General features: G+C 67.7%; 104 protein-coding genes and 14 pseudogenes (2 of these 118 cut by a window edge). 57 read left to right on the forward strand and 61 right to left on the reverse strand.

The window, feature by feature from the left end:
- Together AS97_RS10975 and AS97_RS10980 are read right to left on the reverse strand one after the other, a co-directional pair.
- A protein-coding gene (locus AS97_RS10975) for a CHAT domain-containing protein (protein ID WP_210564815.1) crosses the window boundary here: on the reverse strand, positions 1–680 show its beginning. Its footprint begins 3,436 nt before the window's first position; 680 of the gene's 4,116 nt are visible here — the first part of the coding sequence; its start codon is at positions 678–680; its stop codon lies beyond the left edge, outside the window.
- A gap of 111 nt (positions 681–791) precedes the next feature.
- Complete coding sequence (locus tag AS97_RS10980) at positions 792–1,145, reverse strand: transposase (RefSeq protein ID WP_247204327.1); 354 nt, start codon at positions 1,143–1,145, stop codon at positions 792–794.
- Positions 1,146–1,340: 195 nt separating this feature from the next.
- On the opposite strand from AS97_RS10980, the gene AS97_RS10985 reads away from it, so the two are divergent.
- The 9 genes and pseudogenes from AS97_RS10985 to AS97_RS11025 all read left to right on the forward strand — a co-directional run bounded on the left by AS97_RS10985 (position 1,341) and on the right by AS97_RS11025 (position 9,288).
- A complete protein-coding gene (locus AS97_RS10985; RefSeq protein ID WP_210564816.1) occupies positions 1,341–2,072 on the forward strand; it encodes a transposase in 732 nt (243 codons plus the stop codon).
- A 7-nt stretch (positions 2,073–2,079) separates the two neighbouring features.
- Positions 2,080–2,295, forward strand: a complete 216-nt coding sequence (locus AS97_RS10990; RefSeq protein WP_125756089.1) for a hypothetical protein — start codon at positions 2,080–2,082, stop codon at positions 2,293–2,295.
- Between the two features lie 891 nt (positions 2,296–3,186).
- Positions 3,187–3,456 (forward strand): hypothetical protein, encoded by a 270-nt coding sequence (locus AS97_RS10995; RefSeq protein ID WP_059149557.1) that lies wholly within the window; start codon positions 3,187–3,189, stop codon positions 3,454–3,456.
- Positions 3,453–3,806, forward strand: a complete 354-nt coding sequence (locus AS97_RS11000; protein WP_210564817.1) for a hypothetical protein — start codon at positions 3,453–3,455, stop codon at positions 3,804–3,806. The genes AS97_RS10995 and AS97_RS11000 overlap by 4 nt, the downstream gene beginning before the upstream one ends.
- A gap of 167 nt (positions 3,807–3,973) precedes the next feature.
- Positions 3,974–4,480: pseudogene (locus AS97_RS11005) on the forward strand (tyrosine-type recombinase/integrase); the annotation flags it as partial.
- Positions 4,481–4,486: 6 nt separating this feature from the next.
- Complete coding sequence (locus tag AS97_RS11010) at positions 4,487–5,491, forward strand: helix-turn-helix domain-containing protein (RefSeq protein ID WP_247204328.1); 1,005 nt, start codon at positions 4,487–4,489, stop codon at positions 5,489–5,491.
- A complete protein-coding gene (locus tag AS97_RS11015) occupies positions 5,392–6,378 on the forward strand; it encodes a Gfo/Idh/MocA family oxidoreductase (RefSeq protein WP_247204795.1) in 987 nt (328 codons plus the stop codon). The genes AS97_RS11010 and AS97_RS11015 overlap by 100 nt, the downstream gene beginning before the upstream one ends.
- 406 nt (positions 6,379–6,784) lie before the next feature.
- Positions 6,785–6,995: pseudogene (locus AS97_RS11020) on the forward strand (ATP-binding cassette domain-containing protein); the annotation flags it as partial.
- A gap of 421 nt (positions 6,996–7,416) precedes the next feature.
- Positions 7,417–9,288, forward strand: a complete 1,872-nt coding sequence (locus tag AS97_RS11025; protein WP_210564819.1) for an AfsR/SARP family transcriptional regulator — start codon at positions 7,417–7,419, stop codon at positions 9,286–9,288.
- A 749-nt stretch (positions 9,289–10,037) separates the two neighbouring features.
- Here AS97_RS11025 and AS97_RS11030 read toward each other — a convergent pair.
- The 7 genes from AS97_RS11030 to AS97_RS11060 form a co-directional block, all read right to left on the reverse strand.
- Positions 10,038–11,867 (reverse strand): ABC transporter ATP-binding protein, encoded by a 1,830-nt coding sequence (locus tag AS97_RS11030; RefSeq protein ID WP_210564820.1) that lies wholly within the window; start codon positions 11,865–11,867, stop codon positions 10,038–10,040.
- Positions 11,864–13,768, reverse strand: a complete 1,905-nt coding sequence (locus tag AS97_RS11035; RefSeq protein ID WP_210564821.1) for an ATP-binding cassette domain-containing protein — start codon at positions 13,766–13,768, stop codon at positions 11,864–11,866. The genes AS97_RS11030 and AS97_RS11035 overlap by 4 nt, the downstream gene beginning before the upstream one ends.
- Before the next feature lie 151 nt (positions 13,769–13,919).
- A complete protein-coding gene (locus tag AS97_RS11040; protein ID WP_210564822.1) occupies positions 13,920–15,860 on the reverse strand; it encodes a condensation domain-containing protein in 1,941 nt (646 codons plus the stop codon).
- Positions 15,861–16,182: 322 nt separating this feature from the next.
- Positions 16,183–17,385: an acyl-CoA dehydrogenase family protein gene (locus AS97_RS11045; protein ID WP_247204329.1), complete on the reverse strand. Its 1,203-nt coding sequence runs from the start codon at positions 17,383–17,385 to the stop codon at positions 16,183–16,185.
- Positions 17,378–18,640, reverse strand: coding sequence for a hypothetical protein (locus AS97_RS11050; RefSeq protein ID WP_086708486.1), 1,263 nt, complete (start codon positions 18,638–18,640; stop codon positions 17,378–17,380). The genes AS97_RS11045 and AS97_RS11050 overlap by 8 nt, the downstream gene beginning before the upstream one ends.
- The gene (locus AS97_RS11055; RefSeq protein WP_210564823.1) at positions 18,637–20,145 is read right to left on the reverse strand and encodes an AMP-binding protein; all 1,509 of its coding nucleotides are present in this window, start codon (positions 20,143–20,145) and stop codon (positions 18,637–18,639) included. The genes AS97_RS11050 and AS97_RS11055 overlap by 4 nt, the downstream gene beginning before the upstream one ends.
- Positions 20,145–20,549 (reverse strand): hypothetical protein, encoded by a 405-nt coding sequence (locus AS97_RS11060; protein WP_210564824.1) that lies wholly within the window; start codon positions 20,547–20,549, stop codon positions 20,145–20,147. The genes AS97_RS11055 and AS97_RS11060 overlap by 1 nt, the downstream gene beginning before the upstream one ends.
- 929 nt (positions 20,550–21,478) lie before the next feature.
- Between AS97_RS11060 and AS97_RS11065 the strand changes: the two genes are divergently transcribed.
- Entirely contained in the window at positions 21,479–21,730 is a 252-nt protein-coding gene (locus tag AS97_RS11065) for a phosphopantetheine-binding protein (protein WP_059148728.1), read from the forward strand.
- A complete protein-coding gene (locus tag AS97_RS11070; protein ID WP_078640440.1) occupies positions 21,723–22,094 on the forward strand; it encodes an inorganic pyrophosphatase in 372 nt (123 codons plus the stop codon). The genes AS97_RS11065 and AS97_RS11070 overlap by 8 nt, the downstream gene beginning before the upstream one ends.
- Positions 22,095–22,109: 15 nt before the next feature.
- Here AS97_RS11070 and AS97_RS11075 read toward each other — a convergent pair whose 3' ends face one another.
- The 4 genes from AS97_RS11075 to AS97_RS11090 are packed head-to-tail and all read right to left on the reverse strand — an operon-like array spanning position 22,110 to position 26,003.
- A complete protein-coding gene (locus AS97_RS11075; RefSeq protein WP_210564825.1) occupies positions 22,110–23,120 on the reverse strand; it encodes a pyridoxal phosphate-dependent aminotransferase in 1,011 nt (336 codons plus the stop codon).
- The gene (locus AS97_RS11080) at positions 23,117–23,623 is read right to left on the reverse strand and encodes a hypothetical protein (protein ID WP_059148731.1); all 507 of its coding nucleotides are present in this window, start codon (positions 23,621–23,623) and stop codon (positions 23,117–23,119) included. Before AS97_RS11080 ends, AS97_RS11075 begins: the two co-directional genes overlap by 4 nt.
- On the reverse strand, positions 23,620–24,609 hold the full coding sequence (locus tag AS97_RS11085; RefSeq protein WP_210564826.1) for a hypothetical protein: 990 nt from the start codon (positions 24,607–24,609) through the stop codon (positions 23,620–23,622). The genes AS97_RS11080 and AS97_RS11085 overlap by 4 nt, the downstream gene beginning before the upstream one ends.
- Positions 24,606–26,003 carry a nucleotidyltransferase family protein gene (locus tag AS97_RS11090; protein WP_210564827.1) on the reverse strand — a complete coding sequence of 466 codons (1,398 nt, stop codon included), beginning with the start codon at positions 26,001–26,003 and terminating at the stop codon, positions 24,606–24,608. Before AS97_RS11090 ends, AS97_RS11085 begins: the two co-directional genes overlap by 4 nt.
- An 81-nt stretch (positions 26,004–26,084) precedes the next feature.
- Here AS97_RS11090 and AS97_RS11095 point away from each other — a divergent pair, with 81 nt between their 5' ends.
- Positions 26,085–27,419, forward strand: a complete 1,335-nt coding sequence (locus AS97_RS11095) for an amidohydrolase family protein (RefSeq protein WP_063805024.1) — start codon at positions 26,085–26,087, stop codon at positions 27,417–27,419.
- On the opposite strand, the gene AS97_RS11100 is transcribed toward AS97_RS11095, so the two are convergent.
- The 10 genes from AS97_RS11100 to AS97_RS11145 form a co-directional block, all read right to left on the reverse strand.
- Positions 27,410–28,135: a hypothetical protein gene (locus tag AS97_RS11100; protein WP_059148735.1), complete on the reverse strand. Its 726-nt coding sequence runs from the start codon at positions 28,133–28,135 to the stop codon at positions 27,410–27,412. The two genes, AS97_RS11095 and AS97_RS11100, sit on opposite strands and share 10 nt — an antisense overlap.
- Positions 28,132–29,253, reverse strand: a complete 1,122-nt coding sequence (locus AS97_RS11105; protein ID WP_059148736.1) for an FAD-binding oxidoreductase — start codon at positions 29,251–29,253, stop codon at positions 28,132–28,134. The genes AS97_RS11100 and AS97_RS11105 overlap by 4 nt, the downstream gene beginning before the upstream one ends.
- Positions 29,247–30,056: a bifunctional hydroxymethylpyrimidine kinase/phosphomethylpyrimidine kinase gene (gene thiD / locus AS97_RS11110; protein ID WP_063805025.1), complete on the reverse strand. Its 810-nt coding sequence runs from the start codon at positions 30,054–30,056 to the stop codon at positions 29,247–29,249. Before thiD ends, AS97_RS11105 begins: the two co-directional genes overlap by 7 nt.
- Positions 30,053–30,535: a nucleoside 2-deoxyribosyltransferase gene (locus AS97_RS11115; RefSeq protein ID WP_059148738.1), complete on the reverse strand. Its 483-nt coding sequence runs from the start codon at positions 30,533–30,535 to the stop codon at positions 30,053–30,055. Before AS97_RS11115 ends, thiD begins: the two co-directional genes overlap by 4 nt.
- On the reverse strand, positions 30,522–31,538 hold the full coding sequence (locus tag AS97_RS11120) for a thymidylate synthase (protein WP_086706264.1): 1,017 nt from the start codon (positions 31,536–31,538) through the stop codon (positions 30,522–30,524). The genes AS97_RS11115 and AS97_RS11120 overlap by 14 nt, the downstream gene beginning before the upstream one ends.
- Positions 31,535–32,365 (reverse strand): hypothetical protein, encoded by an 831-nt coding sequence (locus AS97_RS11125; protein ID WP_086706266.1) that lies wholly within the window; start codon positions 32,363–32,365, stop codon positions 31,535–31,537. Before AS97_RS11125 ends, AS97_RS11120 begins: the two co-directional genes overlap by 4 nt.
- Entirely contained in the window at positions 32,362–33,414 is a 1,053-nt protein-coding gene (locus AS97_RS11130; RefSeq protein WP_059148741.1) for a hypothetical protein, read from the reverse strand. The genes AS97_RS11125 and AS97_RS11130 overlap by 4 nt, the downstream gene beginning before the upstream one ends.
- Positions 33,411–34,328: a phosphotransferase gene (locus AS97_RS11135; RefSeq protein ID WP_059148742.1), complete on the reverse strand. Its 918-nt coding sequence runs from the start codon at positions 34,326–34,328 to the stop codon at positions 33,411–33,413. The genes AS97_RS11130 and AS97_RS11135 overlap by 4 nt, the downstream gene beginning before the upstream one ends.
- Positions 34,325–35,590 (reverse strand): radical SAM protein, encoded by a 1,266-nt coding sequence (locus tag AS97_RS11140; protein ID WP_236669565.1) that lies wholly within the window; start codon positions 35,588–35,590, stop codon positions 34,325–34,327. Before AS97_RS11140 ends, AS97_RS11135 begins: the two co-directional genes overlap by 4 nt.
- A gap of 61 nt (positions 35,591–35,651) precedes the next feature.
- Complete coding sequence (locus AS97_RS11145) at positions 35,652–37,244, reverse strand: radical SAM protein (protein WP_236669566.1); 1,593 nt, start codon at positions 37,242–37,244, stop codon at positions 35,652–35,654.
- Positions 37,245–37,420: 176 nt separating this feature from the next.
- Between AS97_RS11145 and AS97_RS11150 the strand changes: the two genes are divergently transcribed.
- From AS97_RS11150 to AS97_RS11195, 10 genes and pseudogenes are all read left to right on the forward strand, one after another.
- Complete coding sequence (locus AS97_RS11150; protein ID WP_086710425.1) at positions 37,421–38,545, forward strand: IS630 family transposase; 1,125 nt, start codon at positions 37,421–37,423, stop codon at positions 38,543–38,545.
- A 155-nt stretch (positions 38,546–38,700) separates the two neighbouring features.
- Positions 38,701–39,090, forward strand: a pseudogene (locus AS97_RS47250) (hypothetical protein); the annotation flags it as partial.
- A gap of 209 nt (positions 39,091–39,299) precedes the next feature.
- Positions 39,300–39,779, forward strand: coding sequence for a transposase (locus tag AS97_RS47255; protein ID WP_247204330.1), 480 nt, complete (start codon positions 39,300–39,302; stop codon positions 39,777–39,779).
- A gap of 57 nt (positions 39,780–39,836) precedes the next feature.
- Entirely contained in the window at positions 39,837–40,796 is a 960-nt protein-coding gene (locus AS97_RS11160; RefSeq protein WP_210567189.1) for an integrase core domain-containing protein, read from the forward strand.
- Between the two features lie 253 nt (positions 40,797–41,049).
- On the forward strand, positions 41,050–41,505 hold the full coding sequence (locus AS97_RS11165) for a hypothetical protein (protein ID WP_210564829.1): 456 nt from the start codon (positions 41,050–41,052) through the stop codon (positions 41,503–41,505).
- 3 nt (positions 41,506–41,508) lie between these two features.
- A complete protein-coding gene (locus AS97_RS11170; RefSeq protein WP_210564830.1) occupies positions 41,509–43,422 on the forward strand; it encodes an NB-ARC domain-containing protein in 1,914 nt (637 codons plus the stop codon).
- A 163-nt stretch (positions 43,423–43,585) separates the two neighbouring features.
- Entirely contained in the window at positions 43,586–44,365 is a 780-nt protein-coding gene (locus AS97_RS11175; RefSeq protein WP_247204331.1) for a recombinase family protein, read from the forward strand.
- Between the two features lie 17 nt (positions 44,366–44,382).
- A complete protein-coding gene (locus tag AS97_RS11180) occupies positions 44,383–44,694 on the forward strand; it encodes a hypothetical protein (RefSeq protein ID WP_210567460.1) in 312 nt (103 codons plus the stop codon).
- Positions 44,695–44,768: 74 nt separating this feature from the next.
- Positions 44,769–45,881: pseudogene (locus tag AS97_RS48945) on the forward strand (integrase core domain-containing protein).
- Between the two features lie 102 nt (positions 45,882–45,983).
- The gene (locus AS97_RS11195; RefSeq protein ID WP_247204332.1) at positions 45,984–46,250 is read left to right on the forward strand and encodes a transposase; all 267 of its coding nucleotides are present in this window, start codon (positions 45,984–45,986) and stop codon (positions 46,248–46,250) included.
- Positions 46,251–46,440: 190 nt separating this feature from the next.
- Here the strand turns inward: AS97_RS11195 and AS97_RS11200 are convergent, their stop codons facing one another.
- Entirely contained in the window at positions 46,441–48,516 is a 2,076-nt protein-coding gene (locus AS97_RS11200; protein WP_210564833.1) for a glycoside hydrolase family 36 protein, read from the reverse strand.
- 430 nt (positions 48,517–48,946) lie between these two features.
- On the opposite strand from AS97_RS11200, the gene AS97_RS11205 reads away from it, so the two are divergent.
- From AS97_RS11205 to AS97_RS11230, 6 genes are all read left to right on the forward strand, one after another.
- Positions 48,947–49,735 (forward strand): GntR family transcriptional regulator, encoded by a 789-nt coding sequence (locus AS97_RS11205; protein WP_247204333.1) that lies wholly within the window; start codon positions 48,947–48,949, stop codon positions 49,733–49,735.
- 199 nt (positions 49,736–49,934) lie between these two features.
- Positions 49,935–51,230: a D-tagatose-bisphosphate aldolase, class II, non-catalytic subunit gene (locus AS97_RS11210; protein ID WP_210564834.1), complete on the forward strand. Its 1,296-nt coding sequence runs from the start codon at positions 49,935–49,937 to the stop codon at positions 51,228–51,230.
- Entirely contained in the window at positions 51,227–52,390 is a 1,164-nt protein-coding gene (locus AS97_RS11215) for an SIS domain-containing protein (RefSeq protein WP_210564835.1), read from the forward strand. Before AS97_RS11210 ends, AS97_RS11215 begins: the two co-directional genes overlap by 4 nt.
- A gap of 49 nt (positions 52,391–52,439) precedes the next feature.
- The gene (locus AS97_RS11220; protein ID WP_059149132.1) at positions 52,440–53,432 is read left to right on the forward strand and encodes a BadF/BadG/BcrA/BcrD ATPase family protein; all 993 of its coding nucleotides are present in this window, start codon (positions 52,440–52,442) and stop codon (positions 53,430–53,432) included.
- Positions 53,429–54,379, forward strand: coding sequence for a DMT family transporter (locus tag AS97_RS11225; protein WP_059149133.1), 951 nt, complete (start codon positions 53,429–53,431; stop codon positions 54,377–54,379). Before AS97_RS11220 ends, AS97_RS11225 begins: the two co-directional genes overlap by 4 nt.
- Before the next feature lie 95 nt (positions 54,380–54,474).
- Complete coding sequence (locus tag AS97_RS11230) at positions 54,475–55,326, forward strand: ketose-bisphosphate aldolase (RefSeq protein WP_059149134.1); 852 nt, start codon at positions 54,475–54,477, stop codon at positions 55,324–55,326.
- 89 nt (positions 55,327–55,415) lie between these two features.
- Here the strand turns inward: AS97_RS11230 and AS97_RS11235 are convergent, their stop codons facing one another.
- Positions 55,416–55,937 carry an integrase core domain-containing protein gene (locus tag AS97_RS11235; protein ID WP_247204334.1) on the reverse strand — a complete coding sequence of 174 codons (522 nt, stop codon included), beginning with the start codon at positions 55,935–55,937 and terminating at the stop codon, positions 55,416–55,418.
- 8 nt (positions 55,938–55,945) lie between these two features.
- A pseudogene (locus AS97_RS11240) lies at positions 55,946–56,768 on the reverse strand (IS3 family transposase).
- Positions 56,769–56,851: 83 nt separating this feature from the next.
- On the opposite strand from AS97_RS11240, the gene AS97_RS11245 reads away from it, so the two are divergent.
- Both AS97_RS11245 and AS97_RS11250 read left to right on the forward strand, forming a co-directional pair.
- Positions 56,852–57,301 (forward strand): IS3 family transposase, encoded by a 450-nt coding sequence (locus AS97_RS11245; RefSeq protein WP_210564836.1) that lies wholly within the window; start codon positions 56,852–56,854, stop codon positions 57,299–57,301.
- Between the two features lie 29 nt (positions 57,302–57,330).
- Positions 57,331–58,218: pseudogene (locus AS97_RS11250) on the forward strand (IS630 family transposase); the annotation flags it as partial.
- Positions 58,219–58,439: 221 nt separating this feature from the next.
- Here the strand turns inward: AS97_RS11250 and AS97_RS11255 are convergent.
- Positions 58,440–58,895: pseudogene (locus AS97_RS11255) on the reverse strand (GNAT family N-acetyltransferase); the annotation flags it as partial.
- A 34-nt stretch (positions 58,896–58,929) separates the two neighbouring features.
- On the opposite strand from AS97_RS11255, the gene AS97_RS11260 reads away from it, so the two are divergent.
- The 6 genes from AS97_RS11260 (at position 58,930) to AS97_RS11285 (ending at position 64,005) form a co-directional block, all read left to right on the forward strand.
- A complete protein-coding gene (locus AS97_RS11260) occupies positions 58,930–60,054 on the forward strand; it encodes an IS630 family transposase (protein ID WP_086710425.1) in 1,125 nt (374 codons plus the stop codon).
- Positions 60,055–60,127: 73 nt separating this feature from the next.
- Positions 60,128–61,249 carry an IS630 family transposase gene (locus tag AS97_RS11265; RefSeq protein ID WP_349017590.1) on the forward strand — a complete coding sequence of 374 codons (1,122 nt, stop codon included), beginning with the start codon at positions 60,128–60,130 and terminating at the stop codon, positions 61,247–61,249.
- Positions 61,250–61,366: 117 nt separating this feature from the next.
- A complete protein-coding gene (locus tag AS97_RS11270) occupies positions 61,367–61,543 on the forward strand; it encodes a hypothetical protein (protein WP_156107730.1) in 177 nt (58 codons plus the stop codon).
- A gap of 122 nt (positions 61,544–61,665) precedes the next feature.
- Entirely contained in the window at positions 61,666–62,088 is a 423-nt protein-coding gene (locus AS97_RS11275; RefSeq protein ID WP_236670251.1) for a GntR family transcriptional regulator, read from the forward strand.
- Between the two features lie 4 nt (positions 62,089–62,092).
- Positions 62,093–63,022 (forward strand): ABC transporter ATP-binding protein, encoded by a 930-nt coding sequence (locus tag AS97_RS11280; RefSeq protein ID WP_210567192.1) that lies wholly within the window; start codon positions 62,093–62,095, stop codon positions 63,020–63,022.
- Positions 63,019–64,005 (forward strand): ABC transporter permease subunit, encoded by a 987-nt coding sequence (locus tag AS97_RS11285; RefSeq protein ID WP_086710853.1) that lies wholly within the window; start codon positions 63,019–63,021, stop codon positions 64,003–64,005. The genes AS97_RS11280 and AS97_RS11285 overlap by 4 nt, the downstream gene beginning before the upstream one ends.
- Before the next feature lie 436 nt (positions 64,006–64,441).
- Here the strand turns inward: AS97_RS11285 and AS97_RS11290 are convergent.
- Positions 64,442–64,671: pseudogene (locus tag AS97_RS11290) on the reverse strand (helix-turn-helix domain-containing protein); the annotation flags it as partial.
- A gap of 324 nt (positions 64,672–64,995) precedes the next feature.
- On the opposite strand from AS97_RS11290, the gene AS97_RS11295 reads away from it, so the two are divergent.
- Together AS97_RS11295 and AS97_RS11300 are read left to right on the forward strand one after the other, a co-directional pair.
- Positions 64,996–65,847 carry a hypothetical protein gene (locus AS97_RS11295; RefSeq protein ID WP_210564838.1) on the forward strand — a complete coding sequence of 284 codons (852 nt, stop codon included), beginning with the start codon at positions 64,996–64,998 and terminating at the stop codon, positions 65,845–65,847.
- A 788-nt stretch (positions 65,848–66,635) separates the two neighbouring features.
- Positions 66,636–67,211: a CehA/McbA family metallohydrolase gene (locus tag AS97_RS11300; RefSeq protein ID WP_247204797.1), complete on the forward strand. Its 576-nt coding sequence runs from the start codon at positions 66,636–66,638 to the stop codon at positions 67,209–67,211.
- A gap of 302 nt (positions 67,212–67,513) precedes the next feature.
- On the opposite strand, the gene AS97_RS11305 is transcribed toward AS97_RS11300, so the two are convergent.
- Positions 67,514–67,807, reverse strand: a complete 294-nt coding sequence (locus AS97_RS11305; protein ID WP_210564839.1) for a hypothetical protein — start codon at positions 67,805–67,807, stop codon at positions 67,514–67,516.
- Between the two features lie 188 nt (positions 67,808–67,995).
- Between AS97_RS11305 and AS97_RS11310 the strand changes: the two are divergent.
- Positions 67,996–68,148, forward strand: a pseudogene (locus AS97_RS11310) (AAA family ATPase); the annotation flags it as partial.
- Between the two features lie 466 nt (positions 68,149–68,614).
- Here the strand turns inward: AS97_RS11310 and AS97_RS11315 are convergent.
- From AS97_RS11315 to AS97_RS11330, 4 genes are all read right to left on the reverse strand, one after another.
- The gene (locus AS97_RS11315; protein WP_079059964.1) at positions 68,615–69,637 is read right to left on the reverse strand and encodes an LD-carboxypeptidase; all 1,023 of its coding nucleotides are present in this window, start codon (positions 69,635–69,637) and stop codon (positions 68,615–68,617) included.
- A 165-nt stretch (positions 69,638–69,802) separates the two neighbouring features.
- A complete protein-coding gene (locus tag AS97_RS11320) occupies positions 69,803–70,330 on the reverse strand; it encodes a hypothetical protein (protein WP_059149504.1) in 528 nt (175 codons plus the stop codon).
- Positions 70,327–71,904, reverse strand: a complete 1,578-nt coding sequence (locus tag AS97_RS11325; protein WP_086706273.1) for a hypothetical protein — start codon at positions 71,902–71,904, stop codon at positions 70,327–70,329. Before AS97_RS11325 ends, AS97_RS11320 begins: the two co-directional genes overlap by 4 nt.
- On the reverse strand, positions 71,798–73,102 hold the full coding sequence (locus AS97_RS11330) for a 3'-5' exonuclease (RefSeq protein WP_161500332.1): 1,305 nt from the start codon (positions 73,100–73,102) through the stop codon (positions 71,798–71,800). Before AS97_RS11330 ends, AS97_RS11325 begins: the two co-directional genes overlap by 107 nt.
- 196 nt (positions 73,103–73,298) lie before the next feature.
- Here AS97_RS11330 and AS97_RS11335 point away from each other — a divergent pair, with 196 nt between their 5' ends.
- Positions 73,299–73,838 carry a hypothetical protein gene (locus tag AS97_RS11335; protein WP_063805059.1) on the forward strand — a complete coding sequence of 180 codons (540 nt, stop codon included), beginning with the start codon at positions 73,299–73,301 and terminating at the stop codon, positions 73,836–73,838.
- Between the two features lie 8 nt (positions 73,839–73,846).
- On the opposite strand, the gene AS97_RS11340 is transcribed toward AS97_RS11335, so the two are convergent.
- From AS97_RS11340 to AS97_RS11350, 3 genes are all read right to left on the reverse strand, one after another.
- A complete protein-coding gene (locus AS97_RS11340; RefSeq protein ID WP_086706276.1) occupies positions 73,847–75,664 on the reverse strand; it encodes a hypothetical protein in 1,818 nt (605 codons plus the stop codon).
- Between the two features lie 183 nt (positions 75,665–75,847).
- On the reverse strand, positions 75,848–76,186 hold the full coding sequence (locus AS97_RS11345) for a helix-turn-helix transcriptional regulator (RefSeq protein ID WP_201724401.1): 339 nt from the start codon (positions 76,184–76,186) through the stop codon (positions 75,848–75,850).
- 16 nt (positions 76,187–76,202) lie between these two features.
- Positions 76,203–76,712, reverse strand: a complete 510-nt coding sequence (locus tag AS97_RS11350; protein WP_143670160.1) for a hypothetical protein — start codon at positions 76,710–76,712, stop codon at positions 76,203–76,205.
- Between the two features lie 516 nt (positions 76,713–77,228).
- Between AS97_RS11350 and AS97_RS11355 the strand changes: the two genes are divergently transcribed.
- On the forward strand, positions 77,229–77,555 hold the full coding sequence (locus tag AS97_RS11355) for a hypothetical protein (RefSeq protein ID WP_143670161.1): 327 nt from the start codon (positions 77,229–77,231) through the stop codon (positions 77,553–77,555).
- On the opposite strand, the gene AS97_RS48950 is transcribed toward AS97_RS11355, so the two are convergent.
- A complete protein-coding gene (locus tag AS97_RS48950) occupies positions 77,525–78,145 on the reverse strand; it encodes an HNH endonuclease family protein (protein ID WP_210564840.1) in 621 nt (206 codons plus the stop codon). The two genes, AS97_RS11355 and AS97_RS48950, sit on opposite strands and share 31 nt — an antisense overlap.
- A gap of 121 nt (positions 78,146–78,266) precedes the next feature.
- A complete protein-coding gene (locus AS97_RS11365) occupies positions 78,267–78,626 on the reverse strand; it encodes a hypothetical protein (protein ID WP_086706309.1) in 360 nt (119 codons plus the stop codon).
- An 18-nt stretch (positions 78,627–78,644) separates the two neighbouring features.
- Between AS97_RS11365 and AS97_RS11370 the strand changes: the two genes are divergently transcribed.
- A complete protein-coding gene (locus AS97_RS11370; RefSeq protein ID WP_156107870.1) occupies positions 78,645–78,794 on the forward strand; it encodes a hypothetical protein in 150 nt (49 codons plus the stop codon).
- A 73-nt stretch (positions 78,795–78,867) separates the two neighbouring features.
- Complete coding sequence (locus AS97_RS11375) at positions 78,868–79,101, forward strand: bacteriocin immunity protein (RefSeq protein ID WP_059149512.1); 234 nt, start codon at positions 78,868–78,870, stop codon at positions 79,099–79,101.
- Between the two features lie 309 nt (positions 79,102–79,410).
- Here AS97_RS11375 and AS97_RS11380 read toward each other — a convergent pair whose 3' ends face one another.
- Positions 79,411–80,313, reverse strand: a complete 903-nt coding sequence (locus AS97_RS11380) for a helix-turn-helix transcriptional regulator (protein ID WP_086706281.1) — start codon at positions 80,311–80,313, stop codon at positions 79,411–79,413.
- Positions 80,314–80,468: 155 nt separating this feature from the next.
- Between AS97_RS11380 and AS97_RS11385 the strand changes: the two genes are divergently transcribed.
- The 5 genes from AS97_RS11385 to AS97_RS11405 all read left to right on the forward strand — a co-directional run bounded on the left by AS97_RS11385 (position 80,469) and on the right by AS97_RS11405 (position 84,634).
- Positions 80,469–81,863 (forward strand): MFS transporter, encoded by a 1,395-nt coding sequence (locus AS97_RS11385; protein WP_210564841.1) that lies wholly within the window; start codon positions 80,469–80,471, stop codon positions 81,861–81,863.
- A 94-nt stretch (positions 81,864–81,957) separates the two neighbouring features.
- A complete protein-coding gene (locus AS97_RS11390; RefSeq protein ID WP_059149514.1) occupies positions 81,958–82,284 on the forward strand; it encodes a carboxymuconolactone decarboxylase family protein in 327 nt (108 codons plus the stop codon).
- Positions 82,285–82,314: 30 nt separating this feature from the next.
- Positions 82,315–82,713 carry a cupin domain-containing protein gene (locus tag AS97_RS11395; protein ID WP_086706283.1) on the forward strand — a complete coding sequence of 133 codons (399 nt, stop codon included), beginning with the start codon at positions 82,315–82,317 and terminating at the stop codon, positions 82,711–82,713.
- A gap of 34 nt (positions 82,714–82,747) precedes the next feature.
- On the forward strand, positions 82,748–83,764 hold the full coding sequence (locus tag AS97_RS11400; protein ID WP_086706284.1) for a zinc-dependent alcohol dehydrogenase family protein: 1,017 nt from the start codon (positions 82,748–82,750) through the stop codon (positions 83,762–83,764).
- A 204-nt stretch (positions 83,765–83,968) separates the two neighbouring features.
- Complete coding sequence (locus tag AS97_RS11405; protein ID WP_086706286.1) at positions 83,969–84,634, forward strand: recombinase family protein; 666 nt, start codon at positions 83,969–83,971, stop codon at positions 84,632–84,634.
- A gap of 213 nt (positions 84,635–84,847) precedes the next feature.
- Here AS97_RS11405 and AS97_RS11410 read toward each other — a convergent pair whose 3' ends face one another.
- From AS97_RS11410 to AS97_RS11425, 4 genes and pseudogenes are all read right to left on the reverse strand, one after another.
- Positions 84,848–85,321, reverse strand: coding sequence for a nuclear transport factor 2 family protein (locus AS97_RS11410; RefSeq protein WP_059149518.1), 474 nt, complete (start codon positions 85,319–85,321; stop codon positions 84,848–84,850).
- 101 nt (positions 85,322–85,422) lie between these two features.
- A complete protein-coding gene (locus AS97_RS11415) occupies positions 85,423–85,566 on the reverse strand; it encodes a hypothetical protein (protein ID WP_156107872.1) in 144 nt (47 codons plus the stop codon).
- Positions 85,563–86,638 (reverse strand): annotated as a pseudogene (locus tag AS97_RS11420) (integrase core domain-containing protein). Before AS97_RS11420 ends, AS97_RS11415 begins: the two are co-directional and overlap by 4 nt.
- 1,291 nt (positions 86,639–87,929) lie before the next feature.
- On the reverse strand, positions 87,930–88,817 hold the full coding sequence (locus tag AS97_RS11425) for an alpha/beta hydrolase (protein ID WP_210564842.1): 888 nt from the start codon (positions 88,815–88,817) through the stop codon (positions 87,930–87,932).
- 306 nt (positions 88,818–89,123) lie between these two features.
- Between AS97_RS11425 and AS97_RS11430 the strand changes: the two genes are divergently transcribed.
- From AS97_RS11430 to AS97_RS47265, 4 genes and pseudogenes are all read left to right on the forward strand, one after another.
- Positions 89,124–89,366 carry a hypothetical protein gene (locus AS97_RS11430; RefSeq protein WP_210564843.1) on the forward strand — a complete coding sequence of 81 codons (243 nt, stop codon included), beginning with the start codon at positions 89,124–89,126 and terminating at the stop codon, positions 89,364–89,366.
- Positions 89,367–90,024: 658 nt separating this feature from the next.
- Entirely contained in the window at positions 90,025–90,531 is a 507-nt protein-coding gene (locus tag AS97_RS11435; protein WP_125757809.1) for a hypothetical protein, read from the forward strand.
- Positions 90,528–92,507 carry a SpoIIE family protein phosphatase gene (locus tag AS97_RS11440; protein WP_210564844.1) on the forward strand — a complete coding sequence of 660 codons (1,980 nt, stop codon included), beginning with the start codon at positions 90,528–90,530 and terminating at the stop codon, positions 92,505–92,507. The genes AS97_RS11435 and AS97_RS11440 overlap by 4 nt, the downstream gene beginning before the upstream one ends.
- A gap of 528 nt (positions 92,508–93,035) precedes the next feature.
- Positions 93,036–93,179: pseudogene (locus AS97_RS47265) on the forward strand (transposase); the annotation flags it as partial.
- 39 nt (positions 93,180–93,218) lie between these two features.
- Here AS97_RS47265 and AS97_RS11445 read toward each other — a convergent pair.
- From AS97_RS11445 to AS97_RS11510, 15 genes and pseudogenes are all read right to left on the reverse strand, one after another.
- A complete protein-coding gene (locus AS97_RS11445; protein ID WP_125757805.1) occupies positions 93,219–94,685 on the reverse strand; it encodes an NAD-dependent succinate-semialdehyde dehydrogenase in 1,467 nt (488 codons plus the stop codon).
- A gap of 130 nt (positions 94,686–94,815) precedes the next feature.
- Positions 94,816–94,997 (reverse strand): annotated as a pseudogene (locus AS97_RS47270) (aminotransferase class III-fold pyridoxal phosphate-dependent enzyme); the annotation flags it as partial.
- 42 nt (positions 94,998–95,039) lie between these two features.
- Positions 95,040–95,843 carry a maleylpyruvate isomerase family mycothiol-dependent enzyme gene (locus AS97_RS11450; protein WP_086706297.1) on the reverse strand — a complete coding sequence of 268 codons (804 nt, stop codon included), beginning with the start codon at positions 95,841–95,843 and terminating at the stop codon, positions 95,040–95,042.
- 39 nt (positions 95,844–95,882) lie between these two features.
- A complete protein-coding gene (locus AS97_RS11455) occupies positions 95,883–97,559 on the reverse strand; it encodes an amidohydrolase (RefSeq protein ID WP_086706299.1) in 1,677 nt (558 codons plus the stop codon).
- Positions 97,560–97,640: 81 nt separating this feature from the next.
- Positions 97,641–98,972 carry an MFS transporter gene (locus tag AS97_RS11460; RefSeq protein WP_125757801.1) on the reverse strand — a complete coding sequence of 444 codons (1,332 nt, stop codon included), beginning with the start codon at positions 98,970–98,972 and terminating at the stop codon, positions 97,641–97,643.
- 665 nt (positions 98,973–99,637) lie between these two features.
- Positions 99,638–100,018: a nuclear transport factor 2 family protein gene (locus AS97_RS11465; RefSeq protein ID WP_086706302.1), complete on the reverse strand. Its 381-nt coding sequence runs from the start codon at positions 100,016–100,018 to the stop codon at positions 99,638–99,640.
- A 129-nt stretch (positions 100,019–100,147) separates the two neighbouring features.
- Complete coding sequence (locus tag AS97_RS11470; protein ID WP_125757799.1) at positions 100,148–102,412, reverse strand: N,N-dimethylformamidase beta subunit family domain-containing protein; 2,265 nt, start codon at positions 102,410–102,412, stop codon at positions 100,148–100,150.
- Between the two features lie 11 nt (positions 102,413–102,423).
- On the reverse strand, positions 102,424–102,729 hold the full coding sequence (locus tag AS97_RS11475; RefSeq protein ID WP_086710154.1) for a hypothetical protein: 306 nt from the start codon (positions 102,727–102,729) through the stop codon (positions 102,424–102,426).
- Between the two features lie 99 nt (positions 102,730–102,828).
- The gene (locus AS97_RS11480) at positions 102,829–103,560 is read right to left on the reverse strand and encodes an NAD(P)H-binding protein (RefSeq protein ID WP_210564845.1); all 732 of its coding nucleotides are present in this window, start codon (positions 103,558–103,560) and stop codon (positions 102,829–102,831) included.
- A gap of 5 nt (positions 103,561–103,565) precedes the next feature.
- Entirely contained in the window at positions 103,566–105,548 is a 1,983-nt protein-coding gene (gene acs / locus AS97_RS11485; RefSeq protein WP_210564846.1) for an acetate--CoA ligase, read from the reverse strand.
- Between the two features lie 96 nt (positions 105,549–105,644).
- Positions 105,645–107,192 (reverse strand): sodium:solute symporter family protein, encoded by a 1,548-nt coding sequence (locus AS97_RS11490; protein WP_125757795.1) that lies wholly within the window; start codon positions 107,190–107,192, stop codon positions 105,645–105,647.
- A complete protein-coding gene (locus AS97_RS11495) occupies positions 107,192–107,440 on the reverse strand; it encodes a hypothetical protein (protein ID WP_086710158.1) in 249 nt (82 codons plus the stop codon). Before AS97_RS11495 ends, AS97_RS11490 begins: the two co-directional genes overlap by 1 nt.
- A gap of 193 nt (positions 107,441–107,633) precedes the next feature.
- Positions 107,634–108,312, reverse strand: a pseudogene (locus AS97_RS11500) (transposase family protein); the annotation flags it as partial.
- A gap of 270 nt (positions 108,313–108,582) precedes the next feature.
- Entirely contained in the window at positions 108,583–109,155 is a 573-nt protein-coding gene (locus AS97_RS11505; protein WP_020873659.1) for a GNAT family N-acetyltransferase, read from the reverse strand.
- Between the two features lie 40 nt (positions 109,156–109,195).
- Complete coding sequence (locus AS97_RS11510; RefSeq protein WP_086710580.1) at positions 109,196–109,654, reverse strand: Lrp/AsnC family transcriptional regulator; 459 nt, start codon at positions 109,652–109,654, stop codon at positions 109,196–109,198.
- 104 nt (positions 109,655–109,758) lie between these two features.
- On the opposite strand from AS97_RS11510, the gene AS97_RS11515 reads away from it, so the two are divergent.
- The 5 genes and pseudogenes from AS97_RS11515 (at position 109,759) to AS97_RS11535 (ending at position 112,412) form a co-directional block, all read left to right on the forward strand.
- A complete protein-coding gene (locus AS97_RS11515; protein WP_210564847.1) occupies positions 109,759–110,163 on the forward strand; it encodes a DUF2000 domain-containing protein in 405 nt (134 codons plus the stop codon).
- On the forward strand, positions 110,160–110,591 hold the full coding sequence (locus AS97_RS11520; protein WP_086710581.1) for a hypothetical protein: 432 nt from the start codon (positions 110,160–110,162) through the stop codon (positions 110,589–110,591). Before AS97_RS11515 ends, AS97_RS11520 begins: the two co-directional genes overlap by 4 nt.
- Positions 110,591–110,941, forward strand: coding sequence for a hypothetical protein (locus AS97_RS11525; protein ID WP_086710582.1), 351 nt, complete (start codon positions 110,591–110,593; stop codon positions 110,939–110,941). The genes AS97_RS11520 and AS97_RS11525 overlap by 1 nt, the downstream gene beginning before the upstream one ends.
- Before the next feature lie 55 nt (positions 110,942–110,996).
- Positions 110,997–111,762: pseudogene (locus tag AS97_RS11530) on the forward strand (IS5 family transposase).
- A 512-nt stretch (positions 111,763–112,274) separates the two neighbouring features.
- Positions 112,275–112,412, forward strand: a complete 138-nt coding sequence (locus AS97_RS11535) for a hypothetical protein (protein ID WP_161500516.1) — start codon at positions 112,275–112,277, stop codon at positions 112,410–112,412.
- Between the two features lie 93 nt (positions 112,413–112,505).
- Here the strand turns inward: AS97_RS11535 and AS97_RS11540 are convergent, their stop codons facing one another.
- The 3 genes from AS97_RS11540 to AS97_RS11550 all read right to left on the reverse strand — a co-directional run.
- The gene (locus tag AS97_RS11540; RefSeq protein ID WP_086710551.1) at positions 112,506–113,525 is read right to left on the reverse strand and encodes a helix-turn-helix transcriptional regulator; all 1,020 of its coding nucleotides are present in this window, start codon (positions 113,523–113,525) and stop codon (positions 112,506–112,508) included.
- A gap of 774 nt (positions 113,526–114,299) precedes the next feature.
- Entirely contained in the window at positions 114,300–115,091 is a 792-nt protein-coding gene (locus AS97_RS11545) for an alpha/beta hydrolase (RefSeq protein WP_086710552.1), read from the reverse strand.
- A gap of 11 nt (positions 115,092–115,102) precedes the next feature.
- Positions 115,103–115,343: the 3' end of an amidase gene (locus AS97_RS11550; protein WP_125760573.1), read on the reverse strand. It continues 1,112 nt past the right edge of the window; 241 of the gene's 1,353 nt are visible here — the last part of the coding sequence; its start codon lies beyond the right edge, outside the window; its stop codon occupies positions 115,103–115,105.

Genomic DNA, 115,343 nt, shown 5'->3' on the forward strand with positions numbered 1-115,343 from the left:
TGGGTGAGATCCCCGATGTTCCCTGTTACCTCGAAGCGCCGTACGAGGGCATCGGCGAAGGACGCTCCGCGGCTCGCGCGCCGTAGGGCGGACGGCTCCGGGAGAGCGGCCACACTGCCCAGCAGTTCCACGGCGGCATCGGCGTCAGCGCTCCGTTCCACCGCAGGACGGTCGGGAAGAGCTGCGCGGTGTTGGAGCGCGAGGCCGTGGACGGTGTCCCGGTACGAGTTGTCATCGCTGTCGGCGACGGTCTTGATCAGGCTGATCGCCTGGTCGAGGGCAGCGATGTCACCTGTCTCCTCAGCATCGCCGACCAGATCTGCCGCATGTTCCAGCGGGTCGCTCCACGGGTCGTATCCCGTCTCCTCGGCGAGCCGGGGCCACAGCTCACGCGGCACCCGCCGGTGATCGGCCAGGTAAAGCAGACCGAATACACCGATCGCCGTCTCAAGGTCCCGGGCGGCGACGGTGCCGCCCTTCTGCGCCTGGGACCGGGCCCAATAGAACGCGGCAATGGTGTGAAGGACATCGGGATCGGCTTCTTCGGGTCGCCCACCCACCGACGCGAAGAGTTCCGCCGCGACAGCCAAGGCATCGTCTTCGAGTACGCGCCGCGGATCTCCGCCGTCGCCGAACTCCCGTACACGAGCGGCCAGCTCGCTAAGACGCGCATCCTCCACGAATCCCCCCGTCCGTTGGAGTGCCCATCGTAGTGAAGGCGACACGAGCGACCCGGACGAACCGTCGCTCTACACGAGGGCAGCTCACAGGCCCTGCTCTTGCCAGAAGTCTCATCCGTGCAGGTCACGCTGCATGTCGCTACTTGTGGAGGATGTCGCCGAGGTGATCGTGTCGGCGTATGTCGAGGCGGTTAACGTGTTGGGATCGTCGATCGGCGAAAGCAAGGGGTGTAGTGGTCTGGCGTTGGCGATGCCTTGGTGTGGTCGGTATCGGTTGTAGAACTGCTTGAACTCGCGCAGGGTGTAGAGGAGGTGCCGCTGGTTCCAGGTCAACGTCCGGTCCAGGAGTTCGCGGCGACAGGTCTGTATCCACCTTTCCGTGATCGAGTTCATCCTTGGCATCCAGATGCCGGTTGAGCACTGCCGGTAGTTTCTCAGAGGGCGTTTATGCAGGCCAAGAGCCATACGCGCCTTATATGGGCACCCCATTTAATAGCTGATAGCCCGATATGCGAAGAACATTGCCCGGCGGGGCGATAGCCTCGTCGCCCGTCTCATCCGCTTCTGGGTTCGGAAACCCGTCTGACGTAGAGATGCAACAGAACCTCCCAGCTGCCAGCGGAACGAGTGATTCCGGCATGCCCATGCTCAGGCTGTGCCGTGAGTGACCGAAAGCCGTACCCCAGCGACCTGTCGGACGCCCGATGGGCCCTGATCGAACCGACGTTGACGGCTTGGCGGAATGCCCGCCTCGAACATCGTCCCACCGGTCAGCCGGCGAAAGTCGACCTGCGTGACGTGTTCAACGCGATCCTCTATCTCAACCGCACCGGAATTCCCTGGAAATACCTACCACATGACTTCCCCGGCCACGGCACCGTCTACTTCTACTACGCCGCCTGGCGCGACGAGGGAATCTTCGCCCAGCTCAATTACGACCTCACCGCCCTGGCCCGCGTGAAGGAAGGACGGAAGCGAGGCATCATCGCCGACACGATCGGACTGATCCTCGCCGTGACCGTCACCGCCGCCGGCCTCTCTGAAAACACCCTGGGGATACGCCTCCTCGACCAGGCGAAAACCACGTACCCAACCATCACCAAGAGCTGGGTCGACACCGACTTCAAGAAGGCCGTCGTCGAACACGGCGCGAAACTCGGGGTCGATGTCGAAGTTGTCGACAAAAACCCAGGAACTCGCGGCTTTCACGTCCTGAAAAGGCGGTGGGTCGTGGAACGGAGTATCGGTTGGATCATGATGCACAGACGTCTTGCCCGTGACTACGAGACGCTCGCCGCCAGCTCCGAAGCCATGATCCACCTCGCTTCGATCGACAACCTCGCCAAGCGCATAACGGACGAGGCTACGCCAACCTGGCGAGGAACCTACTAGAACATAAGTGACAACTCGGTCACATCAAACGCCCTCTGAGGTCGCCGTCGTTCTCAACCAGCGCATCATCGCGCGCGAGAGTCTCGACTCGTCGGTTCCCGCGGCGCCGAAGCTCAAGAAGCGGGTCAAGCGGTTCGCGCTCGACAACGAACTCGATCACCTGGCCGTCGGCGACATCGTCTCGGTCGCGCTGGACGAATGGCTCACCGCCCGCGGCTTCTGAACCCGGCCGAAACGCACGGGGGCGGCCGTCCCCTATCGGATTCGGCCGGCCACCCAGCATCGGGCGTCAACACTGGGACGCCTGCTCCGGCGACACCACCCCCGGCACACCCCTGCCTCGCTTGGCACACTTTTTCTTCGCCGTGGGACCCATCGGACTGTCTCGCTACGGCGCCACAGAACCGCATACGGCGGTCGCGTCCCGCGAGTGCCCTATCTGCCGGCGGACGACAAGGGGCTTTGCCCTGCCTTGACGCGGCACCCCGGCAGCCAGGAACCCCATGCACGAGCTGCCCGCGAAATCCGGCCCTGAGGGATCAGCAGCGGTTCGCCCTACCCCTGTCGCATGGGGAGCACGACACCGTGCTCCCACCGCGAAAGGTGCTCGAGAGCCGACAAGGTCCTTATGCCTCTCGATGCAGAAGACATCCGGATCGATCGGGTGAAATCGGGGGTCCGTGGTTGACGACGGCGCGTGGGGGCGCGGTATGGCGCTGTAGGTCTACCGGATCGGGTGACGGACGAATCGGGCACCGTTGACACGTCTGCGAGTTGGGAGCACGAGGGCTCCCAGAGGGCTCCCACTTGCTCCCAGCCGGGAAACGGTTAAGGCCACCTCCGCTACCCGCGGAAACGGCCTCCGACCTGCGATGACGCTGGTCGGGACGACAGGATTTGAACCTGCGCCCCCTTGACCCCCAACCGCGCGACAACTCTCCGCGACGATCCGTATCAGGATGTAGCCGAACGTCGGGGCTCCGTAAACCGCCGTACGAAGACAGGAGAGCGACCTCATCAGTCGCCGCCCCAGAGAGCACCCATATGGCCATCACACTCCTATATCCTGACCCCTGTCGACCCGGGTGCCAGAGATCACGAAGGAGGATGAACCGTGAGGCCGGCCACCGCTGCGAAGCTCCGCGCCAATGCCGCGACGATCCACCAGCTCGGACGTCAGCACGGCTTGCACTCCTTCGCACTCAGCTCCGAACCCGGTGAACTCGTCGCAACCCTGGACGCCGACCGCTCCTACTTCGACATCACGAGCTTCGAAACAGATCTGTCCACCATCCTCGGCGCCCTCGTGGAAGTCGTCCCCCGAGGCCCCGGCGTGGAGGTCGACGAAACCGAACCCCTGAACGATCTGCGCGGGGCAGCGTGACCACACGCACCGACCGAGAGCGCCAGGAACTGCTACGCCTGACCGACGCAACGGCAGCGCTTGAACAGGCCCGCTCAATCATCTGCGACGGAATACCGAAGCCAGGCGACCAGAGCCTCCTCGCCCTGGCCTATTGCATGCTCACCTTCGGCGAAATGCTGAAACAGGCATCTCATGGCCTTGTCACACAGGCATACAGCGGCCCCATCGCACTGCGCGACAAACTCGCCCACCTACCGCACCGCAAGCTCAACGCCGAAGTACTCGCCACCTCCGTTGAACGAGCCACCGCCGAGATCCTCCCCCTGATACAAGCCCGCATCCAGGACCTCAGCAACACCAGCAACTGACAGGACCCCAAGCTCACCGTCAACGATTAAGCCGTCGGCCTCCCATGGGCGACGTAATGCCACGCCTGCCGAAGCTACATCACCTTGCGGGTGCCGCTACATCATCCACGCAGGTCGGCCGCCTGATCACAGAACTTCGGCTCTCCTCGACGTTCACCCCAGGTGGGCGCATCGCCCTGCCGACGCCATGACTGCGTTCCCTCGAACATCACCGGGCGCAGCAGCGCCTGGAGCGAAATGCGACGGGCGAAGGTTGGCAGGACAGGCTACGTCTTCACTCGGCCCAACGGTACCCCGATCGAAGGGACCCTCACCCGGCACTTCACTGCTTTGCTTCACCGGGCCAGGCTCCGCCGCACCCGGTTCCACCTACGCCACTCGGCGGCGACCCTCCTCCTGGAGCAGGGAGTGGAACTCGTCGTCATCAAGGAACTCCTCGGACACGCCCACATCGGCGTCTACGCCCACGCCCGACTCCGCCTCCAACGCCGAGCTATCGACACCCTTGGCTACGCCCTCGGCCGGCCGACGATGCCCCCGAGGACCCACCCTGCGCTTGCCGAAAATATCATCCGCCCTGGTGGGAGGTGGTGTGCGCGGTGTACGGGAGGTCGACCGGCGGAGTCGCCCGAGCGGGTGCTCTCGCGAGGCTGGCGCTTGCGGCGGCAAGGTGATCGACTGTGCTGCTGCGACTGGCTTATTGGGGCGTGACGCATGCGTTCGCCATGCTGCGCCTGCTACCGATGGGCGATCGGGACAAGGCTGTCGAGATACTCGCCTTGCGCCATCAGATCGTGGTGCTGGAGCGCCAACTCGGCAAGGATCGGGTGCGGTTCACGCCGAGCGACCGGGCATTTCTGGCGGCGCTGCTGCACCGGCTTCCCGTGGACGTGCTCCGCGGGGTGCGGCTGCTGGTGCGTCCGGATACGGTGCTGCGCTGGCATCGCGACCTTCTCGCCCGCCGCCATGCTGCCGCCTCGCGGCCCAGGCGCTCGGGACGGCCTCGGACCGTGCACTCGGTGCGGGCCCTGGTGCTGCGCCTGGCGCGGGAGAATCCTGGCTGGGGGTATCGGCGCCTGCACGGTGAACTGCTCGTCCTGGGCGTTAAGGTGGCCGCTTCCACCGTCTGGGAGATCTTGCAGGAGGCCGGCGTCGATCCGGCACCCGAGCGGTCCTCCAGCACGTGGGCGGACTTTCTGCGCTCCCAGGCCGATGCCCTGCTGGCCTGTGACTTCTTCGAAACGGTCACCCTGCCCGGGGCTCGGATGTACGTGCTGGCCGTCATCGAGCATGCCAGCCGACGGATCCGGGTGCTGGGTGCCACCGCGCACCCGACCTCAGCGTGGGTGGCACAGGCCGCGAAGAACCTCGCCATGGACCTTGAGGACGTAGGATGCCGAGCGCGTTACATGATCAGGGACCGGGACGGGAAGTTCCCCGCCCTGTTCGATGCCGTCCTGGCGGATGCGGGGATCGAGGTCGTGCTCAGCGGCGTTCGGATGCCGAGAATGAACTCGATCATGGAACGGTGGGTGCAGACCTGCCGACGGGAACGCACGTCCCGGCGATTCAGGCACTCGACGGCATCACCCTGGAAGCGGTCGCCACCCGGCGGGAGGAGAGCGCACGCGAGGCAGCAGCGGCTTTCGGGGCCCGGACCTGGCACACCGACCCGTTCGCCATGATCCAGGACCGCTCGATCGACATCGTCACCGTGGCGGTCAAGGTCCCCGACCACCGCGAGTACGTGCTCGCAGCACTTGAGGCCGGCAAAGCCGTCTACTGCGAAGCACCGCTGGGAAGCTCCCCCGCCGAGACACGGATGCTCGCGGCATCAACCCAAACAGGACACAGCGTCATCGGTCCGCAAGGCCGCCTCAACCCGTCGGTGCGGCGTGCGGCCCAGATCATCGCCGAGGGCCGCATCGGACGACCGCTCAACGCGCGGGTCGTGTCGACCTCGTCCGCCTTCGGAGCGGCGAGCACCTCAGTGTACGAGTACTTCGAGAAGGAGGAGTCCGGCGCTTCCCTGCTGACGATCACCGCCGGCCACACCCTCGACCTCGTCGAGGCACTGCTCGGCGAGATCACCGCGGTGGACGCCCGCACCGAAACTCTGTGGCCGCACCCCCAGCTCCTCGACACAGGTGGACAGGCACGCCGGGAAGTACCCGACCATGTCGATGTCCTGGCCCGGACCACGACAGGAGCGATCGTGACCGCCGACGTCGTCGGCGGTGTGCCGCCCGAGGACGCGGACTTCCGGTTCGAACTGCGCGGCACCGACGGATGGCTCACGCTCACCGGCGGCACCCTCTACGGAGTGCAAGGCGGGGACCTCAGCCTGGCCTCCAGCATCTCCTTCGCCGCCCCCGACAAGCCCGCGGCTCCTGCCACCACCGCAAGCCCCGCGCTGAACGTAGCCGAACTCTACGCATGTCTGGTTCGCGACCTGCAGACGGGCAGCCGGTCCGCACCCGATTTCGCCCACGCGCGGCACAATACCGACCTGATGGCGGCCGTGTCCCAGGCCGCGAGGTCTGGGCGGCGCTGGACGTCCGCGAACAGCTGACGATCCGCTGACCCCCTGGACAACGAAGAGCGCCACCGGGCTGCCGGACCCCGAACCGGCTGCGCGGCAGCTCCTGCCCCGCCGCCTCCCACCAGGCAGCGGTCGTGCGGGCGCCGAGCCGTATCTGTTTCCACCGACACTCGGCGATGAAACGTTCGGTCCTGTCCCGTGGCAGCTCATTGAGGTTTGGCCAGTTCATCGACTCAGGGCGGGGGTCTCTCCTTCTTGAGGACTACCCAGCAACGCCCGTCTTCGACTCAAGGCCGGAGCAGTAACGGGCATGCGGTCGGATGTCTGAGATTTCGCCGGCACAGACGATGGAAGCCACAGCGAAATCCCGTTGATCCACCTCGGCGGGCCCTCGGCATCTTCCGAGTCCAACGACCCCATACAACAGGAGCACTTCATCGTGACCGCCTTCCCCTCCAGCGCTCCCACCACGGCCCGCCCTGCCGTGGCCGCGGCCCGCGCAACGGACCTGACCAAGGTCTACGGACAGGGCGAGACCCAGGTGGTCGCCCTGGACAGCGTCTCTCGGGTTCCGGCAGACCGAATTCACAGCAATCATGGGACCTTCGGGATCCGGCAAGTCCACGCTCATGCACTGCATGGCCGGACCAGGCAGTGGCATTGCCCTGACCGCGACGCCTGAGCGGCGCCATGCACCGGTACCTGACTTTCCTCTCACCGCGGCGACTGCCAGGGCGCCGCCCGGATCCTGTCCCCGTCCGACGCCGTCGCGCGCCGTTCGCACGGTGCTGGTCACGGCCACGGACGCGCGGAACCTCGTCGACACACCGAGCGGACGACCAGATGGCCATCCGCCCTCCCCGGCATCGATAAAAGTCCGGGAAGGCGGCCTGCGACGGTGCCCCAACCCGGGGCGACCGCGCCGCCGATGGGGGGCGTGGGTTTGGTGTTGTTTGGTGTTGCGGCTGTTCGCATGGGCAGTGAAGTCGTCTGGGTTCTCTGGCAGTGGTGTGGGGGACGGACCACCGCCTTCGAGGCGGCCGTACCGTTTCTCCTCAGGAGGTTGGATTGATCCCCGGGCTTGGATTCGACGTACTCGGCGAGATGCGCGCCTATCGGGACGGCACGGAGCTGCCCCGGCTGGGGGCACCGCAGCAGCAGGGCACTTTGCTGGTTCTCCTACTGCTGGCGGGCCATGCCGTGTCGATGACCCAACTCGTCAAGGCACTGTGGGGCGAGGAGCCCCCCGCCGCGGCCGTACGCAGCATCCGGACCCACATCTGGCGGCTGCGCGGCCTCCTGGGCAGCGAGGGCTCGCCCGCGCACGAGCTGCTCTCCGTGGGGGATGGCTACCGCCTGGACATCGACGCATCCGCCGTGGACGCCAACCGTGCGGAGGCGATGCTGAAGAAAGCCCTGCGGCTGCGGCTCGCCGGGCAGTCCGACACGGCAAGCGACATACTCGACGAAGCCATGGACCTGTGGCGCGGCGATCCGCTGGCCGGCGTGCCGGGCCCCTTCGCCGAACGGCAGCGTGACAGGCTCTCCGAACTGCGCCTGACCGTCACCGAAGAGCAACTGGAACTCGACCTCGCCCGTGGCCGCCACCAGATGACCATATTGCGCTTACGGGAACTGGCCGACGCGTATCCCCTTCGCGAACGGCTGCACGGCCTGCTGATGCGGGCCCTGTACGCGGCGGGACGCCAGGCCGACGCGCTGGCCGTGTTCAACGCGACCCGCACCCTTCTGGTGGAGGAGTACGGTCTCGAACCCGGTCCCCAGCTGACGGAGCTTCACCAGCGGATTCTGCAAGGGGACCTGCTTCCGGCGACCGTCACCGAGACGGTGACGGTGACGCCGCCCGGCTCGGCCCGTCTCGTCCCCGCGCAACTGCCGCCCGACCTGCCGGACTTCACCGGCCGGACTGCCGAGATCGACGAGTTGTGCGAGCTGCTGACCGGGAGCCGGGGCAGCGCGCCGGCCGTCGTCTCGCTCACCGGTATGAGTGGGGTGGGCAAGAGCGTGCTGGCTGTGCACGTGGCGCACCGAGTGCGCGACGCCTATCCCGACGGCCAGTTGTTCTGGGGCCTGAGGGGCACCGGCGACCGTCCGGCGCACAGCGGTGAGGTGCTGGCGGGGTTCCTGTCCGCACTGGGCGTGGAAGCGGTGCCTGCTGGCACGGCAGCCCGCTGTCGGATGTTCCGCTCCCTGCTGGACGGCAGGAAGATGCTCCTGGTGCTGGACGATGCACGCGATGCGGACCAGGTGCAGGACCTGCTGCCGGGGTCGTCCAGCTGCGCCGTGGTCGTCACCCACCGCGCGCGGCTGGCCGGGCTGCCGCTCACCCGCCAGCTGGGACTGCGTTCCTTCAGTCACCACGAGGCACTGGAACTGCTCGGCCGGACCCTCGGGCGGCACCGGCTGGAGCGGGAACCCGACGAGGCGTTGCTCCTCACCGAGGCCTGCGGCGGGCTGCCGCTGGCGCTGCGCATCCTGGCGACCCGTTTGGCGGCCCGTCCGGACTGGTCCCTCGCCGTCATGGGCGAGCGGCTCGGCAACGAGCGGCGTACCGTCGCGGAACTGCAGGTGGGCGGACTCTCCGTGAGCAACGCCCTGGAACCGGGCTACCGTAGGTTACCGCCGGAGCAGGCACGCGCCCTGCGGCTGCTCGCGAGGGGCACGGGTGAGCAGATCACGGTCTCCGCCGCCGCGACGGTGCTCCACGCGGACCGGTTCGCGACGGAGGACCTCCTCGAGGCGCTCGTGGACGCGGTGCTGCTGGAACCCGCGACGCCCGGCAGCTACACCATGCACCCCCTGGTCCGCCGCTTCGCCCGCCATCACACACGGGCGGAGGAGACCGCGAAACTTCGCACGGTGCCCGCCTTGTCCGCCGCCTCGCGGCGGACCACGTACGTCGTGTCCCGGCCGGAATGACGGTGGCCCCCGAAGGTGCCGGGGCCCGCGGGCGTGGGCGCCATCGCAGGTTCCCGGACCGGTCCGTACGGACGAAACAGTCTCCGTCGCACGCAGCGTGGCCCGCAGCCCCCACCTGTGGTGGCGAACACCGCGAGGAAGTCCTCCAACTGCTCGTGCGGATGAACGCTGTTGCGTGCGACCGCGACCGCGTCAGTCCCCCGGACTGCGACGTCGGCCGGGCAGGAGGCCGGCGGGCACGCCTCGTTGCGGCCGGGTACCGAAGGCCCACGTACGGAGCGCCCCGTGCATACCGCGGCCGGCGGCTGTCCGGGGTCCGGGGTCCGGTCCGAAGAGGGCCGCCGGGAGCAGGCCCCGCCAGCCGCCGCAACGCGTCCGGGCCGAGGCGGATGCCACGGCGCGAAAGCCCGTGCAGGGCCACGAAGAAGAGGCGAGGGAACCCTACGACACCAGCCCCGCTCCCGACCCGTTCGCCCCTACGGCCGGACCGCCGATTGGACAGGTGGCCGAGCGGGGGCGTTCGTGTGGCTCAAGGCCCCGGTGCGATGCCCGGTCATCGGACTGGTGGGAGGCCGGGAGACACGCCACCGCATTCCAACCGGCTCACGCCGCGAGGTGGGATCGCCGCAGCCGCGCCGCGAGATCCGCAGTGTGCGTGCGACGTCGCAGGGGGCGGGCGGTGCCCAGGAACGGCTGGGTGTCCCTGCGGAACGTGAGGGCTGGTTCACAGGGCTGCTGCTGAGCCCTTCTCATCGGCTGCCCTCCTCCTGATAGGCCTCGGCCTGAGTCCTGTACAGCTCCGCGTAGTGGCCGCCTGCGACCAGTAGCTCGGCATGGGTGCCCTGTTCGCTGACGCGGCCGCCGTGCAGGACCACGATGTGGTCGGCTCCCCGAACGGTGGAGAAGCGATGGGAGACCAGGAGGGTGATCCGGCCGGGGTCCGCACCCGCCTGCCGCATGAACAGTTCGTACAGTTCGTGCTCGGCCAGCGGGTCGAGGGCGGCGGTGGGTTCGTCCAGTACGAGCAGCAGCGGGTGTCGGCGCATCAGGGCGCGTGCCAGAGCCAGGCGTTGCCACTGCCCCTGGGAGAGTTCCGCTCCTCCGTAGACCGTGCCCAGTTGGGTGTCCAGGCCGTCGGGCAACCGGTTGATGATCGGGTCGGCCCCTGCCTCGTGCACTGCACGGGCCACCTCCTCCCGGTCGTCCATCGCGTCCGGATCGCCGATCCCCACGGTGTGACGGACGGGCAGCTGAAAACGGACGAAGTCCTGGAAGGCGCCGGTGAGACGGCGGCGCCAGGCCATGGTGTCCAGTTCGTCCAGCGGAACGCCGCCGACCTCGATCCTCCCTGCGGTGGGCGCGTACATCCCGCTCAGCAGTTTGATCAGGGTGGTCTTGCCCGCACCGTTCACCCCTACTACGGCGATGGTGGATCCGGGCCGCAGCGTGAGGTTCACCCCGGACAGGACCGGCTCCTGCGAACCGGGGTAGGTGAAGGCGACGTCCTGCACCTGGATGCCGTCCTCCGGCATGTGAGGGACGAGGTGGGTACCGGTGGGCCGCTGCCGGCGAGCGTAGGCCAGCAGCCACAGGTAGTGGCCGGTGGTGTCGCCGGCCTCGGCGACGCGGGAGTAGCCGGAGACGGTGCCGCGGATCTGGAGACGCAGCTGGGTGCCCAGAGTGATGACCAGCATCAGATCCCCGAGCGAGGCCGCGTCCCGGGCGACCAGCCAGGTGGTGAGGACCAGGGCTGCGATGAACCCGGCCGCATAGCAGACCCAGCCGGTGAGCTGCCAGCCGATCGCCCCGAGCCGGGCCTTGAGGACGACGGTGGCCACGCGAGTGCGGGCGGCGTGGGCGGTCTCGTCCAGCACGGCACCGGCTCCGGCCAGGTAGATCTCCTTACCCGTTTCGGGTGTCAGGAACATGCGGTGGATCCGGTCCTCGAGACGCTGGTCCTCGGCCGTGGCGGCACGGGCCGCGGCAAGGCTGCGTTTGGCCCGCTCGGCCGCCCACAGCGGGGGAAACGCAAGCAGCGCCAGGACGGCGAGGGCCGGGTGGACACCGGCCAGGAGCCACACCGACAGCCCGGCGCTGATCACGTCGATCGCGGTGTCGCTCAGGGACCAGCAGGATCCGGCCAGTGCGCCGGTCTGGCGACGCAGCAGCTCAAGGCGGTTGAGGTAGTCGGGACGTTCGAGGTGCTCAAGGGTGGGGATGGAGGCGGTGGCGGTGAGGATCTCCCGGTTCACCTCAAGGTCCACGCGGTCGGTGAGGTCGTGCTGGTAGTTGTACCGGACGCGGTTGCCCGCCGCGGCGGTGACATGACCGGCCACCCCGATCAGGACAGCTAGGACCAGGGCACCGAGCGGATGCCCGCCGGCGCTCTGCGCCGCGTCGACGACCCGGCGCTGGCTCAGGCCCGTGGCCGCGACCGCGCCCGTCTGGGCGAGGGAGAGGGCGACGACCACGCCCACCACAGGAGGGTCGATACGCCATGCCAGGGCGAAGGTGTGGCGCGCGGTCCGCAGGGTGCCGGACCCGGACCTCGCCGCGCCTGCGGAGCTCTTCGCACTCATCGTGCGGCTTCCTTCTCTCCGGTGCGGGGCCCGGTGTCGGTGAAACGGGCGGCCTGGATCCTGAAGAGGCGGGCGTACTCGCCGCCGTCGTCCAGCAGTTCGCGGTGGGTGCCCTGCTCGGTGACCTGCCCGGCCTCCAGGAGGACGATCCGGTCCGCCTGACGCACCGTCGACAGGCGGTGCGAGATGAGCACCACCGTCGCCCCGGTGACCTCGGCGACGACCTGACGGTAGAAGCGGGCCTCCGCATGGACGTCCAGGTGGGCCGTCGGCTCGTCCAGGACCAGCAGGTCCCGGCCGTGTTCGACGGCAAAGACGGCGCGCGCGATCGCGACGCGCTGCCACTGGCCGCCGGAAAGGTCCGTGCCGCCGGTGCGGTCGGCGCTGAGCAAAGTGTCATAGCCGTCGGGACTCCGGTCGGCGAGGACGTCGACGCCGGCGCGGCGCGCGGCGGCTCGGATCCCCTCCTTGTCGTGGCGGTGTTCGGGCGCCGAGAGGGCGATGTTGTCGGCGAGCGAGAGCGGATAGCGGTTGAAGTCCTGGAAGACGACCGCGACGCGCTTGCGCCACGCCGACGCCCCCGCCGCGTCCAGGGGCCGTCCGTCGACCAGCAGACGGCCGGCGGTCGGGAGGTAGAGGCCGGACAGCAGTTTGATCAGGGTGGTCTTGCCGACGCCGTTGTGCCCGACCAGTGCCAGCACTTCGCCGGAACGGACGGTCAGGTCAAGACCGTCGATGACCCGGTGCTGACTGCCGGGGTAGGCGAAGACGAGCCCTTCGGTGCGCAGAGTCGCCGGGGCACCCTCTTCCGGGGTGGCCGACGGCTCGCCGGCCTGCTGGACATCGGTGCCGGCGGACGTGGCGATCCCGTGTTGCGTGGCGTTCAGACGCTCCAGCGCGCGGACCGCGCCGAGGCCGTACTCGATGTCGAATGCCTCGCGCCCCATGGAGGCGATCTGGAAGACGCCCCATGCGGCAACGATCACAGTCATCAAGGCGCTGGCGGAAAGGTCGCCGCGCGCGGCGGCCAGCCCCGGCAGGAGCAGCGCGGAGCCGGCGGCGATCGCTGCCAGCAGAGCGATCCAGCCTTGCTGACGCAGGATCTCACGGCGAGCCGACCAGATCGTTTCCGCCCAGGCCAGCAGTTCGTGAGTACGCCGCCGGACCACCCACTCGTGCAGGCCGAAAAGACGGACCTCCTTGGCGGCCGGCCCGGTCGAGGCGACATCACTCCAGTACTCCGCCCGGCGCCGCATGCTCTCGCGCTCGTCGCGCACCTCGGCGAGGTGCACCCACCAGCGCCGGATCAGCGCCCGGTTGACGGCGCAGACCACCAGCAGGACGACGGCGAGCCAAGGAGAGAAGGACACGGCGATCACGGCGGCGGAGCCCAGCGCCCCTAGAAAGCGGAAGCACAGACGGAGTTGGCCCACCGCCGCGGTTCCCGGTGATCGGACCCGGCCCTCGCCGACGTCCGAGGCACGTGCGGCTTCATCGGCGAAGACCGGGTCCTCCAGGTGCGCCATGCTCGACGGTGCCATGGCCAGGCGACGGACCCGACGCCGTATACGCGCGTCGATGCGTCCGGCGTTGTACTGCTCCAGGGTTCTGCCCAGCGAGGTGAGGATCTCGTCGGCCACCAGCAGCGCGGAGACGGCGATCAGCGGCCACGCCACTGCCGAGACGGTTTCCCGCCCGGTGGCGGCGCCGGTGAGTCCGGCCACCAGCCAACCGGTGGCCACCGCGGTGAGCGCGGGCACCGCCGCCGCCCACAGGTGGACCAGGACGAGGAGACCGCTGACACGGCGGTCGGCTGCGGAGAGCCGCAGAAGGTCGAGACGGTCCGTGAGCAGGGACTTGGTGAGGGGTGTCGTCCCGCCCGCACCTCGATCGGTGGACATCCTGTTCAACCGTCCCCCAGAGGATCCGTACCCGTCGGAGACGGGCGTTCTCGCTGCGAAGCCGTCCACCGACGGGTTCGCCAGTCCGTGACGTCGTCCGACGGTCCGGGAAGGTGGGCCGGAGAGGGCTCTGTGCCGGCAGTCGTGGTACTCATCGGCCGAGCGATTCCCGGTGCGGGGCGCAGAGCTCCGCCACAGCACGCAGGGGCCACGGTCCCAGCAGATCGTCCGGGGTGGGTCCCGCGAATCCCAGCGACGCGAGATGCTTCACCACTGCTGGTGCCATGACGGCGGTTCCTCCCTGTTGCGCGTAAGAAAGATCCAGATCGACCTCGGCGTCGTCCACGGCCGCCAACAGGGCTGTCGTCAGCGCCCGGTCGCCCGTCCCGGCGGTCCGACGGTCCGAGTCGCGGTGGACGGCGGACGCGGTGGCTGTGCCGGGCGCGATGTCGGTGGGCAGCGAGGCGCCGGGTTCCAGCAGCCTGTCGCGCCATTCGAACTCATGCGGGCAGATGAGGTCCGTTTCCTCACGCAGCGCGGCCAGGATGCGAGCTCGCACTTCCGCCTGCCTGCCCGGCTCGCCGACGAGCCGGGCAACGAGGGCATGTTCACGTGGGGGGCGTTCCGCGACGCGGACCGAAGCAGCTTCGACCCCCTCGACCGTGCGGATCAATCGCTCCAGTTCGGACGTGTTCACCCAGCTGTGATCAATGTGGACCCAGCCCTCGCCGTAGTGTGAGACCGGTAGTCTGAAACGCTCCACCACCTCCGTCACCGTTGTGTTCGCCAGGTCCGGTTCGTCCGCCCAGGCCATCAGGAACCGTTCCATCCCGGTCAGCATCCTGTCGATCTGGTCCTGCCCGATCACGGTCCGGTGTCCGATGAGGTCCAGGATCGCTTCTCCGTCCTTCGGGTAGCTCCTCAGGCAGAGATCGGTGTATTCATCGCGCCACAGGCACTCAAGCCTCTTGATGGAACTCGGCCGGACCTCTGCGGGGTGGGTCGGGATGCCGGGGCCCTGCAGCGCCTCCTTGAATCGGCTGCTGCAGTTGATGATCGTGCCCAGCCGGATCGGGTGACCGCGCTGTGCCTCCACTCGCGCTTTCAGGTCCCGGAACCGCAGATATGAGTACTGTGCATGCCTGGCTCCTACGAGAGTGCGATGCTCGGTTTCGGTCATCAGCTCGCCGATGGTGACGTCCGGTAATGGGTTCACAGAGACCAGCGCCTCCTGGAAAAAGCAACCGACCGAGTTCTCAAGCTCCTGGAACCGGTTTGAAAAGTTGGTTCTGAAGACGACCCTGGGGTTTCCAGAGAGCGCGGCGACAGCTACGGAGAATATGGTGGACAGCATGGAGGACACACTGGATCCGGATTTCCTGTCCGTTTTTCGCAGGGCCAGGAGGAGTCGAGAGGACCGAAGGGACGACCGCTGGTAGCGATTCCCGGCCTCCGCATGCGGGTACGCGCCCGCGGTGGAACGAAAGCGGGGAAACTGCGCCGCCGGCGCGGAGGACAGAACATCCTCGCAGTGTCGCAGGGCCCTGTCATTCCGTGCATCGCGCATGCCTGATTCCTGCTGCCGTGCGAGCGACGACGGCTGCACCTTCACCTGTCGCCGTTCAGCGGCTGCCCGAGGGCCCGCATTCCGCGAGGAGAGGCCAAGATCCCTTTCCAGTTCCGCTCGTATGACAGAGAGGCTCGCCCCATCAGCCGAGATGTGGTTCAGCAGCAGTACGAGCGTTTTTACGCGTTGGTTCTCCATCGTGAATCCCAAGCGGAGCGGGAGATCCGCGGACTGATCCATAGGCGGGTCGAAGAGGGCATGAAAGACTGCCTCGACCTCTTCCGGTCCGTCGCCGTCCCGACGGACCGGAAGAGGATCCTCGAATCGATCGAGTACCAGTTGAAAAGGGAAACCGGAGCAGTCGGTCGGATAAAGGGTCCGCAGGGCCTCGTGCCGGAGCATCAGGTTTCGGACGGCATCGACCACCGACTTTTCCGAGGCGCCCGGTCCCGGTATTCGGATGGTAAGCGGAATCTTCGCGCTGTCGATGACGGGGAGGGGGAGATGATACTGGTACCAGTACATCTCCTGAGACCACATCAGAGGGACTCGAACCCCCTCGACAGGAGACGACATATGCGGTTCCCTACTCATGGAGTCCTGCCGGCGAGTCATTTTTCTCCTTTCGACAAGAGCAGCGCACACGAAAATCCACGACGTTCACGAGATGTCCGGTCCTGCCGGTCTGCCGGCCTTCGTACGGGCAAAGACGTGCTCGACGTGGGCGTGGACCTGTGCGGGGAACTGTCGCGTTCCTCTTTCCGGGCCGGGCATCGCCCGGTCCGGGTCGAGAGCGGCACAGCGCAGTCGGCGCTGCGGAACGCCGGCGTATCCGCCTCTGGCGGGTTCACAGCAACGTGACGCCGCGGTCGAGCAGGCACAGCGCTCCGTTGGCCGTCCACAAGCGGTCGTTGGAGTAGTTCAGCGCGGCGGAACGCAGATCCCGCAGCGTCCGCTCCAGTGGGACGGGCGAGTCCGCGCCGTAGCCGACCGCCAGTCCAGCGAGCTGCACCATGCGGTCGACCGCCTGATAGGTCAGCTCCGAAGCGGCTGTCTTCAGGGAGTTGAGGTGGATCTGCACCTCGGCGGAGTCCGGCCGGGACCGGTCGGCGCGTACTCGCTCCACTTCTTGGCGCACCCCGCCGAGGTATCCGCTGACCAGTTCCAGGTCGAGCCTTATCCGGCCGAGGCGCTCGTGCACCAGGGGCGAGGAGAGGCGGTCGCGCTGCTCCCTGCTGAGCCAGCGCAGCAGGGCGGAGAAGGAGGAGCGGGCGGCGCCGAGCCAGCAGGCGCTCCAGGCCAGGTGTCCCACCGGGATCATGCTGTCCAGGGCGACCTCCCGGAAGCCGCCGGGCGGCCCGACGACCTGGTCCGGGGGCACCGCGCCGGAGAGTTTCAGTGCCCCGCTGGCCGTGCCCCGCATCCCCAGGGTGTTCCAACCGCCGGTTGCCTCGACCGTGAGCGCGTCGCGGTCGGCGTAGACCAGGCTGAGCCCGTGCCCGTCCGCGTGGGCCGTCTCGCGCATGGTGATCAGGAAGCCGTCGGCGTGCTCTCCTCCGGTGACCACCGGGGCCTCGCGCCGCAGCAGGATCTCCTCCTCGATGCCGCGCTCCAGAGCGTCGGCCGCGGAGAGCAGGTGGCCTCCGGTCACCGTCCCGGTGGTGACGGAGGCCAAATACACCTCGCCGGCGGCCACCCGCGGCAGCAACTCCGCGGCCAGACGCGGGCCGGCGTGTCGGACCAGCACGTCGGCCTGCTGGCAGTGCATCGCCCAGATCATCGCCGTGGAGAGGCAGGCTCCGGCGAGGCGCTGCGCCACCGTGACCAGGTCGGCCAGGTCGCGGCCCATGCCTCCGTACCGGTGGGGTATCAGGAAGCCGAGGTAGCCCGCACTGCGCAGGGCCGCGAGGTTCTCCTCAGGGAAGCATGCGGTGCGGTCGACGCCCGCGGCGTTGACCGCGAGCAGGGCGACCAGCGCGTCCAGGTTGTCCTGCGTCCTGCCGTCGCAGGCCGGTCGGGCGGGGATGGGGCGGGTGCGGGACTCAGACAAGGGGAGCCACTTTCTCCGAGCTGATGACCAGGCGGCGGGCGCTGTGGATCCGGGCGCCCTCGACGACGACCTCGACCGGGCCAGTGTGGCTCAGGAAGCCGAGCAGGCTGGCGGTCGGGCCGTAGGCGCCGGTGTTGGGCACGGCGAGCAACTGCCCCGGCCGCGGATCGACCAGGCGGGCCGAGGCGTTGAGCACGTCCAGCGGGGTGCACAGCGGGCCGGCCAGCGTCACCGCCGTCTCCTCGCCGGCGCCGCTCCCGCCAACGGTGAAGGGCTGGGCACTGGGCGCCCTCAGGCGGCCGAGGCCGGCCATCCCGCCGAGCACGTGCACCCCGGCGTCCAGCACCACGAAGGTCCGGCCGCCGGATGCCTTGACGTCCAGGATCCTGGTGAGCAGGGTGCCGGCGGTGGCCGTCAGGTAGCGGCCCGACTCGAAGAGGATACGCGGCCTGCCCCGGCGCCAGCCCGGGAATGCCGTGTCCAGCTCACCCTTGAGGCCCGCAGCGAGGTCCGGATGGCGGGCCAGCGCGCCCGGCCGTGCCATGGGTGCTGGAAACCCACCGCCGAGTGCGAGCAGTCGCGGGGCGAACTCTGCCGCGCCGCACACGGTACGGACGGCGGCGAGGGCGCTGCGGAACTCCTGGAGCAGCGCGGCGGGCTCGTCGACGTTGGTGGCGCTGAAGGTGTGGGTGCCCACGGGGCGGACCCGGCCGCGGGCCCGCAGCAGTGCGGCGATCTCCTGCCGGTTGGCCAGGTCGGTGCCGAACGCGGTGGGCCGCCCGGTCATGCGCAGGGCGCCGCGCGCGCTGCCTCGGGGGGTGTTGAGCCGTACGAGGTATTCGGCGTGGACACCCAGCATGTGGCAGGCGTCGGCCAGCCGGTCCCGGTCGACCAGCGACTCCACCGAGAAACAGCGCACCCCGGCCGTCAGGGCCCCGACCAGGTGCTGGAAATCCTTGCCCGGTCCGGTGTACATGATCTTTTCTGGTGAGCAGCCGGCATCGAGGGCGGCTGCGAGTTCGCCGGGTGAGCTGACCTCCGCACCGTTGCCACCGGTGACCAGCCGGCCGACGACCGCCGGATGCGGATTCGCCTTCAGCGAGTACATCAAGCCGCTGGGGACGGGCAGATCCGCGGTGAGCATCGCGGCCGCGGCGCTCACCGCGGCCAGTTCGTAGACGTATGCCGGTGTGCCGTATTCCTGGGCGATCCGGCTGAGCAGGTCGGGCATCACGGTGTACCCGGGGCGGCTCATCGCTGCCACCCCCCTGTGCGCAGCGCCACACGGTCCACCTTCCCGTGGGCCGTACGAGGCAGCTCCGCCAGCACGACGCAGCGGTCCGGCGCCCGCGCGGCGCCAAGTCGCTCCACCAGTGCCCGCAGCACCTCGTGCGCCGCGAGATCCGTGACCACCCAGACGGTCAGTACGCCGGCGGCGTCGGGCGGCGCCGTGGCGGCGGCCCTCACCCCCGGAACGTCCAGCAGAGCCGTCTCCAGCTCCAGGGTGCTCATCCGCCAGCCACGGTGCTTGAAGATGTCGTCGCTCCTGCCGAGGAAGTACAGCCGCCCGTCCGGATCGATCCGGCCCGTGTCGCCCGTGTAGACGGCCGTGCCGTCGCCGTCCGGGGCCGGGCCGAAGCGGTGCGCGGTCTCCTCGGGGGCGTTCCGGTAACCGGCCATGACGTGCGGACCCGCCGATACGATCTGGCCGGCGGTGCCTGGCGGTTGCGGGCGGCCGTGCTCGTTGACGACGAACAGCCGGGTGCCCGGCAAGGCCCGGCCGACGGTGCCCGGGTGCGTCAGGTCTTCGTCGGGGTCGGCGATGGTGATGCGCTTGCACTCGGTCATCCCGTACATGCACACGAGGGAGCTGCCGGGGAACACGGCGCGGACCCGGGCGGCGTCGGCGCCGACGAGGGCCGCGCCGGTGTTGGTCAGCAGCCGCACCCGGGTGGGGCGCGGGTCGCGCCGTGCGAGCCGGGCCAGCGTGACACCGAGGGCAGGGACCAGGGGCAGCACGGTGGCGCCGCCCTCACGCAGCCGCGCCAGCTCGCCCGCGGACACCTCCCCCGGCGGCAGCACCAGTTCGGCGCCGGCGAGTGCGCAGAGGAAGAGCTGGTAGAGCCCGTAGTCGAAGGAGAGCGGCAACCGGTTCCAGACGACGTCCTGCGGTTGGTAGCCGAGGCGCTCGGCAATGGCGCGTGCGGCGAAGACCACCGCCCGGTGAGGGCAGACGATGCCCTTGGGGCGTCCGGTGGAGCCGGAGGTGTAGAGCAGCAGCGCCTCGTCCGACGCTCCGACCTGGTGGCGGGGCTCGGGGGCGGCGGCGGGGCGGACACCGTCGCGCAGCAGGGTGGAGACGCGGACCGCGGCACCGCCGGCGGCCGGGACCGGTCTGTCCGCGGTCGCCACGAGCACGGGCCGTGCGTCGGCCAGCAGGTGGGAGAGTTCGAAGTCGCTGCTCGCCGGGCGGGCCGGGACGAGGGAGCACCCGGCCCGCAGCACGCCGAAGAGCAGCGCGGCGAACTCCCGGCCCGGCGGCAGCACCGAGAGCACCCTGCCGCCCGGTTCGACGCCGTGCTCGGCGAGTCTCCTTGCGACCGTCCAACTGGCGGCGGAGAGCCGGCTCCAGGTCCAGGATCCAAAGGCGTCACGCACCGCGGGGCGCGGACCGTGCAGACGGGCGGCCCGGTCGAGGACGGTCACCAGGTCGACGGGGATACCGGGGGCCGCCGGTGTGGTGGGAACGACGTCCGTCATCACTCGCCCTCCCCGCCCGGCCGGACCGAAGAGCGGCAGGGGCCGTCGTGCGCTGGTGACGCGTCGTGCCGCCCCGCCTGCACGACGCGGCCCTCGTCGAGCACGACGATCCGGCCGGTGTCCTCGACGGCGGTGAGGCGGTGCGCGATGACGACCAGGGTGGTTCCGGGCCCGCGCATAAGGGTGTCGGCCCGGCAGGACTGTGGATCGGCCGGATGCACTCGTCGGCCGTCGATTCGGTCCGGCACTACGAAGTGGCTGAAGTTCCGGAGCGGGAGCGCGCCCGGCGGCAGTCCGCGCAGTGCCTTCGGGACGGAGCACACGCCCCGGTGGCGGACCCCGAGGTCCCGGGCGCCGTCCGGGATCCGGCGGGCCTCGCGCGGTTGCCGGACGGAGACGATCACCCCGTGCAGGGCAAAGACCGCGGCCGGGCACGCGACGGTGTAGCCGGTGGTCCGCGTCTGCGGACACACCGGGACCCGCGGCCCCCGCAGCGTGACGAGGGGGGCCCGCGCTGCCTTCCGCGGCGGCCTGCGCTCCGCGGGCCCTCCATGCCTGTCCCGGACCGTGTCTCGGCGCCGCAGGCGGGATTCCGCGGCGTCCACGGACATCCCGAATTCCGGAGGGGCGCCGCGCGCGCCCGTCGCCCGGGCGTGAAGGAATCGGTCCCTGAAATTCGGTGACGCCTCGGATTCCGCCGGCGTCCCGGTGTTCTCCACCGCTGTCTCCGGAATGGCGGCTGGGTACATGACTCCTCAGACATGGGATTCGGGCAGGTATACGCGAATACCGGATCGGGGCGGGCTGCCATGCCCTTCTCCCTCAATTTAAGACCGCCGGATCTATTTCCGATCTTCGATCGATCAGCGTCCCTGCGGAGTCCGCCCCCCGGTTCCGCGCCGCGGCGGTGAAGGCGTCGGCGGCCTCCGAGGTGAAGTCCCGCGCACCGGAAGGGAGTCCCTGCCGCGGGGGATCCGTAGTCGTGCACGGTCAGGTCTGATCCGTTGCGGCGACAGGCGCCGACAGGCCCACGGCGTGCGGAGACGGCCCGGCGAGCGAGCGGCGCGGTGTCCGGCGCTGGGGCGGTGAGTCATCCGGACAGGGCGCTCCGAAGGCACCGGCGTCGAGCGGCCCCCTCAGTCCGCAGCCCGGACCTGACGGGTTCGGGCGGCGCTCCGGCCGGAACGGCACAGGACGCCTCCCGCTCCCGACCGGACATCAGCCGAATTGTGCCGCCTTTCCCATAGAAGTGTTTCCGTGCGACTCGGCACTGGAAAAATGGAATGGATTCTGCGACGATTCGAGTCGTCACCGGAACGCGAAAGGCGAACTCATGGACAGGTGCGAGGTCACCGATATCGTGCGCGCACGGGTCGGTGAACTACTCGGCGACGCCCAAGGCATCGGAGATCTGGACATCCTCTCCCATCACGGTCTCAACTCGCTGCTCAGCGTCGAGCTGACTCTCCGCATCGAGGAGGATTTCGACATCATCTTCGAAGACGACGAGTTGAATTTCGAGAACTTCGAGACGCTGAAGAGCATTACTGACCTGGTGGCCGGAAAGGAAAACGTCCATGGCTGAGCAGGAGGGTGCGACAGGAGGCGGGACAGGGTTCTTCGCCCACCTCGACGAGTTGGTCGCCTCGGCCGAGCTGGTCGTCGACCGGCCGAAGGGATCGCGCCACCCGCGCGTCCCCGAAGCCGTCTATCCCGTCCACTACGGGTATCTGGAAGGGACCACCGGCGGTGACGGCGACGGGGCGGACGTCTTCGTCGGCGACGCGTCGGACGCCGGCGTGGTCGGCGTTTTCCTGACCGCCGACCTGCTCAAGCGGGACGTCGAGGTGAAGATCCTGCTGGACTGCTCCCCCCAGGAGATCGAGCAGGTGCACCACCTGCTCAACGACGTACTGGAGATCGGCGGACTGCTGGTGCCCCGCCGGTAGGCCCGGAGCGCGGCCTCAGGGGCCGGTGTCCTGCCGTTGCGGCAGTGCCCCGGCCCGGTGTGCGTCCGGGTAGGGCAGGAGGCCGAGCGCACGGTGGTCGCAGTCGGCCGGGCAGCCCAGGAAGCACAGGCGTACCGTCCCGGCCGGGGCCCCGAAGTCCTGTCCGTCGCCCACGCGCAGGCCGTGCTCCCGCAGCAGGTGGTCCACCGGCTCCTCGATGCCGAGCCGTACCAGCACGCTGGCGCCGCCGTGCTGCCGGGCGCCGGACACGGCCGAGGCGTGGGCGGTGAGGGCGGCCACCGCCCGGCAGCGCTCCAGCAGCCGCTCGACACCCCCGTCCGCGGCGAAGCGGGCCCAGGCCCGCTGCCATACCGCCGGCGGGGCAGCGGCCCGCAGGTGTGCCTCGACCTGGGGCGGCACCGTGTGACCGTGCAGCCAGCCCAGCCGGGCCCACGGCCCGGCAGCTTTGGTCATCGACCCAGCGACGAACGCGCCCGGCACCCGCAGGCCCTCCGCACGGAGCCCAGGAGGGGTGAAGAACCGGTACGTCTCATTCTGCACCAGGACTCCGCCGTCGGCGACGAAGCCGGCCAGGCGGTCGGCGGCCGCCCGGTCCAGGCTCCAGCCGTCGGGGTTGCGCCAGGGCGAGGTGATCCACAGCAGGTGCTCGCGGGCGGGCCGGGCGATGCGCAACGCCTCCCTCAGATCCGCCTGGAGCACCCGGGCACCGCACCGTTCGAAGGCCGTGACGACTCCGAGGAAGCTGGGCCTTTCCACCACGACTCTGCGTCCCAAGAGGGCGAACGGCGCCACCAGAGGGCGGATTCCCGAGCTGACGAGCGGCCCGCCCGCCGCCACGGACAGTCCGAGCACGGCGCCCAGCGCGGCCCGCAATTCGGGATCGCCCTGCCAGGGCGGCCGGGCGTCCCAGCCCGGATCGCGGGCCGCCCGCCGAAGGCAGCGCCGCCACAGCTCCACCAGGTCGTCCGGCCACCGGTACGGGGCTCCGGTCAGATCGTGCATCACAGCCCCGAACGGTCCCAGTCCAGCGCCCCGAGCCCGCGCGCGGACCGGAAGCGACCGATCTGCGCGGTGACCCGCACGGTGGCCGCGTGCCGTCCGGCCTGCCGGATCACCGGCAACTCGAAGGGCAGCCGTGCGCGGAGCACGGCGTCCTGCTCGTCGACGGCCGCGTGCGCACGCTCGGCGTCGGCCTCGGTGGCCCGGTAGGAGAGGGGCAGGGCGCGCAGGGCTGCCGCCACGGGATGGCCGGAGGAGGCGATAAGCGCGTGCAGGTGCTCCCGCTCGGGCACTCCCTGCATCCCGTCCAGGGAACAGTGGCACACGAGGATCGCGTACAGCGCCTTGGCGCATGCCTCGACGCACAGGTCCCAGGCGCCCGTGGCCCGCGCCGCCTCGATGTCCTCCAGCGTGGGGTCGACCGAACGGGCATACCGCCAGGCGCCGTTGGCTCCGTGCGTCCCGAGCCACAGGCCGTCGATCCCGTCATCCGAAGAGAAAAAAGTCACGGCTGCAGCCTCCCCCGCACCACGTCGGGATCGGCCACCAGGTCCAGCTGGGCACGCCGAAAGGCGTCCAGCAGCCGTCCCGGCGAGTGCTCCCCCAGCACCCGCGCGAGGGGGCCCTCGGCCTCCAGCCACTCAGTGAACAAGCGGTCGTGCCGGTTGACCAGGAAGCCGCGCCCGGCCAGGTCGGCCCGGCGCAGCCCCTCGGCGGGGCGGACGCGGACCGCTTCCAGTACACCGGAAGGCGTCCAGGCGAGCCGGGCGAGCAGTCCGGCGCCGCCGTCGGCGGGCGGTCCCGGGTCCGGCAGCGGCAGCCCGAGCCGTCGCACCCGGGCGGGCAGCCACTTCTCCCCCGTGGTCACATCGCCTGCGGCCCGGCAGTGCACCTCCAGGACGCCGCGCGCCGCGCGGTTCCACAAGTAGCCCGACGCCTGCGCGGTCCACCCGTCCGCCCCCTCCCGGGTGGCACGGTCGGCAAGGAGTGCGACGGCGGCGTCCACCAGGGCACGGTCAAGGGCCTGCCGGACGATTGCGGGCAGCAGCGCCCGGACCTCCTCCTCGGAGAAGAGCGCCCCGGTCCCGGCGTCCAGCGGCACGGCGTGCACCCAGCGGCAGAGCCAGCGCCGTTGGGAGCCCCGCACCGCGGGGTCCAGGGCGACCCGCCCGAAGGGCAGGTCGGCGACCGGGACGCCGCTCAGACGCGCCACCTCGCGCGCGGGCCACTGCGCGGGGAACAGCTCCACATCCACGGTCGTGTCGCCCACATGGTGCAGCCGGGATCCGACGGGTTGTTCCAGCCCGTCCACCAGGACGTGCACATCGACGTCGCTGCGGGCGTTACCGAACCCGGAGGCGAGTGAACCGACGACGTAGCGGGGCCCGTTCGCCTTCCCCTCGTCCACCAGCGCGGTGATCCGGCCGGCGGTCAGGCCAACGGTGGCGAGCGCCTGCCCGGCGTCCGGCGGCCGGAGCCGTACGGTGCCGGTCATCGGCCCGCCTTCCCGGTGGCACGGACCACCGCGCGCGGCAGTACGCCCCACACCGTCGAGACGAAGACGGAAGAGCCGTAGGTCAGCGTCCGGTGGCCGGCCGACCAGCGCAGCCCGCCCTCCGGTGCGCCGGACCCGGTGCGGCCTTCGGCGTCGGAAGCGGGCGTGGTGGGGGCCGCGGCCGGCGTGAGCCGGTCGCCGGGCCACCGGTCGCCCGCGTCCGTGCCCTCGCGGTCAAGCGTGCGGGCCAGTTCGAGCGGGACCAGCCGCACGCAGCGCCACGGTGCGGGCCGCCGCGACAGCGCGGGCGCGGCGACCACCCGCGGACGGGTGGGCAGGGCGTAGAAGGCGAGGGCGCCGAGCACCGCACCCGCGCGGGCCGGGAGCGAACGGGTGTGCGCGCCGGCCTGCCCGAAGGCCCGGCCGGTGGTGCGCAGCACACGGACGGGCGCGGTGCGGGCCATCAGGCCGGTGGCGACCACCGGCCGGGCGGCGCGCCTCGGACCTGCCGCGATCAGGGCCTCCAGCACCTCCCGCTGGCCGGCATCGGTGCGGGTGATCTCCAGGACGACGCGTGCGATGTCGGCCAGGTGCCCGCCCAGCACAGCGGTCCTGGCGTCGGCCGCGAGTGCGCCGACCTCGGCCGGGCCGAGCGTCCGGGCCGCGACCCAGAGGTCGTTGACGTCCTTGAGGGTGATGTGCACGTCTCCGCCGCTGTTGCCCAGCATCGGCCGCAGATTCGCGACCTGAGGCAGCGGGCGCAGGCCCGGTTCGGTCGGCGCGGGCAGCGGCAGCAGGCCGCAGTGGCCCGTGGAGTAGCCGGGGCCGAAGTGGATGTCCACGGCGGCGAATCCGCTCGGGCCCGTGAGTTTGTACTGCCCGTAGGGCCTGCGGTCCGTGGTCTGTTTGATCCACGGCAGTTCGCCATGGTCCGTGCGGTAACCGTGTCGCCGCAGCCGGTCGGCGAGCGCCAGTGCCTCCTCGGCCCCGGCGACGCAGACGTCCGCGTCGCGCAGTTCGCGCAGCTTCGGCTCCGGGTAGTCGGCCCGGCTGGAAAGGCCCTTGATGCCCCATACCGGGATACCGAGTTCGGTTCCGAGGCGGTCGAGCAACCCGGTCGCGGCGTCCTGCGCGGCGGCGCGCCTGATCCGCTCGGCGACGAAGGGCTCGAGTTCCCGGGCGAGTTCAGCGCCGTCCGGCGCGGTGGCGAGATGGTCCGCGGCGATCAGTACGACCCGGTTGCGCCGGATCACGTCGGCGACGCGGTCCAGCGGGCGCTCGCCCCGACGGACCAGCGAGGCGATCCGGTCGAGTGTCTCCGCGATGGGCGACGCCGGGACGAGGACTCCCATCTGCAGTTCCGGAAAGGCGGCCGGGACACGGGTATCGGGCATGGTGGTCTCCTGGCGGGGTCAGGGCTCTGCACGGCCGGACGGGGGGTGGGAGGGCCGGACCGGGGCGGACATAATCTGGGCATGATCACGCAACCGGCCCGAGGAACAGAGGAAGCACCGGAACCGGCGCAACTGATGGTGCGGCGCGCACGGCTGGCCGACCAACCGGACCTGGTGGACATCCTGGTGCGCGACGGGCGGTTCGCCCGGATCGGTGCCTCGTCCGGGCGCGGCACGCCGGCCACCGTCGCCCGGGTCATCGACGCCGACGGGCGGCTGGTGGTGCCGCCGTTCGTCGATGCCCACATGCATCTGGACTCCGCGCTCACCCTGGATCCGGCCGACCCCAACCGCTCGGGCACGCTGCGGGAGGGAATCGCTGTCTGGGCGCGGAGTAAGACCCGGCTGACGGGCCGACAGATCTACGGCAACGCGCGCGAGGTGCTGCGCTGGATGGTGGCCGCCGGCACTCTGCACGTGCGCTGCCACGTGGACGTGAGTCCGGGCGCCCCGGACGCGCTGAGCGCTCTGATCGACCTGCGGGAGGAGGCCCGCAGCGTCTGCGATGTGCAACTGGTGGCCTTTCCGCAGGACGGGCTGCTGCGCGAGCCCGGCCAGCGCGAGGCGCTGCGCGCGGCCATGTCCAAGGGCTGCGACGTGGTCGGCGGCATCCCGCACTACGAGCGCACGCCCCGGGACGCGGAGCGGCACGTCAAGGAACTCTTCGACGTGGCGCAGGAGTTCGACGCCGACATGGATCCGCACTGCGACGAGAGCGACGATCCGGGCTCCCGGCTGGCCGAGGTGGTGGCCCGTGAGACACTCGCCCGCGGCTGGCAGGGCCGGGTCGCGCTCGGGCACTGCACCGCCATGGCCGCCTACGACCCGGGCACCCTGGCGGCGGCGACCGGGCTGCTCGCCCGCGCCGGGATCGCGGTGGTGGCCAATCCGATGGTCAACGCGGTGCTCCAGGGCCGCGGTGACGCGCCGCCGGTGCGCCGCGGCATGGCGCCCGTGGCGCAGCTGCTGGAGGCCGGTGTCACGGTGGCCTTCGGACAGGACTCCGTCCTCGACGCCTGGCTGCCGCTGGGCACCGGGGATATGCTCGCCGTCGCCCAGCTGGGCGCGCTCTTCGGCCACCTCACCGGACACACGCAACTGGCCGGGGTGCTCGACCTGGTGACCGTCTCGGGCGCGCGGGTGCTGCGGCTCGGCGAACGCTACGGGATCGCCGAAGGCCGCCCCGCCGACTTCGTACTGCTGGACGCCTCCGATCCGGTGCAGGCGCTGCGGCTGCTGCCCGCCCGGCTGCACGTGGTGCGGCACGGACGCGAGGTCGCCCGCACCGTCAGCCCGCGCGGCGAGCTGGTGGGGGACTTCGCGCCGGGCACGGTCGACCTCGGCCGTCACGGGTAGTCCTCCGCGGCGACCGCACGGGCGGCCTGGGCCACCGCGCCGCCCGGCCAGGCTCCGTCGAGTTCCCAAGCCGCGTCGAAAACGCGCACCTGGTGCTCCAGACTGCGGCGGTAGAGCCGCTGCAGCATGGCCCGTTCGGCGGCTCCCCCCTCGGCGGCGGCCCGCTCCACCACGTGGGCGTGCGCCGCGCACATCTCGGTGCGGGTGCGCCGGGTGTACATGTCCGCCCAGCGGCGGTAGGCGGGCGGGCCGGGGATCTCCACGCCCGCGAAGCGCTCCCCGATCACCTCGGTGAAGAGCGAACACGGGTAGACACTGGCGGCGATCTGGGCGAAGGTGCCCTCGTATCCCACGCGCACCAGGTGGTTGAGGTAGCCCTCGCGGGCCGGGGAGCAGGTCCACCGGTCGAAGGCGGGTTCGGCGCGGAAGCCGATCTCCTCGACCAGGGAGCGTTTCTCGCCGAGTTCACCGACGGTCGACAGGTCGTCCAGGACGTGGGCGGCGGCCGTGGCCCACGCGTGCCCGACCGGGGCCTTGGCGATGCCCAGGGCGAGGGTGCGGTTGAACTCGGCGACATGCGGACCGTCGTCGAGCTGGAAGAAGACGAAGCGTTCCGGGCTGAGCGTGCCCGCCGCCATCGCCTCGATCCAGGGATGGTGGCGGTAGGCCTCCCAGACGTCGGCGCAGTGCCGACGGCACTCCTGGAGGAAACTCATGTCGGCTCCTTCCATCGTCCGAACCGGAACCCCGCGAGCAATGCCTGCTGCTCCGCGGCGGGTGCGGCCCGCCCGTCCTGTTCGGCGTTGAGCAGACCGACGAGCAGGTCGGCCGAGCCGGGGCCGGCGATGTAGCCCTCGCCGCCGTGTCCGAAGCAGCCGTAGAGGCCGGGTGCCAGGCGGTCGACGACGGGGGCGCGGTCGGGCAGGAACGGCCGCAGGCCGCCGCGCTGGGCGGTGATCCGCAGCCGCTCCACGCCGGGGACCAGCTCATCGGCGCGGCGCAGGATCCGCTCCGCGAGGTCGTCCGGCTCTGCCTCGTCGTGCGGGTACCAGGAGCCGCCGAGAACGAGGCCGCCGTCCGGCGTTTGATGGGCCAGCAGTGCCACTGACCGCGGCACGCCGATCACCGACTCGGCCAGGACGTGGTCGAGGGTGAACGGCGCGGGTTCGGTGACCAGTACCCGCCCACTCACGGAGGTGAGCGGAACGCGCAGCCCGAGGGGGGCGAGCAGGGCCCGCGCGCCGGCCCCGGCGGCGATCACGACGCGGGGTGCCGTGAACCGCTCCCCGTCGGCGCGCACGAACGCCCACCCGGACGCACCGGCCTCCTCCAGCCGGAGGGGTCCCAGACCGAGGCGCAGCGCCGTCCCGGCACCGGCAGCCTCGGCCAGCAGCGCGCCGACGGCCGCCGCCGGCTCGATGCGGCGGCCCTCAAAGAGCAGCAGGCCCGCCGTGACCAGCGGACCGAGAGCGGGTTCCAGCGTGCGCAGCTCCTCCCCGGTGAGCACCTCGGCATCCGGGAAGGTCCGCGCTCTACTGGTGTCGACCGCGCCGGGCGCGGAGAGGACCAGCGTGCCGGGGGGCTCGGCGTCCCAGGGCATCCCGGTGCGTTCCGCAAGTTCCGCGTAGAGGGCCAGACTTCGCTGCCACAACGGCCGCAGTTCCGGCGAGGGCGGCACGAGCTGGCCTTGCGCGCCGAGCGAGGCCCCGGATCCGGCCGTTCCGGAGTCGAGCAGGGTGACGGCGGCCCCCTGGCGTGCGAGCAGCCAGGCCGTGGAGAGGCCGACCACTCCCGCGCCGAGGACCGCGACATCGCAGCCCAGTGAAGTCACCACGGCAGGCTTCCGGCGGTCAGCTCGACCGGATGGCGGCCGTTCCCGATGTCCGCCGCGCCGTGCTCGATGGCGAGCGAGACGGTCGCGTGCGCGGTGCGCGCGGCGCGGGTCAGCGGCATGCCCCGGGCGAGGAAGGCGGTGAGCAGCGCGGAGTGCGCGCAGCCGGCGCCGTGGTCACATCCGGAGGCGCGCCGGGGTCCGGTGATCTCGTGATGCCGTTCACCGTCGAAGAGCCAGTCGCCGGCGCCGCCGGGGAAGGCGTCGGTGATGAGGGCGGCGCGAGCGCCGAGTTCGACGATCGCCTCGGCCAGTTTCGCCGGGTCCTTCTCCTCCTCCAGCCGGGTCAGCCGCCGTGCCTCCGTCATGTTCGGGGTCGCCACCCAGGTCAGCGGCAGCAGTCCCTCGCGTACCGCGGTCACCGCTTCCTCGTCGCCGCCCAGTGCGGAGCCGGCTGCGCTCACCATCACCGGATCGAGGACCACCGGCACCTCGTCCAGCCAGACCAGCCGGTCCACCAGCAGCCAGATCAGTTCAGCGCTCCAGGTGGTGCCGATCTTGACTCCATCCGTGCCGATGTCGTCGAGCACCGCCTTCAGCTGGTGGCCGACCATGCCGGTGCCGATCGACGTCGTGGCGGTCACGCCCAGGGTGTTCTGCGCCGTCACACCGACGATCACGCTGGCGCCGTAGACGCCGGCCCGGGCGAACGCCTTCAGATCGCCCTGGATGCCCGCCCCGCCGCCGGAGTCGGAGGAGCCGATGGTGAGGCAGCGAGCGCGCGGCCCGGCGGGGTTCCCGCTCACGCCGGTACCCCCGTCCACGCCGCGTCCTCCACCGCATCGCACACGGCCTTGGTGTCACCGGTGTGCTCCAGAAGCCGTACGGGGGCGATCCCGGGCAGTCCCCCGACCAGCGCGGCGCACTCGGTGCCCGGTTCCACCAGGACGACCGTCGGGCGGCCGAGTGCGGAGGCCCAGCCGAGCTCCACGTGGGTGCCCGGGGAGGCGGGCTGGCCGGGCAGGGCCACGAACACCGAGCAGCCCAGCATCCACTCCCAGTCGCGCCGGGTGCACTCCTGGTCGCTGACCAGTGCGTCGCCCCAAGCCTCGGTCCGGTGAGCGCTGAAGACCCGCCATCCTCGTTCCTCGAACGCGTCGATCAGGGTGGTGTAGCCGGCCCGGTCGGCCTCCGGGACTCTTCCGGTGACCGGGTCGAGCAGGCCCTTGAAGGGTCCGCCGAGGAAGACGGTGAGGCGTGCGGGTCCCGGTTCAGACTGCGGCATCGGTGGCCTCCAGGGAGGACGGGGCCGCACCCAGCGTGGGGAAGCGGCGGTACATCAGGTGGCGGTAGAGCGGAGGCAGCAGGTCGGCCAGGTCGCCGGCGGGCTCTGCGGCGAGTGCCCGCCGGTGGAGTTCGAAGAGGGTGACGACCTGCGCCCAGTAGAGGGGCATGCCGAGGGCGTCGATCCGGTCGGCATCCAGACGCAGCGCGCCCGTGCGCAGCGCCTCCTCCAGTTCCAGCACCCGGGCGACATGGGGCCGGTTGTCCCCTTCGGGGAGCGCGGGCATGCGGTGGGGCGGCAGGTCACCGCGCGTGCCATCCGCCACCAGGCGGGCAGCCGCTTGCACATCGGGCCGGTACAGGTGCAGTGATCCGGCGACGTGTGTGTACGTGCCCACTGGCACGCGGAGCTGCCGTGCCATCGCCTCCTGGAGGAAGGTGAACGAGAAGACGTCGCTGACCATGCCCCGGTAGGCGTCGTTGGCGCGCATGTAGGCGACTGCGTGCAGCCTGCCCTCGCGCAGCAGGAACTGCAGGGCGAGCGTACAGGCGACATCCGGGTTGGCCGGGACCAGGAGCTCGCGCGGTTCGAAGATCTGGATGATCGCGCGCTTGGTGTCGGGGTCCTTCCGGATCGTCTCCGTGACGGCGGCCCACTGGTCAAGCGCGCCGGGGCCGTGGCGGAAGATCCGCGGCCCGTAGGCGGTGCCGGTCAGGTGCCTGCCGTCGACGGAGTACCGGGTCAGACTCGGCGCGTAGTGGGCCGGGAAGGCGAGGTCGTCGCGCCCGGAGAGGTACCAGAGGGCCTCGGCGAAGTTGAACACCAGATTGGTGCGCCGGACCGGGTGCGTGACCAGGCGGCGCAGCGGGTCGTCCAGGGTGAAGCCGGAACCGATGATCTCCTGGCTGTCGTGGCCGCGAGGGGCGTTACGGAACTGCGGCTCCTCCAGCAGCTCGGCCAGATGGTGCAGGTAGGCGTCCTGGAGCCCCTGGAAGCGGTTCACAGCAGGTCCTCGGGAAAGGAGGAGAACATGTCGCGGTGGTTGCCGGTCGCGACGCGCGCGCAGCCGCACTCCTCGGCGGGGGCGTCGCCGAGGGTGGCCAGTCCTGCCTCGATGATGCGCTCGAAGTGCTCGCGTCCGTCGGCGATCGCCCGCCGGGAGCGGGCGCGGAACACGTCGGGGTCCTGCTCCGCCTCGTTCTTCATGTCGTGGTAGGAGTCGATCGCCACCGCGATGGCGGCGTAATGCCGCCGGCGCAGCCGCGCCAGGGTGAACTCGGGGTCCAGGGTCTGCCCGACCAGCCGGACGCCCAGCTTTTCCATCAGGCTCAGCTCGGCGTCCGTCTCGATGCGGGCAAAGCCGTAGAAGTTGAAGTACACCCCGCTCTCGTGCACGGCCGTCCCGGTCTCGCGCGCCCCGCGGAGCAGCAGCGAGCGCAGCAGGGGGCAGAACGCCGGGACGACGTGCGCGTTGCTGAAACGGTTATCGCGCGGCGGCAGGCTGATGCCGGGACCCGAGAAGCTGATCAGGTCGTGCGGGACGACGAGGTCGCCGCCGCGCACCGCCTTGTCGACGCCGCCGACGACGAAGGTACCGATCTGGTGGTCCACGTCCAACTCGTCGAAGGCACTCTGGTTGGCCTGGTAGGGAATCTCCCAGCTCGGTGTGCGCCGGCCGGGGAAGCGGCCGTAGAGGAAGTGGGTCTCCACCCCGTGCAGGGCACCGCTGAAGATGCGGTCCACCGGGCCGTAAGGAGTGACCACCCGGTTGTGGCGGAACTCCTTCTCCCGGATGAGGTTCTCGGCGCGCAGGACGACTCCGAGCTTCATGCGGTCACCGTCCAGGCGGCCATGGCGGAGGAGACCGGTGCGACGGCGCGGGCGAAGTCCAGGAAGTCGTCCACCCAGCCACTGACCGGGTGGGTGAAGCGGAAGAACCGCAGCGAGCCCACCACGGAGCCGAGGACGTCGGCGGTGAGTGAGGGCGGCGGGGCGCCAAGGGCGTCGATCAGGTCGAAACGCCGTCGGTCGGCGGCATCCTCCAGGTATGCGCGCAGCACGGTGGCTGCCTCCTTGTCGTCCAGTGCGTGATCGCCCGATCGGTGCCGTACGGATCGATCCGGGTCGCTGACCAGCTCGATGAGCACGTGGGCCGGAGCCTGGACCTGTACCGAGCCGCCTATCCGCTCGACCGCTCCGGGGGCCAGGAACCGCTTGCCGGGGCGGTTGGAGGGGTGCGCGCCGGTCGCCTCGGCGAGCCGGGCCGCCGAGAGCACCGGTCGGTGCTCGCCCAGTGACTCCATCCGGATGCCCACCGAGCGCGGCCCGCCGACCATCCGCCAGCCCTCCGGGCCTGCGACGAGCAGGACGTCGTCGTTGGAGATCAGTGCGCCGCCGCTTCGGACCAGGGACAGCGCGGCGGTGGTCTTCCCGGCCATCTTCTCGCCCGTCAGGATGATCCCGGTGCCCGCCAGTTCCACGGCCGCGCCGTGCAGCGGGACGGCGCCCGCCCCGATCGCCACCGCCCGGCTGAGGGTCCGGGCATGCCGGAGGCCGATCACCGGCAGCCACTCGGCCTCGGCGCAGAGCACGGTGATCCGGCGAGCGGCCGTGTCGAAGTCCGTGCGGTGCGCGGGGGTGCCGTCCGGTTCGGCCTCCGCCGTGCCACCGGCGGGTCCCCGGACCAGGTCCAGCTGCCAGTGGCTCTCCGGGGCGGGTGGCGTGCGCAGAGACCGTCCGTCCGGGCCGCAGGAGGGCGGGAAGAAGGGAGCGGCCAGTTCCTCCAGCGCGGCCACCGTACGGGGGTCTCCGGTGACGGTCAGCGTGATACCGGCCGCCGGAACGGCCAGCAGACGGGACGTCGAGCTCTTGGTCGTCATCGCAGGACTTTCAGGATTGTGAGGCCTTCGGCCTCGAAGTCGGGGTCGTCGGTGCGCCGTGCCGCGGTCAGCGTGCTGACCGCGCAGGACAGGCGGGCGAAGTCGAGCAGGACCGGGTCGGGCGGTCCCGGGTCCGTGTCCCGCTCCTGGCGGTAGGCGGCGGTGAACGCCGTGCGGCCGCCCCTGATCGCTGCCAGCTCCCGGTCCCACAGCCTCTGCAGGTCGACTTCGAACGGGCCGAGCGCGGCCCGCTCGAAGTCGAAGACCACCTCGCGGCCCCCGGCCCCGCGGGCGACGTTGCGCAGGGAGAAGTCGCCGTGCAGCAGCACCCGCGGAGCGGTCACCGAACGCCGTCCGGCCTCTCGCACCAGCGTGCTCAGGGCGGGTTCGGCCAGCCGCCCGCGGATCAACCCGTACAGGTCCGGCGCTTCGGCGGCCAGCGCCGACAGCTGCGTTTCGAGATGCGCCTCGCAGGGCGTCTGGTCCTGCAGCGGCGCGGCGCCGGGTGGAGCCGTCTCGTGCACGGCGGCCAGTAGGCGGCCCGCAGCCGCGGCGGAGTCGGCGGTCGGCGGGAGCGGGACGAGGCGTTCCCAGTCGAAGACCGCGTATCCGCCGAGGTCCGGGGCCGTTCCGCTGTCCAGCAGGCGCGTGCTGCACGCCGGACCGAGCGATCGGGCGACCAGCCGTTCGACGACCGCCCGGTCCTGTCGTGCGTAGAGCTTCACGAAGATCTCGCGCCTGCGGGCCGTGCCGCGGAACCAGGCGTTCGCCGACCTCTCCTTGAAGCTGTCGGCTCGCACCTGGACCAGGTGCTCGGCACCGATCCGTGCCGCCATCCGGTCGGCCACCCGCTGCGGCACCAGGTCGACCAGTGCCCCGTCGAGGACGCCGCCCTTCCCGGGCAGCGCGGTCACTTCGGCTTGCCGATCCAGGTGCACAAGTAGTCCATGTGCACCAGGCGTTTGTCGGTCGGCACCGTGGGCTGCTGCGGGAACTCTTGCTTGGGCGCGACGTCCTTGGGGCAGTACGGGTCCCGCACGAACAGCGAGCGCTTGCCCGTCTCGTGCGCATGGTGCAGGTAGGAGCGTCCGGCGCAACCGCCGCGGCAGGACTGCAGCAGCTCGCAGCCTTCGCACCCTTCCAGCAGGTGTGGGTTGGCGTTGCGGCGGCGGAAGGAGGCGAACTGCGGAGAGCGGATGATGTCGTAGAGGTTGTCGACCCGCAGGTCGCCCACCTTGTAGTCGTGCAGGTACACGCAGGGCGAGACCGGGATGCGTCCGTCAGGTGTTATGGAGTGGATGCGGAACGAGGTCCGGCCGCAGGGGCAGCCCTTGGCGTTCTGGTAGTCCGTCACCGCGGCGATCGGCGGCTCGCCGAGGTCGACCGGAGAGCAGTGCTTCATCAGGAAGGAGAAGCCCTCGTAGTACTGCTCAGCAGGCAGGAGCGAGTCCATGTGTTTGGACTCCACGGGCTTGATGGGGTTGATCCGCAGGTGCGCGTCGTACTTGACCGCCAGTTCCAGCAGGCCTTCCAGGTGGGCCTGGGTGAAGTTCCAGTTCATCGCGCACATGATGATCGAGTGGTCGAGGCCGTACTCCTTGGCCAGCTCGAGGGTGCGGATCGCCTGCTTGTAGATCTTCGCGCCGCGGTTGGCGTTGTGCTCGTCCTCGAACGGGGAGTCGAAGCTGATGTCAAGGTCGTTGAGCCGGCGCCAGCTCGCGTTGTGGTCACGCTCCAGGTGCAGGGCCGTGATACCGGAGGTGGTGAGTCCCACGATGATGCCGGCGTCGGTCAGACCGTCGATGATCCTCGGCAGCAGGGTGTTCTTGGGGTTCGGCCCGTTGGTGAAGAGCGGTTCGTTGCCGCCCAGGTTCACCGTCTCGACGTCGTTGGCCGCCAGCTGCTCGACGATGCGGTCGACGATTTCGGGTGTGAAGTCCATGCCTTTTTCGCGGGCGGACATCGAGTAGCAGTGGGTGCAGCGGTAGGGACAGTCGTTGCCGAGCGTCCAGCCGATGTTCTTGATGTCGATCGGGCACTCGTCCGCGTCCTCATGCTCGATCGGGCCCACCGGCCGGGTGAAGTGCTCTTTCGCGTCGATCACCGCAAGCGGGAGCGACTTGCGCTGCCAGGGGAGTTCCACTTTGGCGCTCTGCTCTTCGGACACGTTGACCACGGCCTTTCCGTAAAAGGGAGAACTCTCCAGCGGCGGGAGGAGTAGGGGCAGTCGGAAGGGATCAGCACAGGAAGGGGTTGTCGTCCGCGTCGTAGACGAGTCCGACCTCGCCATACGCCTCCTCCACCTGCGTGTCGAGCTTCCGGTAGTGGGGGGCGGTGCGGGCGATCTCTGCCTCGACCAGGTCGTGGATCTCCTCTTCCAGGTGCGCGGTGGCCGTGGGCCCGGTGGCGACGTCGAGCAGCAGGCGGAAGAGATCCAGGTCCGTCTCGCGCAGTTCGACGGAGAGTCTGTGCATCAGGGCGAGTTCGGCGTCGTCCAAGGCCTTGGGGGCGGAAAGCGGGTCGATGGCCTTGTCGTAGACCGCCGCGTGCTCCTTCTGCCAGCGCTTGAGCGCGCCGTAGACGCACCGCACCCGGGGATCCAGCACGTCGTAGCGGGTGTTGCCGAGCGCGTCCTGGTCAATCTGCAGCCCGCCGCGCCTGGTCAGCGTCCTGGTGAAGCGGGTGCCGGCCGCGGCGTACATCTCGGTGAAGATGCCCTTGGAAATCGTCCACGAATAGTGGCGCATCGCGGCGTAGTTGTCCTCCAGTTCCGCCAGCGTGGTGCGGTCGTCGAAGAGGATGTGCCCGGCCTGGACGTAGATGCCGTGCGCCCGGAAGCGGTCCAGAGCGGCGAAGTTCTGCTCCACAGTGGCGCGTTTGGCCATCCGGCGCAGGGCGGAGGGGGAGAAGTTCTCGATACCGCAGGAGAAGGAGAAGAAACCGGCCCGGGCCAGCTCCCGGACCACGTCCTCCTCGGCGCGGTCGGCACGTATCGAGCCGCGCAGCCGGGGGCTCACTCCGCGGGACTCGAATTCGTCGGCGAGTTCGGCGCACCAGGCGGCGTCCCGCGGCGGTTCGACCAGCGAGTCGTCGATGACCTTGAAATACCGGGCGCCCTGTTCCCACAGCCGCTCGATCTCGTCGGCGACGTCCCGGATGCTGCGCTGGCGCCAGGTCGGTCCGCCGCCGACCCGCTCGAAGGCGATGATGGAGCAGAACGTGCAGGTGGCCTGGCATCCGCGAGCTGTCTGCAGGTGCACAAGGCTGCGCCGCGCGATCGTCAGGTCGAGTGTGTCGCGGTGCGGGTGCGGCAACTGTGCGAAGGGGAGCTTGGGGGCGGGCTCGGCGTTGTGCCGCTGGGTCCCGTCGGTGTCGCGGAAGCTCAGACCCGGAATGCGTTCCAGCGACGGGGTGCCGGTACACACGTGTTGGGCGAGCATCCGCATCGGCAACTCGCCCTCACCGCGCACCACCGCGTCGAATCCGGCCTCCAGGAACTCCGCGGCGTGGAAGGTCGGACCGTAGCCCCCTGCCACCGTCACCGGCCGGACCCCGGCCCGGCGCACCAGCCGCATGGCCTCGATGGCGGGCATCATGTTGCTGCGGTAGCAGGCGAAGCCCACCAGCGCGGGGCGAGCATCGACGATGCGCCGCGCCAGCGCCTCCACGTCGATACCCTGCAGCCAGCCGTCGATGAGCGCGACCTCGTACCCTTCCTGACGCAGGTAGGCGGCGAGGTACCCAAGACCGAGGTTTTCCTCCGCGGTGCGGTGCGTGACCGGCGAGGGCGTGGCCAGCACAATGCGGTCCGGCCCATTCCGTTTGCTCATGGGGTTCAGGATCACCCTCGGCGATCTCTGCCGGGTCGGCGTCGGATCGCCGCCGGACACGCACTCGCGAACTTCACCGCATTCCCCTGGCCCGTGACGCCGACGACCCAGCAAGCTGCACAGAGAGAAGGGAGATGACTAGTGTCCTGCGCCAGTAGTTGATCGTTAGTTACTGCATGACTTCTTCTGCTGCTGGTGCTTCGGTCCCTCGTCGGGGCCCGAAGCTTGAACCGTTGCTGCTCTCCGACGAGGAGAGGGCGGTGTTGCAACGGTGGTCGCGTCGGGCAACGTCGGCTCAGGCGCTGGCCCTGCGGGCGCGGATCGTGCTGGCGTGTGCGGGCCCGGAGGTGCCGCCGATCGTGGTGGTCGCCCGCGAGTTGCGGGTGGCCGCCGACACGGTCCGCAAGTGGCGGCGGCGGTTCCTGGCCGAGCGACTGGACGGCCTGACCGACGAGCCCCGGCCGGGGCGACCGCCCACCATCGGTGTCGAGCAGGTGGAGGCGGTCGTGGTCGCCACGCTGGAGGAGATCCCGAAGAACGCTACGCACTGGTCGCGGAAGTCGATGGCCGAGCACAGCGGTCTGTCCAAGTCCACCGTCGGCCGGATCTGGCGGAAGTTCCAGCTCAAGCCACACCTGACGGACACCTTCAAGCTGTCCACGGACCCGTTCTTCGTGGAGAAGGTCTACGACGTGGTCGGGCTGTACTTCAACCCGCCCGAGGGCGCGGTTGTCCTCTCGGTGGACGAGAAGTCCCAGATCCAGGCACTGGACCGGTCCCAGCCGGTACTGCCGATAATGCCCGGCATGCCCGAGCGGCGCACCCACGACTACGTCCGTAACGGCCTGACCACGCTGTTCGCCGCCTTCGATGTCGCCACCGGCGAGGTCATCAGCTCCCTGCACCGGAGGCACCGGGCGACGGAGTTCAAGAAGTTCCTGGTCAAGATCGACAAGGAGGTGCCCGCGCACCTCCAGATCCACCTCATCTGCGACAACTACGGCACCCACAAGACACCCGCGATCAGGACGTGGCTGTCCAAGCACCCACGCTTCCACATGCACTTCACCCCGACCGGATCCTCCTGGATCAACCAGGTCGAGCGGTGGTTCGGCTTCCTGGCAGACCAGAAGATCCGCCGCGGCGCACACAAGAGCGTCCAGACCCTCGAAGCCGACATCCGCGCCTGGGTCAAGGACTGGAACGCAGACCCCAAGCCGTTCATCTGGACCAAGACCGCCGAGGAGATCCTCGAATCCCTCGCCCAATTCTGCCGACGGATCTCCGGCGCAGGACACTAGTAGAACTCCGTTAGAGGTGGTTTTCATCTATTTTGCGTTGCCGCAACTACCTCACTGGAGTGCTTGCGTCTCTAGGGCGACAGATCGGTGGGGGCGCGTAGCGCTTCAAAACAGCTTCACCGCTGCTGACCTGGGCATTTACCCCGCGGTCGGGCATGATCAGTCATTGTGCTCGTACAGCTGACCTACCTACTCGCCACACGAATCTTCACGTGGCTCGCTCTGCTCTGCCGATCACCGCGGCCAAGAACGCCGAAATACTCATCCTGCGCCACGAGGTCACCGTGCTGCGCCGACAGGTGCCCACCCCAAAGCCCAACTGGCCGGACCGGGCGCTGCTTGCCGCACTCGCCCGGCTCCTGCCCCGCGCCCTCCGCGGCAACCGGCTCGTCTCGCCACGCACTCTGCTCGCCTGGCACCAGCGCCTGCTGAAGAAGAAGTGGACCCGGCCACCTCCGCCAGGCCGCCCACCGATATCCGAAGAAGTCCGCGACCTGGTCATCCGGCTTGGCATCGAGAACCCACGGTGGGGCTTCCGCCGCGTACACGGCGAGCTACGCCGCCTCGGCCACATCATCAGCACAGCCACCGTCCGCCGTATCCTGCGCGCCGCCAGCTCAACTCAGGGCAATGCCGGCAGAAGGCGCGCAGAGAGTGGACGGAATTCCTCAGGGCACAGGCAAACGGCCTCCTGGCCACGGACTTCTTTCACATCGACACCATCGGACTGCAGCGGCTGTACGCCCTGTTCGCCATGGAGGTCCACACTCGCACCGTCCACATCCTCGGTGTCACCGCCGACCCCACCGGCGCTTGGACCACCCAGCAAGCCCGACAGCTGCTCTGGCAGGTCGGCGACCGCATCACGAACTTCACCCACCTCATCCGCGACCGGGACCGGAAGTTCACGGCGGCTTTCGACGCCGTGTTCGCCAGCGAGGGCATAGACGTGGCCAAGATCCCGCCCCGGAGCCCCAACTGCAATCCGCATGCCGAGCGGTTCGTACGCTCCGTCCGCGAGGAGTGCACCAACCGAGTACTGATCTTTGGCAGAGGCCACGCGGAGCAACTCCTTCACGACTACGCCCGTCACTTCAACAGCCATCGGCCCCACCAAGGCCGAAACCAGCTCGCACCCCTCGACGACCCGAACGTCATACCGCTACCGACAACTCAGATCGCACGCAGACAGGCTGTCACAGGCCTCATCAACGAATACCACCGAGCAAGCTGACCACCCAACGAAACCCCAGCTCACGACCGGTGAAGCCGTTCTGAAGCGCTACGGGTCCTGCGCCAGTTGGCCGGACCGGTGCGCTACGAGCCCGCCGACCGGTTCTGGTTCACCGCCCTGTCCGGGCTGATACCCCGGCGCCACTGGCGTGAGGTCTTCCCTGTCGCCCCCGGCACCCTGCTCGCCTGGCATCGCAGGCTCGTCGCCGCGAAGTGGGACTACACCGCGCGCCGTCGCACCGGACGCCCACCCACCTCGGCAGCGATCAAGAAGCTCGTCCTACGGCTGGCCCGGGAGAATCCGAGGTGGGGGCACCGGCGGATCCAGGGGGAGCTGACCCGACTCGGGCATCGGATGGCCGCGTCGACGGTCTGGGAGATCCTGCATACTGCGGGCGTCGATCCGGCGCCGCGCCGCGCAGGCCCCGCCTGGCGCGAGTTCCTGACCGCGCAAGCCGAGGGCATCATCGCGGCAGACTTCTTCCACATCGACACCGCGCTCGGCAAGCGGCTGTACGCGCTGTTGTTTCTCGAACACGGCACACGGCGCCTGCACATCACTGGCGTCACCGCCCGCCCGACACAGGACTGGGCCGTGCAGCAGGCGCGAAATCTCACCTCCGACCTGGGCCCACGTATCGACTCCCTGCGCTTCTTGCTGCGCGACCGCGATGGCAAGTACGGCGAGACATTCGACGCCGTCTTCCAGGCCGAGGACATGGAGATCCTCAAAAGTGCGCCACAAGCTCCCCGCATGAACGCGCACTGCGAACGCATCATCGGCAGCATCCGACGCGAAGCCCTCGACCACGTCCTCATCATGAACGAGGAACACGCCCGCCACGTCCTCGCGGCCTACGAGCGGCACTACAACGAGCACCGCCCTCATCAAGCGCGCAACCAGTTACCACCCGACGCCCCCGAACATCCCGCTGCGGCGCATGACCTCAACACTCACAAAGTCCTGCGTACCCGGATCCTCGGCGGTCTCATCAACGAGTACAGATATACAGCATGACGTGCAGCGATGACTTTTCGAGCGGCACAACGTCGGCTCTTCAGCCCGCTGACATCGATGGCCTACTCGGAGCCGAAATGCACGCGCGTGCCGTCTGGCACCACGCCGTCGTTGTGGCCGTCGCGGCGTGGCCCGCGTGGGCCCAGGTAGTGAATCATCGGCATCAGCTTCGCACTTTGGATTTGTCATGCGCGAGAAAAGGGGATTCTCGTAGCGTGTCCGTGGACGGTCAGCTGGGACGAGGTGGTGCGGAATGGATCCGGTATCGGTGGGGTTACTGGCAGCGTTGGCAGATGGCGCTGGCGGTGAGATCGGCCGTCAGGTGTGGGTGGGGCTGAGCACGCTGGTGCGGCACCCGTTCCGAGGTGGCCAGGACGCCGACGACGACTCGGCGGTGAGCTCGGGCGAGGCGGAGCTGACGGAGTTGGAGCGGGTTCCGGCCGACCCAGTGCGCGCGCAGGCGCTGAGTACCGCGCTTGCGCTGCGGGCTGCGAGGGACGCCGATTTCCGCCTCGGCCTTGAGCGGTGGCACGAACAGACGCTGCTGCTGCGCAGCAGCGAAAGCAAGGTGGACAACACGATCAGCGGCGGCATCTTCCACGGCACGACACTGCAGGGCAGAGACTCCTCCGGGATCTCCTTCACCACCGCGCCCGCGTCTCCACCTCCATCTTCCCCCGACCACGAAACCTCCTCCGCGCAGGGATAAGGCATGCCCGACGCAGTCCCCCAGGGCGAGGGGGAGGCAGGCGCCGCGGTGTCGAATGAGATCAGCGGTGGATTCTTCTTCAACACGGTGATCCAAGGCCGGGACATCCAGGTACACCTGCCACCGGAGATCACCCCCGCGCTGTCCGGCCTTCCCCCCGCCTCGCCCGCTTTCACCGGCCGCGACCGACAGGTCGAGGAGTTGCTGGAACTGCTGGAACCTGGCAAGGAGCCTCTGCAGGCCGTCTTGGTCGCGGCGGTCGCGGGACTTGCCGGCGTCGGCAAGACCGAACTAACCGTGCAGACCGCTGCACGCGCGCTCAAGCGACCAGGCTGGTTCCCCGGCGGTGTCCTATTCGTGGACATGTTCGGATACGACACGGAGCGCCGAGTGTCTCCCGAACGCGCCCTGGACGGCCTGCTGCGCGCGTTGCGTATACCCAGCGAACACATCCCTGCCGAACTGCAGGACCGCTCCCGGTTGTACCGCAGCGTGCTGGCCGCCTTCGCCGAGCAGAACCGCAGAATTCTGGTCATCGTCGACAACGTCTCCACTGCCGAGCAGGCCCGCCCTCTGCTTCCCACTGACGGCGCCACGGGAGCCCTGCTCACCTCCCGACACACCCTGGACCTCGACGCCCGTCTACACGACTTGGACGCCCTCGGCGAGGACGACTCGGTCGAGCTGCTCCGCCAGGTCCTCCTGCAAGCTCGCGGCCCCGCCGACACGCGGGTCGACGAGGCCCCCGAGCACGCCGCCACGATCGCCCGGCTGTGTGGCGGACTCCCCCTCGCGCTGCGCATCGCCGCCGCCCTGCTCGCCGACGCCCCCACCCGCCCCCTGTCATCTATCGTGCGGGCCCTGGAGGCCGCACACGCCCGACTGGACCGATTACGGCGCGAGGACCAAGGGGTACGTGCCGCCTTCGACCTGTCCTACCAGCACCTGAGCAACGATCACACTCGACTATTCCGGCTGCTGCCACTCAACGTCGGCCCAGACCTGTCGACCGACTCCGCCGCGCACCTGGCCGACACCGACCAAGCACGCACCGAGGAACTGCTGCAGGATCTCGCCCGCGCCCATCTGATCGAACACGGACGCACCTGGGGCCGCTGGCGTCTGCACGACCTGGTGCGCCTTTACGCCGCCGAGCTTGGCCACCAGCACGCTCACGCTGACCACCGCGATGCCGCCGAATACCGCCTGCACCGACACTATGTGATGAAATCCAGAGCTGCCCGCTCACGCATAATTGCGAAGGAGCGTTTAACTCCTCTGCACGAGCCAGCTTCTCCGAGCTTCCCTGGCCTCTCTGAGGCCATCAAGTGGTTTGATGAAGAATACTCGAATCTGACCGCTCTGATCACTGCCGCCCCGGCGCGCGGCAGAGCAGTTACGGCCACAGTACTTGCAGGATTTGCGGCCCCTTACCTCAGAAGGGAACTTCACCTTGGGGACCTCCTCGCGATTGCCGAAACGGTAAAGACTCTCTCCCTTAAACGTGCGGATACTCCATCACGACTGGGCATGGCACTGCTCATGGTCAGCTACGAGCTAGATCGAGCGCATTACAAGTTAGATGCAGTCAACTTGCTCATGGATGCCGTTGAGTTCTTCCGCGAGTGCGAAAAGCCTGCCGCCGAAGCCATGGCTATAGCGGAAATCCGTCACCACCTACTCGGCATTTTCCGGTCGGGCGCCCTGTCCAAGACCTGCGCTTTGAGGCTCCTTCGGCTCATCGTCGCGCACACTTATTGCGTGGACCCGGAACATAGGGAACAGGAAAACGTTCGTTCTCGGGCATGCTGGTGTCGCCTGTGCTGGGAGTGGCGGATCATGGAAGCCAACAAGAACATCCAGCGTAAAGGTCATAATGAATTGCTCGTTCATGGACTCCCCGAATCTTTGCCGTAACCCCTACCCCGATCTGTTCGCGCTGGGACTCAAGAACACGTTCGTTTCATAGGTGGTCCCCGTTTCAACACCGGGCGCCAGCAGCATCGCCGCAGGTCGATTTGTTTCACAGGCCGTTTCCTTCCTCTTGGCTGGTGAAACGCACTTCTGAAACGATCCGAGCGTGATCACCGATCCGTACCGGCTCGTCGAGTCGCACGCCTGCCCGATGTCCAACTGCCAGGCCCCGGCGGGCTCGCCCTGCCGCACCACCTCCGGCAAGGTCGCGCTCAAGTACCACACCGCGCGCTTCCAGCTCGTCCCCGCGCTCCGCTCCGAGCTGCACGTCGCCACCCCGGCCGTACGCCATCCCGGCTCCGCCTGGCAGGCCCTGCCGGTGCAGAAGTTCGCGGCGCCTGCCGTGACGATGGAGGTCCGGCTCGCGTACGCCCGCGTCTCCAGCCGGACGCAGGAGGTCCAGTCCCAGGTCGACGCCCTCGAATCCTCCGGCGTACACCGGCTTTTCCAGGAACGGATCAGCACCCGGGTCCGCGAGCGCCCCGAAATGAAGGCGGCCCTGGCGGCGGCCCGCGAGTACCGCTCGCTGGGGGCGAGGGTGACCCTCGTGGTGCACGAGATGAAGCGGCTCGGCCGCGGCGCCCTGGAACTCCTCAAGGTCGCCGAGGAACTGCGCGACGCCGAGATCGAGCTGGAGTTCCTCACCGGCCCCCTGGCCGGGAAGCAAGACCCGTCCGGCCACGGGGCCGCCCCCTGTTCGCCTTCTTCGCCGCCATGGCGGAGTCCGAGCGCGACTACATCCGCGACAAGACCCTCGAAGGCCAGGAGACCGCCCATACGAAGGGCAAGGCTATCGGCGGGGTCAAGGTCTCCGACGAGGACATGCTCGCCACCGCCCTGCGCCTGCGCGACGACGAACGCCTCGCCGCCCTGGGAAGTCTTCTGACCGATACGGAGATACCGATGCGACTCCGCGTTGCCGGAGTCATCGTTCTCCTTTACGCACAGCCGCTGAGTCGCGTCGTCCGGCTCACCCTCGACGACGTCATCCGCGACGGCGACGCCGTGCTGCTACGACTCGGCGAGCCGCCCTCGCCCGTTCCCGCGCCGGTCGCCGCCCTGCTGCTGGAGCACATCACGAACCGCGGCAACATGAACATCGCCACCAACCCGGCGTCCCGCTGGCTCTTCCCCGGCCGCCGGACCGGCCAGCCGCTCGGCCCCAACCACCTGTCCGCGCTCCTGAACAAGGTCGGAATGCCGATCGCCGCCTGAAGGGTGTCTTTATTGCCGTACGGTGGTTGACCTGGGGCTTTGTGCTCGCCCAAGTGTGGGCATGATCAGTGATTGTGAGTCTGCGACTGCTCTACCTGATCTTCTGCCGTCTGCTGGGCTGCTTCCTTTTGCTGGGCCGCTCGACCGCCACGAGCAACGCCGAAATCCTTGCCCTTCGTCATGAGGTCGCCGTGCTTCGCCGGCAGATCGAGCGCCCGCGGCTCTCATGGGCTGATCGTGCCGTCCTCTCCGCTCTCGCGCGGCACCTGCCACCCGTTTTGCGCCGCCATCGACTGGTCACTCCGGGCACCCTGCTGAACTGGCACCGCCGTCTGGTGCGCTGGAAGTGGCGCCAGACGGCGGTCGGCCCCGGTCGGCCACCGTTGCCGGAAGAGACTGCGGCGCTCATCCAGCGCCTGGCGAGGGAGAACCCGACTTGGGGGTACGTCAGGATCCAGGGTGAGCTGCGCCGGCTCGGTCATCGGGTTGCCGCCGCCACGATCCGGCGCGTCCTGCGCCGCTCCGGTCTACCGCCCGCACCGCAGCGCGCCTCCCAGCAGACCTGACGCTCCTTCCTCCGCGCCCAGGTCCACACGCTGCTCGCCTGCGACTTCATGCACGTAGAGACTGTCTTCCTCAAGCGTCTCTACGTCTTCTTCGTCATGGAGATCAAGACCCGGCGCGTCCATGTCCTGGGCGTCACCACACGTCCTACAGGCGTATGGGTTACTCAACTCGCCCGCAACCTGCTCATGGACCTCGAGGAGAGGGCTGGGTGCTTCCGATTCCTCATCCGGGACCGTGACAGCAAGTTCACCGCCGAGTTCGATGCCGTCTTCGCCGGCAACGGCACAGCCGTCATCCCGACCCCGGCGCAGAGCCCACGGTCCAACGCGTTCGCCGAACGATGGATACGCACAGCCCGCGCAGAATGCACCGACCGACTCCTCATCACCGGCGAACGACACCTGCGCACCGTCCTCACCACGTATGCCCAGCACTACAACGCCAGACGACCCCACCGCAGCCTGGACCCACGAGCCCCAGACGACGACCCGAACATCATCCCCCTACACGCTCGCACGGTCAGGCGCCGACAGGTACTCGGTGGACTGCTCAACGAGTACCACAGCACGCTGCCCCGACCGCCTCACCATCGACAGAGAACGCCCAGCTCAGCAGCCTGATCGGAATAATGACACCCTTCAGGGAAGTTCCCCGCCCTGTTCGATGGCGTCCTCGCGGACGCGCGGATCCCAGTCGTTCTCAGCGGCATCCAGATGCCGAGAATGAACTCGCTCATCGAACGGTGGGTACAGACCTGCAGACCTGAGCTCCTGGACCGGACCTTGATCTGGAACCAGCGCCACCTCCTGCACGCCCTGCACAAGTACGGACAGTACAACGCCCACCGACCCCACCAGGGCATCGCCAACGCCCGACCGCTGCACCCACTGCCCACACCGATCAACGATCCGGACAAGTTGAGCCGCCTGGACATACGCCGCCACGACCACCTCGGCGGCATCCTCCACGAATACCAACATGCAGCATGACCTGCACGGATGAAGTATTCGGCAGGGGCACGGTCCGCCAGATGACCGACGGTGACGCCCAAGACCAGCGCGACCTTACCGGCCATGCCGGGCCCGAGCCGCCACCTGCCCTGCCGGGGGAAGCGGGGCCCGGCAAGCCTGTGGCACGCCACTCGCATGATCAAAGAGCGTCGCCACGGCCGTCCGCCGATCAGCCGATGGGCTCGGCCACGATGAGCTGGAACCGCTCGAAGGACAGCTTCACGGTGTTGTGCTGAGCAGTGGCAGTTCCGAGTGACTTGCCGGTGAACGGGTCGGTCAGGCGGTACCGCGTGCGGCCCAGACCGCGCAGCTCAACCGTCCCGTCCCACTGGTCGGCGTAAAAGGCGTAGTGGAGGGTCCGCTTCGTGGCCACGACATGCGCCTCGGGCTTGTCGAAGCCGATGTCGTACAGCTCACCGCGGTACTCGCCGGTGGGCAGCATGTTCTTCTCGTACAGGGACACCCACTTGCGCCAGAGGACCTCCTTCTCCGGGGTGAGGTCGGTCGCCTTGTCCGGGGCTCCGGTGCCGGGGAGGGTGAACTTGGTCGACAGGACGGCTCCGACCCCGTAGGAGGACGCGAAGTCGTCGCCGTTGTCACTCAGTTCGACGTGGTCGCCGGCGTAGCTGCTGCCCGCGCCCATCAGCGCCTTCATCGACTTGCCCTTGCTCCGGACCTGGTAGGAGGACTCCGGGTCCGAGCTGGGGTACTGGTCGACGTAGGGCAGGTTGTGGAAGGCGAAGGCGGTGCCGCAGGGGCAGAGTTCGACAAGGGCGTCGGGGTTCGCCGCGTGCACGGCTTCGTGGATCGCCTTCCAGAACCGCGCCACGCCCTCGGTGGATTCCTCGGGGCGGGCGTGCCGGTGCTTCGGGTTGTAGCAGGGTGCGACGCTGTTGAGGTGCTGGCCGTCGATCTTGAGCCCCTCGTAGCCCCAGTCGCCGATGAACCTCTTCGCCTGCTCGACGAAGTAGTCCACCGTCGGCTGGTAGGCCGGGCAGAGCGTGTAGGCGTCCCACCAGGTGACGTCCTGCTTGTTGCCGTCGCGGTCCAGCAACAGCATGTCGGAGCGGTCCCGGATCAGGTTGCTGTCGGGGTCCGCCGCCAGCGGGGCCCACCACAGGCGCGGTCGCAGGCCGGCGTCCCGTATCTCCTTGGTGAAGGCCCGCATGTCCGCTTCGCCGCGCGAGAACTTCGCCGTGTTGATGTCCCAGTCGCCCTCGTTGGTCTGCCAGCCGTCATCGAGCACGACCCAGCGCAGGCCGACCTCGTGCGCCTTCGGCAGCGTTCCGGTGACCTGCTCGACGGTGAAGTCGCGCTCGTAGCCCCAGGCACACCAGATGGGCTCGAAGGCCGAGGCGGGGACCTTGGGAGCGCGCTGGCCGATGTCGCTCATGTAGTCGCGGTACCGCTGGAGCGGCACGAAGTGGTCGCCCGGGAGGGCCGTCAGGAACGTGGTGTCGGTGCTGAGCCGACGGCCCGGCTTCAGGGTGCGGGCGGTGTCGTCCTGGATGGCGATGCTCGCTCCGGCGTCCGTCTTGCGGACCGGCATGCGCAGGATCGTCGCCACGGGCTCGACGTGTCCGACGGAAAGGCCCGCGCCCCGGCGCCAGACGGTCGCCAGCGGGGTGCCGCCGCCGTAGTCGGAGGAGTCCATCCCCAGCGAGTTCTCCTGGACGTAGCCGTCCTTCACCGGCATCACCCAGTCGCGGCGGTCCGTGTACGTGGTGCCGGAGAAGGTGTAGAAGCCGCCGGGGGTCTCCAGGAGTTCGTGGGCTCCGTTGCGCCACCCGGTGACCTTCAGTGCGATGGAGGACCTGTTGGTGTAGGTCACCTTCATCACGATCATGCCGGTAAGACGCTCGAAGGAGGTCAGCTCGACCGTCTTGTGCACGCCTTCCTTGGACGTGCCCTCGATCGTCACCCGGACGCCCGCGCCGTGGCGGGGGTGCCGGGTGTCGCGGGTCCGGTGTCCGCGGTAGGCGAACGCCTCGATGGCCTTGTCGCCCACCAGCAGGGCTTCGCCGGCGTCGAAGCGGGTGAGGTCGACGCCCTTAAGCGCGACCCGGCTTCGCAGTTGGTCGTCGAACTCCAGGGTGATGGAGGTGTCGCCGACTCCTACGAGGTCAGGATCCGAGTTCGGTGCGGCGGCCGCGGGTGAGGCGCCCATGGCCACGGCGGGGATGGCGGCCAGGCCGGCACCCCCCAGCGCGACCTTCAGCACGCTTCGCCGGTTCATGTCCGTCATGTCGAACTCTCTTTCGGTCGTGCGTGCCCGACTGGGGCAGCTGCCTTCTGTCCGTCGTGGTGGATCGTTCAGAGTCGAGCCGCGTGCTCGCGACGAGGCGACCGTCCGTAAGGCTGGTCGATGCCTGGTCTGCTACTGGTTTTCGCAGTGGGTCGGGTGGAGTCGGGGGACGGCGTGGCGTCCGAACGGGCACCCCGGTGCGAGGTCGCCTCCGGCGGCAGTGCGCGGCCATCCTCGGTGAGCTGCGACAACGCTGCCTCGATCACCGGAGGGCGCCCGGGGCACGGCGAAACGGAAGGTCGCTCACGGGCGACTTCTTCATCATCGGGTGGCCTGCTTCGAGAACGTAAGTGGTATTCGAGTGGCATGTCAAGGGGTGGGCCTCCTGGACGAGGGTTCGCGCCGTCGATCGAATTGGTATGTTTCTGGTATGACGGATGCGAGAACGCCGATGCCCAGAGGCCTGTTCGGGGACGATGCCCTCCCGTTGTACGAGCGCACGGCCACGCAGTTGCTCGAGGACCTGCGCGCCGCTGCCGCCCGCCCCGGTGACCGGCTGCCCTCCGAGCGGGCTCTGGTCGAGCGGTACGCCGTGTCGCGCGTGACGCTGCGAGCGGCCCTCGCGCAATTGGAGGCACGGGGCATCGTGCGGCCGTCGTCGTCGCGCGGGTGGTTCGTCGCCGAGCTCGGTCTGCTCCCCGAGGCGACGATGACGTCCGGCTCGGCGGCCCCGCAGGTCCAGGGGTTCGCCGACTATGCCCAGGCCAACGGCTTGACGACGGCCAGCAAGGTGCTCTCCGCCACCGTCCGCCCGGCCACGGTGTCCGAGGCCGAGCAGCTCCGGATCGCTCCGGGCGCCGACCTCTTCGACCTCCACCGACTGCGCTTCCTCGACGGTCTACTGGTCGTGCTCGAGCACAACCGGCTCCCTTTGGCGGCCTGCCCGGCCCTGGCCGAAACCGACTTCAACACGGCCTCGCTCTACGCCACCCTGCGCGCCGCCGACCCGCCGCAGTTGCCCCGCGTCGCCGACTATTCGGTCGAGGCCCGCCACCCGACGCCACGGGAGATCGAGCTGTTCGAGATCGGGGAGACCATGCCGATGCTCGTCGCGACCCAGCTGACGTCGAACCAGGAATCACGCCCGATCGAACTGACCGTCCAGGTCTACCGGGGGGACCGCTACCGGTTCCGGGCCTCCATCACCAATCAGGGCTGATTGATCACCGCAGGTCACGGAGGCTCTCCTCCTTCACCACGTACCAGCTACGGGGCGGACGTGATATCCGGTACCGAATACCAGATGCATACCAGAATAAGACTATTGACGGCCATCAATGAGGCCAGTACTGTCCCCACTGGGCTCCGGGCCAACGTGGCGAAAGGGCTCAAAATGCACGTTGAGTAAGGGGTTGGCAATGCAGAGCCCATTGAGCGAGGTGGTCCGGCGTCAGAAGGCCGGACAGCCGCAGGGCATCACCTCGGTGTGTTCGGCTCATCCGCTGGTCATCGAGGCAGCCGTGGTGCAAGCACGGGAGAGCGGCGGTCATGTACTGGTGGAGGCGACCTCGAACCAGGTTGACCAGTACGGCGGTTACACGGGCATGCGGCCTGCGGACTTCTGCGACCTCGTGTACCGCATCGCCGCCGAAAGTGGTCTGCCACTGGACCGCGTGATTCTCGGCGGCGACCACCTGGGACCGAACCGGTGGCAGTCCCTGACGCCCGACGAGGCGATGGAGCGGGCCGACGCCCTGGTCGCGGCCTACGTGGCGGCGGACTTCACCAAGATCCACCTGGACTGCAGCTTCGCGTGCGCCGGTGACCCCGTACCGCTGACCGACGACGTGGTCGCCGAACGCGCCGCGCGGCTGATCCGGGTGGCCGAGGAGACGGCCGGCCCCGAGCGGGCCGAGCGGATCCGGTACGTGATCGGTACCGAGGTGCCCACGCCCGGCGGCGCGCACGAGACGCTCGGCGCTCTCGTCCCGACCACGCCCGAGGCGGCGCGCACTACTCTGGAGCAGCACCGCAAGGCGTTCGCCCGGCACGGCATCGACGAGGTCTGGCCGCGTGTCATGGCCCTCGTCGTCCAGCCGGCCGTCGAGTTCGACCACCTTCAGGTCGTCGACTATCGGCGGGAGCTGACCGAGGAGCTGCGCAAGGTCCTCGACGACGAGCCCACCATGGTCTACGAGGCCCACTCGACCGACTACCAGACCGCCGAGGCGCTCACCGCGCTGGTCGAGGACCACTGGGCGGTCCTCAAGGTGGGCCCCGGGCTGACCTTCGCCCTGCGCGAGGCGCTGTTCGCCCTCGCCGCGATCGAGGACGAACTGGTGCCGGCCGCCGAGCGGTCACGGCTTGCCGAGGTCGTCGAGGGGCGGATGCTCGCGGAGCCGACCACATGGGAGGGCTACTACCCGGGCGGCGCCGCCGAGCAGCGCCTCGCACGCCGCTACAGCTACAGCGACCGGATGCGTTACTACTGGCCCGACCCTGAGATCGAAAAGGCCCAGGCCCGGCTGATGGACAACCTTTCGGCCGTGGACATCCCCCTGCCGCTGCTCAGCGCACATCTTCCGCTCCAGTACGCCCGTGTCCGCCACGGCGAGCTCGCCGCCCGGCCGCGCGACCTGGCCGTGGACCACGTCCGCGATGTTCTGCGCGACTACGACCGCGCCTCCCGCCCGAACCAGAAGGAGTACGTGTGACCACGCCCTCCGGCACGCTGTCCTTGGACGACGGCGCTGTCCACACCGTCCGCGAGATCGCCCAGCAGCCCGCGCTGTGGCGCGAGGTCGACCGGATCGTCTCGGCCTCCCGGGACTCGCTGGACCCCTTCCTGCGTCCGCTCGTCGCCCGCGGCGATCTGCGCGTGGTGCTCACCGGTGCCGGCACCTCCGCGTTCGCCGGCCAGGTGCTCCAGCCCGCCCTGGCCCGGCGTCTGGGACGGCGCGTCGACGCGGTTGCCACCACGGACCTCGTCGCCGACCCCCGCGGCTGTCTCGCCGAGGACGTTCCCACGCTGCTGGTCTCCTTCGCACGGTCGGGCGACAGCCCGGAGTCCGTGGCCGCCACCGCCCTGGCCGACCAGGTCCTCTCCGAGGTGCACCACCTCGTGATCACCTGCAACGAGCAGGGCCGCCTGGCGCGCGAACACGCGGAGCTGCCTGAGTCCCACGTGCTGTTGATGCCGCCCGGGTCCAACGACCGCGGCTTCGCCATGACGTCGAGCTTCACGTGCATGACACTCGCGGCACTGCTCGCCCTGGGCGGCAGCGCCTACGACGGCGTCGCCGAACGCCTGGCCCGGGCAGCCGAGTCGATCACCGACAGCAGCGCTGTCGACCGCACCGTCGGCGCCCTCCTGGAGAGCGCGCCCGAGCGGATCGTCTTCCTCGGCAGCGGCCCGCTGAAGGGCCTCGCCGAGGAGTCGGCGCTGAAGGTGCTCGAGCTCACCGGTGGGACGCTCATGGCCGTCGCGGAATCCTCGCTGGGATTCCGGCACGGTCCCAAGGCGGTGCTCAACGACCGTTCGGTCGCGGTGGTGTACATGTCGAACGACCCGTACACCCGCAAGTACGACCAGGACATCTATGCGGAGCTGCGCGGAAATCTGCCCGCCGGCAGCGTCGTCACGGTCTCCGCGGACTCCGGTGCGGGAACGGAGGGCACAGGCACCGACGCCTGGCCGCTTCCGGGCCTCGATGGCGTCGAGGATGTCGCCCTGGCGCTGTCCGCCGTGGTGTACGCCCAGCTCATCGCCCTGCGTGCCTCTCTGGCCCGGTGCCTGCGGCCCGACAACCCGTTCCCCTCGGGTGAGGTCAACCGCGTGGTGCAGGGCGTGACCTTGCACTCCTTGCACAACTGATCAAAGGCATCGACGGCGCGGTTCGAGGGCGCCGGACGGAGGTACAACGATGTTCCTAGGTGTCGACGGTGGCGGTACGAAAACCGCATTCTGCATGGTCGACCGGTCCGGACAAGTCGTGGCGCGAGCGCAGGCGGCAAGTTCGTACTACTTCTCCCACGGCATCGAGCTTGTCGAGGGTGTGCTGAAGGAAGGCGTCGAAGCTGTCTGCGCGGCGGCCGGGCTGACCCCTGCCGACATCGAGTACGCCTTTTTCGGGCTGCCCGGTTACGGGGAGGCGACCCGCGATCTGCCCGTCCTGAACGCGACCCCGCGAGCGGTGCTCGGGCACGACCGCTACGCCTGCGACAACGACATGGTCTGCGGCTGGGCCGGTTCACTGGGCGCGGTCGACGGCATCAACGTCATCAGCGGCACCGGTTCGATGACCTACGGCGAGCGGCTGGGCCGGGGCGTGCGCGTCGGTGGCTGGAGCGAGATGTTCGGCGACGAGGGGTCGGCGCACTGGATCGCGGTCCGGGGCCTCAACGCCTTCTCACGGATGGGCGACGGACGGCTCCCCGAGGGCCCCCTGGCCGAGGTGTTCCGGCGCCACCTGGATCTCGCGTCCGACCTCGACGTGATCGACGTCGTCCACAACCAGTGGCAGGGCGACCGGAGCCGGATCGCCGCGCTCAGCCGCTCCGTGGCCGAGGCGGCCGCTCTGGGCGACGAGGCCGCCACGGAGATCCTCACCGACGCCGGCCGGGAACTCGCCCTGCTCGTCGAAGTCACCCGCGAGCGGCTGGAGTTCGGCCCGGACGAGACCGTACCGGTCTCCTACTCCGGCGGCACCTTCGGCGCCCACACGGTTCTGGAGGCGTTCGCCACCGGACTGAAGAATCGTTTTACCAACTATGAGCTGCGACACCCTCTCTACGAGCCTGTCGTAGGCGCCGCCCTGTACGCGGCGAAAATCGCCGGAACCCCGCTCGACCAGCCCGCGCTCGACGCGCTGCGCATGGCCTCCGGGATCTCTGCCTCAGGAGGGGAAGACCGATGAACAGAGGCACGAAGAGCTGGATCCTGTACGCGTCGCTGCTGGTCCTGTTCTGGGGTGTGTGGGGCGCCTTCTCCAGCGAGCCGAACAGCAGGTACGGCTACCCCAACGAGATGATCTACATCATCTGGGCCTTCACGATGCTCATACCCGCGTACTTCGCGATGCGCGGCAACACGTTCGACCGCCGGCCGATCGCCGCCGTGTACGGACTGATCGCGGGACTGACCGGCGCAGGCGGCCAACTCCTGCTGTTCCACGCGCTCGCCAACGGCCCGGCGTACCTGATCTTCCCCCTGGTGTCGCTCTCCCCGGTGGTCACCGTCCTCATGGCGATGGCGCTACTGCGGGAGCGGATCAACCGGCTCGCCCTAGTGGGTGTCGTCGCGGCGCTGGCGGCGATCGTGCTGCTCAGCATTCCCAGCGGCAAGGACGACTCGAACTCGCACGGCCCGTGGCTGCTGATGGCCATCCTGATCTGTGTTGCCTGGGGCGTGCAGGCGTTCTGCATGCGCAAAGCCGCGGTGGTCGGGGTCAACGACGCGACGACCTTCGGCTGGATGACCATCAGCGGACTGCTGCTGGTCCCGGTGGCGTTCGTGATGATGGGCGAATTCCCGTCCGACGCTCCGTGGCAGGCGCCGGCACTCACCGCGGTGACGCAGGTCCTCAACGCGGTCGGCGCGTTGTTCCTGGTCATGGCGTTCAGCCGGGGCAAGGCCACGGTCGTCGCCCCCATCACCAACGCGCTGGCCCCGGTGCTGACCATCGTGCTGTCCCTGGCTGTCTACCGGACGCTCCCGAACGTGTGGGGCGCCCTCGGTATCGTGCTGGCCCTCGCAGGCTCGACCCTGATGGTCTACAGCGACGAGAAGAGCGGCGAGAACTCCGTGGCCCCGGGCGCGGCGGACGACGGCGCGGACGTGAGTCCGGCCCCGCAGAAGTCCTGATCGCCCACATATCCGTACCGGCCGAACCACGTAGCAATACGGGCCGACACCGGCCCGTACTCACCGAACCGACATGAAAGCGAGGGGACACTTTTATGCCCCTGGTTCCCACGCGCGAACTCGTCTCGAAGGCCGCCGCCGCAGGCCGGGCCGTCGCGGCGTTCAACGTGATCACGCTGGAGCACGCCGAGGCGATCACCGCCGGCGCGGCCGCCGCGGGCGCCCCGGGGGTGATCCTGCAGATCAGCGAGAACGCCGTACGGTTCCACGGCGGCCGGGTCGAGCCCATCGCGCGGGCCGCGGCCGAGGTCGGCAAGGCCTGTGACGTCGACGTCGCACTGCACATGGACCACGTGACGGACATGCGGCTGCTGCGCACGGCGGCCGACGCGGGGTTCTCCTCCGCAATGTTCGACGCCGGGGCGCAGCCGTACGCCGAGAACCTCGCCGCCACCCGCGCCGCGGCCCAGTGGGCCCACGGCGCGGGCCTGTGGCTGGAGGCCGAACTCGGCTATGTGGGCGGCAAGCCCGACGCTCCCGCGAGCGCCCACGCCGCCGGGGTGCGCACCGACCCGCAGGAGGCGGCGCGCTATGTCGCAGACACCGGCGTGGACGCCCTGGCCGTCGCCGTCGGCAGCAGCCACGCGATGACCGAACGCTCCGCGACCCTGGACCACGCGCTCATCGAACGCCTGCGGGAGGCCGTGCCCGTACCTCTGGTGCTGCACGGTTCGTCGGGCGTCGGCGACGACGATCTGCGACAAGCCGTCCAGGCGGGCATCGTGAAGATCAACATCGGTACCGCTCTCAACGTCGCGTTCACCGGCGCGGTCCGCGAAGCGCTGGGGGCCCGGCCCGACCTGACCGACCCCCGCCCCTACGTCGCCCAGGGCCGGGAGACGATGGCGGAGACGGTCCGGGTCCTTCTCGGTGTGGTGAGTGGCTGAGCAGGCCCGAAGCTTTCCCGCACCTGATGTCGCCTGGTCGGTGACGGGTTCCGTGCGTCGTGGGCACCTGAAGGGTGTCAATATTCCGATCAGGCTGCTGAGCTGGGTGTTTCCTGCTGACGGTGAGGCGGCTGGGGTGGCGTCGGGTGGTACTCGTTGAGCAGTCCGCCGAGTATCTGGCGGCGCCTGACCGTGGTTGCAGACAGGGGGATGACGTTCGGGTCATCGTCTGGGGCACGTAGGTCCAGGCTGCGGTGGGCTCGTCCGGCGTTGCAGTGCTCGGCGTACTGGTCGAGGACCGTACGCAGGTGTCGTTCACCGGTGATGAGGAGTCGGTCGGTGCACTCGGCGCGGGCTGTGCGTATCCATCGTTCCGCGTAGGCGTTGGACCGTGGGCTTCGTGGCGGAGTCGGGATGACGGCTGTGCCGTTGCCGGCGAATACGGCGTCGAAAGGGGCGGTGAACTTGCTGTCCCGGTCACGGACGAGGAACCGGAAGCGCCCGGCTCTGTCCTCGAGGTGCATGAGCAGGTTGCGGGCGAGTTGGGTGACCCATACGCCGGTCGGGTGGGCGGTGACGCCCAGGACATGGACGCGCCTGAAGGGTGTCAATATTCCGATCAGGCTGCTGAGCTGGGCTTTCCCTGCGGATGATGAGGCAACCGGGGTGACGTGGTGCGGTACTCGTTGAGCAGACCGCCGAGTACCTGGCGGCGCCTGACCATGGCAGCCGGAAGAGGAATGACGTTCGGGTCGTCGTCAGGGGCACGCAGACCGAGGCTGCGGTGAGCCCGCCCCGAGTTGTCATGCTCGGCGTACTGGTTGAGGACAGTACGCAGGTGCCGTTCACCGGTGATCAGGAGTCGATAGAGACGCTTGAGGAAGACGGTCTCCACGTGCATGAAATCGCAGGCGAGCAGCGTGTGGGCCTGGGAGCGCAGGAAGGAGCGCCAGGTCTGCTGGGAGGCTCGCTGCGGTGCGGGCGGTAGGCCAGAACGGCGCAGGACGCGCCGGACCGTAGCGGCGGCAACCCGATGACCGAGCCGGCGCAGCTCGCCTTGGATCCTGACGTACCCCCAAGGTCGGGTTCTCTCTTGCCAGGCGCTGGATGAGCGCAACTGTCTCTTCGGGCAATGGTGGCCAACCGGGTCCGACCGCCGTCTGGCGCCACTTCCAACGCACCAGACGACGGTGCCAGGTCAGCAGCGTGCCTGGAGTGACCAGCCGATGGCGGCGTAATGCGGGTGGCAGGTGCCGTGCGAGGGCGGAGAGCACGGCACGATCAGCCCACGAGAGCCGCGGGCGCTCGATCTGCCGGCGCAGCACAGCGACCTCATGGCGGAGCACGAGGATCTCAGCGTTGTTCGCGGCGGTCGACCGACTCAGCAAGAGCAAGCAGCCCAGGAGCCGGCAGAAGATCAGGTAGAGCAGTCGCAGACCCACTATCACTGCTCATGCCCACACGCAGACGACCGCAAAACCCCAGGTCAACCACCGTACGGCAATAAAGTCACCCTTCACGGGTCGTGGCCTGGGAGACCTCCGCCCGCGCGGACGCGAACCTGGTCCTCACTTCGCTGGAGTATGCCCTGGCCAGCCGAGAAGTCGTCCCCGGCGAACTCGTTCACCACGCCGACCACGGCTGTCAATACACGTCCGTGAAGCTCACAACACGCCTGGTCAGGACCGGTATCCAGGCGTCCATGGGCTCGGTCGGCGACTCCTTCGACAATGCCCTGGCGGAGAACCTGTGGATGGTCATCAAGACCGAATGCATCCGCGGCCGCGTCTTCGCCACCAGAGCCGAAGCGAACCTCGCGCTCTTCGAGTACATCGACGGCTTCTACAACCCCCGCCGCATCCAGAAACGGCTCGGCTACCTCAGCCCGATCGAGTACGAGGAGAAGCACTACGCCGACCAGGCAGAGACCAAACCAGTGAACCTGAAACCACGCCAACCCACTCTGACCAGCTAGTCAGCCACTCCCGCACTGCGGGGGAACCTCGGCGCTTCCTGGAACAAGGCCTGGACGGCTTGTCCGATGAGTCGCGGCCCGGTGTTCCGCGGAAGATCACTGATGCCGATGTCGAGCGGGTGATCGTCAAGACGCTGGAAGAGACCCCGAAGAACGCAACCCACTGGTCCACCAGGTCGATGGCCGCGGCCACGGGAATGTCGCAGTCGGCCATCTCGCGGATCTGGCGGGCGTTCGCCCTGGCCCCGCACCGCACGCAGACGTTCAAGCTGTCCACGGACCCACTGTTCATCGACAAGGTCCACGACGTGCTCGGGCTCTACCTCGACCCGCCGGAGAAGGCCCTGGTCCTGTGCGTGGATGAGAAATCGCAGATCCAGGCGCTGGACCGCTCCCAGCCGGTCCTGCCGATGATGCCCGGCGTTCCCGAGCGCCGCAGCCACGACTACGTCCGGGCCGGCACCACCACCTTGTTCGCCGCTTTGGAAGTGGCGACCGGGAAGGTCATCGGCTCCCTGCACCGCCGGCACCGGGCGGTGGAGTTCAAGAAGTTCCTGGCCAGGCTCGACAAGGAGATTCCGACGGGTCTGGGCGTGCATCTAATCCTGGACAACTATGCGACCCACAAGACGCCCGAGGTCAAGAAGTGGCTGCTGGCGCACCCGCGCTTCCACCTGCGCTTCACACCCACGAGTTCATCCTGGCTAAACCTGGTCGAGCGGTGGTTCGCCGAACTTATGCAGAAGAAGCTCAAGTGCGGCGTCCACCGCTCCGTCCAGGCTCTCGAACGCGACATCCGAGCATGGCTGGCCGACTGGAACAAGCAGCCGCGACCGTTCGTCTGGACGAAGACAGCCGACGAGATCCTCGACAAAGTCGCCGCCTACTGCCACCGAATCTCTGACTCACGTCACTAGGTTCCGCCATCCCGTTGCATGCGGTCGATACGGGCCCCGGGCTGCAACTTCCGTTCACGTTCGATGACACGGGACACGCGACGACTGTGACTGAGTCCTTGAGATGGCCCGTGAGCGGTTGAGTTGGCCCGGGTGAGCGTCGTGGTTGGCCCGAAGGGTAACGGTCAGCGCTCTCACCTGCGGGGCTTCGGGCGGTTGAACTGTTGGTGGCCTTGAAACCCTCATCTGGGCTGATCTTGATTGGTGGGCTGGGCGGCTATGTCCGCCATCTCGGCGGTGATGGCCCAGCGCTCGTGGTCTCGCCACTCGCCGTTGATGAACTGGAAGGCGGCCGAGTAGCCCTCGCGCTGGAAACCCAGGCGTGTGACGAGGTTCAGCGAGGTGATGTTGTCCGGCTGAATGTTCGCCTCCAGTCGGTGCAGTCCGAGCTCGACGAAGGCGTGCCGGATGACGAGCCAGAGCCCTTCGGTCATGTAGCCGCGGCCGGTCGTGGAGGCGTAGGCGGTGTAGCCCAGAGTCCCGCTCTGGAGGGAGCCCCGGGCAATGTTGTTGATGTTGACACCGCCTACGATTGCGGCGGTGTCGCGGAGGCAGACCACGAAGCCCTCTTGGGTGGGCTGCTCGAACCGCTTGAGGTAGCCCTCGAACGCCTCCACCGTGCTCTCGCGGGCGCCTAGTGTCCTGCGCCAGTAGTTGATCGTTAGTTACTGCATGACTTCTTCTGCTGCTGGTGCTTCGGTCCCTCGTCGGGGCCCGAAGCTTGAACCGTTGCTGCTCTCCGACGAGGAGAGGGCGGTGTTGCAACGGTGGTCGCGTCGGGCAACGTCGGCTCAGGCGCTGGCCCTGCGGGCGCGGATCGTGCTGGCGTGTGCGGGCCCGGAGGTGCCGCCGATCGTGGTGGTCGCCCGCGAGTTGCGGGTGGCCGCCGACACGGTCCGCAAGTGGCGGCGGCGGTTCCTGGCCGAGCGACTGGACGGCCTGACCGACGAGCCCCGGCCGGGGCGACCGCCCACCATCGGTGTCGAGCAGGTGGAGGCGGTCGTGGTCGCCACGCTGGAGGAGATCCCGAAGAACGCTACGCACTGGTCGCGGAAGTCGATGGCCGAGCACAGCGGTCTGTCCAAGTCCACCGTCGGCCGGATCTGGCGGAAGTTCCAGCTCAAGCCACACCTGACGGACACCTTCAAGCTGTCCACGGACCCGTTCTTCGTGGAGAAGGTCTACGACGTGGTCGGGCTGTACTTCAACCCGCCCGAGGGCGCGGTTGTCCTCTCGGTGGACGAGAAGTCCCAGATCCAGGCACTGGACCGGTCCCAGCCGGTACTGCCGATAATGCCCGGCATGCCCGAGCGGCGCACCCACGACTACGTCCGTAACGGCCTGACCACGCTGTTCGCCGCCTTCGATGTCGCCACCGGCGAGGTCATCAGCTCCCTGCACCGGAGGCACCGGGCGACGGAGTTCAAGAAGTTCCTGGTCAAGATCGACAAGGAGGTGCCCGCGCACCTCCAGATCCACCTCATCTGCGACAACTACGGCACCCACAAGACACCCGCGATCAGGACGTGGCTGTCCAAGCACCCACGCTTCCACATGCACTTCACCCCGACCGGATCCTCCTGGATCAACCAGGTCGAGCGGTGGTTCGGCTTCCTGGCAGACCAGAAGATCCGCCGCGGCGCACACAAGAGCGTCCAGACCCTCGAAGCCGACATCCGCGCCTGGGTCAAGGACTGGAACGCAGACCCCAAGCCGTTCATCTGGACCAAGACCGCCGAGGAGATCCTCGAATCCCTCGCCCAATTCTGCCGACGGATCTCCGGCGCAGGACACTAGTGCTCTGACCGCATAGGTTCGCCGGGGGGCGGTTGGATGTGGGGTGACGTCCGATCCGACCGCTGGAGGCGCGGTGGCCGAGCCTGTCCGTGTGCGCAGACTGACCGACCAGGAAGGGCAGCGGCTGCAGCAGATCGTGCGCCGGGGCAGCACGAGTTCGGTGCGCTACCGGCGTGCGATGATGCTGCTGGCCTCGGCCGACGGGAACCGGGTGCCAGTGATCGCGCAGCTGGTGCAGGCCGACGAGGACACCGTCCGGGACGTGATCCACCGGTTCAACGAGATCGGTCTTGCCTGCCTGGACCCTCGATGGGCAGGAGGCCGTCCCCGCCAACTCAGCCCTGATGACGAGGACTTCGTCGTTCAGATGGCCACCACCCGCCCCACCAAGCTCGGCCAGCCTTTCACCCGCTGGTCACTGCGCAAACTCGTCGCCTACCTGCGGAAAGTCCACGGCCGGGTGATCCGCATCGGCCGCGAGACGTTACGCGTCCTGCTCGCCCGCCGCGGTGTCACCTTCCAGCGCACCAAGACCTGGAAGGAGTCCCCCGACCCGGAACGCGAGGCGAAGCTGGACCGGATCGAGGAGGTATTCGACCGCTTCCCGAACCGGGCGTTCGCCTTCGACGAGTTCGGCCCGCTCGGCATCCGGCCCACCGCAGGATCCGGCTGGGCCACGCGGAAGCATCCCGACCGGGTGCCGGCCACCTACCACCGCACCCACGGGGTGCGCTACTTCCACGGATGCCACTCGGTCGGCGACGACCGTCTGTGGGGCGTCAACCACCGCAGGAAAGGTGCCGCGAACACGCTGGCCGCGCTGAAATCGATCCGCGCCGCCCGCCCGGACGGCGCACCGATCTACGTCATCCTCGACAACCTGTCCGCCCACAAGGGCACCGACATCCGCGGCTGGGCGAAGAAGAACAAGGTCGAGTTGTGCTTCACCCCGACCTACGCCTCTTGGGCCAACCCGATCGAAGCCCACTTCGGACCACTGAGGCAGTTCACCATCGCCAACTCCCACCACCCCAACCACACCGTGCAGACCCGGGCGTTGCACGCCTACCTGCGCTGGCGCAACGCCAACACCCGCCACCCCGACGTCCTGGCCGCCGAACGTAAAGAACGCGCCCGCATCCGCAGCGAGAAAGGCATCCGCTGGGGCGGACGCTCCCTCGTCGCTGCGGCCTGAACAACCCGGCGAACCTATGCGGTCAGAGCACCAGAGGTCCACTCGGTGGTGAAGGTCCTCGGTCGGTGTTCCCGCACTTCCCGGGACCGTTCCATAAACGATCGCGCACGGAGTGTGATGTCACGATCACCGTACAGCACCGATCACGCGACCCACCACCTCGCGCAGCAATCCTGCAGCAACCCCGCCTCCACGAACGGCACTTCGGGCGCCAGCGCCGACTTCTGCTTCAACGGCCAGGTCAACGCGCGCACCCTCGCGACGCATACGGCGTCGAAGTGGACGCCGACCTGACGGAGGCCGCGACCGGCGGCCGAAATCCTGCCCAGGAAGCCCCTCCGATTGCCGTTGACAACCACCCGCGCCCCCCTCCATCATCATTCCACTAATCAAGTAGTGAAATGGTGGTGGTAGTCATGGAGTTCCGCATCGACAGGCGGAACGGAGTCCCCGCCTTCCAGCAGATCGTGCAGCAGACCAAGCAGGCTCTGCGGCTGGGCGTACTGGTGCCGGGCGACCGGCTGCCGACCGCCAAGGACGTCGCCGAGGTCAGCGCGGTCAACCCGAACACCACCCTCAAGGCGTACCGCGAGCTGGAGCGTGAGGGCCTGGTCGAACCGCGACCCGGCAAGGGCACGTTCGTACGCCGCACGCTGGCCCGCCCCTCGGCAAGCACCGACTCACCGCTGTACGGGGAGTTGGTGGCGTGGGTGTCCCGGGCGGCCGAGGCGGGGCTGGAGCAGGAGGACGTGGCCGCGCTGGTCGCGTCGGCCATGGAGAAGCAGTACGCCGCCGGTACGGAGACGGCGGCCACGACAACTAGGAGCACTGGTGAGTAACGGTATGTACGCGGGGGACTCGGCGCTTGAGGCGCACGGCCTGGGGATGCGCTACCGGCGGGGATGGGCACTGAAGGACTGTTCCTTCCGGCTCCCGGCGGGACGGATCTGCGGGCTGGTCGGTCCCAACGGGGCGGGCAAGACCACGCTGCTGAGCATCATGGCCCACGTACTGGAACCGACGGAGGGCACGCTCAGTGTGTTCGGCGCGGCACCGGGCTCGGTGGACTCGGGGCGCACCTCGTTCCTCACCCAGGAGAAGCCCCTGTTCCGCGGGTTCAGCGTGGCGGAGACCCTGAGGCTGGGGCAGGAACTGAACCCGGGCTGGGACCAGCGCACCGCCGAGGACATCGTCCGCGCGGGCGATGTGCCCTTCGACGCGAAAATCGGCACCCTCTCCGGCGGCCAGCGTACCCGCGTCGCCCTCGCCCTCGCCCTCGGCAAGCGGCCCGACCTGCTGCTGCTCGACGAGCCGATGTCGGACCTCGACCCGGTCGCGCGTAAAGAACTGACAGGCACCCTCCTCGCCGAGGCTGCCGAGCACGGCACCACCGTCCTGATGTCCACCCACGTCCTGGCCGAACTGGAGAACGTGTGCGACTACCTCGTCGTCCTCTCCGGCGGCGGAGTACGCCTCGCCGGTGACGTGGACGAGCTGCTGTCCGTACACACCATGGTCACCGGCGCCAAGGAGGGCGAGGGCCTGCCCGCCTCCCTCGCACACCACCCCCTCGTCGAGTCCCGGATCAGCGGACGGCAGTTCACCGCCCTGATCCGCCCCGATGGCCCGGTCGCCGGCCCCTGGGAGACGGACAGCCCGAACATGGAAGAACTCCTGCTCGCCTATCTCCGCTCACCCGACGCACCACCTCTGATCACCCCCACCGCCCAGGCCCAGGACCAGGCGTACAACACCCGGACGGTGGCAGCATGAGCTCTCTCACCAGCACCTCGACGACGACCAAGTCAGAGGCCCCGGGCAGCACGGGCACCGGCCGACTCCCCCAGCTCCGCCAGCTCCTCAAGGGCATGACCTGGCTGGTCTGGCGCCAGCACCGGGCCGTGTTCTGGACCGTCCTCGGCGCCTCCGCGCTCGCCGTGGCGTTCATCGTCTTCCAGCGCTCCCAGCTGCATACCGCTGGGTACGGCCCCACGTCCACGGGACTCCGGCTGATGCCGATCCTGCTCGGCGTCTTCCTCGGTGCCCCGCTGTTCACCGGCGACCTGGAGAACGGCACGGCCAAGCTGGTCGTCACCCAGTCCATGAGCCGGACCCGCTGGCTGACCACGAAACTGGCCCTGACCGCGCTGGTGGTCGTGGTGAGCACGGTCGCGCTGTCGGTCGCGTTCGGGTGGTGGTGGACCCTCTACGACGAGTCCACGGCCTGGGAGTGGACCTCCGGACCCACCTTCAACAACACGGGACCCATGCCCGTCGCCCTCGCCCTCTTCTCCGTCTTCGGCGGGGTGGCGATCGGCGTGGTGCTGCGCCGCACGCTGGTGGCCATGGTGGTCACCCTCGGTTTCACCGTCATCGTCCAGATTGTCTGGTCCCACTTCCTGGCCCACTTCCTGCTGTCGCTCGCCAACGTCGTCACGATCACGACGAACAAGGGCGTCACGTTCGAAAACGTGATGCCGCCGTTGCCCACAGGCGCGCACCAGGTGAACTGGTCGAATCCCCCGTACATCACCAGCGACGGGAAACTCCTCGGCTGGGGCACCTGTGGGGACGCGCAGACGGAACAGGCGTATGAGCTTTGCATGAAGAAGGCCGATGTCGTGGGCTGGTCGGTCGACTACCTGCCGATCTCCCAGATGAACGGCATGCAGTGGTTCGGCGCGTCGATCCTGCTGGCCCTGACGGCCGCCGTCACGGTGTTCCTCTTCTTCTGGGGCCGTAAGCGCCTCGCCTGAGACCCGCCCCCGGTCTGTGCGGGAGCTCGGACGGCTCGGGCGTATCGAGAGGTCACCGTGTGGTCGGCTCGCACCACCAGCACCAACGAGTCGTCAAGGCAAAGGGCGTTGACGCTCGACGGCGCCGGGCATCGCCGCTCTGCACGGAGGCATCGTGGCCAGGTAGAGCACAGGCGTTCGCCCGGCGCCCACGAGCGGCAACGCCTCGCCTTACGGTGGTGGCCGCGAGGACGCCGAACGCCACCGCTCTGTTGTGAGACGTCGAGGCCAGGGCCTCTTGAGGCGTCCGTCCGACAGCCCACGCGACCACCACCATGAACATCGGGGCCCACACCGCTCTCAGTGGAGGCCTCAACGGCCAGGGTCCAGAAAGGCGTCGCAGCCCTCAGTCTGGCGCGAGTGTGGTCCCCGCTACTGGAGCTGTTAACAAGGAATTAGGGTCCAGGCAGGCCAGGCCGATCTCGTTGAACCGGTGGATCACATCCCGGACGGTGTCCTCGCCGGCCTGCACCAGCTGGGCAATCACCGGCACCCGGTTGCCGCCCGCCGAGGCAAGCAGCAGCATCGCCCGCCGGTAGCGCACCGAACTCGTGCTGCCCCGGCGCACGATCTGCTGCAGCTTCTGCCCCTCCTGGTCGGTCAGCGCACACGGACAGGCTCGGCCACCGCACCTCCAGCGGTCGGAACGGACATCACCACACATCCAACCGCCACGACCACCGACCCGGCGAACCTATACGGTCACAGCACTAGACGTGACGGACACCACATACCCGAACCCCGGAAACTTTGACGGATATCAGCCACGCCAGGGCCGTAAAGGGAAGATGTCACCGACTTGCGAGGAGCCCGCAGCCCATGACCTCCCATGCCACCCCGGACCTCAGGGCCGACGAGCCATCAGGGGACAGCAAATTGGCCATGGCCATGGCTCAACTATGGGCGGATGCGGAGAGGGCGGCACCGCCCCCCGTACCGGGAGTACGTGTGATGCTGAGGGTCACTGATGCTGTCAGGGGCTCAGCCATCATCGACGTTCACGCCGACGGCACCGTCGCAGCGCGCAGCGGAGCCCCATACTCCACACATGCGTTGCGCCACTGGGCCCGGGCGACCAACTCCGATCTCCAAATCGTCACCTACAACGTCGACAACCCCACCCCGGCATACGGGCACCCTGCGGCGCTATTAGGGAGTCGCGTCACGGGTGCTGTTGCGGGCGTGCCTCACACGATGGCGGCCCTCGGCCTCCGCCGGGTGCTGTTGTCCGGCGACCGCGCCGTCTCGACCAAGGACGACTTGGTGGACTCCTTCGCCACAACAGTGCTCGGTCGACGCGGCGCACGGTGGCGAGAAGCCGTTTCGACCGCGCTCCTGAGTGACTGGGCCGACCCCTTCTTCGGCGGCGAAACCCTTGGGCCGGCAGCCTTGGATCGGCTCAAGGCGGAGGCCGAAAGGGTGCACTGCCAGTTACTGCCACTTTGGCGTCGCCGTACGCGCGGCTCGGGCCTGCTGCTGCTCGACACCCCTCTGGGCGACGGCCTTTGTCTCTACGATCTGTTGGCCAGCCGCCCCGGCCAACAGACGTTGACCGGCACAGAGCCAGACGACGCCCGGCTCGCCACCCTGCTTCGAGCACTGCGCCCGGACGAAAGGGCGGTCGCCCTCGGCTGGGCCCACCCCGGGGTCACCACCTGGGCTGAAGCCGCCTGGCTCGCCGGGGCCACCGACCCGGCCACTACCGGCGAGCGGGTACGCCGCAAGGTTCAGCGCCTCGCTGCCGAGCAGCAACGGCGCCGCGCCCAACAGCAAACAGCCCAGCGCACGACGAGGCCAGCGTGACAGCGCCCGCCCTCGCTCCGGCTATCGGTAAGGCAAACGATCCAGGCCCACGACTCGCTTCCCAGGCTGTGAAGACCCGGCCAGTTCCGTCGCAACCTCGATCTCGCCACGGGCCAGGGCCCTGATCAGCCCTGGCCGCAGGGCGCACTGGAGGAACATCTGACGCCGGCGGTGTCCACAGATGTTCCTCCATCGGCTTGCCGGAGCCGAGCTGGATACGGCCGGGCGGGATGGAGCGGCCCCTACGGGTGAACCGGCCTGGACCGCCGATGCGAACGTCTACAGCCACTGCCCCCAAGGTCCTATTTTCAGCCATTTCTGTTGCCGGGTGCGCGCCCAGCGGCGATGTTTGTCCGGCTCACCTCCGCCTGCGCGGAGAGCACGGCGGTGGGGATGGCGGGTGTGCGTCCGGTCTTGGCTCACCTCCGCCTGGGCGGAGGTGAGCCCGGTGGACCATCGGCAGAGCCTGCTTTACCCCCGGCTCTGCGCGCGAGCTGAGGCGGCCACCATCACGCTCATCGGCTTGCGGCGCTCGGGCAGGTTGTTCCAGTCGGAATTGATGCATGCGCGCCAAGTCGGTGCTGGGAACACTGTGTCGACTGGGCTCGTTCGTCTGGCGGTTGGGCCGTCGTAGACGAGGAGAGCGATACCGGACTCGGGATTCCCGCCTAGGCAAGCGCGTGGCCGAGGAGCCAGCTGGTATCGCGGAGATTGCCACATCCACTCCGTGTACTCGGACGGCGAGCTCACTCCTGAGCAACTGGCAGCCGACGCTCGCACACAGCTTCATGTACCCCTACCAAGGCCTCGATGCAGTCGAGGTATGGAACGGGCTGTGGACGTCGGACCGGCCGTGGAACGCCAACAACGAGGCCACCGTCGCCGAGTGGGGCCGAGGACTGGCGGAGGGAATACACGCAGGGCGCTGGCATCCGGCCATGGGCAACAGCGACACCCACCTCAAGGGGCAGATCGGCATCCCGCACACTGTCGTGTTCGCCGGGGATCTGAGCACGCCGGCCGTCCTCGCAGGAATCCGTGTGGGCCGCAGTTGGATCGCCGAATCGGCTGCCGTTGATCTGTCGCTCACGGCCGTCGCCGCCGGCCACAACGCGGGGATCGGCGAACGCCTGGCAACCCATGGGGAACCCGTTATGGTGCGCGCGCACATACGCGGTGTCCCATCGGGAACAGTCAGCTTTCACACCGACCGGGGCAAAGTCCACCGCGAATCGCTGCCAGACTCCGGCGTGGGTACCGCCGAGTGGCACACGACCTCGGAGGACTCGGCGTTTGTCCGGATCGAGGTACGCCATCCGCATGGCCATATGGCCGCTCTCACCAACCCGATCGTGCTGACTTGACCTTCAGATTGCTCCGACGATCGTCCTCTCTGCGCAGGCGGAGTTAATGGCGGGTCGGCGTCAGCAACGATGACGTACTCGGCGACGCCGAGCACACCGTCCTGGCCGAGCGGCATGCGTCGCTGCTGGGACCACTTCACCGAGGCGGTGCTGCCCGACACCATCCCCCACGTCTCGTTGATCTGAACTGTGGCCGCGATGATCGCCCCGAAGACCTCCCCGGCAGGGACAAGCCGGCCAGCAGTGCGTCGACTTCTTCGGACAGCTCACAAGGCCAGCCTTCCGGCTCCTGGTCGTGCGACTCACTCAACGGGCAGCCCGGCCGCCTGGCGGCGCGCGATGGCTGCCGCGACACTCTTCGTGGGCAGGGTGCCGTTCAGCGCGGCCTCGCTGACCCGGCCGCAGGCCGGGTCAGTGTCCAGCATCGCCTCGCACCACCAGCGGCGCAGGACCCCCTCGGCGTCCTCCGGCGCGGCCGCCAGGAGCTCGCGGTAGAACTCCATCCGCCGCTCGCCCTCGATCGAGGCCGCGATGCCCTCGGCGTTCCGCGGCACCCGGTCCGGCTCCGCGTGCGGGTGAATCGACTGTGCACTCATGCTGCCCCTTCCCTCCGCCCCTGAGTCTGCCGCGCCCCGGACCATCCCGTCGACCGGACCGGCGTTGCGACCGAGTGGAGCCGGGGACGGGAACGACTTTCGCCTTCTTCGTCTGCCGCTTGTTCCACTCCCCGCGGTGGAGCTGGCATCGCGAGTAGCCGACCATTGCCAGCCGCGTGCAGCTCAGCGGTTGGACCAAGGCCTTCACCGATCCCCGGCTTTGCGCGGCCGTCATCGACCGGCTCACCTTCGGCGGCAGCCTGATCCAGACCGGCACCGACTCCTACCGCCTCGCCCTCACCCAAGCCAGGGCCGCCGCTCAGGGCACTACGGCAGGCTGACCCGCATGCTCTGCCCTACTGGTGGAGTCCCAGCGACGGACTACCGACGGTTGGCGGGGAGGCTCTTGATCATCACGCCGTTGACCAGGATGACGAGACAGCCGCAGCCGCCGACGCAGTATTCGACCTCACCTTGAGGCCGCTCCGGTACCGTTTTTGGACGCACCACCCGCGAGTCGGCTACGAGTCCCCTTCGGAAATCTCGAACCCACGGCCTTTTGCCATCTCCCCCAGCCGCTTCACCACGGCACGGCAGTCCGAGACCGCCCGGTGGTCTCCTCCGTACAGCGGCTGCCAGGCGTAATTGCCCCAGTACTCGGACCAGTCCCCGTACCAGTCCGATTCCGTGGCAAGTCCAAGGCGTGTTGCCCGCTACCTGTGCTGGCCCTCCCCAAGGCGCCGGTCACCAAAGCCTGAGCTGGCCCCGGGGACCGCCGGGGGCCGTCTGCTCACTGATCCGTGGTGCTCAGCCGGCCGGTTCTGTCATCGCGTGTGGCCGTACCGCCGGTTCGAGCAGCGACAACGTCCGCTCCTCTGCATCGAGGGCGGCGCGGATTCCGACGGGCATTGGCAGATTCGGGCCGGCGTGTCCGACCTCGACATTGCCCAGGACCGGGATGTCGCGGTCGCCGAGGACATCGAGGACGATCTCGGCCAGGGTCGGGGAGCCGTCGGGCGAGTCGAGCCCGTCGATCGCCTCCGGAACACCTACGACCATGCCGGAGATCCGATCGAGAATGCCGCTGTGCCGCAGTATCTGCAGGTAGTTCCACACGTACGATGCCTGGCCGCCCAGCTCCTCCCAGAACAGCACCGCGCCGTCGAAGCATTCGAGCGGCAGCGCGAAAGGCGTTGCCTGCGCCAGCACGATGCGGTTGATGACCCCGCCGATCAGCGGACCTTCGGCATGCCCGGCACGCCAGCATTCCCACGACGGGCCGGCGGGCACCGCACCGATCGGCTCCGTGCCGGTCAGCAGCGTCGAGTAGAGCTCTGCCAGTTCCTCCCTGCGGGCCGCGGACGCTCTCTGCCAGTGCCCGCCGAGACCGGGCGTGGCCAGGTCGGTGTGGAATCCGACCAGACCCGTGCGTGCGTAGAGCACCAGGTGCAGCAGTGAGATGTCGCTGTAGCCGAGGATCGGCTTGGGGTCGGCCCGGATCGCGTCGAAGTCAATCAGGTCGAGGTAACCAAACACCGTATGGCCACCGTCGTGCGCGACGATCGCGCGCACCTCGGGATCACGCAGCAGACCGTTGAACTCCTTGGCGATCTCGTCCGGCCGCGCCGCGCTCCACCAGCGGCGCCGTCCGGCTTCGAGGAGCGGCGCGAGGCGAACCCGGAATCCCATCCGTTCGATCTCGGCCGCCGCCCGTTCGAGATCGGGTGCGTATTGGGCATGGAGCGGCCCGGACAGCGCCGCGACGACGACAAGTTCCCCGGGCACGAGGGCGCGAGGGCGCAGCAGTTGAGGCAGTGCGGAATCGATCACCGCCGCAGTCTTCCCACATGCCCAACAACACGCCACACATTTACCGATAGACCGCCCAGCCCGGCGACCGCGATATCACTCAATCGAAGTGGAGCCAAAACAACTTGGAATCGTCGTCCCGAAAGAAGTGCGTATAGACACCGGCCGCCGTAGGCGGCCGGAGAGTCAGCGCGGTGTCCGGGTTAGGAAGTGGAGGTTGCCAGGGCCGTTCGCAGCGGTGGTCCGGGGCTGGTCGTTCTCCACCTCCAGGACGTGGATGATCCGGGCCATCTGGGCGGCTTCCTTCTTGAGCTGCTGGTGCTTGGCCCACAGCTCGCTATGACGGCGCTTGAGATCGTCATCCTTGGCCTGGCGCTGGGCAGGGATGGCCGGCCGTTCCAGGGTCTTGACCAGCGCGTAGAACAGATCCTTCAACCCGGTGTGCTTGTGGGTGAGCTTGTTGCGCCGCAGTCCCGCTCCCTCGGCCAGGGACTTGACGGTCAGCTGGCCGTCGGAACGCAGGGGCGCCCCGACGAACAGTCGGATCATCGCCTCGGTGATCGCCTGGATCTCCTGGGCGTCGACAGGCTTGGCGGTCGGGGACACCTCGGCGCTCTGGGCCCTGAGGGTTCCGATGACCCGGGCGATGTCGGCGGCCAGACCCTTCGGGCTGGCGCCGGCGTCATCGGCGGTCTGCAGATCGGGCTGGGTCACGTCCGGTCTCCGGTCGTCGGGGCGGGGTGGATGCGCGTGCGCTCGTGCTTGTCGATGATCTCGGCGAGCGTCGCACGTCGTTGTTCGAGGCGTCGGGTGATCGGCAGGGGGTTGAGGCCTTCAGCGCACTCGGCGTTGATCTCGGTGATCTCCGCCTTTGCGCGCTCGATGTGGGTGTCGGTGCGGGCGATGTTCGGGCAGGCGGCCTGGCACCGGTCGTGGCTCGGTGTGCGCTGGACGGGTTCCCCGCCGGGCCGCTCGCGCTGGCGCAGCGCGGCGTAGGGGGCGAAGTTGCAGGCCAGCAGGGAGCGCTCATGCTCGAACACCTGGAGCTTCGGATTGGTCCGGATCGCCTTCAGCTGGCGCGTGGTCACAAACGCACCGGCGTACTTGTTCCCGTACTCGCTCACCGCCGCCAGATACCGCTCGGCGGCCGGACCGCTGACGCCCTCGCCCGAGGAGAGGCGGTCGGACGCCTCGGCGAGGGAGTCGGCCATCGCCAGGCCCTGCTCGAAGTTCAGGATCTGGAGCGTGTCGGCCTTGGAGCGGCCAGCGTACGACTCTCCCATGGTGCTCTCGACATGGCCGTACTGGACTCCGAGCGCGATCCGGCCGCCGGGGCGGTGGTAGATGAACCACGCGACCGTTCTTCTGAACCGCACCAGGACCACCGCGCCGTCCAGGTCCTCGGGGATGAACTCGTGCGGGCGGTCGTGGAGCTGGGACTGCTCGTTCGCCCACGAGATGAACTTGGCGATCCACGCGGTCACCATGTCCTGACTCGCGACCGGAACGCGGATCTCCACCGGTTTCGGCTTCGTCGTGAGGCTGTGGGGAAGCAGAAAACGCTCGTCAGTCAGCTCTTCCAGGACGGCGAGGGCCTGGTGGACCGGCTCGATCACGATCCACGGGTCCTCGCGGATCTCCCTGCCCGCCTGGGTGTTGCCGTCCTTGTCGCGGACGCCGCTGAAGTGCCGCCCGGTAATCTTGTACCGGACCGTGCCGTCCTCGCGCTCCTCCGTGGACCGGCAGCCGCGTTCCAGGTGAAGAGCCTCTTCCGGGCGCGTTCCGGACAGGTAGCTGATCACCACGAGTGCGGCAGCAGCCAGGCAGATCGCGAGATCGGGTACCTGCGCGAAGTCAATCTTCTCGGTCCACGAGTGGTCGCCGATCTTCGCGGTGACCGGGATGTCGAGCGGGGCCCCGTGGCCGAACAGGTGCGGCGGGAACTCCTCCGCGCGGTCGCGGACGAAGGTGCTCACCTGGGCCGGTGCCACTTCCAGCAGCCCGGCCAGGTACTGGGCGGCGACCGGCAGTCTGCCCACCCCCGGCGTCACGGTGGGATCGGCACCCCGCAGGCCGAACCTCGGTTCGAGCTCCCGGCGAGCGTCGGTCGGGATCTTCTGGCCGCTGTCCACCAGCTGCCCCAAGTACTCCCTGATCGTGGCCCGGCCGCCCTTGACCGCCTCAGGGACCATCCGTGCCAGCAGGCGCTTTCGCTCGCGCACGGCGGCGAGGATGTCGGGGGCCAGTTCGGTGACCATGCGGATCGCCCAGACCAGCAGCGGCGACATGACCGCCGGATGGATGACCGGGGTGCTGGCCTCGCCCCCGGTCGATGCGCGCTCGCCCAGGTATTCCGCGTGGCTGGCGCCCTCGTCCTCCCACGGCGGCATCGGGATCCGGTCCTGCGGCAGGAGGTAGGGGGCGTATGCCCACAACCTGTAAACAGAAGTCCGAGTACGGCACCATCGCGTCCTCGAACCGCGCCTTGCCGAGCCAGGAGTCGGCGGCTCCTTCGGGGCCCTCGTGGCCGGTCTGCCGGTAGTGCACGGTCAGCTCGTACCGGGGCCTGGCAACGTCGAACGCCCGGTTGTAGATGACGCAGCGGCGGCCGTGCAGCACTGCGGCGAGCTTGTCGAGGACGGCCCCGAACGAGGGCGCCGTGGCCACCTCGGCGTCCGTGATCTTGTGCATATCGGTCGCATCAGGTGGGATCGGCTCGCCCGGGTTGATGAGCGTGTCCACCAGGACGTCACCGGCCGCGCCGGTGACCCCGAGGTCGACGATGCGGGCCTCGTCGTGCAGGCCCGTGGTCTCCATATCCAAGATGGCCGTGTCCGGATCGGCGAGAATGTCCCGCGCCCACTCCTCGAGCGCCTCGACCTCGCGCCGCCGGGCTTCGACGGCACGCTCTTCGGCCTCCCGCCGCTCACGTTCCCGCTCGGCCCGTTCCTGCTCGTCCCGCTCGGCGCAGGGCGAGCACCAGCGCGGCCCGCGCCACGTCCCGGCGGCGACCTCCTCATCCGTCGCGGTCACCTTGTGGCAGTCCCGGCCGGGGCACGTGCGCCGCCACACCACCAGCGGCTCCTCCTCGAGCTGGCGGCGGATCACACGGTGCAGCCAGCACGGCACGCACTCGCCGCGCCTGCCCTTCAGGCTCGCCGACACCGGATGCGGCGTGGGGGACACTCGACGGCACCACATGCAGGTACGCCGCTGGAGTTCAAGCCGCTGCTGCTGCTCCCGGTCCGCACACTCCTGGCACATTCGGTGCACCACGTAGCCGCGGACCTGTCCGCACTCCGGGCACGTGCGCTGAGCCGTCATCGCTGCCTGCTGCTTCGCCGACAAGGGCCGCATCTCTGCCGCATCGGCCGGGTCGTACAGAGGGAAATGGCCCCATCCGTGGCCCCGCCGGTACTTCCGCAGCAGCGCCACCGGCTGCTGACCCTCGGCCGGCTTCAGGCGCTGCTCCTTCAGCTGAGTCATCGTGCGCAGACGGTCCGGCACTTCCCCCGCCTTGTAAACGGAAACCAGTGGGTTCGTGGAATCTGAAGGTGGTCGATGAGCGAACCCGCTGGTGATCTGAGGTGTAGCCACCGGGTGGAGGGTGAGTTCAGGACCGTTCGTCTGCGACCTGGGAGGCCGACGGGCTTCCACCGCGCTGGGTCGTAGGGTCTCGTGCATGCAAGCAAATAGTTCTCTGGAGCCCCGTTCTCTCCTGATCAACGGCACTGTCGGCGTCGGCAAGACGTCGGTGGCTGAGAGCGTGGGCGGCCTTCTCGCCGGTGCGGGGATACCGAATGCCGTTATCGACCTCGACTGGCTGCGCCAGTCTTGGCCAGCGCCGTCGGGAGACCGCTTCAACTTCGGCATGATGTTGCGGAACCTGCGCAGCATGGCTGGCAACTACCTCGCTGCGGGGGCGGCTCGGCTGGTCCTCGCCGGTGTGATCGAGGATTTGGATGAGCGAAAGCTGTGTGGTGATGCGGTCGGCACTGAGCTTTCGGTGTGCCGGCTCCAGGTCGATTTGTCTGTCAACCACCAGCGACTCATACGGCGCCACGAGAACGAGCCCGAAGCGTTGCGATGGCACTTGGCCAGGGCCAGCGAGCTGGGTGGGATCCTCGACCAAGCAGCAGTCGATGACTTCAGCGTTGATGCCACCACGCGCTCGGTTGGCGAGGTCGCAGCCGATGTGATCAAGAAGGTCGGCTGGCTGTGACGCAGCTGCTATGCCTGCGTCGGATCGATGGCGAAGCGTTCGGGGTGGGCGGTGCGGACGTAGTGGATTGCGGTGTAGGAGGTGATCCCGAACAAGCGCATCAGCCTGACTGGGTCGGCGGTCTCCCGTGCTTCGTCCAGGAACCGGTCTTGCCGCAGCTGGGTGAAGTTGATGCCGATGCGGTCGCGGAGCGATTTGAAGTTGGAGATTCCCACGGACGGGCGGTCGATGTGCAGTGCTGTGAGAGGACTGACGATTAGGTAGGGGTTGGTGCTCAGGGGCCATCTGCGGTGTCGTTCGGTCAGCCATTCCTTGACGAGTTGCAGAGCGAACTCGTCAAGGCAGATCTCGTGATCGAGCCGGTTTGGCCTGCGGATTCGTAGTCGTCCTGTGGACCGGTCAAGGTCGTCGAGGAGGATTTCGGCGACTTGCTTGGGGCGAACCGTGTAGACGGCCATCAGGACCAGGGCGAGTCGGTCCTTGGTGCCGCCGGCCTGGTTGAGCATGCCTTTGAGTCGATCCGCCGGGATGGGTCGGGGGACCCTGACTGGGGTGGTCAGATGCACGTTTCTGGCCGGATCGCGGAAGATTCGACGCTCGCGTCGCAGGGCTCGGAACAGCGAAGGCAGTGAGGTGAACACCGAATAGTTGGCAGCCGCTGCCTTCACTTCCTGCTCGGTCACTTCGCTCAGCGAGGCGAGATGCTCCCAGGTGCCGAGGACGGACACGACGTGAAGGGTGTAGCCGCGGATCGTGGCCCAGCGCATTGGCGGCGAGGGGCGTTTGCCGCCGCCGCGGAGCACGGCTATCCAGCTGTGGAGATCCGCCTGGAACTGGGGCGGCGCCTGGTTCACCCATCGGCGAACCGATGCCTCGTGGGTGCCGACAGTGTCCGAGTCGACCACCAGCATGCCCTTGGCCTGCAAGAACCCGGCGACCCGGACGGTGTTGTAGTACGGGGAGAGATCACCGACGCCCACGACGTCCCGCTCGAGGATCGGAGTTCCGGTGCCGAGCCAGGCCAGCAGAACCCGCAGGGTGCGAAGACTCTTCTTGCGCGTGGCACTCGACCATGCCTGGTCTCGGGCAAGCTGGTCGAGCTCGCCGATGATCGCCTGCCCTGGTTCGCTGATCTTCAGCAGGCCCGGGTCCTGGATGGCCTTCCAATTCCTCTCCGGAGCCGGGAAGAGTTCGAGTTGAGCGGGATCGATCAAGTGCTCGGGCCAGTAACGGAGCTCTGACCGGCGCTGTTGAGCCTGCCGGTCCCGTGCGTTGTTGAGGTCGCGGCCCGTCTTGTTGACGTAGATGTCGATGTCCCCGCCGAACCACAACTGGTCAGGGACCGGGGCGTCGGCCAGGGTCTGCTCCAGCTCGACGACGCGGCAGCGACGACAGCGTCCCAGGGAGAGAGGCAGCGTCCGATGGCAGCGTCGGCAGGTGCCCTTCTCGCTGGACAGTCGCCAGTTCTTGCAGGCGGAGCACAGTTTCGCGGTGGTTCCTGACCAGGACAGGCAGTGTTCGCAGCTGACGGCCGGCGAGTGAGGGTGAAGCGCGAGGTGCCACCGGTTCGGGCGTCGCCGCAACAGACCCGCACGACGGAAGATTTCCACCAAGGGTCCGCGTAGTTGCGGTAGTTGGGCGATGTCCTGTTCGCTCACCAGGGACTGGTCGGCATCCCGCGCGGCAAGCGCGAGGCGGGCCATGTGGAGGGCGAGCCTTTCCCATGCGTCGCTCAGGTTCCGCTCGGCCGTCATCTGCGCGATGACGGCGGCCAGGGTGGGCAGTTCCGGGAATTCCCGGTCCATGATCCGCTGCGCGTGGTCCACCCTCAGCGTCCGTGGCGGCGACGGCCAGGACAGCTGACCGTGTACCTGTGTCGGACAGATCCGTGGATCGTCGCGGACGGCCGGCGCCTGTGGATCCGGCGACCAGGGACGCCAGTGGCCGTCCGGAATGGGCAGCTCAGGGAAGCGGAAAACCCGCTGACGCCAGTGCATCGCGTCCTGGCCTCAGTTGGGCGGAAGGCCGCGCAGACCACGACCCGTTCCCGGGATCGGCCGGACCGCAGAACCGCGGTCGGGCCGGGTGCCTGCCACCCTGCGTTCCTCACGCTCCCGGGATGCGAGGTGCGGCTCGGGCTCGGCCTGCATCAGGTCCGCAACGGTGCAGTCCAGAGCCGCACAGATCTTGTCCAGATCCTCCAGCCTCACCGTCACGGGCTTCCCGCTCCACAACGCCGCGACCTTGCTCAACGAGGGGGTGAAGCCCACCTCGGCCAGAACGGTCTGCAACTGGGTCGGGCGCCAGATGTCGCGCTGGGCGGCGACCATCCGCAGATTCCATTTCACCCTCATGCCTCCATGCTCAAACGTCGCACTGCCCGGCGCGCGGACTGCAAACTCGCCAATTCGGGGTCGGCCTGGACGGTCGAGAGGTAGCCGACCGTCGTACTGGCCCAGATATGGCCGAGGGCTGTTCCAGAAACGCGAAGTAGCTGTCGAGCTTGGTCAGCTTGCTCCGTACCGTCGAACGGGCTCGGCGCCCCGGGCCCGTGTAGAACCGGTCCACATGCCGCGGGGTGAGCCGCCACGGCACCAGGTCGTAGAAGGAACACAGCTCCAGAATCGGCCTGACCAGGTTCTCCAAGGTTGTGGGAGCAAGACCGGCGACATCGCGGGCCCACAGATACTCCGACACGGTTTCCAGATAGAAGCCCTGTTCATCGATGGCATCACTCTGTGCAGCAGCCCGCCGCTGGAGTATCTGGACATCGGCCAGACCCCGGTCCTCGGCCTCGGTCGAGCCCTGCGCGTCGCTGTCCTCTGGCTGCCCGGTCAGCAGGGTCAGACGGCGGCGACTTCCTGAATCCTGCATGGCATCGCAAGTTACTGGCCGTACTCGCAGAATCTGCCAGTTACTGCGAACACCTCACACGTACGGATGAAGCTCGATAGGAGGACTCCTACCTCCCCACTTGCACTCTTCGGCAGGCACATCGCGAAGGAACCCGCGTGAACTCCAATTGGCAGACTGGCTGGCTCGGTGGACGTGGTCACGAAAACCTCCACGGGGCGAGGTTGAAGAGGCGTGATACCAGGACACACCACAGCACTGACAGCGGTAGGGCGCTCGGGAGCGGCGCACGGTCAGGTGCTGGCCGGAACAGCCTGAAGTGCGGGGTCGCAGGGATGGGGCACTGCTAGGGTCCTGACCATGTCCAGTCAACAGCAGCCAGGATGGAACAACGCTGGTCAAGGGGGATCTGCTGGGTACGGCCCCGCCCCGTATGGCGCCCAGCAGCCGTACCAGCCATATCCGGCCGGCGCCGCGGGCCCGGGCGGGCACGACCTTCAGCCGGCGGCGATGCCGGGGACGGTCCGGGCTGCGCAGGTGCTGTTCTTTGTGATGGGTGGGCTCGGTCTGCTCGCCTTGGTGCTCGCCATCGTGGCGGGCAAAGCGGAGGCAGCCGGCTCGATCACCGTCACCTCTCTCCCGGCGTTCGTGGGCCTGGTCAGCGCTCTGCGGTTCCCCAAGAGGAAGCCCAGCTCACGAGGTACGGCGATCATCATCGCTTCGCTGATGATTGTCGTCGGGTTCGGCACCGCAGGGCAGGGGCAACCGGCCGGGCTGATCCTGTGCGCGGTCGGTGTAACGATCATTATCCTGCTCTCTCAGCGGCAGTCCGGTCACTGGTTCGGCCGCCCGGTCCGCCCCTGACAGGCAGGAACTCGCCCGGAAGAGCAGATGCTCTCGTGACGATCGGTGCGGGTCGGGCGCCGGGCCGATCTGCCGATGCCGCGACCGGGCCATGTGCTTTCGCTGTCAGCGATCCGGTCGAGCTGCATCTCACCACCATGTGCACTCGTGACGCGGCTCGACCGTCTGGCTACAGGTGCCTCAGGCACCGGGCCGGGACAGCGGGTGTTGGCGTCAGCGGGCCGGTGTGTAGTGATCCGACCGTCGTGGCAACCGGAAGCGAGGTCGGCAAGAGCGGCTACTTCGCCTGGGTCTGCCGCCAGTTGCCAGCGGGCCTTCACCACGACCCATTCCTGGAGGTACCGGCAGCGGGCTCCGGGATCGGTGGGCAGCCACTCACGGGGGTCCTGGTCGGCTTTGGATCGGTTCTCCCGGGCGGTTACCGCGGCCAGGGACCTGATGTCGCCGAGATCATTTGCGTAGTCCTGGCGCTCCTGCGCCGACCAGTCCGAGGCCTCACTGTCCCATGCCTCGGCCAACGGGACCATGTGATCAATGTCCAGGCCCCGGGCGCTCGGGACATCCGTGTCGTCGTAGTACGAGTGCCACATGCCGCCGCGCGGTCGACCAGGCCGTGCGCCTGGACGGCGTAGCCGCCAGTGATGACCAGGGGGTAGGGGGTGCCGATGGCCAGGACGTCGGAGAGGAGCCGGCGGTGAAGGCCGCTGAGGTTCACGCTGCGGCTGCCGGGCGAGCCGAAGCCAGCTCGGGGAAAGCCTCTTCCCACACGTCGCGGATGGCGCGGCTGATCAGCGTGCGCAGGACGGGCCACTTGGCGATCAAGAGGTCCTGGTTCAGCAGGGCGATCAGGTCATCGTGCTGCCCTTCAGCCAGCACCGTGCGGTACATGCTCATCCGCGACCGCGGTCGGCCCAGATCGAACCGCGTCACACCCGACCACGCCACATGCAGCGGCAGCTGGACGGAGCCATGCGCCGGCCCGGCCAGCTCGCCGAGCGCGTCGGGAAGCCTTCGCACATAGCGCTGCCGCAACACCTGGGCAGCGGACGGTGACGGCTCAGCGGCAGGCATGGCGGACATGGCACCAGTATGAGCGATGAGCACGTGGTTCGTGGCAGAGGGAACCGGGCGACTGGGATGGCCGGGATGTCGATGCTGGTCGTCGAGCTCCGCCTGGAGGCCCGTGAGATCTGCGACGAGGAGCCCAGGGAGGAGAGGATCAGGCTGGGGATTCGGTGACCTGGGTGGGACGTAGGGCTTGTCCTCCGGCCGATCACGCGTCTCGTTAAGGTGTCCTCGCGGGAGAGGGTCGATGGGTGGCGTGGAGATGAGCCGAGCCGAGGCGGTTGCGCTCGCGCAACGGATCATGGATGCGGACTACGCCTCCGAAGAGGAGGCGGACAGCTGGCTGGACCTGCTCGACAGGACCCTGGCATGCCCGACTGGGTACGTCAGCAGCTTGATCTTCTGGCCGCCGCCGGACCGAGAGCTCTCGGCCGATGAAGTAGTCGATCAGGCCCTGGCATATCAGCCGATCGCCTTGTGAGGCCCTGGTTCAGCCCCCTGATGCAGATGAACGAGGGTGCGGTGGAGCGCGCGGGAGCACCAGCGTGCTCACCATCCCACCGGCCCGCCACTCTGAGCCCCACCTCGAGGCCACCGTCTTTCTGAAGGTCTGCGGGATGGTGCCTCTCCGCCCACCCGCTCGGCATCATCCGTCTCTGTCCAGAACCCGAGCAGCTCACGCTCCACCCGTGTTTGCGCGGCCTCGGGCGACAGCGGCCCGGGGCAGGGCCTGCGCCCCTTCCGCGACCCGGACGCGATCGAAGACGCCGATGCGGAGTGACGGGCGGCGTCATCGTGGTGGGCCGCTGTCGGCCGCCGGGCCCGGTGTCTGGGAGCGGGCCTTGGGGTGTGGGTGGGAAAGCCGCAGGAATGCGGTGGCGTGGGGCGCGGTGGGGGCGAGGGTGTAGGTGACGATGGTGAGGCCGGGGTCGGCAGGGACTTCGAGGGCGTCGTAGTCGAGGTCGAGATCGCCGACGCCGGGGTGGTGGAAGCGCTGCTGACCGCTGCGGTAGTACTCGACGTCGTGGGCGTCCCAGCGCTGGGCGAATTCTTCGCTGCAGGTAGTGAGTTCGTCGATGAGGTCGGCGAGGTCGGTGTCGGCGGGGGTGCGCGCGGCTTCGGTGCGCAAGCTGCCGACCGCGTCGTGGGCAATGCCCTCCCAGTCTCGGTAGAAGCGTCGGGCGCGGGGGTCGCGGAAGACGAAGCGGGCCAGGTTGGGCGGCTGCTCGTCGCTGTCGAGGGCCTCTGTGTACAGGGCGCGGGCGAGAGCGTTGGTGGCGAGGATGTCCAGGTGGGCGTTGCGGACGAAGGCGGCAGCCCCGGTCATGGCGTCGAGGATCTGCTGGAGGTTGGGCCGTACGTGGCTGGCGCCGCCGTCGCGGTCGGGTACGCGGTGGGGGTTGTTGGCGGCGCGGACCAGTGCGGCGAGGTGGGCGCGTTCGACGTCGTTCAGGCGCAGGGCGTGGCTGAGGGCGTCGAGGATGTCCTCGGAGACGCCTTGGACGTTGCCGCGCTCGATGCGGGTGTAGTACTCGACGCTGATGGCGGCGAGCTGGGCGACCTCTGAGCGTCGCAGCCCGGAGACCTGCCGCCGCCCGCCGAAGTCGGGCAGGCCGGCCTCCTTGGGCGTGATGCGGGCACGGCGGCTGGTGAGGAAGGTGCGGATGTCTTCGCGGACGGTGTCGGCTGGCACCGCTCCAGCGTAGGCCGGTGCCGTTTGCGGGGGTCCCTGCCAGTACCCCTCCTAGCAAGGACTCCCAGGTCAGAGGCGGTGCGTGGTTCTGTAGATGTGTGCCCGGACCGGCTGGCCCGGCACGTTCCACCCACCGGAGAGGATCACGCCCCGCCATGACCGTCAGCGCTTCCTTGCGCCGCTCACCGGAGGTCGGCACGGCTGACAGAGGCCGGCACGCCACGGCGACACTGGCCGCCACTGTGCTGGGGTTCTTCGTGATCACCCTGGACGCGACGATCGTGAACGTCGCTCTGCCCTCGATCCGTGAAGCGCTGGGCGGCGGGCTCACCGGCCTACAGTGGGTCGTCGACGGCTACACGCTGATGTTCGCCGCCCTGCTGCTGTCCGCGGGCGCCCTGTCGGACCGGATCGGTGCGCGCAAGGCGTTCGCCGGCGGCCTGGTCCTGTTCGTTCTCGCCTCGCTGGCGTGCGGGCTGGCCCCGTCGCTTCCGGTCCTCATCGCCGCCCGGGTGGTGCAGGGAATCGGCGCGGCCGTGACCATGCCGACCTCGATGGCTCTGGTCCGTCACGCCTTCCCCGACCCGGCCCGCCGGGCCCGTGCGGTGGGCGTGTGGGCCATGGGCGGCGCCGTGGCCGCGGCCACGGGCCCGGTGCTCGGCGGAGTGCTGAGCCTGGCCTCCTGGCGGATGATCTTCTTCATCAATCTGCCGGTCGGCCTGCTCACCCTGGCCCTGCTCGCCCGCAGCCCCCAGTCCCCGACCCGCCCGGCGCCATTCGATTGGATCGGGCAGATCACCGGCATCCTCGCGATGGGCGGGCTGACCTTCGGCGCGATCGAGGCCGGCGAGGCCGGGCTCACCGCCCCGAAGGTGCTGATCTCGCTCGGCGTCGCGGTCGTGGCGCTGGCTGCGTTCGTGCTGACGCAGGCCAAGGTGGCACACCCGATGGTGCCGCTGTCCCTGTTCCGTATCCCCACGGTGGTGATCGCCACCGGGATCGGCTTCGCGTTCATGGTCGGCTTCTACGGGCTGCCGTTCGTCTTCAGCGTCGACTTCCAGCAGCAGCACGGACTGTCCGCGCTGGGAGCCGGGATCGCGTTTTTGCCGATGATGCTGCTGGGTGCCTGCCTGACCCCGTTCTCCTCCCGGATCGCGGAGCGCCCCGGTCCCCGGGTGCCGGTCATCGCCGGTCTGGTGCTGATCGCGGCCGGATCGATCGCCCTGGCCGTGCTGCCGGCCTCGGCACCGGTGTGGGCCAGCGCCCTGCTGCTGATCCCTGTAGGCATGGGCGGGCCGCTGGTGATGCCGCCGACCACCGCGGTGCTGCTGGAGCACGTGCCGGCCGAGCAGACCGGCACCGCCAGCGGGGTGTTCAACACCAGCCGTCAGATCGGCGGCGCCCTGGCCGTGGCCGTCTTCGGCGCACTGATCTCCGGCACGGCCGGCTTCCAGCACGGCCTGCGCCTCAGCCTCACCCTGGCCGCCGTCGTCGCCCTGGCCGCGGCGCTGGCCACCCCCCGCATGGCCGCCGGCAGGCACGGCAGCTGATCCCACCCCCTACCGACCACCGACCACGGGACAGTCCGGCACAACCCGTAGCTCACCGCCCCGCCGCCTCGGGGCCCGACGTAAGGAGCCATCCATGTCCGACAACACCGAGCAGCCCTCGGGTGCAGCGAAGATGTTCGGCGACTTCGCCCCGCAACTGGTGCACTTCACCGACGACGTCCTGTTCGGCGAGGTGTGGGAGCGTCCCGGCCTCAATCCCCGCGACCGCTCGCTGATCACCGTGGCGAGCCTGGTCACCGGCGGCAGCACCGAACAGCTGCGCCACCACCTGGGGCGCGCCAAGGACAACGGCGTCACCGAAGCGCAGCTGATCGAGGCCATCACCCACCTCGCCTTCTACACCGGCTGGCCTCGCGCCATGTCCGCCATGGCCGTCGCCAAAGACCTCTTCACCCGCTGACCCACCCCTACCTCGTTCAGGAGCCACCCAATGGAACTGCGCACGCGTCCCGCCACCGCCAAGCTGCCCGAGAAGATGTTCACCGGCGACGCCTGGGCCGACGTCATCTATCGCGGCGAGGAGCCCTCCAGGACGCGGGCCAACGCGGTGCACTTCGCACCGGGCGCCCGCACCGCCTGGCACTCCCACGGCATCGGCCAAACCCTCTACATCGTCGAGGGCATCGCCCTGATCCAGTCCCGCGGCGGCAAGATCTTCGAAGCCCACCCGGGCCAGGTGATCTGGACCCCGCCGGGCGAGGAGCACTGGCACGGCGCCGCCCCCGACCACTTCATGACCCACATCGCCCTGTGGGAAGGCGATGACGTCGACTGGCTCGACCACGTCACCGACGCCGAATACGCCGGCCCCCGTACCCGCGAACTCTGACCCCTTCCCGAACGACAGCAAGGAGCACCCCGCCATGCGTGGAGCCATCCTGTACGGGCCAAAGGATGTCCGCGTCGAGGAACGCGACACCCCTCGAATCCTCAAGCCCACCGACGCCGTGATCCGCACCTTCGCCACCTGCGTGTGTGGCTCGGACCTGTGGGACTACCGCGGCATCAACCCCGCCCAGGACCCTGCCCCCGTCGGCCACGAATACGTCGGCATCGTCGAAGAGGTCGGTGACAACGTCACCACCGTGCGGCCGGGCCAGTTCGTCGTCGGCTCCTTCTTCGCCAGCGACGGCACCTGCGTGAACTGCCGAAACGGCTACCCCAGCAACTGCCTCAACCGCGAGTTCGTCGGCGGCTGCCAGGCCGAGTACATCCGCATCCCGTGGGCCGACGGCACCCTGGTCGCCACGCCCGAGCTGCCCACCGAAGCCCAGGTGCCCGACCTGCTGGCCTGCTCCGACGTCATGGGCACCGGTTGGTGGGCCACCGTCGCCGCAGGTGTGCAGCGCGGCGACACCGTCGCGGTCGTCGGAGACGGAGCCGTCGGGCTGTCCGCCGTCCTCGCCGCACGCGAGCTCGGCGCTGAACGCATCATCGCCATGTCCCGCCACGAGAGCCGCCAGAAGCTCGCCGTCGAATTCGGCGCCACCGACATCGTCGCCGAACGCGGCGACGAGGGCGTGGCCCGCATCAAGGACATGACCGGCGGAATCGGCGCCGACCGCGTCCTGGAATGCGTCGGCACCGACCAGTCCACCCATCAGGCCCTGAACTCCACCCGGCCCGGTGGCGGTGTGGGCATCGCCGGAGTCCCCCACGGCGTCCAGATCGACGGCACCGCCCTGTTCTACTCCCACGTCGCCGTTCAGGGCGGCCCTGCCCCGGTACGCCGCTTCCTGCCCGACCTCATCGACCGCGTCATGACCGGCCGCATCAACCCCGGCCGCGTCTTCGACCTCACCCTGCCCCTCGACCAGGCCGCCGAAGGCTACAAAGCGATGGACGAACGCCGCGCCATCAAGACTCTCCTCCGCCCCTGACCACCACCGGAGGCAAGAACCCCTCCCCGCGGTCCGCCGAGGTTTGGTCGGTGGGACCGCAGGGCCCCACCGACCGCCAGTTCCTTCAAAAAACCTTTGTTTTCTGAAGATCGCTCTGAGAGGCCGCCCGGATCCCGCAGAGCCTTCAAAAACCTGGGTCATTCAGTAACCCCGAACCGCCGTTTTCTGACACGATTCGGGGCCATGACCGCCATCGAACCGGCCGAGCCGGGCCTCCTCGTCGCCGAACCACTCGTCCGCACCGAGATCCAGATCGGGTACGCGCGAGTCTCGACCAGCGGGCAGAAGCTGGAGCGGCAGCTCGACGCGCTCACCGCCGCCGGGTGCCGGAAGATCTTCGCGGACAAGAAGTCCGGCAAGAACGCACTCCGCCCCGAACTGAAGGCGTGCCACGCCTTCCTCGACCCCGGCGACACCCTCGTCGTCCCGAGTCTGGACCGCTACGGCCGCAGCCTCCAGGATCTCATCAACATGGTCGCCGAACTGCGCGAGCGTGGGATCGGCTTCACGTCGCTGCACGAGAACCTGGACACCACCACCCCCGGCGGCCGGCTCGTCTTCCACGTCTTCGCCGCGCTGGCCGAGTTCATCCGCGAGCTCATCGTCATCGGCACCAACGAGGGCCTGGCCGCCGCCCGCGAGCGCGGCCGGGTCGGCGGGCGCCCGAGCGTCGCCACCGAGGAAGTCATCCGCGCCGCACGCGATCTGCTGCCTGACCCCGGCCGCTCGATCACCTCGATCGCCAAGCTGCTGGGCGTCTCCCCAAGCACCCTCTACAACCACATCCCGGACCTGCGCGAGCTGCGCGCTGGCGCCGTTCCCCGTCAGCTCGGAGCGCCGACGAGGTAAGCCAATCTCAACATGATCAATCTCAGCGGCACTTTCTGTACCGCAACTACTCACACCCGTAGAGGCCCGCGAGTTCGCGAAAACTGAAGGGATCTCGGCGGGAACCCGAGGGTCTGTCGCCATGCCTCGCGACGTCGGATCCGTGGGTTCGTGGTGAAGTCGCGAGGCCAGCGCGACGGCAGCGGGTGGACTGAGCCAGGTTGGGCCCCGCAGTCACGACTGGTCGGGGTGGTTGAGACGCACCGTCTCTGCGCCGAATGGTAGGTGCGTGACTCGGCTGGAGAGGAGCCAGGTGTCCTCGACCTTCCGGAATGTGTCCTCGTAGTGGCCCACGTTCGCGGGGAGCCTCGGGAGCACCATGCCATCGGTATAGCCGTCGACCCGGTAAGTGGCGAAGTAGGAGGTGGCGGTGGCCGCCAACGCGGAATTCACCGTAACCAGGATGTTCGTAGACATGCGACGTGACAGCCGGTCCATGGGGCGCGAACCGAAGTAGCTGCGGAGCGCCTCACGCCCCTCCACTCTGCGGTCGCCGTGAGGCCACTCCCACAACCCGTCAGGGGTGAAGAGGTCCGCGACACTGCTCGGATCTCCCAGGTCAAGGCGGCGCGCGAACTCGACGATCAGACGCTCGCAGGCTCGCTCGGCGAAGAGACGTTCCATCGAGTCAAGGGCTTCAGTTGACATCTTCAATGGCTACCAGCCCTCCATGGGGCACCGCGATAGCATTTTGGCTCGTGATTCCCCTGGCCCGTGAACGCGAGACCGTCTTCGACGTGGCACGGCAGTCAGAGCCGCTCGGCGGATCGCTCCAGAAGCGCTCGTGCGGAGTCCGCGTAGCGCATCGCGGTCTTCTCATCGAGCCCGAACACCTCGGCGAGGTGGAGCGGATCGGGCCCTGTGCCGCTCGAAAAGTCATCGCTGCATGTCATGCCGCGTATCTGTACTCGTTGATGAGGCCGCCGAGGATCCGGGTGCGCAGGACTTTGCCGGTGCTGAGGCCATGCGCCGGTTGTTCGTGGACATCGGGTGGTAGCTGGTTACGGGCCTGGTGGGGCCGGTGTTCGTTGTAGTGCCGCTCGTAGGCCACGAGGACGTGGCGGGCGTGGGCCTCGTTCATGATGAGGACGTGATCGAGGGCTTCGCGTCGGATGCTGCCGATGATGCGTTCGCAATGCGCGTTCATGCGGGGAGCCTGTGGCGCACTTTTGAGGATGTCCATCTCCTCGGCTGCAAAGACGGCGTCGAACGCTTCGCTGTACTTGCCATCGCGGTCGCGTAATAAGAAGTGCAGGGACTCGATGCGTATGCCCAGGTCGGCGGTGAGATTCCGCGCCTGCTGCGCCGCCCAGTCCCGTGTCGGGCGGGCGGTGACCCCGGTGATGTGCAGCCGCCAGGTGCCGTGCTCGAGGAACACCAGCGCATACAACCGCCTGCCGAGGGCGGTGTCGATGTGAAAGAAGTCTGCCGCGATGATGCCCTCAGCTTGCGCGGTCAGGAACTCGCTCCAGGTCGGGCCTGAGCGACGTGGAGCAGGGTCGATACCGGCCACGTTGAGGATCTCCCAGACCGTCGAGGCGGCGACTCGATACCCGAGTCGGGCCAGCTCCCCTTGGATCCGCCGGTGCCCCACGTCGGATTCTCCCTCGCCAGCCGCAGGACGAGCTTCTTGATCGCTGCCGGGGTGGGCGGGCGGCCGGTGTCCCGGCGCGCGGTGTAATCCCACTTCGCGGCGATCAACCTGCGGTGCCAAGCAAGCAGGGTGCCGGGGGTGACAGGGAAGATCTCGCGCCACTGACGCCGGGGTATCAGCCCGGACAGGGCGGCGAACCAGAACCGGTCGGCAGGCTCATAACGGACCGGTCCGGCCAACTGGCGACGCAGGACCGCGTTCTCGTGCCGCAGCACCAGCAGTTCCGCCTCCTTCGCCGTCCCGCGACGCAGGAGCACCGATGGAACAGTCAGCAGCTTCCGGGTCACCTTGTACAACAAGGACACGATCACGGAGGACATGATCCCAGCGGACTGACCGCATCCAGCTCACCTGCGGCGATGACTTTTCGAGCGGCACAGGATACGCACAGTCCGCGCCGAATGCACCGAGCGACTCCTCATCACCGGTGAACGGCACCTGCGTACGGTCCTGACCAGGTACGCCGAGCACTACAACGCCGGACGAGCCCACCGCAGCCTGAGCCTACGGGCGCCGAACAATGCTCCGAACGTCATCACCCTGCCCGCCGCCACGGTCAGGCGCCGCCAGGTACTCGGCGGACTGCTCAACGAGTACCACCCGACGCCACCCCGGCCGCCTCGCCGTCCGCAGGAAACACCCAGCTCAGCAGCCGGATCGGAATATTGACACCCCTCAGCCATACCGTTCACTCGCTTGGCACACTATTTACCCCGACAAGGCCTCGCACGGCCGTTTCATTACGGCGCTCCAGAGCCGGATACGGCGCTCACGCCCTGGGAGTGCCCCATCTGCCGGCAAACGCCAAGGGGCTTTACCGCTCCTTGGTGCAGGCCGCCTACGGCGACCAGGATGCCCGCGTGCCCACCGCCTGCGGAAACCGACCCGGAGAGATCACCGGCAGCCCCCCGTTCCCCGGTCGCATGGGGAGCGCGGCTCCGTGCTCCCACCCCGGAAGGGGGTCGGGAGCCGACAAGGGGCCTTATGCCTCTCGATGCACAGAGCATCCGAAATCAATAGGGTGACGCCAGGGGCCTACGGTTGACGATGGCGCGCAGGGGCTCGGTACGGCGCGATAGGTGTACCGGATCGGGTGACGGACGAATCGGGCACCGTTGACACGTCTGCGAGTTGGGAGCACGAGGGCTCCCAGAGGGCTCCCACTCGCTCCCTGCCCGGAAATGGTTAAGGCCGCCTCCGCTACCCGCGGAAACGGCCTTCGACCTGCGAAAACGCTGGTCGGGACGACAGGATTTGAACCTGCGACCCCTTGACCCCCAGCGGCGTGGCAACTCTCCTCTTATACCCCAGTTTAAGACTCTGCGATCCTGTCGCGCCGTCAAGCTCCATACGTAGCCATACGCTGCAGAGTTGCTCCCGTAGGCCGTGGCCGGCGAGTGTGCGGGGCGGGGCGACGCCTGTGGGGAGGTAGCCCACTTGACCGCCGACCTGGACGAAGTGTGACTGCCGGCCCTACGGCAGACCGACGGGTGGTCCCTCACCTCACCGACAGCGACCTGCTCGTCATCGCCGAGCGGGTCGCGGGCAGGTACGCGCTGGAGGTTGCGGGCAATCGTCTGTCTCGCAGCGCGCTTCTCTTGCTCAGGCCCAGCGCTTCAGGAACTCGATCGCAGCGGAGTCGACCTCCGCGGGCTTCGAGGCACTCAGGAAGTGCTGCCCGTCCGCAATGACCTCGCAGCGTGCCTCGGGGGAGCTGGTGAACATCCGGATCTCCTCTTGGGCGTTGGCCACGGAGTACACCTGGTCCGCGGTACCGTGCAGCCACAGGACGGGGCTGCGGACCTCGTCGAGCCTGCCGTAGAGCCCGTCGCGGTCGCGCAGGTTCACCGTGCTGACACGCAGCCGGTGCCGCCCGGCTTCACCGGCGTAGTTCTCGCGGTAGTGGGCGAGCCAGAAGTCGCGTTCCCCGGCCGAAAGGCCACCCATGGCCGCGTCGAACGTGTCGTCCACGAACTTTTCCGGCACGACCCAGTCCTCGCCGACAGGGTCGGCGAGGGCGTCGATGACCGGCGTGCAGAACTCATCCCCGTCCCAGCACCCCAGCTCGCGGCTGCGCGGGCTCTCGAAGTCCATCGAGGTGCCCAGCAGGATCAGCCCCTTCACCACGTCCGGGGCGAACAGCGCCATGCGGGCCGCCACCCAGCCACCCTGGGACGTCCCCATCACGAAAGCCTCGCGAATTCCCAGGGCCGTGAGGGCCTGGAGGTTCGCGATCGCGCTGTCCCAGTAGGTGAAGTGCTGGTACGAGGCCCTCGTACGGCCGTGCCCGTAGGGCTCCAGAGCAAGCAGATTGGCTGCGGACCCCAGGGCCGGGTCGGCGAACTGCGGCCGGTACAGCTCGGCCGAGGTGGTGTACGAGTTGATAAGGACCAGCGTCGGCCGCGTCGGGTCGTACGGCTTGCCGAAGGTGCAACCGATGCTCGACCCGCCGAGGTGGGGGATTTCGACGGTCTTCCGGATTGTGCTCATGGACAACTCCTCAATCTGTAAGGGAAAACATTTCTGGGGACGCGCATCGAAGCGGAGGGCCGGAGCCCGGTGGCTCCAGGCAGGTGCCGGCACGACCACTGAGCCGATGAGCACCACCGCGGACGGCACAGGCAACGGCCTGGCTCCAGATCGTCAGACCGGGACGGTGACCGCAAGACCGAAGACAGCGGTGAACGTCGATCCGGGCCACCACGGAGTTGGTGTAGGCCATCGACACGAACCAACTGGAGAACGGCCGCTCCCCCTACCGCGTAATTGCTGAACGTCGTGACATCACGCCGCCGTTTGGACCTGCAGAACGAGGACGATCAAAACGAAGAAGCCGCCGAGCATGCCGAAGGTGACCGACATCAGTCCAGCACCCCCCGCCGCTCCTCCACGAGCCACAGTCCATACGTCACCGCAATGGCTACTGCCGACGCCGCAAGCAAATACCAGATCGACGCCGGAACCACTGCGATCAAAACATGGTTCCGGGAAAGCGGGATGTCGGCCGGGGCAACAAGGCGACTGCAAAAACCAGCGTGAAAAGCACCGCGAACAGTGCACCGGACCGCAGCTCTCCTGACGATCGATGATCGGCACCTGTACTTTTCATGGAACGCACCTCGCAGATTTGGAAACTTTCACGATCTTGACGGCGAGTTTAAGCACAGCCTCTGCTCTGGTGGCATCAGTCAACTGACGTATCTGACCGAGTCGAGCAGCAACTCAAGCGAGAACTGGGCTTTGGGCCAACTTCGTACTGGGATTGTCTTCGTCTCATTGGCCGTTGGTCTCTACGCTATCGTCGGGGCCAGCATGTTCGCCAACGGTCTCGCCTGGATCTGGGGCCGCCTGACCGCCTTAGCTGGACAAGTCCTGCTGTCCCTCGTACTCGCCGAACGAGCCCCTATGCCTCGCACGCGCTATCCGAGCGGACAACCTTGCAGCATCGATCCCCCCAGAACGGCGTGGGATATCCGTCGGGGTAAAAGTAACGTACCGGGCAAGAGTGATATAATTTCTTTGCAGGGTCTTACGTCGACACCCTGAGGGGACAATGGGTGGCACTATGAGTGTGGATGGGCGACGCCCACAAACCGCAGAGGCCATCAGTCGGTCGGGGCGAGCTAGGCTTCGTCTGCTAAGCGTCGCGCGTGACAGCCTGAGCGGCACCGCGCCGTTTACTGTCACTTTTGGACAGGTGGCCGCCAAACTCGGCGGCGCCCTGGGCGGCATGATCCATCTGCGCGATCCGCGCCAGGTCGGGATCCACCTGGTGGCGAGCGTCGGGCATCCCCTGCCCATGGGATGGGAGACGCTCACCGAAGAGGACAGCGCGGCACCCGTGTCATGTCTGCGCTACGGAACTTCCGTCTGGACACCACCGCCACCCGGCGTCTTTCAGTGGCCGCACTCGCCGTCGTCCCCGCAGCCCCCTTCCAGTGCCCCCCGGCGCCGGCACGCTTCCGCGTGGAAGCGGTGTGGCGTCAGTGCCCTTGATCACGGCCGACGGGAGGCTCTGGTAGCGCTGTCCGTACCGGCGGGCACGCATGGTGATCTCGACAGCACACAGCACGACTTCCTGCGGTTGGTCGCCGACTGGGTCGCCGAGCATCTGCCTTCCGCCCGCCCCGCCGCCACGAATGCCGGGCAGGAGGTGGAGGCGGTCGGCCGAGACGCCCTCGGCGGCGCCGCTTGGCAGAGATGAACGACGGCGTTCTCATCCTCGACCCGCACGCACGGCTCACCTTCGCAAACGCCGCGGCCCTGTCGTTGCTCGGCGCCACCGCCGAGGAGGTGCTGGGGGCCGTGCTGTGGGACCACCCGGTGATCCGCGACACTGGGATGGCGGACTACTGCCACGGGCGGGTCGCGGCCACCGGCGCACCGGCCGGCTTCGACACCCGGTGGCCCGGCCGGTCGGGCTGGTATCACCTGCGCCTCGATCCCTTTCCCGACGGAATGGTCATCCACGTCACGGACATCACCGAACGCCGGACGCAGAAGGCCGAGCGGTCGGCGGCCGAGCGCACCGTGGCGGACCAGGTCATGCGCATGGGGGAACTCACCTCGGCGCTCGCCAAGGCGCTGACCGTCCAGGATGTCATTAAGGCGGTCGCCGACCGGATGCTTCCGCCGTTCGGCGCGACCGGCCTGATCTGCCAGCTAATCGAGAACGAGCAGCTACGCATGGTCGGTTCGGTCGGGTATCCGGAGGAGTTCCTCAAAATCGTCCGGACGGTACCAGTCTCGAAGATGTCCGCCCTCGTCGAGGTGCTCAGCTCCGGCTCCCCGATCTTCCTGTCTACTCCGCAGGAGTACGCCGAACACCACCCGGATGCCGTCAGCTACCTCTACAGGAGTGGGAAGCAGGCGTGGGCCTTTCTCCCTCTGATCGCCTCCGACCAGCAAATCGGCTACTGCGTGGTGTCCTTCAGCGCCCCCCGCCACTTCTCGGAGAAGGACCGTTCCCTGCTCATCGCCCTGAGCGGGCTGGTCGCCCAGGCGCTGGAGCGGGCCCGGCTATACGACGCCGAGCACACCCGCGCCCAGGAGCTCCAACGTGGACTGCTTCCCCGAAGGCTGCCCGTCGTGCCGGCCGTCTCCGCGGCCGCCCGCTATCTGCCCGCCGCCGAGGGCGGGCAGGTCGGTGGCGACTGGTACGATCTCGTCCCTCTGTCCGGGGAGCGGGTCGCCCTCGTCATCGGCGACGTCATGGGCCATGGGCTGTCCGAGGCCGTGACGATGGGCCGACTACGCACGGCCGTCCGCACCCTCGCCGATCTCGAGCTTCCGCCCGATGAACTTCTCGCCCACCTCAACGATCTGGTCAGCGACCTCGGCGATGACTTCTACGCCACTTGCTTGTACGCGGTCTATGACCCGACCACCAACCTCTGCACCTTCGCGAACGCCGGGCACCCACCGCTCGCCGTCGTCCAACCCAACGGCACCAACCAGTTCCTCGACGTCAGTGCCGACCCACCGCTCGGCGCTGCCATCCCGCCCTTCGAGACCCATACCGTCCACGTCCCCGACGACAGTCTCCTCGTGCTGTACACCGACGGCCTGATCGAATGTTCAACCGATGACATCGACGACGGCATGGCATGCCTCACAGAGGCCCTTACCTGCGCCGCCGTATCCCCCTCGGCCCAGCCCGGACCAGCCATGGCCGCGTCCATCACCACGACTCTCCGTGATCTCGACCGCCTGTGCGACGCCATCGTCAGCACTTTGTTGCCGGAGCAGGCCGAGGCCCCGGACGACGCCGCGCTGCTCATCGCCCGCGTGCAGTCGCTACCCCCCGACAAGGTGGCTTCCTGGACGCTCCCGGATGGCCCCATCGCCGCTGGTGAAGCCCGCCACCGTGTCACCCACCAGCTGTCCGCATGGAATCTCGACGCGCTTTCGATGACAACAGAGCTTCTGGCCAGCGAGTTGGTCGGGAACGTCGTCCGGCACGCCAAGGGCCCTATGACACTGCGCCTGCTGCACGGCCGGACACTGATCTGTGAGGTCTCCGACAGCAGCCTCACCACCCCGCGGATTCGCCGCGCCGCCGACACTGACGAGGGAGGCCGCGGATTGCAACTGGTCGCCGCACTGTCCCAACGGTGGGGCACGCGTTTCACGGCGACGGGCAAGTGCATCTGGACGGAGCAGACACTCCCCAAGATCTGACCGACCCAGAGTCCGCCTCATCTGAACCTCGACTCGGGCCTGCCCGGGAGTGCGTGGCCACTGCCCGCACCAGCGCAGGAGCTGCTCGAAGGTTCCGGCGTTGACGACGAACTTCCGCTGGCCGATCTTGTGGCCTGCCGCGTCGACGGCGACGGTGTGAGAGGACTTGTGAGGGTCGACGCCGATGGTGATCACGTACGTCCTGACCTGGTGCTCGGTGGAGCAGAAGTGTGCGGTGGGCGCACCCTGACTTAAAGTTGCGGTCACACACGTTCATGCCTCCTTCGAGCCACACCGCGCAGGTGCCGGACAGCGGCGGCACGCAAATCATGAGCCAGCCTGGCTCATTGGGCGGCAAGGAGCTATGCGAGCCAGTGCCGTCCAGCACCTGGACGCTACGGCTGCAGACCGAGCGTCTGGGATCGATTCAACAAGTCAGGAGCTGCGAACGCCTTCGGTCGGATCTTGAGTAGGACCACACTGGCGAGGTCGCCCGGGAGAACAGAGCCTCATCGCACGACCGGACTGGTGGCCCGGATCTGGGTGGGTGCGGACATCGGCAAGACCCATCACCACTGCGTGGTGTTGAACGCGGAGGGCGAACGGCTGTAGTGGCGGCGCGTGTTGAACGACGAGCCGGAGCTACTGGCCCTACTCGCCGACATCCTGGCCCACTATCAGAGCAGGCTACTCCCGCGCACTTGCGTTCGGCTATCGCGGAAGCAGCGTGTACTTCGTTGAAAGGAATTCGTTGATACCTTCGAAGCCACCTTCGCGGCCGATGCCCGATTGCTTGATGCCACCAAATGGTGCTGCGGCGTTCGACACAAGACCCGTGTTGAGACCCATCATTCCGGTTTCAAGCTCCTCGATCATGCGGTGCCCGCGGTGAATGTTCTCGGTGAACACGTAGCTCACGAGTCCGTACTCGGTGTCATTCGCGATTTTGACGGCCTCGCCCTCGGTGGAGAACCGGATGATCCCGAGTACCGGCCCGAAGATCTCTTCGCGCATCATCGCGGACTGCGAGCTGAGCTTGTCGAGCACGGTCGGCTGAAAAAAGTTGCCTCGGCCCTCGATCGCTGCGCCGCCGGTCACGACCACTGCACCGGTGTCGACTGCGTCCTTGACGAGTCGAGCGGTCTTGGCGACGGCCCTCTCGTCGACGAGCGCACCGATGTCGATGCCTTCTTCCGCGCCGCGACCGATCGTCATCTCGGCGACCTTCTCGCCGACGCGACGGGCGAACTCGTCTGCGACTGACTCATGCACGATGATGCGGTTGGCCGCCGTGCAGGCCTGACCGATATTGCGGAACTTCGCCAGCAGCACACCCTCGACCGCGCGATCAAGATCCGCATCCTCGAATACGAGGAACGGCGCGTTGCCACCAAGCTCCATAGAGGTGCGCAGCACGCTTGGTGCCGCCGCAGCGAGCAGCATCTTGCCGACCGGGGTGGAACCGGTGAAGCTCAGCTTACGAAGGCGTGGATCCGAAAGCAGCCGTTGGGATTGTGCGCTTGGATTTGAGGTCGGTACCACGTTCACGACACCGGCGGGCAGGCCCGCCTCCGCAAGCAGCTGCGCGAAGAAGATCGTGGTCAGCGGAGTGAGTTCAGCTGGTTTGATGACCACGGTGCAGCCCGCGGCAAGCGCAGGCGCTATCTTGCGGGTCGCCATGGCGAGCGGGAAGTTCCACGGGGTTATGAAGTAGCACGGTCCCACCGGAATATGGGAAACGACCATGGTGCCACTACCTTCGGGGTTCTCTCGATAGTCGCCGCGCACGCGAACGGCTTCCTCTGAAAACCAGCGAAGGAATTCACCTCCGTAGTTGACCTCCCCGCGCGCCTCTGCGATCGGTTTGCCCATCTCAATGCTCATGAGCAACGCAAAGTCTTCCTTGTGCGCCATCAACAGATCGAACGCACGACGAAGGGTGTTCGAGCGCTCACGAGCTGCGGTGGCCGCCCAGCTGTCCTGCGCAGCCACCGCGGCATCAAGTGCACGCACCGCGTCTTCAGCAGTGGCGTCGGCGACCGACTTGATGATCTCACCGGTCGCGGGGTCCAGGATGTCGAACCTCTCCCCCGAACTTGCGGGCTCCCAGGTTCCGGCGATGCCGAGACCGTCCTGAACGCGGTCGATCAGCTCCTGCTCATGAGGTGTCAGTGCCATGGTTCTCAAGTCCTTTCCGGTTGGGCTCAGGTGTTGGTCTCGAGTGCTTCGGCGACGATCCGCAAGCCCTCGTGCAGCAGTTCGTACGAGATCGAGAGCGGCGGCAGGAAACGGATCACGTTGCCGGAAAATTCTTGTCGGTCATGCCCATCGTGAGATTGGTGCGGCCGTGAAAGGCGTGGTCGAACACCACAATCGCCTCTTCTTGGTGTGATGACGCGCTACTTTGACCGCGTTCTCGAGCGCCTCGGCGCCAGAGTTGAAGAGCGCGGAACGTTTCTCGTGGGGGCCAGGGGCCAGCTCATTGAGCTGCGCTGACATGGATTTCCTTTCCTGGGAAGCGGCACTCGGAGACTAGAGCCACCGGGGAGCCTCCGGTACCGCGGAGATTTCGCGGCCCGCAGAACCAACTTCCACAACTCCGTGACGACGTCGTCCGGCCGCCCACATCACCAGATCCGGCAAGGTGCCGGCAACGTTCGTCGCGCCAAGGTCGTTCCTCTGTACGCCAAGCGGTTGCACCTCGACACCGGAGTCGCTAACTCGCGCGCGCACGGCAATGCCGTCCCGACTGGCCCACACAGTGAGAACATCCTGAAGAATTCGATGCAGTGCCGAGTCAGGGATATCATCGGCGCGCGCGCCGTTGTCGAGATCGAGCGCATGCAACCAGAGCTCACGCGATCTCATCCACACGGTCTCCGCTACCGAAATCGACACACCCTGCGCGTTCTTCACGTGATATTCCCAGCGGTCCTTCGGGAGGTTCCGCCACGCCTTGTCCAGCTGCCCTGCTTCGTCTGCGGACAACTGAAGTAGTTCTGGTCCGGAGAGAGTCGCGCCAAGGTCGATTTCCCTGTTGCGCGCGTCAGCCGACTCGTACATCGGGCACTCGATGTTCGACTGCGCCCAAGCGACCAGACGGCCGAGCGCACGGGCGTTGTATGCGACGTGTGCGATCACGTGCGCACGAGTCCAGCCGGGAAGGAGTGAGGCCTGCCGTAGCTCCACGATGTCGAGTTCGCGAAACTTCTGGTCGAAGAACGCTTGCCCCTGACGTGCGTCCGCAAGATCGGCGATGATTTGCGAATCTTGGAGCGGGTCCGCCGATCGATCCGCGTTGAGCAACGACTTGGCAGTATTCTTTTGAACATTCATCGTGAGCGCCTCGATTCGATGTAATGAGTCTTGTGGTTGTCATGACTCTTGCGAAGCCCCAGCGGGGTCGACACCTGCCCGCGCGTCATAACTCAGCTTGCCGCCGAGCACGGTCGCCATGATGTCGAGTTCGGCGATGCTCTCCGCAGTCAGTGGCGACCCCGAAAACACAGTGAAGTCGGCCAGCTTGCCGCGCTCGAGGGTGCCTTTGTCCCTGATCTGTCCCGTGGCGCGCGCCGCCCACTCCGTGTGAGTGCGCAGTGCCTCTTCAGGCAAGATCGCCTCGGCGGGTGCGAGCGCCGAGCCGGCGTCGGTCCGTCTGTCCACGGCCGATTGCATACCCCGGCGCAAGTTGTTGTCGGCGACCGGCAGATCTGAGGAGCCTGCCAGCAAGATGCCAGCGTCAACCACGGACCGACCCCGGTAGAGCCAGGACTCACGCTCGGCACCGACGCGCTCAGCCATCTGCTCGCCGAGCGGTCCGATGAAACCCGCTTGGGGAGCCACCGCGATGCCGAGCCGACCGGCGCGCTCCACCTGATCCGGGCGCGCGATCCCGAAGTGCTCGATGCGACACGGCACGTCGCCGCATCCGTACCGCTTGTATGCCTCCTCGATCAGGTCCAGGGCGAGATCGATCGCGGCGTCCCCGATGGCGTGCAGCGCGAGCGGCCACCCAGCCCGGTACGCGGCCAGGGCCCGCTCGCGGTACGCCTCCGGTTCGTCGAGCAGGTAGCCGGTGTTGTGATCGTGCCCGCAAAAGGACTCGGTCACGGCAGCGGTCGCGCCGAGCAAGGAGCCGTCGAGGAAGACTTTCACGTGGCCGAAGCGCACGTTGTCGTCACCGAAGCCGTATCCGACGCCGAGGTCAAGTCCCATGCCGGCACCCTCGCCGAGGAAATCACGAACATGCGCGCGCAGCGGACGGAGCGCGTCGATGGCGGGCATCAGCTGGGCGCGAGCGTGCAGCCGCCCCCTCGAAGCCGCGGTTTGGTAGGCGGTGACTTCGATGTTGCTGTGTCCGATCCACCCGCCACCGACGCCCGCCTCAGAGAAGCTTGTGATTCCTTGGGCTGCGTAACGCGTGGTCGCCTTCTCCAATGCGTCGACGAGGCGATCTGTGGAGTAGGGCACCAGCAGTGCTTGGACGAGTCCTTGCGCGGCTTCCTCGATGAGCCCCGTCGGTCTTCCCTCGCCATCGCGTACAACGATGCCTCCCTCCGGGCTGGCGAAACCCGGCTCGAGAACCCCGACCTGGCGCAGAGTAGCGGTGTTGGTGATCGTTGCGTGCCCCGAAGTGTGCCTGAGACACAGCGGACGGTCTCCGGTGAGTTCGTCGAGGCGGGTGATGTCAGGAAAATTCCCACCGTGAGACGCGGGGTTGAAACCAGTGCCATGTACCCAGGCGCCTGGGTCGTCGGCGAGGCGCTCCACCTCTGCCTTGACCATGGCGTAGAGCTCTTCGAGGCCGCTGGCTCGACTGAGGTCGAGCGCGGTGAGTCCAAGCCCCCACCATGCCGTATGGCAGTGCGCGTCAATAAGCCCCGGTGTAACGCAGGCATTGCCGAAGTCGAGCGTGCGTTCGGCCGCAAGACCGGCGATCTCGTCGTCGAAGCCGACGATACGGCCGCCGATCACGCCGACCGCCCGCACGGTGGGCCGTGCGCGGACCATAGTGAGGATCTCCGCCGCGCGCAGGATCAGATCGAGCTTCACCGTGTGCCCATTCCTTTCGAGGAAGCGACAGGAGTTTCGGGCGGCTCGGCTCGGACTCGCCGAACCGGCCCGCAGTCCTGTTTAGTGCTTGAATCCGGGCAGGTCCACACTGAACCGCGGCGCGACCGCGCCGGCGAACGCGGTAATCAGAGAGATCAAGGCAAGCATCACAGCGGCGGGCCACCAGCGATTGCTGGCTGAGGCCACAATTCCTGTGACAAGCAAGGGAACGAACCCCGCCGCCATCGCCGCAATATTGTTCGCGACGGCAACACCCGTGTAGCGAGTCTTCGCGGGGAACAGACCGGTGAGAACGGCCCCGGTACCGGCGTAGGGAAGCGAAAGGGTCGACACCGCAAGTGTCATGGCGAACACGACGAGCACGGGAACACCGGAAGTAAGCAAGAGAAATGCCGGGATCGCAACGAGAGCGGAGGTGATTCCGCCCCAGAGGATGACTCGACTCGAGCCGTACTTGGTGCCCAGTCGTCCTCCCCAGATCACCACGAAGATCTCAGCGATCGCGGCGACGATCGTGCCGAGCAGCATCAACGACGAGTCGTAGCCAAGAACCTGGACGCCGTACCACACACAGAAGGTGGTCACAAGGTAAAAGCCACCCATGCCAAGGAGGGACGCCGCCATCCCAACGAGGATCTGCCGCCAGTTGCGCGTGAACGTCGTAGCAACAGGACTCTGGGCGACCTCGCCCGACTCCTTGAGCTGGCGAAAGACGGGCGACTCTTCGAGTTTGCTGCGGATGTAGATCGCGACGAGCAACAACGGAAGAGAAAAGAGGAACGGGATACGCCAACCCCAGGAATTGAAGTTCTGTTGCGAGAAAAGGTTCGTCACCAGGAAGAAGCCACCGGAAGACAGAATTGTACCGATCGGAGAACCAATCAACGGGATCACTGCGTAGCGTGCTCGCAGGTGCAGGGGTGCGTTCTCGACCACCAATGTCAAGGCTCCCGACCACTCACCACCAACGAACAGACCCTGCACTATTCGCAGCAACACCAACAAGATCGGAGCCGCGACGCCAATCGCGGCGTACGTCGGAAGCACACCTATGAGGCCAGTAATGAGGCCAATCCCGGCGATCGTAAGGATCAGCGTCTTGCGGCGTCCGATCCGGTCACCCATCGCGCCGAAGATGACGCCGCCGAGAGGTCTGGCCGCGACGCCCACCCCGAAGGTTGCGAAGGAAGCCAGCGCGGCTGCACTGGCGCTCTCATTCGTGAAGTACTGAACGTTGAACACCAGCGCGGATGCGGCGCTGAAGAGAAAATAGTCATAATACTCCAGTGCAGTGCCGATAAGTGCACCAAAGGCGACCTTGTTGGCCTCCTTTCCACTGAGCCCCTGGATAGCCGCGGACTCCATAGTCGTCATCTGTGTGGACTCGCTCATAGCACTCTCCATTGAGGATGCGGGATCCAGTCGTGCTGCTAGCGGGCAACAGTCTGTAGCGGAAGGTTTCAAGGAATACGCCCTTCGGCGCTCGCATCTTGTCCGACTGGGGCAATATTTGCTCACCCTGCGGGTCGGTATCGCCTCAGCTGATGCTGGTCTGTGTGGGCTTCGCCAAGCCGCCATCATCGTCGAGGACTTGGCGCGACTCCTGAAACCCGAAGAGAAAGGTGCATGGCCTGGCCGCGGGGCTGGGCAAGGCTTGCGGGACGAAGCCTGCGCGCAGCAGGAGGTCCGATCCTCTCCGACGTGCACACCACGTTAGAGAACTGCGGCAAAGCCGAGCGTGCGCGGTTGGAAGAGAGTGTGCAAAGCTATCTCCGCACGGGAAGCGTTGGCGCGTCCGTGGGGGAACTCTTCTGCCACCGCAACACTCTCACCAACCGCCTCCGCCGTTTCGCGTAAACTCACGGGGCCGATACCACCGTTTCTGAGCAGGCGGCCCGCCTCCTGGTCGGCTGGTCCTGAACCCCACTGCCGAAACGGTGGCGGATAAGGACCCGGCCTGGTTCCGTCCCACACTACGGAGCGGAACCAGGCCCAGGTTGGCGCAGTCACCAGTTGGCGGCTATACAGGTCGTTTCCAAGTACTCGTCAATGCCTGGTCACACGCCGATTTCTTCCCAGTCGTACACCTTGGCGACGATCCGCCACTCGCCCTCGTGCTGAATGAAGGTGAGGTCATCGGTGAACAGCTTGGGCAAATACGCCGCCTGAACTCGAGCATGCACAGCCGTCGGGCTGGACAGCGTCAGCGACAAGATCCGATCGTGCCGGGCATCGCCGCGGCTCTCCGAGGACGGGCGCCCCTCAAGGATTTTGACGTAGTCGGCGACACTGAGCTCGATGAACTTGTTGCCAGTGGCGGAAAACAGCCGCCCCTGGGGATGGAAGACGCTCTCCATCTTGGGGCCGTCGCCACAGTGGAGCGCATCGAAGTACTGGGCCAACACGTTTTCCACTGCCCGCAATTCCTCAGACATCATGCTCCTTCATTGTGAATGGACCTGCCGCGAATGCGGCCGGACGGCCGCGTCGACTCACCGCAGGTTAGCTATGCCCGTATCTCCGTCGCCATACGTCAATCAACGGACTTTGCTCGGCCATGATCTGGATCACGGCACGACGAACGGCTTTGGGTTTAGGAACCGCTCCACGACGTTACGCACCAGGTGCGAGATGTTGTTGTCGTAATCGGCGTGCGACAGGCTGCCGGAGAAGGCGATCGAACTTGCGGAGAACACCGCTCCCCCGCTGGTGGTTTCGAAGAATGTCATATCGGCTCGGACCAGGTCGGAGGTCGTGCCGGTATGAGTTGGGGCATTGACCAGGATTTCGTCGTTGGTCACCATGTAGACATCGGAGTGCCCGGCTGAACTCGCCACGACCAGCGCATGCGCTGGTGTACCCAGCAAGGGATCGGCACGGTCCAGCTCCAAGCCCGCGGCGCCGCCCCCGATCAGACCGAAATCTCCGAGGACCTCGTCGTCAATGCCCTCGAACATGAACGCCACACGGGGATCGGAGCTCTCGGGCCGCCGGTAAAAGGGTGAGGAGACGTCGAAGCCCTGAGCAGTAAACCCCGTACCGAGCAACTGCTGTGGAGTCTTGCCGGAGTTGCGCCACAGTCCGCTGTACTCGCCGGTGAACGCGGTGTAGTATTCTCCCGGCTGGGCTGCCCAGGCTCGCACGCCGTTCTCGGCCTTCCGTACTTCCATGACGCCGGGCAGGCTGTCGCTGAACGCGATCTTCCAGTAGAAACCGTTGCCACCCATATAGATCAGCCGGCCCGAGGAGTTCAGATACTCTTCGAAGCTCTGCCGCATCCGTGTCGAGATGTATTCCGGATGAGTGCCGGTCATGACTACGGGGTACGGCGCCAACGCGGACAGTCCATCCCGGTGAATGTCTTCGTCGGTGATGACGTCGTAGTCGATGTCGTTCGCCTCGAGCCAGTCCACAATATGGGTGTCGGCATTGAACTGCCACAGTGAGGATTGGTTGCCCCCGAGCCAGGATGCGTATTTCGGTCGCATGTTCAGGATCGGTCGTAGGCGTGAGGAATAGCAGACCCCGCTCCCGTCGGAGTGCATGTCGTAAGTGGAGCTCCCGTATTCCCGATGCTCGGCCAGGAACAGGTCGTTGTTATCGAAGAGGTGCAGTTTATCGGTCAGCAGCTGGGTCAGCTGTCCATCGGTGGCCATGTGCTCATTGGCGTAGGCGAGATAGCTTGCGGTCGGCGCGACGAAGAGCAACCGAGCGCCTTGTCCCGGCTTCTTGGCTTTGACCACGAAGGGGATGTAGTCCTCGACTTCTCCATGCCAGACGCGGACCGCGTAGAAGCCGCTGAGCAGGTTTGCTGGCAGCTCGACGGTGAAGTCCACATCCCAGGCCGCGTCGTAAAGGTCGTCGTCATGGAAATGGATCGCGCCGTACTCGTGGGGGCGATGTCGCCAGGACATCTCATCACCGGACCAGTTCGCACCGGTGGCGCCACGTACTGGTAGCTGGATCAGCTCACCGTTGAGCTGGTTGGGCGAAACGTCGAGGATCGTCGTCCCCGGAATGTCAACCGAGAAATCCCAGATGGCCAGCGCGGTCGAACGTGCGGCCGACGAGGGCATGACCTCTGCCAACTCTTGCATCTCAACGAAGTTCAACGCGCGAACTGCCAGCCGAGGTCGCTCGATCTTCCCGTTGAAGTGGGCAGTACCTACGGTGTTGCCGCGTACCGTGCCGACGTAGTCGGCGGCGAACATCAGCGGCACCTCACTGCTGGTCTCAATCGCAGCCGGTCGGTCCGCAGCCAACGTCGCTGAACTGGTGTGTCGCTCAGGGATGGCCTGCGAGAGAGCCAACTGATGCAGGGACAGCTCGCGAGTCTCCGCGTTGTAGGAGGCGCCGACCAGATACCACTCGCGGGCAAGCAAGGGGACACCGGTTGAGACGGTGACCGGATCACCGTCTCTCGAGCCGACGGTGAACGCCAGGGCGCCCGCCTTGTCTATACCGAGTCGATATCCTCGCCGTGTGCCACTGTGGAAGCGGCCGATGATCGTCTGCTCGCCCTTGTCTGGCGTCGTCGGCCAGATGAATGCCTGAACCGAAAAGGAGGCCGGCAGCTCCAGCGCGGAGTCGGCGGCGACCATCCCAAATGAACCCGCATGTATGGTCTGAGCGCGTGCCGTACCGGTTATGGGCGCAATCGCAGTGATCGGCTCCGTTTTGAAACCGGGCCCGTCCGGATTGACGTCGCCGTTGATGATTCTGACCATCTCGGCCGTGTACGACTCAATACCCTCACAGCTGAGCATCACGCTGATCGTGGCTCCTGGCAGGACGCTGATCTGGTCGGCGTACCCGGCAATGTGCTGATCCATCGTGTCGCTCCTCACTGGCCCTCACGATCAAGTTCTTCGCCGAAGAACTGTTTCCACCTGCGGCAGAAAACCTCCCACTCGGCCTCGGCTCTGCTGTGAAAGCGCTGATCGGGCAAGACAGTGATGCCCTTGTCGCGACGTCCCGAGAGCTGGGCCAGCAGCAACGTCCCCGCATTCTCGCCGTGAACGAGGGCGTACTTGCCCTCAAGTGGTGAGCCTCGGAACAGGTAGAGCAGTCGTTGCAGCGGAGGTGAGTGGCGCCCCAGTGGATCAGCTCGGAACTCCTCGGCCAGCGTCCGCGGCGGCGGTTGAGTCATTTTTTGCTCCTCGAGTACGTGTGTAGCCAGTGGCGATCGCCGGGCTGCGCCTTGGGTTCACGTGGCGGCACCGCGCTCCGCAATGAACACCATTGGCCGTCAACCGTTTGCTGGCGCAAGGGATGTGACTGCTTGTTCGATCGGGGTGTCGCCGACTCCTAGTTCAAGCATCCGATGAACGACATCGATTCGATTGGCCAGTCCGACCAGCACGGCTGCGACGTCGTCCCGGGAGACCGGGCCCCGAGGTACGGCATCGGCCAGGGTGACGTGTCCGGTGCCAGGCTCGTCCGTGAGTTGCCCTGGGCGAAGGATCAGCCAGGGTTGCTGATGCGCCCGCAAGTCTTGTTCGGCGGCCAGTTTGGCGCGCAAATAGTCCGTGAACGTCGGCGAGGCCCCTTCCGGTTCAGCCCCGTCGCGCACCAAATCCACGCGCATGGCCGAGACGAGGAGCAGTCGGCCAACCTTGGCCGCGGCGCTGGCGTCGGCCACCAGACTGACGCCCCGCCGATCCACTGCGTCCTTGCGCTCCCGGCTGCTTCCGCCGCCAGCGCCGGCAGTGAAGATCACGGTCCGGGCCCCGGCAACGATCTCGGTGAACTCGGTGACCGTCGCGGACTCGAGATCAGCTACGACCGGCTCCATACCGACCCTCGCGATATCAGCTTTCTGGTCAGCCTGCCGGATCACGCCGCGAACCCGGTCCCCCCGCGCAGCCAACAGGGCGCCGACGCGTATGCCAATGCCGCCATGAGCGCCGACGATGACGGTCAACGCATGTTGGCCAGGGCCCGAGTCGCCATGGGGTCCGGGATCAGTCACGTTCGGCATCGGTGTCACTCCTTCTCATTTCGCACCAGACCAGCCGAGATCAGGTCCATAACCGACGAGTCTGCGAGGGTGCTGGCGTCGTCAATTTCACGGTTCTCCGCGACGTCGCGCAGCAGACGGCGCATGATCTTGCCGGAACGGGTCTTGGGCAGCTCGGGTACGATCATGATCCGACGTGGGGTGGCGATCGGCCCGATCTGCTTGCGAACGTGCTGACGTAGCTCCTGGACAAGGTTCTGGCCACCATCGCCTGACTCGTCGCGCTGAATCACGAACGCGCACACCGCCTGGCCAGTGTCCTCGTCGCTGGTGCCGACGACGGCAGCCTCGGCGACCGCGGGATGTGAAACGAGCGCAGACTCAATTTCACTGGTGGAGAGCCGGTGGCCGGAGACGTTCATGACGTCATCGATGCGGCCGAGCACCCAGATGTCGCCGTCCTCGTCCTTCTTCGCACCGTCGCCGGCGAAGTAATATTCCTTGTCTTGGAAGCGGTTCCAGTAGGTTTCGACGTAACGCTCGTCCTCGCCCCACAGCGTGCGCAGCATCGAGGGCCACGGTGAGGTCACAACGAGGTAGCCGCCCGACCCGTTGGGCACCGAGTTGCCCTTCTCATCAACCACATCCGTGGTGACTCCGGGGATCGAGACCATTGCCGAGCCTGGTTTTCCGGCTGCGACACCGGGGAGCGGACTGATCATGATCATGCCGGTTTCGGTCTGCCACCAGGTGTCGACCACGGGGGTTCGGTCGCCGCCGATGACATGGCGGTACCAGATGTAGGCCTCGGGGTTGATGGGCTCACCGACCGAGCCGAGGATCCGCAGTGAGGACAGGTCGTAGCGCTCCGGAACCTTATTTCCCTGCTTCATGAACGACCGGATCGCGGTAGGTGCGGTGTAGAAGATCGTCACGCCATACTTTTCGATGATCTTCCACCAGCGACCCCGCTCCGGGCTGTCCGGAGTGCCCTCGTACAACACCTGGGTCGCGCCGTTGGCCAGCGGACCGTAAACGATGTAACTGTGTCCGGTAACCCAGCCGATATCCGCAGTGCACCAGTAGACGTCAGCGTCGGACTTGAGGTCAAAAACCGCCCAGTGCGTGAACGCCGCCCCGGTCAGATAGCCGCCGGTGGTGTGCAGAATCCCCTTCGGCTTGCCGGTCGTACCAGAGGTGTACATCACGTACAACGGGTGCTCGGCGTCGAAGGGCTCCGGAGTGTGTGTGGCCGAGGCGCCGTCGACGATGTCGTGCCACCACACATCCACCTCGTCGTTCCACGCAACGTCCTGCCCAGTGCGCCGGACGACGAGAACCTTCTCCACGGCGCTGGTCTTTGTGAGTGCCTCGTCGACCGCGGGTTTGAGCGCCGAGGCCGCACCGCGCCGGTAGCCGCCGTCAGCGGTCACCACGACCTTGGCTTGGCAGTCCTCAATCCGCGAGGCCAGTGCATCGGAGGAGAAGCCGCCGAACACCACCGCATGAGGAGCCCCAATCCGCGCACACGCGAGCATGGCCACGATCGCCTCGGGGATCATCGGCAGATAGATCGCCACCCGGTCGCCGACGCCCACGCCGAGATCGGTCAGCGCGTTGGCAGCCTTGCTGACCTCGGCCTGCAGGTCGGAGTAGGTCAGATCGCGGGTGTCGCCCTCCGGCTCACCCACCCAGTGAATCGCAACCCTTTCCCCGCGCCCAGACTCGACGTGGCGGTCAACGCAGTTGTACGCGGCGTTCAGCCTGCCGCCCACGAACCATTTCGCAAACGGCAGCGAGCTCGCATCCAGCACCGTGTCCCATTTCTGTGCCCAGGACAGTCGCTCGGCCTGCTCGGCCCAGAATTGCTCCCGGTCCACGGTGCTGTGCTCGTAGACGTCCGCGGTCAGGTTCGCGTTCGCCGCCAGACCATCCGGTGGCTCGAAGCGACGGTGCTCGTGCGACAGGCTCGACAGCCCCTGCTTCGATCGTTCGGCACGTGCGCTCACGTCGGTTCCTTCCCTGGCCTCTGAACGCGTGGATATGTGTCGATGGTGGAGGCCGCCGCGGGATTGATCCGAGCGACGGCCTCCACGCTGAGCCTGCTACGGGGTGGCGGGAGCGGCGTCCGACGACGTCACGGAGGCGGGTCTCGCACCCGCCTCGACGCGACCGGATCGCGCGTGCTCAAACAGCTCGTTGACGCGCTTCCTTTCGGCTTGTGAGGTCGGCACCAGGTAGCTGCACAGGACGTAGACGACCAGGTTCGCGGCGAGGCCCACCAGGCCCGAACCGATGCCCGCCAGCCACGGAATCGCGCCGGCCTCGCTGAAGTACGTGACACTGAGTCCGATGGCGACCACTGCCCCCGCCACCAGCCCGGCGATCGCGGCCACACCGTTTCCGCGTCGCCAGAACAGACCGGCGAATAGCGGAACCGCGATCTGAATGATCCCCTGGTAGGACAGCTGAGCGAGGTTAACGAGGTTGGGCCAAGCGTAGGTCTGATAGGCCGCAACCGCGGCGAGCAGGACGTACACCACCATCGCAGACTTCGCGATCACGATCTCCTGCTTATCCCGCAAGGGACGCACCGCGCCGACGATGTCGTTAGCCATCTGAGTGCCGAGGGACTGCACGACTCCATCGACGAAACCCATCGTGGCGCCAAATACGATCAGCAGGGCGGCAGCGAGGAGCCAGGTTCCGCCTGCGTTCTGCGCGATGGCGAACCAGGCCGATTCGGGACTATTCGTGGCGAAGGCGAACGGGATCGCCGCCATCGCAACGAGGGTCATCAACCCGTAGAAGACCAGAGTGATCGCCATCGTTTGGATGACGCCCTTCTTGACCTGTCGGACACTTCCTGCCGTGTAAATGCGAGTCATGATGTTGGGCCAGCACAGGCTGCCAATGACGCCCGCAGCAACGATGCCAAAGTAAAACCAGCCGCCAACGGACGAGTGGAAGTCCGGCAGGCTCAACTTCGCTGCCGGCAACTCACCGACACCATGAAGGCCATGGAAGTAGAACATGATCAGGCAGAGGCTGAGCACGGCCGAGCCGACATAAGCAACGAGGCCCTGGACCATGTCAGAAATAATTAGACCGCGCATGCCCATCTGGATCGTCCAGAACTGACGAATCGCGATCAGGCCGACGCCCACCAGGATGCAGGTCGTCAGGGAGAGCTTCCCGAACGATGCCCACGAAATGACCGCACCCATGGCCTGCAGGCCAAGGACCAGCCACGGAAAAAGTGCAAGTGAACTTATGATGCTGGAAAGCGGCTTGATGGCCGGCTTGTTGTAGCGGAGCACGAGGAGGTCGGATTGCGTGCGCAGATCGAACCGCTTGCCCCACTTCCACACCGGCCGCGCCATGAAGTACATGGCCATGACGCCAAGAACTGTGTAGACGAGTGCATAAAATCCGAGGACACCCGAGGTGATACCCAGACCGAAGAACACAGTGAATGTTGCGCCAGGCCACCACGAGTTCGTGTAGGCCATGGCGACGAACCAGCTACTGAACGATCTCTCTCCTACCGCGTAATGACTGAATGTCGAAAGATCCTGTCGCTTCTTGGAAACATGCAGAACAGCGATGATCACCGCAAAGAACGCTGCAAGAGCCACGAATGTGATAGCCATCAGTCCAGCTCCTCACGTGCGGATTCGTAGACGTACAGCACGATACAAAGGCCAAGGGCAAACAGACAGTCGAGGAGCGGGTACCACACCGAAATCGGCAGTCCCAGGACGACGTCGTGAAGTTTCGTCATGCCGATGTAGATCGGCGGGAGAAGTGCCAGGAGATATGCGACGACGAAAAAAACACCGAACACGCGTCGAACACCGGAGCCTGACGCGTCGACGCTGATACCCGCGGATTCTGACATTCTCGACCTCCTTAGGGCTCGAGTTAACCTGGCGGATGCGGTGAGGCTATTCACCAGCCACCCCCAGAGGACATCCGTCAACCGACGTATCAGAAGGAGGTGGCAAGCTCAGGGGTCGGGGCATTTGATCTTGGTTCGGCGGATGAGGATGCTTGCAGTACGCAGGTTGTTGGTCAGTGAGCCTTTTCCATCTTCACCCTGAGCAGGTCAAATGAAGGGTGAGTACGGCCTGGACGAGGCTGGTGATTCGGGTGGTCGAGCACCGCACTTTGCGGAGGAGCCGCCAGGACTTGAGGGCGGCGACGGCCTGCTCGACGAGGGCTCGGATCTTCGCGTGGGACCGGTTCACCGCCTGCTGGCCCGAGGAGAGGGTCTCCCACCGCCCCCAGCACGGGACGCGGACCGTGCCCCCGGCACCTCGGTATCCCTTGTCGGCCCAGCACGGGACGCCGGCCTCGGCCAGGGCGTCGATGATGCCGTGTTCGCGGGCCGCGCGGATGTCATGGACGGCGCCGGGCAGAACCGGTGATGCCCACAGCAGCCGGCCGATGGGATCGGCGATGACCTGCACGTTCATCCCGTGCTTCTTGTGTTTGCCGGAGTAGAACGGCCGGTCCGCGGCGATGCGGTCGATCGGTAGGAGCGTGCCGTCGAGGAGGAGATAGGGCCTTCGCCGACGTGATCCGCACCGCGTCGGCCAGACTGGGGGCGAGAGCCGCCAGGAGCTCGACCGCCTCGGTGACATATCGGTAGGCCGTCGTGGTGCCGACGCCGAATCCGGCGGCGAGCTGGGCATAGGTGTGTCCCACCCGGAGGTGGGCGAGGGTGAGCAGGGCCTGTCGGCCGGCGGTCAGGCGCCGGCGCGTTCCACGTCGCAGGCGTGGGCTTTGCGGTGCCGATCATCCTGGGCCGGCGGCGCGGCGAACCGCGTCGCACAAGGACGCGGCCGCGCGGGTGGGTTCGACACCGCATGCGGTGGGCCGGTGGCGGAAGCGGCGGGCTTCCGGCCCGCGGCCGCACTGCGGCGAGACGTTCGAACCGTCGACGGATCGGTACGTCGTCGACAAGGTCCACGATGTGGTCGGGCCGTATCCGGATCCGCCTGAGCGGACGCACTCACACCCTCTTCACCCCGGCTGTTCTCACGAAGCGTGGATGAGCCACTCGAGTTCGGACCCGCGCGGTTGCCTGTCCGCGAGTATCCGTGCTTCTTCGCCCGGGTGTGCGGCGCTCGGGCCTCTCCAGACAACCCGAAGCCCCGCGCTGATCAACGCTCGCTCCGATCCGGCATTCTTGGTCAAGGTTCGAGCGGTGACGGTTCGGTTCGGGAACGAGACCTGGGCGGCATTGACCGCCGCGGTCGCCAACTCGGTCGCGTAGCCGCGGCCCCAGGCGGTCGGCGCGATGCTCAGCCCCAGATTCCAGAGGTCAGCGGAGAGGGTACGGACGCCGCCGATGCCGACGAAGGTGCCCGAGGGGAGCCGCCCATCCGCACTGTCGGCTCGGAGGAACGCGGTCCAGATACCCAGCCCGGTCGCGCTTCGGCTCAGCTCTGCGGCGTCTATGAATCGAGTGGTGGTCTTTTCCGCGTCGGCGGGGGAGCCGTCGAGGTAGGTCCACACGCGTTGATCTTCGAACATGGTGAGCAGGAGCCCCCGATGCCGGGGGAGCAACGGCTCCAGCCTCAACGAGGACGTGAAGGCCGGCGTGGTCATGCGAGTCCCTGTTCACGGTCGGGGTGGCAGCGTCGCGTTCTCATGGACCATCGACGGGCTCAATGGCCTTGGCGCGTCGGCTGAGATAGATGATCGAGGACCGGATGTCGGCGATTTCGGGCCGCCGGGCGAGTTGAAGAACGAACTCGCGCAGTTCGTCGGTAGTGGGAACGGCGACGTGCGCGAGGAGGTCGGCCTCGCCGGTGACCATGTACACGGCGATCACATCGGGGAGATCCGCGACCGCGTCGCAGAAGGCGGACGCGGTCGGAAGCGCTTGAGGCCGGATCTTGATCGACACATGCGCCTGCACACTTCTCCCGATCCCACCGAGATCGACCGCGGCGTGGAAACCGGTGATGACGCCCCGGTCCTGAAGTGCCGCCACCCGAGCCAGGCAGGTGGAGTCGGCAACGCCGAGTTCGCGGGCGAGTTGCCGGTTGCTGAGCCGAGCATCTTGCTGCAACCGGCGCACGATCGTGCGATCTGTTTCGTCCACAACACCCCCCAAGACCCTGCAACCGAACTAGTTTCGATTTCGGGCCAGTATAGCCGAAACATGTGTAGCCTTGCCGTCGAGAAAGCGACAATGAGTGAGGTTCCATGGCAGGCAAACTGGTGATCGTCGTCGACGAAGGGCTGGAGCGCGGGGTGGCGGCCAACGTCATCGGGCTGCTCGGTATCAGTGTCGGGCGCCATGTCGAGGGGATTGTCGGACCCGACGTCGTGGACGCCTCGGGCATCTCTCATCGCGGCATGAGCACCATCGGGCTCCCGGTGCTTGCCGCGGACGACGAAGCTCTCAACCGGCTGTACCAGGAGGCCTCGGATCATCCCGGCATCACGGTGCTTGACGTCACCGACGCGGCCGTTTCCTCGCGCGACTACGACGCGTACACCCAGCGACTGCAAGACCCGGAGCGAGGGTGGCGTCCGCTGGGCCTTGCTCTCACTGGGCCCAGGCGTCAAGTCGACCGCCTCACCGGCAGGCTGGGGCTGCTCGGGTGACCGCCACCACCAGCAGGGTCCGCCCCGTGCGGTATCCGCTCTGGGCCGGACGCACGACAGCGCTTTTCGCGATCACCGTCTCCGCGCTGAATCTGCGCTCCGCCGTCACGTCGCTGTCACCGCTCCTGGACGGGATAGGCGACGATTTCGGCTTCGGTGCGGGCACTGTCGGAGTCTTCGGGATGCTCCCGCCGGCGTGCTTCGCCCTGTTCGGCGCACACACTCCTGCGATGATCCGCCGCGTCGGCCTGGAACACACCGCGGTCGTCGCGATGCTCGTCACCGCGACCGGCGTCGCCCTGCGCGGTCTGGCCGGGAATACCGGTTCCCTGCTCCTGCTGTCCATCGTGGCGCTCGCCGGGATGGGCATCGCCGGCGTCGTCATCCCCCGCTGGTGCGGGAGTACCTCTCCGACCGCCTTGCTCTGATGAGCACCGTCTACCTGATCGCGCTCCACCCCGGGGCGCTCCTGGCGGTGCCTCTCGCGCATTCGGTCGGCTGGCGTCCTGCCCCCGCCGGCTGGGCCGTGATCGCCGCCCTCTCGGCCGCACTTTGGATCGGCACCGACCGGACCCGCGAGCACCGTCCGCACCCCCACCACGTCAACCGGCTCGAGGCCGAGGCGCAGCCGGTCGGCGTGCTCCCGAAGCACGCCTGGAGGTCACCGACGGTGTGGAACCTCACCGTCCTGTTCGGCATGGCCTCGCTGAACGTCTTCGTAAGTGAGCTTTTTCCAGCCTGGTGCTCAGGCTGGCCAGTTGGGCTGACAACGAGGTGAAGCCCCTGGTAGATGGGTTTTCGACCAAGAGAACCGTCTCCACCAGAGGCTTCACGTGCTTGTCTACCCGTCGGGCGTCGGCGTGTCCAGCTCCGCCCTCCGCTTCCTCGCGCAGCAGTTGCGGCGCCACCGCCGCGCGATCGGCTCCCCGTGGCGGCGCCTGACCGCCGGCCGACAGGCCCTGCTCACCCTCGCCCACCTCCGGGTGGGACACACCTATGCCCAGCTCGCCGCCGGATTCGGCGTCGGCACCACGACGGCCTACCGATATGTCACCGAGGCGGTCGAGCTCCTGGCGGCTCTCGCCCCCAGTCTGGCCGACGCGGTGCGGATCACGTCGGCGAAGGCCCTATCTCCTCCTCGACGGCACGCTCCTACCGATCGACCGCATCGCCGCGGACCGGCCGTTCTACTCCGGCAAACACAAGAAGCACGGGATGAACGTGCAGGTCATCGCCGATCCCATCGGCCGGCTGCTGTGGGCATCACCGGTTCTGCCCGGCGCCGTCCATGACATCCGCGCGGCCCGCGAACACGGCATCATCGACGCCCTGGCCGAGGCCGGCGTCCCGTGCTGGGCCGACAAGGGATACCGAGGTGCCGGGGGCACGGTCCGCGTCCCGTGCTGGGGGCGGTGGGAGACCCTCTCCTCGGGCCAGCAGGCGGTGAACCGGTCCCACGCGAAGATCCGAGCCCTCGTCGAGCAGGCCGTCGCCGCCCTCAAGTCCTGGCGGCTCCTCCGCAAAGTGCGGTGCTCGACCACCCGAATCACCAGCCTCGTCCAGGCCGTACTCACCCTTCATTTGACCTGCTCAGGGTGAAGATGGAAAAGGCTCAGTGGCTGATCGGGAGGAGATCTCTCGTGGCTTGACGGAGTCGTTGGAGAACAAGGAGTTCGGTGCCCAGATCGGTCGGGACCCGTCGGTTGGGTCGCGGGAGGTGGCCCGTCATGGAGACCGGGACGGTTATCGGGCTGTGATTGCAGAACGGGGCGCGAGGTCGTCTCGGTCACGCCCGAAACCGTGGGCAGTGGATGCCCGGCAAGGGGGTGAGACCGCGATAGCCGCCCTGGTCGAGCGAACGAGCCGGTTCGTGATCCTCGTGCCCTGACCGGGCAAGACTCGCTCACCGTGAGCCAGGCGATCATCTCCGCGGTCGGCCCGCACTCGGAACCGATCAAGGTCGCTCACGGGGACTGCCGCACGGACATGGCTCTGCACCAGGATGTGACCGCAACCGGACTCCCGGTCTACTTCGCCACCCGCACCCGTCCCGGGACGCGCCGGCGAGAACCGCAACCGTATCTCGTCCGCGAGTACCCCCCCCCAAGGTTGTGGAGATCGCCAGCGATCCGCACTACCTCGCCGCCGTCGCGGCCGAGATCAACGACCGACCCCGTAAGATCCACGACTGGATGAAGCCCGGCGAGATCTTCACCGAACTCCTCGAAACGGATGCCTCCACCACCTGAACCTGCCGCTTGGAGCGACGCGCAGACGGACACAGCTTGCCCCTGGCCCTGATGGGTCGACATCCATTGGTGAGCAGTTCGCCGCTGTGAAGGTCAGAGTCCGCTGCCGAGCGCTTCCTCGATGAGCAGCAAGTCCGCACTCACCGCGATCGCCGCGAGCTGCGCCCGCGACTGGCATCCGAGCTTGCCCAGGATGTGCTCGACGTGCGTCGACACGGTTCTCGGGCTGATATACAGCTGGGCCGCAATCTGCGGGTTGGAGTAACCCTCCGCTATCAGGTAGAGAACTTGGGCTTCCCGCTGACTCAGACCGAACGGCCAAGGAATCTGCTGTTCGACGACGAGACTCAACTGACCGCGACAGGGAATGGTCTCAATCCGGTGACAGGCGCCCTCGGAATCGGCCCAGAGATACCGTCGACGACCGAGCAAATTCGCATGCCGCGCGAGCAGCATCCTCAGGAGGCTTCCCTCGGCGAGCACCGGACCGGTTGACCGGCCCGGCATGTCGGCAACCTTCCCCTCGCTCGAGACGAGAACAGCATGCGCATCGGGCCCCATCCGGTCGGCTCCCCGATGCGCGGTGCGGAGCAGGTCACAAGCGGTGGCAAGCAGCGGGCGAAACCGCTCGATGGTATTGCGCGCCTCATCGCTGGCGGCCTTGGCGTTCGCCCAGCTGACGTGCAAGGCACCTGTGTATCGGCCATCGGGAAGCCGCAGACACATAGTGGCGCCTTCCTTGAAGCCTGCGGGAATCAGTACTTCCTCCGCGGAGTACGTACTCGCGAACTTGACATGCCAGTCGCGAGCCAGGTCGGACCACCGCAGCGCGCGGGAAACGCGCGTGTGAAGCAGCTGGAACCCAGGGTTCTGCGCTACGAAACCATCGTTCATGTGGTCCTGGACCTCGGGCGAGTAGCCCTCGCTCGCGAGCGTGACATGACGGTGAGTTCCCGACCCGGCATCCCACGCAGACAAGGCGTACCCATCCCACGGAATCAACTCGCGCAGCACATGCATCGCCGTCAGCGCGCGCACTCGCACGTCGGTGTGGTCGACGACACCTTCCGAGTCTTCTTCAGCCATCGCAGGCAGAATGGCTTCAATCTGCATGGTTCCCCTAGGAAGCGCGTCAACACGTCGTCGAACATCTGATGTTCCGAGACCTGACCGTACGTCTCGATTCTGGGCTTATCGGCTACATTGTCCCACTCGGCTCACGACCTGGGTAGGGTCTCGCGTTCGGCGATCATGTCAGGTGGCCTTCACGCGCCAACCGAGCCTCGAGCGCCGTCACGGAACGGACACCTTCGCACGCCGCGGGAGCCGACGCCGCGGCGACCTCGCGCCAGTACGTGATTTCTCGGCGGCCTGGTCCAGCAGGGCGATGCCCGCGCTCACCGGAACTGCCCGAGCACCCGGACTACCCGCGCATCCTCGCCGTCTTCAACGAGGCCACCGGCCCGCTGCGGGCCCGCGATATCTGCCAAGCTCTCGATCACGCACTGCTCCCGAAGAACATCGAAGGTGCCCCCGCGAAGCTGAAGCACCTGGTCAAGCTCGACACAACCGGCGGGGCTGGATAATCGGCGTTCGAGAGCTGCGAGCCCACCTCGCAGGTGTGCTCGCAGCACGGGCTGAACGGCCCGAGCCCCTGCACGTCCGGGTGTGGACGTGCAGGGGCGTGCGGCGGCGGTCCGGACCGGGACATCAACGCGGTGGGCAACGTCGCCAAGGCGGCGGCCGGACCGGCCGTGCCAGCCCGTGGAGGCGCGGGCGAGAGGGGGACCCGTCCCGCACCGCACAGCGCAGCAGGAACCCGTCTGACACCACAGCCGACAACGGCGTGGTAGGCGGAAACCGCCAGCTTTCCGGGCGGCGAGGCTGTCAAAGCCGAGCAGTGACCACGTCGGTGAGGTGCTTGGCCAGGAGGCCCGGTGCCTCCGTGTGGGCAAGGTGCCCCTGTCCAGGCAGACGGAGGACCCTGGCCTGGGGCAACGCTCGGGCCAGGACGTTGAATGCCGTGCCGTAGGGGGGCTTGTCCTCGTTGAACGCACCCAGCAGCAGCGTGACGGGCACCTTGATGTCGTGGTAGCGGTTCCATGCCGGGTGGTGGGCGTTGAGGGCGGCGAGTTCGTCGGCAAGAGGGTGGGTGAGGGGCCGCAGCACCGGCCATACGGGATCCTCGCGCAGAGCGGCCACGTATTCCGCGGAGTATCCAGCCGCCGTGCGTTTCACGATCTCGACGGCCCGATCGAGGTCACCCATGCCGAGCGCGATACGCAAGGGCTCGATGGCGTTGAGGGCAAACGGCCTGGAGACTGGTTCATAGGCGACGACGGATCGCAGGCTACTGCGTTCGGTCGCGGCTTCCAGAGCGATGAGACCGCCGTAGCTCCAGCCGAACAGTTCGACATCCTCACCGATGGCGTCGAGGACATGGTGCAGATCGTCGATCTCGGTGCGCACCGAGTAACCGGCTCCGAGCGGGCCGCTGGGCAGCCGGCCGCGCCGGTTGAGCACGATGACGGGGTTGGGCAGGGCCAAGGCGTCGACAACGGCCCGCCAGGCCCGGGCGTCGGACATCACGCCGGGGACCATGACGAGCGGCGGCCCGTCGCCGTCCCGCTGCTCGGCGAACAGAGTGGTGCCGCCCCGGTCGAAACGCAAGAGTCGCATGAGGTTTCCTTTCAAGGAGCGGTGCTCTGCAGGCGCTCCGCCGTGGTCAAGAGGTGCTGCTCGGAGCCGGGCGGACCGACGAGTTGGAGCGCGGTCGGCAGCCCGTCGACGAGACCGGCCGGGACCGAGACGGCGGGCAGGCCCAGGATGCTCCACGGGCTGGTGAGGGCAAGCAACGCCGCATTGACCTCGACGGGCTCTCCACCGATCCGGTCCGTGCGGGTGTCCAGGGGCGGCGCGAGCATGGGGATG

It is taken from the genome of Streptomyces sp. AgN23, from assembly GCF_001598115.1.
GTDB classification, from domain to species: domain Bacteria; phylum Actinomycetota; class Actinomycetes; order Streptomycetales; family Streptomycetaceae; genus Streptomyces; species Streptomyces antimycoticus.

Coding starts and splice junctions, on each gene's coding strand:
- AS97_RS11480 (WP_210564845.1), bottom strand. CDS start 103,560: ATGCCGAACGTGACTGATCCCGGACCCCATGGCGACTCGGGCCCTGGC.
- AS97_RS11065 (WP_059148728.1), top strand. CDS start 21,479: ATGGACAGGTGCGAGGTCACCGATATCGTGCGCGCACGGGTCGGTGAA.
- AS97_RS11225 (WP_059149133.1), top strand. CDS start 53,429: ATGAACAGAGGCACGAAGAGCTGGATCCTGTACGCGTCGCTGCTGGTC.
- AS97_RS11295 (WP_210564838.1), top strand. CDS start 64,996: ATGCTGAGGGTCACTGATGCTGTCAGGGGCTCAGCCATCATCGACGTT.
- AS97_RS11505 (WP_020873659.1), bottom strand. CDS start 109,155: ATGACCACGCCGGCCTTCACGTCCTCGTTGAGGCTGGAGCCGTTGCTC.
- AS97_RS11035 (WP_210564821.1), bottom strand. CDS start 13,768: ATGTCCACCGATCGAGGTGCGGGCGGGACGACACCCCTCACCAAGTCC.
- AS97_RS11490 (WP_125757795.1), bottom strand. CDS start 107,192: ATGGCTATCACATTCGTGGCTCTTGCAGCGTTCTTTGCGGTGATCATC.
- AS97_RS11325 (WP_086706273.1), bottom strand. CDS start 71,904: ATGTCGCCGCTGCTGGTCTGGGCGATCCGCATGGTCACCGAACTGGCC.
- AS97_RS11180 (WP_210567460.1), top strand. CDS start 44,383: ATGCGACTCCGCGTTGCCGGAGTCATCGTTCTCCTTTACGCACAGCCG.
- AS97_RS11540 (WP_086710551.1), bottom strand. CDS start 113,525: ATGCAGATTGAAGCCATTCTGCCTGCGATGGCTGAAGAAGACTCGGAA.
- AS97_RS11170 (WP_210564830.1), top strand. CDS start 41,509: ATGCCCGACGCAGTCCCCCAGGGCGAGGGGGAGGCAGGCGCCGCGGTG.
- AS97_RS11425 (WP_210564842.1), bottom strand. CDS start 88,817: ATGAGCACAATCCGGAAGACCGTCGAAATCCCCCACCTCGGCGGGTCG.
- AS97_RS11335 (WP_063805059.1), top strand. CDS start 73,299: ATGCAAGCAAATAGTTCTCTGGAGCCCCGTTCTCTCCTGATCAACGGC.
- AS97_RS11440 (WP_210564844.1), top strand. CDS start 90,528: ATGAACGACGGCGTTCTCATCCTCGACCCGCACGCACGGCTCACCTTC.
- AS97_RS11410 (WP_059149518.1), bottom strand. CDS start 85,321: ATGTCAACTGAAGCCCTTGACTCGATGGAACGTCTCTTCGCCGAGCGA.
- AS97_RS11375 (WP_059149512.1), top strand. CDS start 78,868: ATGGGTGGCGTGGAGATGAGCCGAGCCGAGGCGGTTGCGCTCGCGCAA.
- AS97_RS11165 (WP_210564829.1), top strand. CDS start 41,050: ATGGATCCGGTATCGGTGGGGTTACTGGCAGCGTTGGCAGATGGCGCT.
- AS97_RS11220 (WP_059149132.1), top strand. CDS start 52,440: ATGTTCCTAGGTGTCGACGGTGGCGGTACGAAAACCGCATTCTGCATG.
- AS97_RS11280 (WP_210567192.1), top strand. CDS start 62,093: ATGTACGCGGGGGACTCGGCGCTTGAGGCGCACGGCCTGGGGATGCGC.
- AS97_RS11400 (WP_086706284.1), top strand. CDS start 82,748: ATGCGTGGAGCCATCCTGTACGGGCCAAAGGATGTCCGCGTCGAGGAA.
- AS97_RS11145 (WP_236669566.1), bottom strand. CDS start 37,244: ATGAGCAAACGGAATGGGCCGGACCGCATTGTGCTGGCCACGCCCTCG.
- AS97_RS11085 (WP_210564826.1), bottom strand. CDS start 24,609: ATGACCGGCACCGTACGGCTCCGGCCGCCGGACGCCGGGCAGGCGCTC.
- AS97_RS11365 (WP_086706309.1), bottom strand. CDS start 78,626: ATGCCTGCCGCTGAGCCGTCACCGTCCGCTGCCCAGGTGTTGCGGCAG.
- AS97_RS11460 (WP_125757801.1), bottom strand. CDS start 98,972: ATGAGCGAGTCCACACAGATGACGACTATGGAGTCCGCGGCTATCCAG.
- AS97_RS47255 (WP_247204330.1), top strand. CDS start 39,300: ATGGAGGTCCACACTCGCACCGTCCACATCCTCGGTGTCACCGCCGAC.
- AS97_RS11350 (WP_143670160.1), bottom strand. CDS start 76,712: ATGCAGGATTCAGGAAGTCGCCGCCGTCTGACCCTGCTGACCGGGCAG.
- AS97_RS11070 (WP_078640440.1), top strand. CDS start 21,723: ATGGCTGAGCAGGAGGGTGCGACAGGAGGCGGGACAGGGTTCTTCGCC.
- AS97_RS48950 (WP_210564840.1), bottom strand. CDS start 78,145: ATGTGGCACTCGTACTACGACGACACGGATGTCCCGAGCGCCCGGGGC.
- AS97_RS11095 (WP_063805024.1), top strand. CDS start 26,085: ATGATCACGCAACCGGCCCGAGGAACAGAGGAAGCACCGGAACCGGCG.
- AS97_RS11115 (WP_059148738.1), bottom strand. CDS start 30,535: ATGCCGCAGTCTGAACCGGGACCCGCACGCCTCACCGTCTTCCTCGGC.
- AS97_RS11545 (WP_086710552.1), bottom strand. CDS start 115,091: ATGCGACTCTTGCGTTTCGACCGGGGCGGCACCACTCTGTTCGCCGAG.
- AS97_RS11285 (WP_086710853.1), top strand. CDS start 63,019: ATGAGCTCTCTCACCAGCACCTCGACGACGACCAAGTCAGAGGCCCCG.
- AS97_RS11200 (WP_210564833.1), bottom strand. CDS start 48,516: ATGACGGACATGAACCGGCGAAGCGTGCTGAAGGTCGCGCTGGGGGGT.
- AS97_RS11125 (WP_086706266.1), bottom strand. CDS start 32,365: ATGAAGCTCGGAGTCGTCCTGCGCGCCGAGAACCTCATCCGGGAGAAG.
- AS97_RS11475 (WP_086710154.1), bottom strand. CDS start 102,729: ATGACTCAACCGCCGCCGCGGACGCTGGCCGAGGAGTTCCGAGCTGAT.
- AS97_RS11445 (WP_125757805.1), bottom strand. CDS start 94,685: ATGGCACTGACACCTCATGAGCAGGAGCTGATCGACCGCGTTCAGGAC.
- AS97_RS11275 (WP_236670251.1), top strand. CDS start 61,666: ATGGAGTTCCGCATCGACAGGCGGAACGGAGTCCCCGCCTTCCAGCAG.
- AS97_RS11300 (WP_247204797.1), top strand. CDS start 66,636: ATGTACCCCTACCAAGGCCTCGATGCAGTCGAGGTATGGAACGGGCTG.
- AS97_RS11385 (WP_210564841.1), top strand. CDS start 80,469: ATGACCGTCAGCGCTTCCTTGCGCCGCTCACCGGAGGTCGGCACGGCT.
- AS97_RS11150 (WP_086710425.1), top strand. CDS start 37,421: ATGACTTCTTCTGCTGCTGGTGCTTCGGTCCCTCGTCGGGGCCCGAAG.
- AS97_RS11195 (WP_247204332.1), top strand. CDS start 45,984: ATGAACTCGCTCATCGAACGGTGGGTACAGACCTGCAGACCTGAGCTC.
- AS97_RS11030 (WP_210564820.1), bottom strand. CDS start 11,867: ATGAGTGCGAAGAGCTCCGCAGGCGCGGCGAGGTCCGGGTCCGGCACC.
- AS97_RS11330 (WP_161500332.1), bottom strand. CDS start 73,102: ATGACTCAGCTGAAGGAGCAGCGCCTGAAGCCGGCCGAGGGTCAGCAG.
- AS97_RS11390 (WP_059149514.1), top strand. CDS start 81,958: ATGTCCGACAACACCGAGCAGCCCTCGGGTGCAGCGAAGATGTTCGGC.
- AS97_RS11495 (WP_086710158.1), bottom strand. CDS start 107,440: ATGTCAGAATCCGCGGGTATCAGCGTCGACGCGTCAGGCTCCGGTGTT.
- AS97_RS11100 (WP_059148735.1), bottom strand. CDS start 28,135: ATGAGTTTCCTCCAGGAGTGCCGTCGGCACTGCGCCGACGTCTGGGAG.
- AS97_RS11090 (WP_210564827.1), bottom strand. CDS start 26,003: ATGCCCGATACCCGTGTCCCGGCCGCCTTTCCGGAACTGCAGATGGGA.
- AS97_RS11450 (WP_086706297.1), bottom strand. CDS start 95,843: ATGAATGTTCAAAAGAATACTGCCAAGTCGTTGCTCAACGCGGATCGA.
- AS97_RS11470 (WP_125757799.1), bottom strand. CDS start 102,412: ATGGATCAGCACATTGCCGGGTACGCCGACCAGATCAGCGTCCTGCCA.
- AS97_RS11525 (WP_086710582.1), top strand. CDS start 110,591: ATGAGCACCGTCTACCTGATCGCGCTCCACCCCGGGGCGCTCCTGGCG.
- AS97_RS11465 (WP_086706302.1), bottom strand. CDS start 100,018: ATGATGTCTGAGGAATTGCGGGCAGTGGAAAACGTGTTGGCCCAGTAC.
- AS97_RS11270 (WP_156107730.1), top strand. CDS start 61,367: ATGTCACGATCACCGTACAGCACCGATCACGCGACCCACCACCTCGCG.
- AS97_RS11260 (WP_086710425.1), top strand. CDS start 58,930: ATGACTTCTTCTGCTGCTGGTGCTTCGGTCCCTCGTCGGGGCCCGAAG.
- AS97_RS11415 (WP_156107872.1), bottom strand. CDS start 85,566: ATGACATGCAGCGATGACTTTTCGAGCGGCACAGGGCCCGATCCGCTC.
- AS97_RS11040 (WP_210564822.1), bottom strand. CDS start 15,860: ATGTACTGGTACCAGTATCATCTCCCCCTCCCCGTCATCGACAGCGCG.
- AS97_RS11395 (WP_086706283.1), top strand. CDS start 82,315: ATGGAACTGCGCACGCGTCCCGCCACCGCCAAGCTGCCCGAGAAGATG.
- AS97_RS11230 (WP_059149134.1), top strand. CDS start 54,475: ATGCCCCTGGTTCCCACGCGCGAACTCGTCTCGAAGGCCGCCGCCGCA.
- AS97_RS11305 (WP_210564839.1), bottom strand. CDS start 67,807: ATGAGTGCACAGTCGATTCACCCGCACGCGGAGCCGGACCGGGTGCCG.
- AS97_RS11055 (WP_210564823.1), bottom strand. CDS start 20,145: ATGACGGACGTCGTTCCCACCACACCGGCGGCCCCCGGTATCCCCGTC.
- AS97_RS10980 (WP_247204327.1), bottom strand. CDS start 1,145: ATGGCTCTTGGCCTGCATAAACGCCCTCTGAGAAACTACCGGCAGTGC.
- AS97_RS11370 (WP_156107870.1), top strand. CDS start 78,645: ATGAGCGATGAGCACGTGGTTCGTGGCAGAGGGAACCGGGCGACTGGG.
- AS97_RS11515 (WP_210564847.1), top strand. CDS start 109,759: ATGGCAGGCAAACTGGTGATCGTCGTCGACGAAGGGCTGGAGCGCGGG.
- AS97_RS11210 (WP_210564834.1), top strand. CDS start 49,935: ATGCAGAGCCCATTGAGCGAGGTGGTCCGGCGTCAGAAGGCCGGACAG.
- AS97_RS11205 (WP_247204333.1), top strand. CDS start 48,947: ATGACGGATGCGAGAACGCCGATGCCCAGAGGCCTGTTCGGGGACGAT.
- AS97_RS11130 (WP_059148741.1), bottom strand. CDS start 33,414: ATGACGACCAAGAGCTCGACGTCCCGTCTGCTGGCCGTTCCGGCGGCC.
- AS97_RS11050 (WP_086708486.1), bottom strand. CDS start 18,640: ATGAGCCGCCCCGGGTACACCGTGATGCCCGACCTGCTCAGCCGGATC.
- AS97_RS11405 (WP_086706286.1), top strand. CDS start 83,969: ATGACCGCCATCGAACCGGCCGAGCCGGGCCTCCTCGTCGCCGAACCA.